The 115,343-nt window shown below is 59.0% G+C and carries 102 protein-coding genes, 1 pseudogene and 1 riboswitch (1 of these 104 running past the window's edge); of the genes and pseudogenes, 47 read left to right on the top strand and 56 right to left on the bottom strand.

Going from position 1 to position 115,343, the window contains the following annotated elements:
- The 3 genes and pseudogenes from MUY35_RS09975 to MUY35_RS09985 all read right to left on the bottom strand — a co-directional run.
- Positions 1 to 559: pseudogene (locus tag MUY35_RS09975) on the bottom strand (signal recognition particle-docking protein FtsY); the annotation flags it as partial.
- 72 nt (positions 560 to 631) lie between these two features.
- Positions 632 to 1,267, bottom strand: a complete 636-nt coding sequence (locus tag MUY35_RS09980) for a lysoplasmalogenase (protein ID WP_248367266.1) — start codon at positions 1,265 to 1,267, stop codon at positions 632 to 634.
- A 125-nt stretch (positions 1,268 to 1,392) separates the two neighbouring features.
- Positions 1,393 to 3,078 (bottom strand): NAD(P)H-dependent oxidoreductase subunit E, encoded by a 1,686-nt coding sequence (locus tag MUY35_RS09985; protein WP_248367269.1) that lies wholly within the window; start codon positions 3,076 to 3,078, stop codon positions 1,393 to 1,395.
- A 147-nt stretch (positions 3,079 to 3,225) separates the two neighbouring features.
- Here MUY35_RS09985 and MUY35_RS09990 point away from each other — a divergent pair, with 147 nt between their 5' ends.
- The 8 genes from MUY35_RS09990 to dtd all read left to right on the top strand — a co-directional run bounded on the left by MUY35_RS09990 (position 3,226) and on the right by dtd (position 11,143).
- Complete coding sequence (locus MUY35_RS09990) at positions 3,226 to 4,287, top strand: alkane 1-monooxygenase (RefSeq protein ID WP_248367272.1); 1,062 nt, start codon at positions 3,226 to 3,228, stop codon at positions 4,285 to 4,287.
- A gap of 337 nt (positions 4,288 to 4,624) precedes the next feature.
- Positions 4,625 to 5,509: a 5-bromo-4-chloroindolyl phosphate hydrolysis family protein gene (locus MUY35_RS09995; RefSeq protein WP_248367274.1), complete on the top strand. Its 885-nt coding sequence runs from the start codon at positions 4,625 to 4,627 to the stop codon at positions 5,507 to 5,509.
- A gap of 17 nt (positions 5,510 to 5,526) precedes the next feature.
- Entirely contained in the window at positions 5,527 to 6,720 is a 1,194-nt protein-coding gene (locus tag MUY35_RS10000) for a toxic anion resistance protein (RefSeq protein WP_248367292.1), read from the top strand.
- A gap of 22 nt (positions 6,721 to 6,742) precedes the next feature.
- Positions 6,743 to 7,696, top strand: a complete 954-nt coding sequence (locus MUY35_RS10005) for a DUF2927 domain-containing protein (RefSeq protein WP_248367307.1) — start codon at positions 6,743 to 6,745, stop codon at positions 7,694 to 7,696.
- A gap of 27 nt (positions 7,697 to 7,723) precedes the next feature.
- Entirely contained in the window at positions 7,724 to 8,836 is a 1,113-nt protein-coding gene (locus tag MUY35_RS10010) for an SPFH domain-containing protein (protein WP_248367310.1), read from the top strand.
- Positions 8,837 to 8,900: 64 nt separating this feature from the next.
- Complete coding sequence (locus MUY35_RS10015; protein ID WP_248367313.1) at positions 8,901 to 10,016, top strand: TFIIB-type zinc finger domain-containing protein; 1,116 nt, start codon at positions 8,901 to 8,903, stop codon at positions 10,014 to 10,016.
- A 9-nt stretch (positions 10,017 to 10,025) separates the two neighbouring features.
- Positions 10,026 to 10,709, top strand: a complete 684-nt coding sequence (locus MUY35_RS10020; protein ID WP_248367316.1) for a nitroreductase — start codon at positions 10,026 to 10,028, stop codon at positions 10,707 to 10,709.
- Positions 10,706 to 11,143 (top strand): D-aminoacyl-tRNA deacylase, encoded by a 438-nt coding sequence (dtd, locus tag MUY35_RS10025; protein ID WP_248367332.1) that lies wholly within the window; start codon positions 10,706 to 10,708, stop codon positions 11,141 to 11,143. The genes MUY35_RS10020 and dtd overlap by 4 nt, the downstream gene beginning before the upstream one ends.
- A 14-nt stretch (positions 11,144 to 11,157) precedes the next feature.
- Here the strand turns inward: dtd and MUY35_RS10030 are convergent, their stop codons facing one another.
- The 9 genes from MUY35_RS10030 to MUY35_RS10070 all read right to left on the bottom strand — a co-directional run bounded on the left by MUY35_RS10030 (position 11,158) and on the right by MUY35_RS10070 (position 22,613).
- Positions 11,158 to 12,090, bottom strand: a complete 933-nt coding sequence (locus MUY35_RS10030; RefSeq protein ID WP_248367336.1) for a glyoxylate/hydroxypyruvate reductase A — start codon at positions 12,088 to 12,090, stop codon at positions 11,158 to 11,160.
- Positions 12,087 to 13,235, bottom strand: coding sequence for a rod shape-determining protein RodA (rodA, locus tag MUY35_RS10035; RefSeq protein ID WP_248367338.1), 1,149 nt, complete (start codon positions 13,233 to 13,235; stop codon positions 12,087 to 12,089). Before rodA ends, MUY35_RS10030 begins: the two co-directional genes overlap by 4 nt.
- Positions 13,232 to 15,187 carry a penicillin-binding protein 2 gene (gene mrdA, locus MUY35_RS10040; protein ID WP_248367341.1) on the bottom strand — a complete coding sequence of 652 codons (1,956 nt, stop codon included), beginning with the start codon at positions 15,185 to 15,187 and terminating at the stop codon, positions 13,232 to 13,234. Before mrdA ends, rodA begins: the two co-directional genes overlap by 4 nt.
- The gene (locus MUY35_RS10045) at positions 15,184 to 15,723 is read right to left on the bottom strand and encodes a rod shape-determining protein MreD (RefSeq protein WP_248367344.1); all 540 of its coding nucleotides are present in this window, start codon (positions 15,721 to 15,723) and stop codon (positions 15,184 to 15,186) included. Before MUY35_RS10045 ends, mrdA begins: the two co-directional genes overlap by 4 nt.
- Positions 15,720 to 16,670, bottom strand: a complete 951-nt coding sequence (gene mreC, locus MUY35_RS10050; protein WP_248367348.1) for a rod shape-determining protein MreC — start codon at positions 16,668 to 16,670, stop codon at positions 15,720 to 15,722. The genes MUY35_RS10045 and mreC overlap by 4 nt, the downstream gene beginning before the upstream one ends.
- A gap of 55 nt (positions 16,671 to 16,725) precedes the next feature.
- Positions 16,726 to 17,763, bottom strand: a complete 1,038-nt coding sequence (locus tag MUY35_RS10055) for a rod shape-determining protein (protein ID WP_248367351.1) — start codon at positions 17,761 to 17,763, stop codon at positions 16,726 to 16,728.
- Positions 17,764 to 17,934: 171 nt separating this feature from the next.
- The gene (locus MUY35_RS10060) at positions 17,935 to 19,272 is read right to left on the bottom strand and encodes an MFS transporter (RefSeq protein WP_248367362.1); all 1,338 of its coding nucleotides are present in this window, start codon (positions 19,270 to 19,272) and stop codon (positions 17,935 to 17,937) included.
- Between the two features lie 39 nt (positions 19,273 to 19,311).
- Complete coding sequence (locus tag MUY35_RS10065) at positions 19,312 to 20,850, bottom strand: 2-isopropylmalate synthase (RefSeq protein ID WP_248367365.1); 1,539 nt, start codon at positions 20,848 to 20,850, stop codon at positions 19,312 to 19,314.
- Positions 20,851 to 21,140: 290 nt separating this feature from the next.
- Complete coding sequence (locus MUY35_RS10070) at positions 21,141 to 22,613, bottom strand: 2-isopropylmalate synthase (protein ID WP_248367369.1); 1,473 nt, start codon at positions 22,611 to 22,613, stop codon at positions 21,141 to 21,143.
- Between the two features lie 186 nt (positions 22,614 to 22,799).
- On the opposite strand from MUY35_RS10070, the gene MUY35_RS10075 reads away from it, so the two are divergent.
- The gene (locus MUY35_RS10075) at positions 22,800 to 24,461 is read left to right on the top strand and encodes an NAD+ synthase (RefSeq protein ID WP_248367372.1); all 1,662 of its coding nucleotides are present in this window, start codon (positions 22,800 to 22,802) and stop codon (positions 24,459 to 24,461) included.
- 19 nt (positions 24,462 to 24,480) lie between these two features.
- Here MUY35_RS10075 and MUY35_RS10080 read toward each other — a convergent pair whose 3' ends face one another.
- The gene (locus tag MUY35_RS10080) at positions 24,481 to 25,416 is read right to left on the bottom strand and encodes an MBL fold metallo-hydrolase (RefSeq protein WP_248367375.1); all 936 of its coding nucleotides are present in this window, start codon (positions 25,414 to 25,416) and stop codon (positions 24,481 to 24,483) included.
- Positions 25,417 to 25,532: 116 nt separating this feature from the next.
- On the opposite strand from MUY35_RS10080, the gene MUY35_RS10085 reads away from it, so the two are divergent.
- Positions 25,533 to 25,973, top strand: coding sequence for a DUF1801 domain-containing protein (locus MUY35_RS10085; RefSeq protein WP_248367378.1), 441 nt, complete (start codon positions 25,533 to 25,535; stop codon positions 25,971 to 25,973).
- On the opposite strand, the gene MUY35_RS10090 is transcribed toward MUY35_RS10085, so the two are convergent.
- Positions 25,974 to 26,372 (bottom strand): metallopeptidase family protein, encoded by a 399-nt coding sequence (locus tag MUY35_RS10090; protein ID WP_248367381.1) that lies wholly within the window; start codon positions 26,370 to 26,372, stop codon positions 25,974 to 25,976.
- 61 nt (positions 26,373 to 26,433) lie between these two features.
- Here MUY35_RS10090 and gltX point away from each other — a divergent pair, with 61 nt between their 5' ends.
- Positions 26,434 to 27,759, top strand: a complete 1,326-nt coding sequence (gltX, locus tag MUY35_RS10095) for a glutamate--tRNA ligase (protein WP_248367386.1) — start codon at positions 26,434 to 26,436, stop codon at positions 27,757 to 27,759.
- 63 nt (positions 27,760 to 27,822) lie between these two features.
- On the opposite strand, the gene MUY35_RS10100 is transcribed toward gltX, so the two are convergent.
- Complete coding sequence (locus tag MUY35_RS10100) at positions 27,823 to 28,335, bottom strand: class I SAM-dependent methyltransferase (RefSeq protein ID WP_248367390.1); 513 nt, start codon at positions 28,333 to 28,335, stop codon at positions 27,823 to 27,825.
- A gap of 147 nt (positions 28,336 to 28,482) precedes the next feature.
- Between MUY35_RS10100 and MUY35_RS10105 the strand changes: the two genes are divergently transcribed.
- Positions 28,483 to 29,901, top strand: a complete 1,419-nt coding sequence (locus MUY35_RS10105; RefSeq protein WP_248367406.1) for an MATE family efflux transporter — start codon at positions 28,483 to 28,485, stop codon at positions 29,899 to 29,901.
- Here MUY35_RS10105 and MUY35_RS10110 read toward each other — a convergent pair.
- Complete coding sequence (locus tag MUY35_RS10110; protein WP_248367408.1) at positions 29,872 to 30,438, bottom strand: gamma-glutamylcyclotransferase family protein; 567 nt, start codon at positions 30,436 to 30,438, stop codon at positions 29,872 to 29,874. The genes MUY35_RS10105 and MUY35_RS10110 overlap by 30 nt on opposite strands.
- Before the next feature lie 72 nt (positions 30,439 to 30,510).
- Positions 30,511 to 30,599: riboswitch (glycine riboswitch) on the top strand.
- 152 nt (positions 30,600 to 30,751) lie between these two features.
- Here MUY35_RS10110 and gcvT point away from each other — a divergent pair.
- The 3 genes from gcvT (at position 30,752) to gcvP (ending at position 35,199) form a co-directional block, all read left to right on the top strand.
- Positions 30,752 to 31,873 carry a glycine cleavage system aminomethyltransferase GcvT gene (gene gcvT / locus MUY35_RS10115; RefSeq protein ID WP_248367411.1) on the top strand — a complete coding sequence of 374 codons (1,122 nt, stop codon included), beginning with the start codon at positions 30,752 to 30,754 and terminating at the stop codon, positions 31,871 to 31,873.
- Positions 31,874 to 31,900: 27 nt separating this feature from the next.
- Positions 31,901 to 32,260 (top strand): glycine cleavage system protein GcvH, encoded by a 360-nt coding sequence (gene gcvH, locus MUY35_RS10120; protein WP_248367413.1) that lies wholly within the window; start codon positions 31,901 to 31,903, stop codon positions 32,258 to 32,260.
- A 92-nt stretch (positions 32,261 to 32,352) separates the two neighbouring features.
- Complete coding sequence (gene gcvP, locus MUY35_RS10125; RefSeq protein WP_248367416.1) at positions 32,353 to 35,199, top strand: aminomethyl-transferring glycine dehydrogenase; 2,847 nt, start codon at positions 32,353 to 32,355, stop codon at positions 35,197 to 35,199.
- 72 nt (positions 35,200 to 35,271) lie between these two features.
- Here the strand turns inward: gcvP and MUY35_RS10130 are convergent, their stop codons facing one another.
- Genes MUY35_RS10130 through MUY35_RS10140 form a run of 3 tightly spaced genes read right to left on the bottom strand, consistent with a single transcriptional unit; the run spans position 35,272 to position 38,228 of the window.
- Positions 35,272 to 36,321 carry an ornithine cyclodeaminase gene (locus MUY35_RS10130; protein WP_248367418.1) on the bottom strand — a complete coding sequence of 350 codons (1,050 nt, stop codon included), beginning with the start codon at positions 36,319 to 36,321 and terminating at the stop codon, positions 35,272 to 35,274.
- A gap of 24 nt (positions 36,322 to 36,345) precedes the next feature.
- Positions 36,346 to 37,275, bottom strand: coding sequence for an arginase (gene rocF / locus MUY35_RS10135; protein ID WP_248367420.1), 930 nt, complete (start codon positions 37,273 to 37,275; stop codon positions 36,346 to 36,348).
- A complete protein-coding gene (locus MUY35_RS10140) occupies positions 37,272 to 38,228 on the bottom strand; it encodes an arginine deiminase-related protein (protein ID WP_248367424.1) in 957 nt (318 codons plus the stop codon). Before MUY35_RS10140 ends, rocF begins: the two co-directional genes overlap by 4 nt.
- Positions 38,229 to 38,352: 124 nt before the next feature.
- On the opposite strand from MUY35_RS10140, the gene MUY35_RS10145 reads away from it, so the two are divergent.
- The 5 genes from MUY35_RS10145 (at position 38,353) to MUY35_RS10165 (ending at position 42,969) form a co-directional block, all read left to right on the top strand.
- Positions 38,353 to 38,778 (top strand): Lrp/AsnC family transcriptional regulator, encoded by a 426-nt coding sequence (locus MUY35_RS10145; protein WP_248367426.1) that lies wholly within the window; start codon positions 38,353 to 38,355, stop codon positions 38,776 to 38,778.
- Between the two features lie 62 nt (positions 38,779 to 38,840).
- Entirely contained in the window at positions 38,841 to 39,281 is a 441-nt protein-coding gene (trxC, locus tag MUY35_RS10150; protein WP_248367434.1) for a thioredoxin TrxC, read from the top strand.
- A 94-nt stretch (positions 39,282 to 39,375) separates the two neighbouring features.
- Positions 39,376 to 40,866: a di-heme oxidoredictase family protein gene (locus MUY35_RS10155; protein ID WP_248367437.1), complete on the top strand. Its 1,491-nt coding sequence runs from the start codon at positions 39,376 to 39,378 to the stop codon at positions 40,864 to 40,866.
- On the top strand, positions 40,863 to 41,891 hold the full coding sequence (locus MUY35_RS10160) for an imelysin family protein (RefSeq protein WP_248367440.1): 1,029 nt from the start codon (positions 40,863 to 40,865) through the stop codon (positions 41,889 to 41,891). The genes MUY35_RS10155 and MUY35_RS10160 overlap by 4 nt, the downstream gene beginning before the upstream one ends.
- A gap of 4 nt (positions 41,892 to 41,895) precedes the next feature.
- On the top strand, positions 41,896 to 42,969 hold the full coding sequence (locus tag MUY35_RS10165; protein ID WP_248367443.1) for a DUF1513 domain-containing protein: 1,074 nt from the start codon (positions 41,896 to 41,898) through the stop codon (positions 42,967 to 42,969).
- 7 nt (positions 42,970 to 42,976) lie between these two features.
- Here the strand turns inward: MUY35_RS10165 and MUY35_RS10170 are convergent, their stop codons facing one another.
- The 5 genes from MUY35_RS10170 to MUY35_RS10190 form a co-directional block, all read right to left on the bottom strand.
- Entirely contained in the window at positions 42,977 to 43,342 is a 366-nt protein-coding gene (locus MUY35_RS10170; RefSeq protein WP_248367445.1) for a GFA family protein, read from the bottom strand.
- A 119-nt stretch (positions 43,343 to 43,461) separates the two neighbouring features.
- The gene (locus MUY35_RS10175; protein WP_248367448.1) at positions 43,462 to 45,966 is read right to left on the bottom strand and encodes an FAD-dependent oxidoreductase; all 2,505 of its coding nucleotides are present in this window, start codon (positions 45,964 to 45,966) and stop codon (positions 43,462 to 43,464) included.
- A gap of 109 nt (positions 45,967 to 46,075) precedes the next feature.
- Positions 46,076 to 46,729, bottom strand: a complete 654-nt coding sequence (locus MUY35_RS10180; protein ID WP_248367451.1) for a hypothetical protein — start codon at positions 46,727 to 46,729, stop codon at positions 46,076 to 46,078.
- Positions 46,730 to 46,736: 7 nt separating this feature from the next.
- Positions 46,737 to 47,243, bottom strand: a complete 507-nt coding sequence (locus MUY35_RS10185; RefSeq protein WP_248367454.1) for a hypothetical protein — start codon at positions 47,241 to 47,243, stop codon at positions 46,737 to 46,739.
- A gap of 12 nt (positions 47,244 to 47,255) precedes the next feature.
- Positions 47,256 to 48,242 (bottom strand): D-glycerate dehydrogenase, encoded by a 987-nt coding sequence (locus MUY35_RS10190; RefSeq protein WP_248367457.1) that lies wholly within the window; start codon positions 48,240 to 48,242, stop codon positions 47,256 to 47,258.
- 187 nt (positions 48,243 to 48,429) lie between these two features.
- Between MUY35_RS10190 and MUY35_RS10195 the strand changes: the two genes are divergently transcribed.
- Both MUY35_RS10195 and MUY35_RS10200 read left to right on the top strand, forming a co-directional pair.
- The gene (locus tag MUY35_RS10195) at positions 48,430 to 48,906 is read left to right on the top strand and encodes an SH3 domain-containing protein (RefSeq protein ID WP_248368201.1); all 477 of its coding nucleotides are present in this window, start codon (positions 48,430 to 48,432) and stop codon (positions 48,904 to 48,906) included.
- 50 nt (positions 48,907 to 48,956) lie between these two features.
- Positions 48,957 to 49,871 (top strand): cation diffusion facilitator family transporter, encoded by a 915-nt coding sequence (locus MUY35_RS10200; RefSeq protein ID WP_248367460.1) that lies wholly within the window; start codon positions 48,957 to 48,959, stop codon positions 49,869 to 49,871.
- Between the two features lie 2 nt (positions 49,872 to 49,873).
- Here the strand turns inward: MUY35_RS10200 and MUY35_RS10205 are convergent, their stop codons facing one another.
- The 6 genes from MUY35_RS10205 to MUY35_RS10230 form a co-directional block, all read right to left on the bottom strand.
- A complete protein-coding gene (locus MUY35_RS10205; protein WP_248367463.1) occupies positions 49,874 to 51,898 on the bottom strand; it encodes a M3 family metallopeptidase in 2,025 nt (674 codons plus the stop codon).
- A 75-nt stretch (positions 51,899 to 51,973) separates the two neighbouring features.
- Positions 51,974 to 52,471 (bottom strand): GNAT family N-acetyltransferase, encoded by a 498-nt coding sequence (locus tag MUY35_RS10210; RefSeq protein WP_248367466.1) that lies wholly within the window; start codon positions 52,469 to 52,471, stop codon positions 51,974 to 51,976.
- Positions 52,449 to 53,480 (bottom strand): molybdopterin-synthase adenylyltransferase MoeB, encoded by a 1,032-nt coding sequence (gene moeB / locus MUY35_RS10215; protein ID WP_248367469.1) that lies wholly within the window; start codon positions 53,478 to 53,480, stop codon positions 52,449 to 52,451. The genes MUY35_RS10210 and moeB overlap by 23 nt, the downstream gene beginning before the upstream one ends.
- 12 nt (positions 53,481 to 53,492) lie before the next feature.
- On the bottom strand, positions 53,493 to 53,960 hold the full coding sequence (gene dut, locus MUY35_RS10220; RefSeq protein WP_248367472.1) for a dUTP diphosphatase: 468 nt from the start codon (positions 53,958 to 53,960) through the stop codon (positions 53,493 to 53,495).
- A complete protein-coding gene (coaBC, locus tag MUY35_RS10225; RefSeq protein ID WP_248367474.1) occupies positions 53,957 to 55,162 on the bottom strand; it encodes a bifunctional phosphopantothenoylcysteine decarboxylase/phosphopantothenate--cysteine ligase CoaBC in 1,206 nt (401 codons plus the stop codon). The genes dut and coaBC overlap by 4 nt, the downstream gene beginning before the upstream one ends.
- A 75-nt stretch (positions 55,163 to 55,237) precedes the next feature.
- The gene (locus tag MUY35_RS10230) at positions 55,238 to 56,026 is read right to left on the bottom strand and encodes a ChaN family lipoprotein (RefSeq protein WP_248367477.1); all 789 of its coding nucleotides are present in this window, start codon (positions 56,024 to 56,026) and stop codon (positions 55,238 to 55,240) included.
- An 82-nt stretch (positions 56,027 to 56,108) separates the two neighbouring features.
- On the opposite strand from MUY35_RS10230, the gene cobU reads away from it, so the two are divergent.
- Genes cobU through MUY35_RS10250 form a run of 4 tightly spaced genes read left to right on the top strand, consistent with a single transcriptional unit; the run spans position 56,109 to position 59,737 of the window.
- Positions 56,109 to 56,651: a bifunctional adenosylcobinamide kinase/adenosylcobinamide-phosphate guanylyltransferase gene (cobU, locus tag MUY35_RS10235; RefSeq protein ID WP_248367479.1), complete on the top strand. Its 543-nt coding sequence runs from the start codon at positions 56,109 to 56,111 to the stop codon at positions 56,649 to 56,651.
- The gene (locus tag MUY35_RS10240; protein ID WP_248367481.1) at positions 56,648 to 57,232 is read left to right on the top strand and encodes a histidine phosphatase family protein; all 585 of its coding nucleotides are present in this window, start codon (positions 56,648 to 56,650) and stop codon (positions 57,230 to 57,232) included. The genes cobU and MUY35_RS10240 overlap by 4 nt, the downstream gene beginning before the upstream one ends.
- A 57-nt stretch (positions 57,233 to 57,289) precedes the next feature.
- Positions 57,290 to 58,162 (top strand): glutathione S-transferase, encoded by an 873-nt coding sequence (locus MUY35_RS10245; RefSeq protein WP_248367483.1) that lies wholly within the window; start codon positions 57,290 to 57,292, stop codon positions 58,160 to 58,162.
- Positions 58,163 to 58,216: 54 nt separating this feature from the next.
- Positions 58,217 to 59,737: a YifB family Mg chelatase-like AAA ATPase gene (locus MUY35_RS10250; RefSeq protein ID WP_248367485.1), complete on the top strand. Its 1,521-nt coding sequence runs from the start codon at positions 58,217 to 58,219 to the stop codon at positions 59,735 to 59,737.
- Here the strand turns inward: MUY35_RS10250 and MUY35_RS10255 are convergent.
- The 4 genes from MUY35_RS10255 to rsmI are packed head-to-tail and all read right to left on the bottom strand — an operon-like array spanning position 59,697 to position 62,835.
- Positions 59,697 to 60,629, bottom strand: a complete 933-nt coding sequence (locus MUY35_RS10255; protein WP_248367488.1) for an alpha/beta hydrolase — start codon at positions 60,627 to 60,629, stop codon at positions 59,697 to 59,699. The two genes, MUY35_RS10250 and MUY35_RS10255, sit on opposite strands and share 41 nt — an antisense overlap.
- Complete coding sequence (gene gshB / locus MUY35_RS10260; protein ID WP_248367491.1) at positions 60,626 to 61,567, bottom strand: glutathione synthase; 942 nt, start codon at positions 61,565 to 61,567, stop codon at positions 60,626 to 60,628. The genes MUY35_RS10255 and gshB overlap by 4 nt, the downstream gene beginning before the upstream one ends.
- Positions 61,568 to 61,627: 60 nt before the next feature.
- Positions 61,628 to 61,981 carry a YraN family protein gene (locus MUY35_RS10265; protein WP_248367494.1) on the bottom strand — a complete coding sequence of 118 codons (354 nt, stop codon included), beginning with the start codon at positions 61,979 to 61,981 and terminating at the stop codon, positions 61,628 to 61,630.
- Positions 61,978 to 62,835 (bottom strand): 16S rRNA (cytidine(1402)-2'-O)-methyltransferase, encoded by an 858-nt coding sequence (gene rsmI / locus MUY35_RS10270; RefSeq protein ID WP_248367514.1) that lies wholly within the window; start codon positions 62,833 to 62,835, stop codon positions 61,978 to 61,980. The genes MUY35_RS10265 and rsmI overlap by 4 nt, the downstream gene beginning before the upstream one ends.
- Before the next feature lie 81 nt (positions 62,836 to 62,916).
- Here rsmI and MUY35_RS10275 point away from each other — a divergent pair, with 81 nt between their 5' ends.
- Genes MUY35_RS10275 through murJ form a run of 3 tightly spaced genes read left to right on the top strand, consistent with a single transcriptional unit; the run spans position 62,917 to position 68,397 of the window.
- Positions 62,917 to 64,089 carry a penicillin-binding protein activator gene (locus tag MUY35_RS10275; RefSeq protein WP_248367516.1) on the top strand — a complete coding sequence of 391 codons (1,173 nt, stop codon included), beginning with the start codon at positions 62,917 to 62,919 and terminating at the stop codon, positions 64,087 to 64,089.
- Positions 64,076 to 66,859 carry a [protein-PII] uridylyltransferase gene (locus MUY35_RS10280; protein WP_248367527.1) on the top strand — a complete coding sequence of 928 codons (2,784 nt, stop codon included), beginning with the start codon at positions 64,076 to 64,078 and terminating at the stop codon, positions 66,857 to 66,859. The genes MUY35_RS10275 and MUY35_RS10280 overlap by 14 nt, the downstream gene beginning before the upstream one ends.
- Positions 66,859 to 68,397: a murein biosynthesis integral membrane protein MurJ gene (murJ, locus tag MUY35_RS10285; RefSeq protein WP_248367531.1), complete on the top strand. Its 1,539-nt coding sequence runs from the start codon at positions 66,859 to 66,861 to the stop codon at positions 68,395 to 68,397. The genes MUY35_RS10280 and murJ overlap by 1 nt, the downstream gene beginning before the upstream one ends.
- 6 nt (positions 68,398 to 68,403) lie before the next feature.
- Here murJ and MUY35_RS10290 read toward each other — a convergent pair whose 3' ends face one another.
- The gene (locus MUY35_RS10290) at positions 68,404 to 69,090 is read right to left on the bottom strand and encodes a rhomboid family intramembrane serine protease (RefSeq protein WP_248367534.1); all 687 of its coding nucleotides are present in this window, start codon (positions 69,088 to 69,090) and stop codon (positions 68,404 to 68,406) included.
- A gap of 99 nt (positions 69,091 to 69,189) precedes the next feature.
- Here MUY35_RS10290 and trpS point away from each other — a divergent pair, with 99 nt between their 5' ends.
- The 4 genes from trpS (at position 69,190) to MUY35_RS10310 (ending at position 72,309) form a co-directional block, all read left to right on the top strand.
- Entirely contained in the window at positions 69,190 to 70,215 is a 1,026-nt protein-coding gene (gene trpS / locus MUY35_RS10295) for a tryptophan--tRNA ligase (protein ID WP_248367537.1), read from the top strand.
- Positions 70,216 to 70,366: 151 nt separating this feature from the next.
- The gene (locus MUY35_RS10300; RefSeq protein ID WP_248367540.1) at positions 70,367 to 71,002 is read left to right on the top strand and encodes a CDGSH iron-sulfur domain-containing protein; all 636 of its coding nucleotides are present in this window, start codon (positions 70,367 to 70,369) and stop codon (positions 71,000 to 71,002) included.
- A 92-nt stretch (positions 71,003 to 71,094) separates the two neighbouring features.
- Complete coding sequence (locus MUY35_RS10305; RefSeq protein ID WP_248367546.1) at positions 71,095 to 71,616, top strand: hemerythrin domain-containing protein; 522 nt, start codon at positions 71,095 to 71,097, stop codon at positions 71,614 to 71,616.
- 51 nt (positions 71,617 to 71,667) lie between these two features.
- Positions 71,668 to 72,309: a TIGR02453 family protein gene (locus MUY35_RS10310; protein WP_248367549.1), complete on the top strand. Its 642-nt coding sequence runs from the start codon at positions 71,668 to 71,670 to the stop codon at positions 72,307 to 72,309.
- Positions 72,310 to 72,322: 13 nt separating this feature from the next.
- Here MUY35_RS10310 and hisG read toward each other — a convergent pair whose 3' ends face one another.
- The 3 genes from hisG to hisS are packed head-to-tail and all read right to left on the bottom strand — an operon-like array spanning position 72,323 to position 75,589.
- The gene (gene hisG, locus MUY35_RS10315) at positions 72,323 to 73,021 is read right to left on the bottom strand and encodes an ATP phosphoribosyltransferase (RefSeq protein ID WP_248367552.1); all 699 of its coding nucleotides are present in this window, start codon (positions 73,019 to 73,021) and stop codon (positions 72,323 to 72,325) included.
- On the bottom strand, positions 73,018 to 74,121 hold the full coding sequence (locus MUY35_RS10320) for an ATP phosphoribosyltransferase regulatory subunit (RefSeq protein ID WP_248367554.1): 1,104 nt from the start codon (positions 74,119 to 74,121) through the stop codon (positions 73,018 to 73,020). Before MUY35_RS10320 ends, hisG begins: the two co-directional genes overlap by 4 nt.
- Entirely contained in the window at positions 74,114 to 75,589 is a 1,476-nt protein-coding gene (gene hisS / locus MUY35_RS10325) for a histidine--tRNA ligase (RefSeq protein ID WP_248367556.1), read from the bottom strand. The genes MUY35_RS10320 and hisS overlap by 8 nt, the downstream gene beginning before the upstream one ends.
- Positions 75,590 to 75,747: 158 nt before the next feature.
- On the opposite strand from hisS, the gene MUY35_RS10330 reads away from it, so the two are divergent.
- Positions 75,748 to 75,942, top strand: a complete 195-nt coding sequence (locus MUY35_RS10330) for a SlyX family protein (RefSeq protein ID WP_248368203.1) — start codon at positions 75,748 to 75,750, stop codon at positions 75,940 to 75,942.
- 68 nt (positions 75,943 to 76,010) lie between these two features.
- On the opposite strand, the gene dnaE is transcribed toward MUY35_RS10330, so the two are convergent.
- Together dnaE and MUY35_RS10340 are read right to left on the bottom strand one after the other, a co-directional pair.
- Positions 76,011 to 79,532, bottom strand: a complete 3,522-nt coding sequence (gene dnaE, locus MUY35_RS10335) for a DNA polymerase III subunit alpha (protein WP_248367558.1) — start codon at positions 79,530 to 79,532, stop codon at positions 76,011 to 76,013.
- A 47-nt stretch (positions 79,533 to 79,579) separates the two neighbouring features.
- Positions 79,580 to 79,942: a VOC family protein gene (locus tag MUY35_RS10340; RefSeq protein WP_248367560.1), complete on the bottom strand. Its 363-nt coding sequence runs from the start codon at positions 79,940 to 79,942 to the stop codon at positions 79,580 to 79,582.
- A gap of 234 nt (positions 79,943 to 80,176) precedes the next feature.
- On the opposite strand from MUY35_RS10340, the gene xdhA reads away from it, so the two are divergent.
- The 10 genes from xdhA (at position 80,177) to MUY35_RS10390 (ending at position 92,042) form a co-directional block, all read left to right on the top strand.
- Positions 80,177 to 81,547: a xanthine dehydrogenase small subunit gene (gene xdhA, locus MUY35_RS10345; protein ID WP_248367562.1), complete on the top strand. Its 1,371-nt coding sequence runs from the start codon at positions 80,177 to 80,179 to the stop codon at positions 81,545 to 81,547.
- Complete coding sequence (gene xdhB / locus MUY35_RS10350) at positions 81,544 to 83,820, top strand: xanthine dehydrogenase molybdopterin binding subunit (RefSeq protein ID WP_248367564.1); 2,277 nt, start codon at positions 81,544 to 81,546, stop codon at positions 83,818 to 83,820. The genes xdhA and xdhB overlap by 4 nt, the downstream gene beginning before the upstream one ends.
- On the top strand, positions 83,817 to 84,809 hold the full coding sequence (gene xdhC, locus MUY35_RS10355) for a xanthine dehydrogenase accessory protein XdhC (protein ID WP_248367574.1): 993 nt from the start codon (positions 83,817 to 83,819) through the stop codon (positions 84,807 to 84,809). The genes xdhB and xdhC overlap by 4 nt, the downstream gene beginning before the upstream one ends.
- 4 nt (positions 84,810 to 84,813) lie before the next feature.
- Complete coding sequence (locus MUY35_RS10360) at positions 84,814 to 86,295, top strand: ABC transporter ATP-binding protein (protein ID WP_248368205.1); 1,482 nt, start codon at positions 84,814 to 84,816, stop codon at positions 86,293 to 86,295.
- Positions 86,292 to 87,377, top strand: coding sequence for an ABC transporter permease (locus tag MUY35_RS10365; RefSeq protein ID WP_248367585.1), 1,086 nt, complete (start codon positions 86,292 to 86,294; stop codon positions 87,375 to 87,377). Before MUY35_RS10360 ends, MUY35_RS10365 begins: the two co-directional genes overlap by 4 nt.
- 11 nt (positions 87,378 to 87,388) lie before the next feature.
- Positions 87,389 to 88,312: an ABC transporter permease gene (locus MUY35_RS10370; RefSeq protein ID WP_248367587.1), complete on the top strand. Its 924-nt coding sequence runs from the start codon at positions 87,389 to 87,391 to the stop codon at positions 88,310 to 88,312.
- 9 nt (positions 88,313 to 88,321) lie between these two features.
- Complete coding sequence (locus tag MUY35_RS10375) at positions 88,322 to 89,116, top strand: ion transporter (RefSeq protein ID WP_248367589.1); 795 nt, start codon at positions 88,322 to 88,324, stop codon at positions 89,114 to 89,116.
- Position 89,117: 1 nt separating this feature from the next.
- The gene (locus MUY35_RS10380) at positions 89,118 to 90,197 is read left to right on the top strand and encodes a BMP family ABC transporter substrate-binding protein (RefSeq protein ID WP_248367592.1); all 1,080 of its coding nucleotides are present in this window, start codon (positions 89,118 to 89,120) and stop codon (positions 90,195 to 90,197) included.
- Positions 90,198 to 90,325: 128 nt separating this feature from the next.
- Positions 90,326 to 90,832 (top strand): EF-hand domain-containing protein, encoded by a 507-nt coding sequence (locus MUY35_RS10385; RefSeq protein WP_248367594.1) that lies wholly within the window; start codon positions 90,326 to 90,328, stop codon positions 90,830 to 90,832.
- Between the two features lie 136 nt (positions 90,833 to 90,968).
- Positions 90,969 to 92,042: an FAD-binding oxidoreductase gene (locus MUY35_RS10390; RefSeq protein WP_248367596.1), complete on the top strand. Its 1,074-nt coding sequence runs from the start codon at positions 90,969 to 90,971 to the stop codon at positions 92,040 to 92,042.
- Here MUY35_RS10390 and MUY35_RS10395 read toward each other — a convergent pair whose 3' ends face one another.
- From MUY35_RS10395 to MUY35_RS10410, 4 genes are all read right to left on the bottom strand, one after another.
- Positions 92,043 to 92,966, bottom strand: coding sequence for a histone deacetylase family protein (locus MUY35_RS10395; protein WP_248367597.1), 924 nt, complete (start codon positions 92,964 to 92,966; stop codon positions 92,043 to 92,045). It abuts the gene before it with no gap.
- Positions 92,967 to 92,991: 25 nt separating this feature from the next.
- Entirely contained in the window at positions 92,992 to 95,673 is a 2,682-nt protein-coding gene (locus MUY35_RS10400; protein WP_248367599.1) for a bifunctional acetate--CoA ligase family protein/GNAT family N-acetyltransferase, read from the bottom strand.
- 99 nt (positions 95,674 to 95,772) lie between these two features.
- Complete coding sequence (gene cueR / locus MUY35_RS10405; protein ID WP_248367611.1) at positions 95,773 to 96,180, bottom strand: Cu(I)-responsive transcriptional regulator; 408 nt, start codon at positions 96,178 to 96,180, stop codon at positions 95,773 to 95,775.
- A complete protein-coding gene (locus MUY35_RS10410; RefSeq protein WP_248367627.1) occupies positions 96,177 to 98,642 on the bottom strand; it encodes a heavy metal translocating P-type ATPase in 2,466 nt (821 codons plus the stop codon). The genes cueR and MUY35_RS10410 overlap by 4 nt, the downstream gene beginning before the upstream one ends.
- Before the next feature lie 150 nt (positions 98,643 to 98,792).
- Between MUY35_RS10410 and MUY35_RS10415 the strand changes: the two genes are divergently transcribed.
- Positions 98,793 to 98,984 carry a heavy-metal-associated domain-containing protein gene (locus tag MUY35_RS10415; RefSeq protein WP_248367630.1) on the top strand — a complete coding sequence of 64 codons (192 nt, stop codon included), beginning with the start codon at positions 98,793 to 98,795 and terminating at the stop codon, positions 98,982 to 98,984.
- 49 nt (positions 98,985 to 99,033) lie between these two features.
- Here the strand turns inward: MUY35_RS10415 and MUY35_RS10420 are convergent, their stop codons facing one another.
- From MUY35_RS10420 to MUY35_RS10440, 5 genes are all read right to left on the bottom strand, one after another.
- Positions 99,034 to 100,020, bottom strand: a complete 987-nt coding sequence (locus tag MUY35_RS10420) for an oligopeptide/dipeptide ABC transporter ATP-binding protein (RefSeq protein WP_248367634.1) — start codon at positions 100,018 to 100,020, stop codon at positions 99,034 to 99,036.
- Positions 100,017 to 100,991, bottom strand: a complete 975-nt coding sequence (locus MUY35_RS10425; RefSeq protein WP_248367637.1) for an oligopeptide/dipeptide ABC transporter ATP-binding protein — start codon at positions 100,989 to 100,991, stop codon at positions 100,017 to 100,019. Before MUY35_RS10425 ends, MUY35_RS10420 begins: the two co-directional genes overlap by 4 nt.
- Before the next feature lie 12 nt (positions 100,992 to 101,003).
- Complete coding sequence (locus tag MUY35_RS10430) at positions 101,004 to 101,912, bottom strand: ABC transporter permease subunit (RefSeq protein WP_248367641.1); 909 nt, start codon at positions 101,910 to 101,912, stop codon at positions 101,004 to 101,006.
- A gap of 10 nt (positions 101,913 to 101,922) precedes the next feature.
- On the bottom strand, positions 101,923 to 102,864 hold the full coding sequence (oppB, locus tag MUY35_RS10435) for an oligopeptide ABC transporter permease OppB (RefSeq protein ID WP_248367643.1): 942 nt from the start codon (positions 102,862 to 102,864) through the stop codon (positions 101,923 to 101,925).
- Between the two features lie 71 nt (positions 102,865 to 102,935).
- Positions 102,936 to 104,558 (bottom strand): peptide ABC transporter substrate-binding protein, encoded by a 1,623-nt coding sequence (locus MUY35_RS10440; protein WP_248367645.1) that lies wholly within the window; start codon positions 104,556 to 104,558, stop codon positions 102,936 to 102,938.
- Positions 104,559 to 104,893: 335 nt separating this feature from the next.
- Here MUY35_RS10440 and deoC point away from each other — a divergent pair, with 335 nt between their 5' ends.
- Both deoC and MUY35_RS10450 read left to right on the top strand, forming a co-directional pair.
- The gene (gene deoC / locus MUY35_RS10445) at positions 104,894 to 105,913 is read left to right on the top strand and encodes a deoxyribose-phosphate aldolase (protein WP_248367647.1); all 1,020 of its coding nucleotides are present in this window, start codon (positions 104,894 to 104,896) and stop codon (positions 105,911 to 105,913) included.
- Positions 105,914 to 105,923: 10 nt separating this feature from the next.
- On the top strand, positions 105,924 to 108,275 hold the full coding sequence (locus tag MUY35_RS10450; protein WP_248367649.1) for an aldehyde dehydrogenase family protein: 2,352 nt from the start codon (positions 105,924 to 105,926) through the stop codon (positions 108,273 to 108,275).
- A 65-nt stretch (positions 108,276 to 108,340) separates the two neighbouring features.
- Here the strand turns inward: MUY35_RS10450 and MUY35_RS10455 are convergent, their stop codons facing one another.
- The 7 genes from MUY35_RS10455 to MUY35_RS10485 all read right to left on the bottom strand — a co-directional run.
- Positions 108,341 to 109,018 carry a DUF1523 family protein gene (locus MUY35_RS10455; RefSeq protein WP_248367651.1) on the bottom strand — a complete coding sequence of 226 codons (678 nt, stop codon included), beginning with the start codon at positions 109,016 to 109,018 and terminating at the stop codon, positions 108,341 to 108,343.
- An 8-nt stretch (positions 109,019 to 109,026) separates the two neighbouring features.
- Positions 109,027 to 109,293, bottom strand: a complete 267-nt coding sequence (locus tag MUY35_RS10460; protein WP_248367655.1) for a hypothetical protein — start codon at positions 109,291 to 109,293, stop codon at positions 109,027 to 109,029.
- Positions 109,294 to 109,295: 2 nt separating this feature from the next.
- Complete coding sequence (locus MUY35_RS10465; protein WP_248367657.1) at positions 109,296 to 110,657, bottom strand: DUF6638 family protein; 1,362 nt, start codon at positions 110,655 to 110,657, stop codon at positions 109,296 to 109,298.
- Positions 110,641 to 111,486: a hypothetical protein gene (locus tag MUY35_RS10470; RefSeq protein WP_248367660.1), complete on the bottom strand. Its 846-nt coding sequence runs from the start codon at positions 111,484 to 111,486 to the stop codon at positions 110,641 to 110,643. Before MUY35_RS10470 ends, MUY35_RS10465 begins: the two co-directional genes overlap by 17 nt.
- Positions 111,487 to 111,621: 135 nt before the next feature.
- Positions 111,622 to 113,553 (bottom strand): ATP-binding protein, encoded by a 1,932-nt coding sequence (locus tag MUY35_RS10475; RefSeq protein WP_248367663.1) that lies wholly within the window; start codon positions 113,551 to 113,553, stop codon positions 111,622 to 111,624.
- Between the two features lie 18 nt (positions 113,554 to 113,571).
- Positions 113,572 to 114,741: a hypothetical protein gene (locus MUY35_RS10480; protein ID WP_248367665.1), complete on the bottom strand. Its 1,170-nt coding sequence runs from the start codon at positions 114,739 to 114,741 to the stop codon at positions 113,572 to 113,574.
- A gap of 243 nt (positions 114,742 to 114,984) precedes the next feature.
- Positions 114,985 to 115,343, bottom strand: the final stretch of a protein-coding gene (locus MUY35_RS10485) for a hypothetical protein (protein WP_248367668.1). Its footprint extends 718 nt past the window's final position; 359 of the gene's 1,077 nt are visible here — the last part of the coding sequence; its start codon lies off the right edge, out of view — the gene reads right to left on this strand; it ends in the stop codon at positions 114,985 to 114,987.

Genomic DNA, 115,343 nt, shown 5'->3' on the forward strand with positions numbered 1-115,343 from the left:
CGGGTTCGGGTTCGGGTTCGGGTTCGGGTTCGGGTTCGGGTTCGGGTTCGGGTTCGGGTTCGGGTTCGGGTTCGGGTTCGGGTTCGGGTTCGGGTGAAACCTCCACGACCTCTTCCGGCGCCTCAAGGGCCTTTTCGGACGTCGCATCATTGGCAGGTTCTACCAAGTTTTCAATTGCGCCCTCGATCTCATCAAGCTGCTCTTCCAACGAGGCGTCAATGCCGTCCTCCGGCTCGACCCAAGGCTCCAAAGCCTCCGCAGCAGCAGCCTGTTCGGGCGTTACTTCTGCCATGTCGGCCATGAGGGCTTCATATTCCGCATCGGCGGTCGCCTGATCAAATTCAGGCTCAGGCTCAGGCTCAGGCTCAGGCTCAGGAATTACGTCATCTGGGGCTGTCTCAATATCAACGACGTCCGGCGCGGCGGTTTCCACGACCTCGTCTTGCGTCGCCACAACCAGTTCTTCCTCACCGCCATCCTCGACGATGGCCTCAAGCCCCTCTTCAAGCTTGGATGAGGATTTGAACAGACGTTCTTTGAGTTTCGAGAAAAAAGCCATGTGCGCCCTCTTGATCGCTTTCTATCCAACTATGACACATAAGTGTCGGATGGAAGGGGGCAGCGTAGGCGTTCATCCCAGCATGCCACCCCACAGGATCAAAACCTGCCCAGCAACATAGAGCGTCCAGACCGCGTACCCGGCCTTCATGCGGTGGTGATGGGTATCTGACATTCGAAACAGATTGATCGCCAAGATTACGTCAGACACGATGAACAACGCCGCGCCGATCACCATCCATCCGAAGGGAAGCGTCAGGGCCGCCAAGCCCATCGCGCCGATGATCACCACATAGATACGCACTGGCCATTGCAGATGCCCGGTATGTGTGGCCAGCCACAGTTCGGTCGAGACCATCAGAGCCACCAGAATGATCGCGGCCACAGGGGCAGACGAAAACGCGTCCCACAGGGGGGCATTTGACACGCTCATGAAATGAAGAATGTAAACCAAGTGCGCCAATGCGAAGGCCGCTAATCCGTAGAGAAACGGCGCATCGCCATCGCGCGACAGGCCGAAATCACCCAAAGCGGACAGGAACAGGCCCGCCACCAGAAATGCGCCGACGCCCTCCAGATAGGCAGACAATGAGAACAGCAATAGCGGGATTGTCTTGATGATCGAACGCGGCCAGCTTGGTGCCGCTTCAGTGCGTGGAAAATACGCAAGCGCCACGAGAACGCCAAGGATCATCGCCAGTTGAGTCATGGGTTCCTCATTACCGCAGCGTAGGTTAACCAAGGGTTTGCATGCGAAAACCCCTTTGTCACAGCGATGTGTGACAAAGGGTGTCGGTCAAGGTTGACGTTGGCAGAGCGCCGGTTGTGGCGCGCCTACACCTCGTCCGGAAAATGTTTCATGGTCAACAAGATCGGGTTCGGGGCCGCCTGCCCCAGCCCGCAGATTGAGGCATCCAGCATGACCGTGCACAGCTCTGTCAACAGGCCCTGATCCCAGCGATCCGCCTGCATCAGCTTCACGGCCTTCTCGCAGCCAGATCGACACGGGGTGCATTGACCGCAGCTTTCATCTTCAAAAAACCGCAGCATGTTCAGGGCCGCATCGCGGGCGCTGTCTTGATCAGACAGGACAACGACCGCCGCCGAGCCAATAAACGTGCCATGCGGCTGCAACGTGTCGAAATCCAGCGGGATGTCATCCATTGACGCGGGCAGCAGCCCCGAAGACGGGCCGCCGGGCTGATAGGCCTTGAAGCTGTGCCCGTCGGCCATGCCTCCACACGCTCCAATGATGTCGATGATCGTCGAGCCAGCGGGCAGAAGGTGCACGCCCGGATTGGCCACGCGACCGGACACGGAATAGCTGCGCAGCCCCGTGCGGCCGTTCTTTTCGACCGAGGTCAGGATTTCTGGGCCTTCGCGCAGGATGCGGGTGACCCAGTGCAGCGTTTCGACGTTATGCACCAGTGTTGGGCGGTCGAAGATGCCCACTTGCGCCACGAAGGGCGGACGGTGGCGCGGCATACCGCGCTTGCCTTCGATGGATTCGATCATCGCGCTTTCTTCGCCGCAGATATAGGCACCTGCCCCGCGCCGCAGGTCGACATAGCCGGGCGTGACAATGCCAGCGACCTCAAGTGCTGCAATTTCGCGGCGCAGGATCTCCAACACAGCGGGGTATTCGTCGCGCATGTAGATAAAACAGGTCTCGGCCTCGACCGCCCAGGCGGCGATCAACATGCCTTCCAGCATAAGGTGCGGCGTGCGCTCCAGATAGTAACGGTCTTTGAATGTGCCCGGCTCGCCCTCGTCGCCATTCACCGCCAGATAACGGGGGCCGTCATTGGCGCGCACAAAGCCCCATTTCTTCCCCGACGGGAACCCAGCCCCACCAAGCCCACGCAGACCGGCGGCCAGCACGTCGTCCTGCACGGCCTCCCAATCGCCACCCGCGCGCAGATCTTCCAGCTTGGCATAGCCTCCAGCGGCGCGATAAGCTGCAAGGTCTTCATAGGCGGGCAGTTTGGCGTGTGTTTCCCCGGCGGCAATCGCTGCCTGCACCTTTTCCGGTGTCGCGTGGTCGATGTGATTGTGACCCAGTTCCAGCACCGGGGCTGTATCGCAGCGGCCCATGCACGGTGCGCGCACCACGCGCACTTCGGCGGCATCGAGCCCATCCTCAAGGGCTTTTTGCAACGTCTCCGCCCCGGCCAACTCGCATGACAGGCTGTCACAGACACGAATGGTCAACGCGGGTGGAGGTGTCTCATCTTCGCGCACCACGTCGAAATGGGCATAGAAGCTGGCAACCTCATAGGCTTCGGCCTGACCGATCTTCAACTCATACGCCAAGGCCCGCAGATATGGGGCGGACAGGTGGCCGTGGGCGTCCTGGATCAGGTGCAGAAATTCGATCAACAGATCGCGCCGGCGCGGACGATCACCCAGCATGGCTTGGACGGCTTCCAGCGCGGCGGGATCGACCTGACGGCCCTTCGGCTTGCGCCGACCCTTGCCCTTGCCCGATTTCCAGATACCTTTTTTGTCGTCCAACGCCATATCCAACCCCAATGTGATGTCAAACCCACAATAGACAACGGGCCCCTGCCGACGCTATCCAAAAGCGACATACGCGCGGTGGATTGCGTATCTTCGCTATTTCCACGATATTTGCCGCAAACCCCGCTGCCAATCTAAAGAAGCCCCATGACCGCAATCTTCTCCCATCCTCTGAAGGTATTCGCCATCGCGACCCTGACTCCGGTCGTGTTGATCAGCTTGGGGGCGGTGTTTGGCGGATGGTTTGCGGGTGCAGCCCTTGTTTACATGACCCTTCTGACCCACGGGCTGGATCGCATCATCGCCCGCACCGCCCCACCGTTGGACGAAGACGAAACCGGCGATGACGCCGATAGATTATCTGCGCTGCTTGCGATCTGCCATTTCGCGTTGCTGGGGCTGGTGGTGTTCGCCCTTGGCGGCGGCATTCAGTTAAGCGTCGGTGCCTCTGCCATGCTCTTTCTGGCGGCTGGGCTATTCTTCGGGCAGGTGTCTAATTCAAACGCGCACGAACTGATCCATCGCAGCGGCTGGAAGCTGCGCAGTCTTGGCAAATGGGTCTATATCTCGCTTCTATTTGGGCATCATGCATCCGCACATCCGAAAGTGCATCACCGCTGGGTTGCGACGCCGGATGACCCCAACACCGCAGAAGAGGGCGAAAGCTTCTATGACTTCGCCCTGCGCGCTTGGTTTGGGTCTTTCACCGCGGGCTATGAGATGGAGAAGCAGGACATTGCTCGCAGCCAGAAGCGCGCGATAAACCCCTATTTTCTGTATGTCGTTGGCGCGGTTTTCATGATGGCGCTGGCTATCTGGATCGGCGGCATAGGTGGCTTCATCGCCTATCTTCTGCTGTGCCTGCACGCACAGATGCAACTTCTTTTGTCTGACTACGTTCAGCATTACGGTCTGTTGCGCGAAAAGCGTGAGGACGGAGATTACGAGCCGGTCGCCATAGCCCACAGCTGGAACGCGCCGCACTGGTTCTCATCGCATCTTATGCTGAACGCGCCGCGCCATTCCGATCACCACGCGCATCCGATGCGGCCCTATCCATCCCTTAGCCTTCCGGCAGAGGCGACAGCGCCGATGCTGCCTTATTCTCTGCCCGTGATGGCAACAATCGCCCTGATTCCAACCCTGTGGCACCGGGTTATGGGGCGGGCTTTGCGCAATTGGCGCGCGCAGGCTGCGGCACCAACCTGACACGTCACGCGCTATCGGGCCATCGACGGGGAACCATTGGCCGCTTTCCCCGTTGTCATGTTAGCGCGACCAACTATGGTGCATAGTGCTGCGTGTCTGAGCGACGAAGGACTGACCAATTCGCAATCGAACACTGCACTAACCTGTGGATGCAAAGTTACTGCCTAGATAACACACCATTAACAAACCCATAGCGATGCACGGCATGCAGCCCTATATTGGCTATGATACGGTGACCGAGAAAGGGCCCCGGCTTGTCTGAAAACGGACTACAGAAGACCGCATTCTTCGTACTTGTTGCGCTGATCCTCTATGTTTCAATCACAGGGGGCGCGTAATGACACAACGCTACGGCGGAGAGTTCAGCCCAAAAGGGACTGACAAAAATGCCGGGCCTGCTGGCCGGTCGCCTTACCATGGCAAAACACGCTCGCGCGCTGGTGGGCGGGTGAACCTTCTGTTCATCGCGCCATTGCCGCTGGCTTTTCTGGCGTTTTTTCGTGACCCCGGCGACCTTATCCTACGTCTGCTGGCATTCGGCGCATTGATCGCAGCCGCCTGGCTAACGCGCGAAGGCGTATTGGCGCATGAAGAATATGACGCCCGCAAGATCGCGCGCCGCCCCGCCATCCCTCGCAAGCTGTTCGGTGCCGCCCTGACCGGGGTTGGTCTGTTTTTGGCAGGCTCGGTTGATGGCACACCGATTATCGCCGCCGCTCTGGGCCTGCTTGGGTTTGGCCTGCATCTGTTTGCCTTTGGCTTGGACCCCATGCGCCACAAGGGCTTGGACGATATTGACGAATTTCAAACCGATCGTGTGGCCCGTGCGGTCACCGAGGCCGAAAAACACTTGCGCGCCATGAAGGAGGCGATTGAGCGCACCAAAGACCGTCGCCTTGAAGCCCGGTTGGAGCGCTTCATTTCCACCGCCCGCGACATGTTTCGCACAGTCGAAGACGACCCGCGCGACCTGACCGCCGCGCGCAAATACCTGGGCGTCTACCTTTTGGGTGCACGCGATGCGACGACCAAGTTTGTCGACATCTACATGCGTGATCCCGGCGGCGGCGCGCGCGCTGATTATGAAACCCTGCTGGATGATCTAGAGGCGAATTTTACCGCCCGCACCCAGCAATTCCTGAACGACAACCGCACAGGCCTTGATGTCGAAATCGAAGTGCTGCGCGAAAGACTGGCACGCGAAGGCGTGCGCTCAGAGTAACTTGTGAGGATTTTTCTATGACCGAAACGACCCGCCAAAAGGCCGAAGCCGCCCTGAAAGACATTGAAGCTGTGACCGCCGTTGTGCTGCCAGAGCCGACAAATGCGCTGGTGCCCCTGAAAAAAGCCAACAAGAAAGTCAGCGCCGAAATTGAAAAGCGTATGGCCGAGATCGACATGGACAACACCCAGTCGATCATCGAATTCGGTTCGGCTGCACAGGCTGAACTGCAAGTGATCAGCCAGGACATGCTGGCTGGTGTGCGCAACAAGGATGTGGGCCCTGCGGGCGACAGTTTGCGCAACATCGTAACCACGATTCGCGGCTTTTCGATCAGCGAACTGGATATGCGCCGCAAGCGCAGCTGGTGGGAGAAACTGCTGGGTCGCGCTGCCCCTGCCGCCAAGTTTATGGCACGTTATGAAGGTGTTCAGGGGCAGATCGACAAGATCACCGACAACCTTCTGGGCCACGAGCACACGCTGTTGAAAGACATCAAATCGCTCGACAAGCTGTATGAAAAGACGCTGGAATTCTATGACGAGCTGGCGCTGTATATCTCAGCAGGCGAAGCCAAGCTGAGCGAGCTCGATGACACGATCATCCCGGCCAAGGAAGCCGATGTGGCGGATGCGCCCGAAGAACAAGGTGTGATCAAAGCGCAAGAGCTTCGCGACCTGCGCGCCGCGCGCGACGATCTGGAACGCCGGGTGCATGACCTGAAACTGACGCGTCAGGTAACGATGCAATCGCTGCCCTCGATCCGTCTGGTGCAGGAAAACGACAAGTCGCTGGTGACGAAAATCAACTCAACGCTGGTCAACACTGTGCCGCTTTGGGAAACCCAACTGGCGCAATCAGTCACCATCCAACGGTCGGTCGAAGCGGCAGCGGCAGTGAAAGACGCGACCGACCTGACCAACGAGCTTCTGACCTCAAACGCAGAAAACCTGCAAGAGGCCAACCGCATGGTGCGCACGGAAATGGAACGCGGTGTCTTTGATATTGAAGCTGTGAAATCCGCCAATGCGACGCTGATCGCCACGATCGAAGAAAGCCTTGCCATTGCCGACGAGGGCAAAGCAAAACGCGCGGCTGCCGAAGACGAGCTGATCAAGATGGAGGCCGAGTTGAAACAAACACTGGCCGCAGCAACAGCACGCGGCACAGCATCGGCGCACAATATGGCCAGTGCGGTTCCAAGCACGTAAGCCGAAGCGCGAAAGGGACAGAATGCGGCGCAACGCCTTGAAATTGGCAATCAGTGTGCTGGCGGCAACGCTGGCACTGTCGGCCTGCCAAACGGTTGGGCCGGGCGCGACCGGTTTGCCGAAATCGCCGACGCCAAAACCGCGTGCGGCGTCGGTGCCAATCGTCCCCAGCGCCGAAAGCGCGGCGCTGGCGGTTTACTATACCCGCGTTCAACGCAGCCTTCTGACACAGGGGCTTTTGAGAACCGATGGTGGCGGGGCAGACGTGCCGTTCAGCGCCGCAATGCTGGCCCGCAATTTCGAACGTATCGCGCTCTTTCAGGAGTATTCTTCGGCTGGCGGACGTTTGGTCGCGCGTGAAAGTGCCTCGCGCCTGACCCGCTGGGAAAAACCAGTGCGGGTGTCGATCCAGTTCGGTGCGTCTGTTTCGGATGAAATCCGATCGCATGACCGGGCAGTATTGTCCAAGTTTGTCCGCAGACTGGGCCGCGTGACAGGCCACCCGATCAGCATGACCAAGGGGGGTGGAAACTTCCGTGTCTATGTCCTGAACGAAGATGAACGCAAAGCTTTTGGGCCGGAATTGCGACGGGTCGTGCCCGGCATCAGCGCACAAAGCCAACGCGCGGTGATCTATATGCCGCGCGACACATATTGCCTCGTTTTTGGGCGCGATCCGGCCAACAACGGACAGTTTGCACAGGCTGTGGCCGTCATTCGCAGCGAACATCCAGACTTGATGCGTGCATCCTGCATTCATGAAGAGGTTGCACAAGGGCTGGGCCTGTCCAATGACAGCCCGCTGGCACGCCCGTCGATTTTCAATGATGACGAAGAATTTGGCCTTCTCACGACGCATGACGAAAACCTGCTTCGCATGCTATACGATGATCGGCTGCGCCCCAACATGACCGCTGATCAGGCGCGCCCGATCATCAAACAAATTGCCGCCGAACTGACCGGCGGCTCAGTATGACCGGCACCCCAGGGAGGGATCGTAACTATGGGAATTCTTGATTTTCTAACCGGCGAATTCATCGACGTCATTCATTGGGTGGATGACACCCGCGACACCATGGTGTGGCGGTTTGAGCGTGAAGACCACGAGATCAAATATGGCGCAAAGCTGACCGTGCGCGAAGGTCAAGCGGCCGTGTTCATTCACGAAGGTCAGTTGGCCGATGTGTTCACCCCCGGGCTCTATATGTTAGAGACCAACAACATGCCGATCCTGACCACGATCAACCATTGGGATCACGGCTTCAAATCGCCCTTCAAATCCGAGATTTATTTCGTCAACACGACGCGGTTCAATGACCTGAAATGGGGCACGAAGAACCCGATCATGTTGCGCGATCCCGAGTTTGGGCCGACCCGTATCCGCGCCTTTGGCACCTACAGCGTGCGCGTATCAGACCCGGCGAAATTCTTGGTCGAAATCGTCGGCACTGACGGCGAATTCACCATGGACGAGATCAGCTATCAAATCCGCAACATCATCGTACAGGCCTTCAGCCGCGTGATTGCGGGGGCTGGTATCCCGGTTCTGGACATGGCTGCAAACACCGCTGATCTGGGCAAGATCATCGCCGCCGAGATTTCGGGGATCGTGGCCGAATATGGCCTTATCATTCCCGAATTCTATATCGAGAACATTTCACTTCCGACTGCCGTTGAGGCGGCGTTGGACAAGCGCACATCTATGGGCGTGGCGGGCGATCTTGGTGCATTCACGCAGTATTCGGCTGCTGAGGCGATGACCGCAGCGGCGCAGAATCCCTCCGGCGGTGGTGGCATGGGTGCAGGGCTTGGCATGGGAATGGGCATGGCGATGGCAGGCCAGATGGCGCAGGCCGGGCCGTGGGGTGTGGCACATGCTGCGGCCCCGCAGACGCCTCCTCCGCCACCGGTTGAGCATGTCTGGCACGTCGCAGATAATGGCGAAACCAAGGGGCCGTTTTCCAAGGCCGCCATTGGCCGTATGGCCGCGTCCGGCGGGCTGACCCGTGACACTCATGTCTGGACCCCCGGTCAGGATGGCTGGAAACGGGCCGAGGATATCGCGGAACTGGCACAGCTTTTCACTGTTCTGCCGCCACCGCCTCCGGGTGCTTGATTGCCTTGGGCGGCGTTTGCGCCGCCCTTCCCTTCTTACAGCCTGAAAAAAGAGACGCATCCGGATGGCCTTTCCGAGCGAAGACACACAAGCGCCGTTGGAAGAACATCGCTTTCCCTGCGACCAGTGCGGGGCGGATCTGCGATTTGACCCCGAACGCAATCTGCTGACCTGCGATCATTGCGGAAATCAACAGCCCATTGAGGACCAGTCCGCGACATTGCCAGTCATTCGCGAGCTGGACCTCAAACGCGCGCTGGCCCAACAGCTGCCCGATACCGAGATCGAGGTGACGCGCGTTGTCACCTGCCCCAACTGCGCCGCGTTGATCGAATTTGATGGCGACACCCATGCGTCTGAATGCCCGTTCTGCGCAACGCCGGTCGTCACCGACACCGGCGCGCATCGCCGGTTCAAACCCAAAGGCCTTGCCCCGTTCGAGGTCGAGGAACGCGAGGCTCGTAAGGCGATGACCGATTGGCTGGGGCGGCTGTGGTTCGCCCCCAACGGCCTTCGCGACTATGCGCGCAAGGGGCGCAAGATGACCGGCATTTATGTTCCCTACTGGACGTTTGACGCGGACACGCGCACCAGTTATCGCGGCCAGCGCGGCACGGTGCATGAACGGGTGCGCACAGTGACGGTCAACGGAGAACGCCGCCAAAAACGCTCTCAGCACGTCAAATGGCGTTCGGTGTCAGGACGTGTGGCCCGCTTTTTCGACGACGTTCTGGTGCTGGCGTCGCGCGGGTTGCCAAAAAAATACACCGACGCGCTGGAGCCGTGGGATTTGTCCCGGCTGGAACCCTACCGGCCTGAGTATCTGGCCGGATTTCAGGCCGAAGGCTATACGGTTGAGCTGGAGCAAGGCTTTATCGAAGCGCGCGACTATGTGAACCGGATCATCCTGCGCGATGTGAAATTCGACATTGGCGGCGACCGCCAGCGCGTGACCTCAATGGATACCAAATTATCAGACGTCACCTTCAAACACATCCTGCTTCCGGTCTGGCTTGCGGCCTATAAATACCGGGGCAAAACTTATCGGTTTGTGGTAAACGGACAGAACGGGCGGGTGCAGGGCGAACGACCCTATTCGGTTTGGAAGATCACATTTGCGGTCGTTTTGGGGCTAATTGCTGCGGCCATTGTCGGCTATGTGTCAGCGCAGAACCAATAGGACGCAAAGATGCATTTTGAAGACTTCTCCGCGTTGCTGAGCGACCGTTTTTCCTGCCGGGCTTTTAGACCCGATCCAGTGGCCGCCGACGTGATCACGCAGATCCTGACCGCCGCGCAGAAAGTACCAAGCTGGTGCAATGCGCAGCCATGGCAGGTCGATGTGACAACGGGCACTGAAACGGACCGTCTGCGCGCAGCCCTGTATGATCACGCGATGACTGGCGCACAGACCCCAGACGTCCCTTGGCCCAGCGCTTACACGGGCAAGCACCAGGCACGGCGCAAGACCTGTGGCTTGCAGCTATACGAAAGCGTTGGGGTGGCGCGCGGTGATCGCGCGGCCTCGGCCCGGCAGATGATGGAGAATTTCCATTTCTTTGGCGCACCTCACATGGCGCTGGTGACCGCTCCCGCCGAGCTGGGGGCTTACGCCTATCTGGATTGCGGCGGCTTCGTCACCGGCTTCACGCTGGCCGCCACCGCGCTTGGCGTGGCCTCGATCCCGCAAGCCGCCGTTACTGCCTATGCGCCCTTTCTGCGCGACTGGTTTAAACTGCCTGGCGACCGCACCATCCTGTGCGGCATTTCGTTCGGGTATGCCGACGATACCCACCCAGCGAACGGGTTTCGCACCGATCGGGCACCGCTTGATGAATGGGTTCGCCTGCATGGTCCGAAGGATCAGACATGAGAGCGCTGATCCAACGCGTCAGCGAAGCCGCCGTCCACGTCGATGGCGCATTGGTCGGGCAGACCGGCGCGGGTCTTCTGATCCTCGTCTGCGCGATGGAGGGCGACACGGTCGCGAACGCCGACGCGCTGGCCACAAAGATTTCGAAACTACGCATTTTCAAAGATGACGCCGGCAAGATGAATCGCTCGTTAGTCGACACGGGTGGCGGCGCGCTGGTGGTCAGTCAGTTTACGCTCGCTGCGGATACATCCCGCGGTAACCGTCCGGGCTTCTCCACAGCCGCCAACCCGGCCGAGGGCGAGCGGCTTTATGACAACTTCGCCAACACACTGCGCGGGCTGGGGATCGCGACAGAACAAGGGCAGTTCGGCGCGGATATGAAAGTCTCGCTGGTGAATGACGGGCCTGTCACGATCTGGATGGACATGTAGGCACGGTCGAGACCTTAGTAACCGACAGCCCGATCCACCAAATGCAACAGCGGCTCGCCCGCCTCGCCCCGCCGTATGTTTTCCGCAATCACACGCGCCGCTGATGCGGGCCGCGTGTCAGAGGCGATATGGGGCGTCACCGTCACGTTAGGATGCGCCCAATAGGGGTCATCATCCGGCAGCGGTTCAATCCGGAACACATCAAGGGTCGCATGACCAACTTGCTCGCTATCCAGCGCCGCCAGCAATGCCGCATCGTCAATCAATGGCCCGCGCCCCGGATTGATAACCACCGCACCTTTGGGCAACCAAGCAAGGCGTTCGGCATTCAAAAGATTTTCGGTGGCCGGGGTCAGGGGCAACAGCAAGACGAGGATTTCAGCGCGCGACAGGACCGTGTGCAGCCCGTCGTCTGCGCTGTAGCAATCGACGCCTGCAATATCCTTCTGCGTACGGCTCCACCCACAAACGTTGAAATTCAGCGCGCACAACGCCTGCGCGGCAGTGGCCCCCAACGCCCCAAGACCAAGAACCCCGACCGTGCGATCGCGAGCCAAAGGCGGCGCGGCGCGATGCCAGACCGGATCGGTCCGGTGAATATAATCATCCATGCCAAGATGGTGGCGCAGCACATGACCCGTGACCCATTCGGTCATACCTTCCGACAAGCCGTTATCGACCATACGGGTGTAGGGTTGCGTCAATGTCGGGTTGGCGACCACCTTTTCTGCCCCAGCCCACAGGCTCAGCACAGCTTTCGCTCGTGTATAGGGTGTGAAGTCCTGCACCGGTCCGTTCGGGGCATAGACGATGTAATCTACCTCGGCGGGGGCGAGATCATACGACAGGTTGGCCTTGATGCCAAGCTCAGACAGCGCCGCGCCCAACTCGGTTTCATAGATCGGCCAATAATTCAGGTTACCAGCGTAAAGGACGCTCACACTCATCTTTTCTGCCTTGCTCGGTGCACATGCGCGCTTTGCACCAATCCGAACCCGACCAATAGCACCAGCATGGCCGATCCGCCATAACTTACCAGCGGCAACGGAACACCCACAACCGGGGCCAAGCCCATCACCATCGACATGTTGACCGCGAAGAACAAAAAGAACGTCGCCGCAATGCCCAAGATCAGAAGCGAGCTGAACCGGTCCTTATTTTGAAGAGCTGCCGCCACACAGAAAGCGAGGATCAGCACGTAGAGCGCCAAAAGCGACACCCCGCCCAGAAAGCCAAGCTCTTCCGCCAGTGTCGTGAAAATGAAGTCGGTCTGTTTTTCCGGCAGGAAGTTCAGCCGGGATTGCGTGCCTTGCATGAAGCCCCGCCCGGTCCAACCGCCAGACCCCAGCGCGATCTTCGACTGTGTAATGTGATACCCCGCCCCCAATGGGTCGGACGACGGATCAAGAAAGGTATCAATGCGGCGAAATTGATAGTCTTTCAATAGCTGCCAATCGGTGCCGCGCGACATGAAAACAGATGTCACCAATCCGACACCGCCAGCCAGCACTACGCCAAAATACCAAAGGCTGACACCAGCCAGAAACATGATCGCCCCGCCGCCCGCCAACAGCAGGATTGAGGTGCCAAGGTCGGGTTGTTGCAAAACAAGAGCGGTTGGTAGCAAAATCAGGATGATCGGCAGCAAAACCCAAAACGGACGCGAGACCTTCTTGATATCAAGCCAGTCGTAATAGGCAGCAAGGATCATCACCAACGTGATCTTCGACAGCTCGGACGGCTGTAGACGCATGAACCCCAAATCAATCCAGCGCTGCGCCCCCATGCCGGATGTGCCAATGAATTCAACCAGAACCAGCAGGCCCAGCGACAGGATATAACCAAGACCCGCCATGTTGCGCCAAAACCAAATCGGCACCATCGCGATGGTGAACATCAGGGCCATCCCAAGGGCAAACCGCTTCATCTGCGCCGCCGCCCACGGCTCCATACTGCCGCCCGCAACTGAATAGAGCATCAAGAACCCCATACAGGCCACAGCCGTCAGAAGAAGCACCAGAAACCAGTTGATATAGAGCACTTTTCGTAGGCCCGCAGGCACATATTTGACGTTATACTCTAGATAACTCATGCCTGATCTTTCCCTTCCGAAAAGCGTTCGGCAGGTGGGCGGCTAAGCATTTCCTCAATTTCGCGTTGACGCGATCGAATGGTGCCGCGCTGGCTTGAGGGATAGGCTTCAAGCGGCGGCTCACCGCCATAAACGGCTTGAAGCAGAATATCGCGCGCGATTGGGGCCGCGGCTTTGGACCCGCCGCCGCCATGTTCGACCACCACAGATACAGCGTATCTGGGGGACTCTGCCGGCGCGTAACACACGAACAACGCGTGGTCGCGTCGATTCCACGGCAGGTCTTCGTTACGGCTGACGCCGCGCGCGCGTTCGGCTTTGGTGATGTTGCGCACCTGACTGGTGCCGGTCTTGCCCGCCATGCGAAGCCCTTCGGCCACGATCTTGGATCGCCCGCCTGTGCCGCGTTTGGCGTTCACCACCTCGTACATCCCTTGCCGGACAATACGCAGGCTTTCCCCACTGATCGCCATCGGGCCGTCATTGAGAATGGGTTGTTCCACCCCGTTTATCGAACGCACGAGACGCGGTGAAACAGCCAACCCGGTGGAAATCCGCGCGGTCATTACAGCCAGTTGAAGCGGCGAGGCCAGAACAAAGCCTTGTCCGATTCCCGCATTCAGGCTGTCGCCGATCACCCAATCCGCCCCACGCGCTTGTCTTTTCCATGCTTTGTCGGGCACCAGCCCTTCGGCAACGGCGGACAGCGGCAGGTCGTGCCGGTCGCCCAACCCAAGACGACGAGCCATGGCTGCAATCTTTTCGATCCCCACCCGCTGGGCGACATCATAGTAATAAACGTCACAGCTTTCGCGCAGGCTTTTGACCATGTCGACCTTGCCGTGACCGGCGCGTTTCCAACAGTGAAACCGCCGCTTGTGCACCTCAAGGTGGCCGTAGCACTTTACAGTTTCACCAAGGCCGATCACCCCTTCTTCCAGTGCCGCAAGAGCGGTCACCATCTTGAAGGTCGACCCGGGCGGATAGGTGCCCTGCGCCGGTTTCGCCGCAAGAGGCCGGTATGGATCATTCAGAAGCGATCTATAGTCCGATCCCGATATGCCGCGCACAAATTTGTTGGGATCAAAAGACGGTGCAGATCCGATCGCCAGCAAGTCGCCCGTCTGGGTGTCCATGACGACAGCCGCCGCGCTTTCACCCGCCATCCGCGCCTGAACATAGGCTTGCAGGTCGGCATCCACGGTCAATTGGATGTTGTCGCCCGGCTGCCCGTCTTCGCGGCCCAACTCGCGCATTTCGCGCCCGAGCGCGTTGACCTCGACCTCGCGCGTGCCGGAAGAGCCGCGCAAGGTAAGTTCCAACTTCGCCTCGACCCCGCTTTTGCCAATTTGGAAGCGTGGGATTTGCAACAGCGGGTCGGGGTCTTCCAATTTGCTAAGGTCATAGTCTGAGACCGGGCCGACATAACCCACCACATGGGCGAAGTCGGAGGCGCGCGGATATAGGCGCGACAAGCCAACCTCGGGCGTAATGCCCGGCAATACAGGCGCGTTGATTGCCACTTCGGCAATGTCTTCCCACGCCACGCGGTCGGCCACCGTGACCGGCACGAATGAACTGCGACGTTTCATTTCGCTTAGCACGCGTGTGATTTCCTCGTCGTCAATCCAGACGATCTTGCGCAGCCGGTTCAGAACCTTCGCGGGGTCGCCCGCATCCTCACGCACCAGCACGATGCGGTAATTCTGTTCGTTGCCCGCGATCAACTTGCCATTGCGGTCGTGGATCAACCCGCGCGCCGGCGGGATTAGTTGAAACTTAATGCGGTTTTCTTCGGCAAGCGTGCGATATTCCTCGGTCTGGTCGACCTGCATGAACCGCATCCGACCAAGCAAAAGCGCTGCGAACGAGACTTGCAGTCCGCCCAGAAACAGGCCCCTGCGCGTGATACCCCGCGCGCTTTTTTCGGTATCAATTGGGGATCGCTTCATGACGCCTGCCTCGCAATTACGTCATCGCCCGGCTGCAACTTCTCGACCCCCAGAAGGAAAACCGAAATGAAAACGATCATCGGATAAACCGCCGCGGTTGAGATTATCTGCATCAGCGCCAGGCCAAACGGCACCTGATCGACAAAGAACACGGCCAACAAAAGACGTTGTCCAATCAGCATTGCCAACAGGGTCATCGCGACAAGCCCCCATTCGACAAGGAAATGCTGTTCGCGCATGCCGTGTTCGCGACGTCTTAGAAACTCTGATCCTGCAACGATCATCAGGGGCCACACTCCGGGGACGCGCAATAATAGCATATCCATCAGGAAGAACAGAATTGCGACCAGCAAAACCGGCACATAGTCCGGGCGACGCAGCACCCATGCAAAGGTGAAGGCCAGCAGAATATCGGGGCCGGGAATGCGTCCCGGCGTCAGGTCAATCGGCAAAAGGCGCGCGAACAGCACGACCGCCGCAATGGCGACCAGCGCAATCGAAAACAGCCAGCGCATCAGGGTCAAACGGTCAGTCATCCGTCGGCTCCCTCATCCGTTGTCTCGTCTGTCTGCGCTCCCGGGTCAACCTCGTCTGTAGTGGTCTGGGGCGCGGGGGGCAATGCCGGGGTCGACACGATCAAAGCACCGTCATCATCGACCTTTTCGCCGGGGTGGCTGCGTAACACGCGCAGAAACTCCAACCGCTCGTAATCCGCTGAAAGCCGGACGCGCAACCGGCGGTCGGTGCCCATCGCGATGTGACCCACCAACAACCCGGCCGGAAAGACCCCGCCATCGCCCGAAGACACCACGCGATCACCGGGGCGCACCTTCTCGGGTGCCTCAAGAAACTCGACCGGGGGCGCGGCTGTATTGTCACCGACCAGCAGCGCGGTCTGACCCGAGGGATGGACCATGATCGGCACACGGCTGTTGCTGTCGGTCAGCAAGATCACCCGGCTGGTCTTTTGCCCAACGCCCGAGATACGGCCCGCCAGCCCCAACCCGTCGGTTGTGGCCCAGCCATCAATGATCCCGTCCCGCGCACCGATGTTCAATAGCACCGACTGGCGGAACGGCGACCCGCTGTCGGTCAACACAACACCAGTCACATAAGACAGTTGCGCATCCAGACGCACGTTGTTGAGGTTCAATAGCTGCGCGTTTTCTTGTTCAAGCTGCAGCGCCGCCTCCTTCCAGGCTTTCATCTGTTGTAATTCGCGCCGCAATTCTTGGTTCTGCTCATAGATGCGTTGATAGGACTGGAAATCCTCGACCATGCCGACAAGCCGGGTGACAGGCACCAAGGCCCAGTCGAAACTTGGCACAACGCGGTCAATAAGGTTTGCCCGGACCCGCTCAACCCGCGGGCTGTCAATACGCCAGACTAGAAAGATCAGAAGCAGACACACCATCAGAATCCCGACAAGAAGCCTGCGCAACGGGCGGGCGTATATGTCGCTCTGATTGGTCTTCTTTGCCAAAATGGCCTCCGGTCACCCCAGACGAGACCGGCCCCGATTGCGCGGGGCGGGCTTGTCAGCTGTCGTAATCGATGACGTGGCGCAGTTGTTTTTCAAACTCCAGCGCTTTACCGGTGCCCAAAGCCACACAGTTCAGGCTTTCATCTGCGACAGAAATCGACAGGCCAGTTTGTTCGCGCAGAGCAAGGTCCAACTCGCCCAGCAACGCACCGCCGCCGGTCAACATCACTCCACGGTCAACGATATCCGCCGCCAGATCGGGCGGGGTTGCTTCCAGCGCTATCATCACCGCTTCGCAAATCTGCTGGACAGGTTCGGCCAGTGCCTCAGCCACCTGCGCCTGAGATATTTCGGTTTCTTTCGGAACACCGTTCAGAAGGTCGCGCCCGCGAATTTTCAGCGAAGCACCACGCCCGTCATCGGGCATTCGTGCCGTGCCGATCGAGGTCTTGATGCGTTCCGCCGTGGTTTCGCCCACCAGAATATTTTGCTGGCGGCGCAAATAATTGATGATCGCATCATCCATACGGTCGCCACCGACGCGCACCGAACGCGCATAAACGATATCGCCCAGCGACATCACAGCCACCTCGGTCGTGCCGCCACCGATATCAACAACCATGTTACCCGTCGGGTCGGTGATCGGCATACCGGCACCAATCGCGGCTGCAATCGGTTCAGCAACCAACCCGGCCTTACGCGCTCCAGCCGAAATCACCGACTGGCGAATCGCGCGTTTTTCAACAGGCGTCGCGCCGTGGGGCACACAGACAATGATTTTTGGCTTCGAGAAAGTTGTGCGCTTGTGCACTTTGCGGATGAAATGCTTGATCATCTCTTCGGCGCTGTCGAAATCGGCAATGACGCCTTCGCGCATCGGGCGGATCGCTTCGATAGAACCGGGTGTTCGGCCCAGCATCAGCTTTGCATCTTCGCCAACGGCCAGCACTTTCTTGACGCCATCTTTAACGTGGTATGCAACGACGGAAGGTTCGTTAAGGACAATGCCCTTGCCCTTCACGTAAACCAGAGTGTTCGCCGTCCCAAGGTCAATTGCCATGTCCGACGAAAACAGACTCAAAAACCCAACCATCACTGCCTACCCCGTTTGAATACCCTTATCATCCGCGATTCCCCAACGGGAGCAGACCGAGGAATATATAGGGCTCAGCAAGCGCAGGTGAAAGCCCTAATACGCAAATGCAGGCGGCTTATCGCTTAGATAGAAAGGTGAAATCAGCGTGTTTGCGACCAGCCAACCAGCTTAACTGTGGGTTGGCCAAATCCTGTGTTCGTCATCAATGATAAAGGTATGAGCATGTTGCTGCCCTTCGCCGCCATGGGCCTGCATGTGGGGGTGGTCGGGGGGCAGGTTTGGGTGGCTGTGTTCGATTATTCGCTCTTCGTTGGCAGGCCACAGCCAGATCGCGGCCACGACACCCAAGGCACCAAGCCCGCCAAGTACCAGCAAGGCAGTTGACAGGCCCGCGCCCTGCCCCACCCAACCGGCCAGCGGATAGGTCACCAGCCAACAGGCGTGGGATAGTGCGAATTGCGCCGCAAAAATCGCAGGTCGATCCTCTGCATGGGCTGAAATGCGCAATAGCCTGCCTGACGGCGTCAGGATGGCGGAATAAAACGTGCCCATCAGCCCCCAGATCAGCAAAAACAGCCACCAGGGTGGCAGTGCATCACCTGCGCTTAGCGCCGCGAACACCAGTGCCAGGCCGGTTAAGACGACAGCCGATGGCACCATTACGTCACGTTCGCGAATATGCAAAAGCACTCGTGGCAGCGAAATCGCGGCCAGCATGGACCCGCCGCCAAACGCCGCCATAGCGATACCCAACGCGCGTTCGTCAAGCCCGTACTCGGCGCGCACAAGCACGACCGAATTCACCAGAACGAACGCGCCAATCGCGGCGGCCGTCAAATTCAGCGCCAACAACCCACGCAATCGCGGGGTTGCAAGATAGATCCGACTGCCCCGCGTCAGACGCTCACGAAACGGGCGTTTTTCACCCGCGCGGGCGCGTTGCGGCAAAGATGTTCGCGCCACGAGTGCGGCTGAGAACAGAAACCCGATAATCGTCCCAACGAACAGCCCGTGAAACGAGATGACCAGCAGCAACATCGCGGCAAGTGCCGGGCTGAGAAGGTTCTCAAGGTCATAGGCCAAACGGGACAGCGACAGCGCCTGGGTATAGTCTTCTTCGTCGGGCAATACATCTGGGATCGTGGCTTGAAACACTGGCGTGAAACTGGCCGATGCTGTTTGCAGCAGGAAGATCAGCACATAGATCTGCCAAACCTCGGTCACGAATGGCAGTGCCAGCGCGACAGCGGCGCGCACCAGATCGGCGCCGATCAAGACAGCCTTCCGTGGCAGGCGTTCGGCGATGGCCGCCAAAACAGGGGACAAACCGACATAGGCGACCATCTTGATGGTAAACGCTGTGCCCAGAACAGCCCCCGCAGCATCCCCCGCCAGTTCATACGCCAGCAGGCTTAGCGCGATGGTCATTAGACCCGTTCCAAGCAGTGCCACCACCTGAGCAGTGAACAACGTGGCGTATGTGCGATTTGAAAGGGCGCGTATCATGCGGGCGAGTTTAGCCGCGCCCGCATGACGGTCAATGGATCACACTGCCTCGGGTTTGGTTTTTTCGCGCCGAACCAACAGGTTGTTCAGGGCGTTCACGTAAGCCTTGGCAGACGCCACGACCGTATCGGTGTCCGACGATTGGCCGGTGACGATCTTGCCGTTTTCCTCCATCCGCACCGACACTGTGGCTTGCGCGTCGGTGCCTTCTGTAACGGCATGCACCTGATACAGTTGCAGGCGCGCGTCATGCGGGAACAGCATCTGGATCGCGTTGAAGGTCGCGTCGACCGGGCCATCGCCCGTGGCGGTTTTCTGGTGATCGACACCGTCAATCTCCAACGTCAGGTCCGCGGATTGAGGCGCTTCGGTGCCACAAATCACGCGCAGGAATTTCACCTGAATGCGGTCATTGGCGGCGTCCGTTCCGTCGCGCATCAAGGCGATCAGGTCGTCGTCAAAGACCTCTTTCTTGCGGTCGGCCAGTTCCTTGAACCGCACGAACACGTCTTTCAACTGGTTGTCGCCCACATCAAAGCCCAGCTGGTTCAACCGGTCGCGCAACGCCGCCCGGCCCGAGTGCTTGCCCAGCACCAGGCTGGTTTCGGACAGACCCACATCTTCAGGGCGCATAATCTCGAACGTCTCGGCATTTTTCAGCATGCCGTCTTGGTGGATGCCGCTTTCATGGGCGAACGCGTTTTTGCCAACGATGGCCTTGTTATACTGGACCGCGAAGCCCGACACCTGCGCCACGCGGCGCGAGATGTTCATGATCTTTGTCGTGTCCACGCCGGTATCCCACGGCATGATGTCGTGGCGCACTTTCAAGGCCATTACGACCTCTTCCAACGCCGTGTTGCCCGCACGTTCGCCCAGACCGTTGATCGTGCATTCGATTTGGCGCGCACCTGCTTCGACCGCGGCCAGAGAGTTTGCAGTCGCCATGCCCAAATCATTGTGACAATGCGTGGCAAAAGTCACCTCGTCCGCGCCCGGCACCTTGTCGATCAGCATGCGGATCAGATCGGCACTTTCGCGCGGGGCGGTATAGCCGACCGTATCGGGGATGTTGATCGTCGTGGCGCCCGCTTTGATCGCAATTTCGATCACCCGGCACAGATAGTCATGTTCAGTCCGTGTCGCGTCCATCGCCGACCACTGCACATCGTCCGTCAGATTGCGCGCATGGGTGACGGTTTCATGGATCAGATCCGCCATCGCGTCTTTGGTCAGGTTGGGGATTTCGCGGTGCAGGGGTGACGTGCCGATGAAGGTGTGGATACGTGGCTTGGCGGCGTGGCGCACGGCTTCGGCGCAGCGGTCGATATCCTTGAAATTCGCGCGGCTCAGCCCGCAAATCACCGATCGTTTCGACCGTTTCGCAATCTCGCTCACCGCTGCGAAATCGCCCTCGGACGCAATCGGGAAACCAGCTTCGATGATGTCGACGCCCATGTCGTCCAGCATCTCGGCGATTTCCAGCTTTTCGTCATGGGTCATGGTTGCGCCGGGGCTTTGTTCGCCGTCACGCAGGGTCGTGTCGAATATCAACACATTGTCAGAGGTCTTTTTCATTGTTTTATCTTCTCAATATCAGTGCCTTAGCCAGTTGCCCCAAAGGACGGACCCGGTTCGGGTGCAATGTTCCAACTATGAGGCGGAGAATGTGGCGCGGTTTGCATATCCCCTGAGCGGTCGCGCCGAAACGGCACGCTCAGAGGCGGCTAAGAAGAAGCAGAAGGCTCAGGCCCAGCGCGGGGCGAGCGATGATATGTGACTGCGTTTCCATGGGTATGACTATAGGGCGGTTTGGCGCGAGATAAAGCCCCTTTTCGGACCGTTGCCGAGATTTCGCAGCCGCAGCCCTAGTTCGTCGCCGCGGCAGAGCTTGCCTCGGCTGCGGCGGCACCGGCTGCGCTGTCAAGCTCGGGCGCGGGCGATGTGGTTGCCGCGCCGGCGATGACGCCATCCTCCCAATCGCCTTCTTCCTGACTGCCATCAGCGCGGGTCACGACGCCTTTGCCGTGGCGTTTGCCATTCTCGAAACGACCAACATATCGGTCGCCGGTTGCATAGACAGCCGTGCCCTGTCCGTGAAACATGCCCGAGACCCAGTCGCCATCATAAGAAAAGCCGTCGGCGGTGATATATTTGCCTTTGCCTTCGCGCAGTCCCCCAACGAAAGCGCCGTCATAGGTTGCGCCATCAGGGAATTTCGACTTGCCCTGACCATGGGGCTGCCCCGCTTGCCAACCGCCCACATAGGATGTTCCATCCGCTGCCGTCAGACTGCCTTCGCCGCCATACAGCGCGTCTTTGAATGAACCTTCATAGACTGATCCGTTGGCATATTTCGCAACGCCCTTGCCCTCGATCACGCCAGCTTTCCAATCACCTTCGTAGGTATTGCCATCGGGGTAGGTGATTGCGCCTGTGCCGTCCGCCAGCCCATCACGAAACTGCCCTTCATAGATCGAGCCGTCGGGATAGGTCACTTTGCCCTCGCCCTGAATCACACCCGCGACCCAACTGCCTTCGTAACGATAGCCATCCGCGCCTACGAAAAGCCCTTGGCCATGGCGCTTGTCATCCTCGAAACCGCCCTCGTAACGGTCACCATTGGCATATTCGACCACACCATTACCCTTTCGGGTGCCAGCCTCGAAATTGCCGGTGTAGATGTCGCCGTTGGCTTGTTTTAGAACGCCGTCGCCCTGCATCTGACCCTTGGCCCAAGTGCCGTCAAAGATCATCCCATCCGCCTGGGTCAGGACACCTTCGCCATCACGTTCGCCCGCGCGCATTTCGCCGTCATAAACCGAGCCGTCCGCATAGGTCGATGTGCCGCGCCCCTCTTTCACGCCGGCAACCCAGTCGCCTTCGTAGATATAGCCGGTCGGGCTTTGCAACCGCCCCTGACCGTGATGCAAGGCGTTACGAAACCCGCCTTCATACTTGATACCATTGGCATAGATGGCCAGCCCGGACCCGTTGATCTTGCCGTCCACCCAGTCGCCCTCAAAAGTCGAGCCATCGGCGAATGTTATCTTACCGAACCCTTCGGGCTTACCTTTGGCGAAACTGCCTTCGTAGATTGACCCATTGGGGAAGCGCGCCACACCTTGGCCAATGATCTCACCTTCGATGAACTCGCCAGTGTATTCATAGCCGGTTGGCAGTTGCAGTGTGCCCATACCGTGTTGGACACCGCCCTTGAACGTGCCTTCATAAACCGCACCATCTTCGTATTGCTTGGTTTCAACCTGCGCAAAAGCTGGCACGGCAGACACTGCCAGACCGAACGCGACACCACAAAAACCTGTACGAAGGCGACCCATGTCCAACCCCTCTTTATGAGAACCCTTTTCGCGCAAAAATCCACGCGAACCCGGACCAAGCCTATGCGAGCCGCCGCCCTGAAACAACGGTTTTCCCACGCACGGTCTTTATCCCGGACGCAAACCTGCTACATCTGGGCCAAGGATGACCCCGGTGCTGGTGGCCGGGCGCAAAGGATACGCGCGATGAGTAACAATTTCCGCCTGACGCTGGCGCAGCTGAACCCGACCGTGGGCGCGATTTCCGCCAATGCCGACAAGGCGCGGGATGCCTGGGCGCAGGCCAAGGCCGCCGGCAGCGACATGCTGGCCCTGCCCGAGGCGTTTATCACCGGCTATCAGACCCAAGACCTTGTGATGCGCCCGCAATTTTTCCGCGACGCAATGGCGGCGGTGGAACAACTCGCCGCCGACTGCGCCGATGGTCCCGCCATTGGGATCGGCGGGCCGTTTCATGATGGCAAGGATTTGTTCAACGCCTATTTCATCTTGAAAGGCGGCAAGGTCGCGGCGCGTGTTCTGAAGCAACGCCTGCCCAATTTCACCGTCTTTGATGAAGAGCGCCAGTTCACCTCGGCCGACCCGCAAGGCCCGGTTGCGCTGGGCCCGATTCGTATCGGTATCCCGATTTGCGAAGACGCGTGGCATAGCGAGGACGTGTGCGAAACGCTGGCCGAAAGCGGGGCGGAGTTTCTGTTGATCCCCAACGGCTCGCCCTACTACCGGCGCAAGTTCGATGTGCGCGTAAACCACATGGTGGCGCGCGTTGTCGAAACCGGCTTGCCGCTGGTCTATCTGAACATGGTGGGCGGGCAGGATGATCAGGTCTTTGACGGCGGCACCTTTGCCCTGAACCCCGGCGGAGAGCTTGCCTTCCGCATGTCGACCTTCGACGAAGAAATCCGGCACGTCGATCTGAACCGGACAGATGACGGATGGCGCATCGCCCCCGGCCCCATTGCTGTGCATGGGGATGAGTGGGAACAGGACTATCGCGCGATGGTTGAAAGCCTGCGTGATTATATGGGCAAGACCGGGTTCAAACAGGTGCTTCTGGGTCTGTCCGGCGGGATCGACAGCGCGATTGTCGCCACCATCGCGGCAGACGCGCTTGGACCGGAGAATGTGCGCTGCGTGATGTTGCCCTCGGAATACACCTCGCAAAGCTCGTTGGATGACGCCAAGGACATCGCCCAGCGGCTTGGCTGCACCTATGATTTCGTGCCGATCAAGGAAGGGCGCGACGCGATCACCAATACGTTGGCACCGCTGTTTGAAGGCACCAAGCCCGACGTGACCGAGGAAAACATCCAGTCCCGCCTGCGCGGCCTACTGCTGATGGCACTGTCCAACAAGACCGGCGCGATGCTGCTGACCACAGGAAACAAATCCGAGGTCGCGGTGGGCTATGCCACGATCTATGGCGACATGTCCGGCGGCTATAACCCGATCAAGGACCTGTATAAAACGCGGGTGTTTGAGCAATGCCGCTGGCGCAATGCCAATCACCGCGACTGGATGAAAGGCCCCGAAGGCGAGGTCATCCCGGTGTCGATTATCGACAAACCCCCCTCGGCTGAACTGCGCCCCGATCAGAAAGACGAAGACAGCCTGCCACCCTATGAGGTGCTGGATGCGATCCTCGAGGGGTTGATCGACGATGAAAAATCCGTGGCGGAGCTGGTGGCCAAAGGGTTTGACCGCGCGACCGTCAAGAAGGTCGAGCACCTGATCTTCATCTCGGAATACAAACGCTTCCAATCCGCGCCGGGCACCCGCCTGACCATGCGCAGTTTCTGGTTGGACCGCCGCTATCCGATCGTGAATCGCTGGCGGGACGAAAGCTGATCGCCCTGCCGCGAGCGCCTCAGCCCATCAAAAGCTGATAGCTGTGCGGGACATAATGGAACCCGCCGTCACGTTCCTCGACATAGCCCAGCGCAGGGAAAGGCATGTGATAGCCGATGAAGGGCATCTTTTCGGCCGCCAGCATTCCCAACAGCGTCTTGCGGGTCGCAGCCGCCGCTGCCTTGTCACGGTCGAATTTCACCTCCCAATCCGGGTAGGCCAGCGACCAGACATAATGGTTGGCGAAATCAGCGGCGATCAACAGGGATTGCCCGTCGCTGTCTAACCGGAACGCCATGTGGCCGGGCGTGTGGCCGAATGCCTCGACCGCTTCAATGCCAGACACCACGCTGTCACCACCGTTGATCATCGTGGTCTGTTCGGCCAGTGGCGCGACTTTGGCGTCGAACCCGTCATTGCCCGCGGCAGCCCAGTGATCAAATTCGACAGCGCCGGTGACATAGCGTGCGTTGGGAAAGGTGACGCCCGCGTCACCCGCCAAACCTCCGATGTGATCTCCGTGCATGTGGGTCAGCACGGCGATATCCACCTGATCGGGCGCATAACCCGCAGCCGCCATAGCTTCAGTGATACCCGCCGCACTCAGGCCGGTGTCGAACAGCACAAGCTCTGACCCCGTGTTGACCAGCGTCGGTGTGAAAAAGAACTGCGCGGCGGTTGTCGGGATGTTCGCCGCGTCCGACGCAGCCGCAAATTCATCTGCGCCAACATTCATGCCGAAAATGCTCTGCGGTTCCTCGACCGTGCGGTTGCCAGCCAGCAGGGTTGTCACCTCGAACCCGCCCAGCTTGACGGTTTGCGCGGCTGTTTTGGCGAGGCCCATTTGAGGTGCCATGGCATTGGCAGAACCGGCCACCAGTCCGGCGAGGGGTGTCGCGGCACCCGCCACCAACAGGTGACGACGCGACAGAGTAGGCGTGGCAAAACGTTTCATGTGAGACCTCCCAAAGCGATCAGAATTTGTTGAAACAACAGCGTGTAGTATACTCGGATTCTATCATTGAAGGATTCACACAATTGTGACGGGTCCAGCGCAAGAGGGGCACGCCGATGGCGAAGGGCAGCAAGGCAAACAAAACCCAAGCGACAACGCAGGACGTCGCCCGCTTCATCGAAACGGTAGACCCCATGGCAAAGCGCGAAGATGCCCGCGTGCTGGACCAGGTTTTTCGCGACGTGACCGGCTTTCAACCTGCCATGTGGGGGCCAACGATCATCGGATATGGACGCTATCACTACCGCTATGACAGCGGGCGCGAGGGCGACTTTCTGGCCACCGGATTTTCCCCGCGCAAGGCTCGCCATTCAATCTATATCATGCCGGGATATGCGGATTTCGGGGATATTCTGGCCCGGCTTGGCAAGCACAAGATGGGCAAATCCTGCCTGTATGTGAACAAGTTGGCCGATATCGACCTGGGCGTGCTGGCCGAGCTTATCCGCGCGGGACTGCGCGATCTGGACCAGAAATGGCCGGTCGAGGCGACCTGATCATTCCCACCAGCGATCAATCGCAGCGATATCATCATCCGACCACCCGAAATGATGGGCGAATTCGTGCACGATGATATGCGCCACCAATTCAGCCAGCGAAACATCACCCCGCGACGCCCATTCATCGAGGATTGGCCTGCGGAACAGAAAGACCGTATCTGGCGCGGTTGGCTGATCGGTCACCGATTTTTGCGTCAGCGGAATGCCTTCGTAAACCGCGGTCAGCTCGAATGGGTCGACAATCTCCATCTCCGCCAGCAGCCCGGCGCTCGGCATATTCTCGACACGTATCCCGACTTCCAGCGCCTTTTCAACGAACGCAGGCGGCAAGCGCATTCGGGCGTCATAAGCGAGCGCTTCGATATCAGCGATGGAGGGGGCGTATTTACGGGTCATACCGGATTATATGGACAAAAGCGGGCCAGTATGAAAGAGGGACGAGCCAAGGAGACACACCATGACCACCACCCGTTTTGCCCCCTCGCCCACCGGCTACATCCATGTTGGCAACCTGCGCACCGCGCTGTTCAACTATCTGATCGCTGCCAAATCGGGCGGGCAGTTCATCCTGCGCCTTGATGATACCGATCCTGAACGGTCCAAGCAGGAATACGCGGATGCCATCAAGGAAGACCTTGAATGGCTTGGCCTGACATGGGACCGGGTCGAAAAGCAATCCGACCGGCTGGACCGCTATGAGGAAGCCGCCCAGAAACTGCGCGACATGGGCCGGTTTTACGAGTGTTTCGAGACCCCGACCGAGCTGGACCTGAAGCGCAAGAAGCAGCTGAATATGGGCAAGCCGCCGGTCTATGACCGCTCGGCGCTGGCGCTGTCAGACGACGAGAAGTCCAAGCTGCGCGAAGAACGCGGTCAGGGTCACTGGCGGTTCAAGCTGGATCACGAGCGGATCAACTGGACCGATGGCATTCTGGGCGACATCTCGATTGATGCGGCGTCTGTGTCTGACCCGGTGTTGATCCGGGGCGATGGGCAGTTCCTTTATACGCTGGCTTCGGTCTGCGACGACATTGACTTCGGCATCACCGATGTTGTGCGCGGATCGGATCACGTGACCAACACCGCCACGCAAATCCAAATAATCGAGGCCTTGGGCGGCAAGGTTCCAACCTTCGCCCACCACTCGCTTCTGACCGGCCCGCAGGGCGAGGCGCTGTCCAAGCGGCTTGGCACGCTGGCGATCCGCGACTTGCGCGAACGCGGTGTGCAACCGATGGCGCTGCTGAGCCTGCTGGCACGTCTGGGGTCATCGCAACCGGTCGAGCTGCGCAGCTCGCTGGACGAAATTGTCGAGGGGTTCGACCTATCCAGCTTCGGCTCTGCCCCGACCAAATTCGACGTCGAAGACCTGTTCCCGCTGACTGCGCGTTATCTGGGCCACCTGCCGGTGACGGCTGTCGCGGACACGCTGGACGGTCTTGGCGTCCCCGCCGACAAAGCCAACGCCTTCTGGACCGTTGCGCGTGAAAACATCACGACGCTGAGCGATCTGGAGGCCTGGTGGACCCTGTGTCGCGACGGGGCCGACCCGGTGATCGAAGAAGAAGACCGCGAGTTCGTCGCCACCGCGATGGGGCTTCTGCCCGATGGTCCCTACGACGCCGGCAGCTGGTCAAACTGGACCGCCGCCGTAAAAGAAGCCACGGGCCGCAAAGGGCGCGGGCTGTTCATGCCTCTTCGCAAGGCTGTCACAGGCATGAGCCATGGTCCAGATATGTCCGTGCTGTTGCCGCTGTTGCAGGTGATCCGCGCAAAAGTGTAAGCCTTTCGGGTTCATTTTCGAGAAACACTGCAGAAATTTGTTCGATTTGTGCAAATGCATGCCCTATGCGCGGCGAACAAACAGATAGCCGCGCTTGTCCAAATCTGGCTGCCAGTCAGCTTGGTGATCGGACAGGACCCTCTTAAACCCGTCGATGTTGGACGTCTCGTCTGCGATAAGCACCCAGCCCCTTGCGGCAACATGGTCCAGCATACGCTCCAGCACCAAAAGACGCGGCTCCTCGGCCAACATGTGCAATGTTCGGTCTATCAGCACCACATCGAACAGCCCATCCGGCTGATAGGTCCTCAGGTCCGCAACCACACCATCAACCCGCAGCTTTTCCCGGTCCGCGATCTCAGACAGCTCTTTGATGCCATTTGGTGAAAGGTCGACACCTACAACCCGGTGACCCAACCGTGCGATCGGCAAAGCATCCCTGCCCTGCCCGCACCCCAAGTCGAGCACTCGGGCATCCGTACTTTCAAGTTGTTGAAAGAATTTCAGAAAAACTGGCGCTGGCTCGCCCAAGGCCGCCGGCGTTTCTGCGTAGAGTTTGTCGTAATCATATGCCATGGGTTGGGGATATTACCTTTGGCCGTGAAAGGCTAAGTGAAATATTTCGTGATCGCGGCGCTCGTCTGCACCTTCATTGCGCAAGATCGCGTCTGGCGTCAGGCACAAATCTCAGGCACGTTCATATGATCGCGACAGGAGACATGAATGGCCACCAGTGACACGCAAAATGGCCCACGGGCGGCCTTTTTAACGGGCAGCTTGCTCAAGCACATCACGGTTATGTCTCTGACATCCTCGGTCGGGTTGATGGCGATCTTTCTTGTGGACCTTGTCGACATGATCTTCATCTCGATGCTGGGGCATGAGGAACTGGCGGCAGCCGTCGGTTATGCAGGTGCGATCCTGTTTTTCACCACTTCCTTCGGGATCGGTATGTCCATCGCAGCGGGCGCGCTGGTTGCGCGTGCGTTGGGCGAGGGCGACCGGCAAATCGCAAAACGGCGCGCTGCGACCGCGCTTTTGTATGGTGTCGTCATCGGCAGTGCCTTTGCGGCCCTTGTCTGGGCCTTTGTGCCACAACTTACCGCCCTTTTGGGCGCATCCGGCGAGACATTGGCGCTTGCCACCAGCTATCTCAGGATCATCCTGCCAAGCCTGCCCATTTTGATCGTCGGCATGGTCGGAGGCGCGATCTTGCGCGCCCACGGGGATGCGCGCCGCGCGATGATGGCCACGATCTGGGGTGGCGTGATCAACGCGGTGCTTGATCCGATCCTGATCTTTGGGCTGGACCTTGAACTGACTGGAGCGGCTATGGCATCGGTCTGCGCGCGCATGACCATCGCGGCCTTGTCGATATATCCCGTGCTGCGCCATCATGGCGGGCTTGATCGCCCCAACAGTGCCGATTTTCGGGTGGATTTCCCAGCCATTATGACCATCGCCCTGCCCGCCATTCTAACTCAATTCGCGACGCCATTGGGGCAGGCTTATGTCACCCGCGCCATGGCTGAATTTGGCGAAGATGCGGTGGCAGGGATGGCGATTGTCGGGCGATTAATCCCGGTGTCCTTCGCTGTGATCTTCGCCCTTTCAGGCGCAATCGGACCCATCGTCGGCCAGAATTTCGGCGCCGGGAGTCTGGACCGCGTGCGCCGCGCCATACGGGACGGGCTGGTCTTTGTGCTTTGCGTCACGGTGGGTGTTAGTCTGATTTTGTTTCTGGCGCGCGCGCCCATCGCAAATTTGTTCAACGCCGAAGGGCTGAGCCGGGATTTGGTCTATCTGTTCTGTGGGCCCCTTGCCCTCGCATGGTTTTTCAACGGTGTGATTTTTGTAACCAACGCGGGGTTCAATAATCTGGGCCGCCCGTTCTATTCAACCTGGATCAACTGGGGACGCCAAACTTTAGGCACCATACCTTTGGTTATACTGGGTGCATCCCTGTGGGGTGCGCCGGGCGTGCTGATTGGTCAGGCGGCGGGCGGGCTGATCTTCGCGGTCATCGCTTTGGCCCTGTCGGCGCGGGTCTTGCGGATGGCGGAATGTGGCGAATGCGATGCGGATGCACATCCCTATCAGCGTCAGACCCGCCTAATCTCGTTGTTTGGCAACCGTCGATAGGCGCGACAGACCTTCGTCGACAAGGGCGCGCTCTTCATCGCTAAGGATTTGCGCGCGGGGATAGATCGGCGCGGCGCGATCGTCCAGTATCGGGGCATGCCAACCCTCGGTCGTTTCGAAGAAATGGGTGACGCCATCTATGCCGAACTCGGCCAGATACCCCTGCACCACGACGTCGATATAGCTCAGTAATACGGGGTTGTCGTCGGTTGGCGGATGGTGCGCGCCCGCTTCAATCGCATAAAGCGCGACATCCAGATCACCTGCTCCGTGTTGCAATTCCGGCCCCAGAGGAACTCGTCCATAGGCGCGTTCACGTTCATCCAACGCCGCCCAATCCGCGCCCGGCACCGCTGCGATCAGCCCTTCGATGTAGTCGTCGCGATCCGGCACCGCTGTCAGGTAGCACACATCGCGCAGCGGCGAACGTCGCCACGCCCGCCTCCAGCCCACCACGCGGGCTGGCTGTGCGTTTGCAAACACATGGGTCCGTCGGTTCACAAGCGAACCATAACCGAAAAAATACGGATCTTGCATGGGGGTTAGAGTGCCTTCGCATACGCGAGTATTCAAGCTCTTGCCCAAACCGGTGCAGGCGGCTAACTTGACGTCATCGCATCGGGAGAATCTGGTGAAAGCCAGTGCCGAAGGAGCAACCGCCCCGGTAAACTCTCAGGCTCACGGACCGATGCGGCGCACACGACTCTGGAGAGAGGCACATAGATGCCCGCCGAAGGGATAATGATCTCAGGCGACACGGACAGAGGGGGCATCGATGGGCGCGTAAGCGTCCGAACGATGCCGGGCACATGGTTTCCATGACTTTCCGGCGACTAACGGAGGAACGGCCATGAGTGCCCAAGACGACCTGAAACGGACCGGTCTGTATGACCTTCATGTGGAGCTTGGTGCAAAGATGGTGCCGTTTGCGGGCTATGAAATGCCCGTGCAATACCCGCTTGGCGTCATGAAAGAACACCTGCACACCCGTAACGCGGCTGGGTTGTTTGATGTCAGCCATATGGGCCAAGTGATCCTGCGTGGCGAAAATCCCGCCCTGTCGCTAGAACGTATCGTGCCGCAGTCAGTTTTGGCGCTTGCAGAAGGTCGCCAGCGCTATGGCCTTTTCACCAATGACGACGGGGGTATCCTTGACGATCTGATGATCGCCAATCGCGGCGACCATTTGTTTCTTGTTGTGAATGCTGGCTGTAAAGACGCAGATATCGCCCACATGCGTGCGCAATTGACCCATTGCGAGGTCGAAGTCATTGACGACCGCGCGCTTTTGGCCCTGCAAGGCCCTGCCGCCGAAACCGCTCTGGCGCGCTTGGTGCCGATGGCCGCTAATATGAAGTTCATGGATGTGGCAATCACCGATAGCGACTTTGGCGAATTGTGGCTTTCGCGCTCGGGTTATACTGGCGAAGATGGCTATGAAATCTCGGTGCCGGATGCCCACGCCGAAGCTTTCACCCGCGCGCTGCTGGCGATGGAGGAGGTTGAACCTATTGGCCTTGGTGCGCGCGATAGCTTGCGCCTTGAAGCTGGGCTTTGCCTTTACGGCAATGATATCGGCCCGACGACAACCCCAGTCGAAGCGGCTCTTGAATGGGCTGTGCAAAAAATTCGCAAAACCGGCGGTGAACGCGCGAGCGGCTTTCCGGGCGCGGATCGCATTCTGTCGGAATTTGAAAACGGAGCCAGCCGCCGCCGCGTGGGCCTTCTTCCTGAAGGTCGTGCGCCGATGCGCGCAGGCACTGATCTTTATGCTTCTCAAGAAGCTGAGACCCCCATCGGTCAGGTGACATCGGGCGCTTTTGGCCCGTCGATCGAACGGCCTATGTCGATGGGATACGTCACCATTGATCACGCCGAAATCGGCACCAATCTTTTCGGCGATGTGCGCGGCAAGCGCCAGCCGGTTACGGTCGCGGACATGCCGTTCCACCCCACTGCCTATAAACGTTGACCCCAGACACTCAGCAGGAGACACAGAATGAAGTACACCGAAGAACATGAATGGTTGCGCGAAGAAGACGGCGTGTATGTTGTAGGCATCACGATCCATGCTGCCGAACAGCTTGGCGATGTGGTTTTTGTCGAACTGCCCGACGTGGGCGACACGGTTTCGAAAGATGACGAGATCATCGTGATCGAAAGCGTCAAGGCCGCATCGGACATTCTCAGCCCGCTGGACGGCGAAATCACCGAGGTGAACACGCCCATCGCAGACGAGCCCACAAAGATCAACGAAGACGCCGAAGGCGACGGTTGGTTGTTCAAGATCAAGACAACGGACGCAAGCCCACTGGACGATTTCATGGACGAAGCCGCCTATAAGAAATTCATCGGCTGATCCACGGGCATTTGCCCAATTGCCTATACAGCGCAGGGGCTTGATCGGCCCCTGTCCGACCCTACATGCCTGCCCCCGCACGGAGAAATGCCATGTCGTTCACGCCTACCGGTTACAAACCCTATGATTTCGCCAATCGTCGCCATATCGGCCCGTCGCCCACCGAAATGGCCGACATGTTCAAAACCCTTGGCGTCAAGGATCTTGACGACCTGATCGACCAGACCGTTCCCAAAAGCATCCGCCAAGGCGAAGCGTTGGATTGGGGCCCTGCCCTGTCCGAACGAGAGGCCTTGCACAAGATGCGCTATGTTGCGGCGAAGAACGTGGTCATGCGGTCACTTCTGGGTCAGGGCTATCATGGCACAGTGACGCCCCCCGCGATCCAGCGCAACATTCTGGAAAATCCAGCATGGTACACGGCTTATACGCCTTATCAGCCCGAAATCTCGCAAGGCCGCCTTGAAGCGCTGTTGAATTACCAAACGATGATTTCAGACCTGACAGGGCTTGAGATCGCGAACGCCTCGCTTCTGGACGAAGCAACCGCCTGCGCCGAAGCCATGACCATGGGCCAGCGCATTGCCAAGTCGAAAGCCACAAAATTCTTCGTTGACGAAGGCTGCCACCCGCAAAACATCGCAGTGATGAAAACCCGCGCAGAACCGTTGGACATCGAGATTGTCATCGGCAACCCTGAAAAAGATCTGGTCGCAGACGAGGTCTTCGGCGCGATCTTCCAGTACCCCGGCACCTATGGCCGGGTCAGCGATTTCACCGATCAAATTGCCGCCCTGCACGACGCGAAGGCTGTCGGCATCGTGTCGGCTGACCCACTGGCGTTGACCGTGTTGAAGGAACCCGGCGCGATGGGTGCCGATATCGCCGTTGGCTCGTCGCAACGCTTTGGCGTGCCGATGGGCTTTGGTGGTCCGCACGCGGCCTATATGGCGACGGCTGACAAGCATAAACGCTCGATGCCCGGACGTTTGATCGGTGTCTCGATCGATGCGCGTGGCAATCAGGCCTATCGCCTGTCGCTGCAAACCCGCGAACAGCACATCCGCCGCGAGAAGGCGACGTCGAACGTCTGCACGGCGCAGGCGTTGCTGGCTGTGATGGCTGGATTCTATGCTGTGTTCCACGGTCCCGAGGGCCTAAAAGCGATTGCGCAAGACGTGCATCTGAAAACCGTACGTCTGGCCAAAGGGCTTGAGGATGCGGGCTTCACCATAACGTCCAAGCACTTCTTTGACACGATCACGGTGCATGTCGGTGCGCTTCAAAACACCGTGCTGAAATCGGCGCGCGAGGAAGGCATCAACCTGCGTCCCGTCAGCACTGAATATATTGGCATCACGCTGGACGAGGCCACCCGGCCTGCCGTAATCGAAGGCGTCTGGCGCGCGTTTGGGATCACCCGCAGCTATGATGACAGCGACAACGAATATCGTCTGCCAGATGCCAGCCTGCGGACATCCGAGTATCTGACCCACCCGGTTTTCCACATGAACCGTGCCGAAACCGAGATGATGCGCTACATGCGCCGTCTGGCCGACCGCGACCTGGCGCTTGACCGTGCGATGATCCCGCTAGGGTCCTGCACCATGAAGCTGAATGCGGCGGCCGAGATGATGCCCATCTCGTGGCGAGAGTTCGCGTATATCCACCCGATGGCCCCGGAAAGTCAGATCGGCGGCTACGTTGAAATGATCGAGGATCTCAAGCAGAAGCTGTGCCTGATCACCGGCTATGACGACATGTCGATGCAGCCGAATTCCGGCGCGCAAGGTGAATATGCGGGGCTTCTGACCATTCAGGCCTATCATCGGGCGCAAGGTCAGGGTGAGCGGAAGGTCTGCCTGATCCCGATTTCTGCGCACGGCACCAACCCGGCATCCGCTCATATGGTGGGGCTGGATGTGGTGGTCGTGAAATCAGCGGAGAATGGCGACATTGATCTGGACGATTTCCGCGCCAAGGCCGAAGCCGCGGGCGACAAACTGGCGGCCTGCATGATCACCTATCCGTCGACCCATGGCGTGTTCGAAGAAACTGTGCGCGAAGTTTGCCAGATCACCCATGATCACGGCGGACAGGTTTATATCGACGGCGCGAACCTGAACGCGATGGTCGGTCTGTCCAAATTGGGCGAGATTGGCGGCGACGTCAGCCACCTGAACCTGCACAAAACTTTCGCCATCCCGCATGGCGGCGGCGGCCCCGGCATGGGGCCGATTGGTGTCAAAGCCCACCTTGCCCCGCACCTGCCGGGCAACGGGCTGGTTGGGGAAGAGGGCGCGGTGTCCGCAGCCCCCTTCGGATCGGGTTCGATCCTGCCGATCAGCTGGGCTTACGTGCTGATGATGGGGGGCGACGGGCTGACACAGGCGACCAAGGTCGCGATCCTGAACGGCAACTATATCGCCACCCGCCTGAAAGGTGCGTTCGACGTGCTGTTCACCGGTCACAATGGCCGCGTGGCGCATGAATGTATCATCGACACGCGGCCCTTTGACGAAAGCGCAGGGGTCACCGTGGACGACATCGCCAAACGGCTGATCGATAACGGCTTCCACGCCCCAACGATGAGCTGGCCTGTTTCGGGCACCCTGATGATCGAACCCACCGAGTCCGAAACCAAGGCCGAATTGGACCGTTTCTGCGATGCCATGCTCGCCATTCGCGAAGAAATTCGTGAGATTGAAGACGGCAAGATTGACCCCGAAAACAATCCGCTGAAACACGCGCCACACACCTATGTGGACCTTGTTGGGGAATGGGATCGTCCCTATAGCCGCGAACAGGGGTGTTTCCCGGCGGGCAGCTTCCGCGTCGACAAGTATTGGGCGCCGGTGAACCGGGTCGACAACGTCTATGGCGACCGTCACTTGGTCTGCACATGCCCGCCGCTGACGGATTATCTCGACGAAAACTGAGCATCGCGAAACCTGCGAACAAAAAACGGGCGGTGGAGTGATCCATCGCCCGTAATCTTTTTTCTCAAAGCCTTAGGCTTTCGACCGCTCCAGCATTCCGAATAGATCGCGCGGGTCATCCGGGTCTGCCAGCATATCAAGCTGCGTAAAGAACTCTGTGCCTTCGATCGACTTGAGGATGTAGCGCAAAGCCGAGAAATCCTCAATTGCGAAACCGACGCTATCGAACAGTGTGATTTCTTTGTCGGTGCGACGACCCGCTGCCTGACCAGTGATCACCTGCCACAGCTCGGTAATCTTGTGATCTTTATCCAGTTGCTGAATTTCGCCCTCAATCCATGTCTGTTCGGGATATTCCACGAAGATGTTTGAGCGCAGAAGGATGTCGCGGTGAAGTTCTGTTTTGCCGGGGCAATCGCCGCCGATGGCGTTGATATGCACGCCCTCTCCGATCATGTTGTCGGTCAGGATCGTGGCATATTGCTTGTCGGCGGTGCAGGTGGTGATGATCTGCGCGCCTTCCATGCTTTCCTCACCGGTTTTGCACGGCACAACGGTCAGACCTTGCCCGGCCAGATTGCGGGCGCATTTTTCGGTCGCCGCAGGGTCCACATCGAAAAGACGCACTGTGTCGATGCCACAGATCGCTTTGAAAGCAAGGCACTGGAATTCGGACTGCGCACCATTGCCGATCATCGCCATCGTCGTCGCGCCCTTGGGGGCCAGATGCTTGGCGACCATTGCCGACGTAGCGGCGGTGCGCAATGCGGTCAGCACGGTCATCTCGCTGAGCAGCTTGGGATAGCCCGAGTTCACATCCGCCAAAAGGCCAAACGCGGTAACGGTTTGCAGCCCCTCTTTCGTGTTCTTCGGGTGGCCATTCACATATTTGAAGCCATACATCTCGCCGTCCGAGGTCGGCATAAGCTCGATCACCCCTACGTCCGAATGGCTGGCGACACGCGGGGTTTTGTCAAACAGCTCCCACCGTTTGAAATCGGCTTCGATCTCGTCGGCAAGTTCAATCAGCACCTTTTCAATGCCGATATGGTGGACAAGACCCATCATGTGTTCAACCGACACAAAGGGCACATAAGCAAGTTCAGATGGAAGTGGGGGCATCGGATGTCCTTTCGACATACGGGATCAATAGCTTTGCGTGCGGCGGTCCAGAACGCGGCGGCCAAACAGGCTTGCGGTCAGGTCCACCATCAACCGGGCGGTGCGGCCGCGGTCGTCAAGAAACGGGTTCAGTTCGACCAGATCGAGCGATGAGACGAGGTTGCTATCATGCAGCATCTCCATGATGTGGTGCGCCTCGCGGAAGGTCGCGCCGCCGGGGACAGTGGTGCCGACAGCCGGGGCGATGGCGGGCTCGATGAAATCCACATCAAGGCTGACATGCAGCAGCCCGTTTGCCTGTGCCACCTGATCCAGAAACGGTAAAAGAAGTTTGGCCAGACCGTTTTCGTCAATCGTGCGCATGTCATAGGCGTGTGCGCCCGAGGCCTGCAGCAAGTCCCGTTCCATCCCGTCAACGGACCGCAGCCCGATCATGCAAACATTCAGGGGGTCAAGGCGCGCAGGCAGCGGTTTGCCCAGCATGTCCGGAAACCCATCAAGGCCGCAGGCAAAGGCAACCGGCATCCCGTGGATGTTGCCGCTGGGCGAGGACGCCGGGATGTTAAAGTCAGAATGCGCATCCAGCCACAGCACATATTGCGGACGCCCCATTTCGGCGGCCGCGGCCACATGGCCGGTCACGGTTCCCAGCGACAAGGCATGGTCGCCGCCAAGATAGATTGGCAGCACATCCTGTTTCGCCAGATCATAGGCGTGACGGTGCAAGCTGCGCGCCCAGCCTGCGACCTCGGGCAGGAATTTCAGGTGATCATGCTCGGTCGCAATTTGATCGACCGGATCGCGCTGTGCATCGCCCATATCAACAACTGCGTGACCCAACGACGCCAGCTCTTCCGCCAGTCCGGCTGTACGATAGGCGGCGGGGCCCATGATGCAGCCACGACGGCCAGCGCCTTCTTCGATTGGCGCACCAAGCAGGTGGATATTGGTCATGAGGCGTCTCCTTCAGGAATTGAGTGCGGGCGCGGGCTTAGGTGAATGCCTGCAATGGTACACCGAACCGACCCCCCGGCCATTTCTATTGTTGGAATGTCCAGCGGCAGGATATCTAAATGGGCTTCGATGCGGTTGCGTTGTTCCGGTTGCAGGGCGTTAAGCGCACGCGTTGACATCGCCAGCAGACGACGGTCGCGCCCCTGAAGCTCAATCGCGTTGCCGGCGAAATTCGCGATCTGTTGCTGGCTCAGTTCGATGACATCGCGGTCGCCTTGCGCCAACCTTGCGCGCAGTTCTTCCCGCCGCCCAGCATCTTTGATCGTCTGCAACCCGATCAGGGCCACATCGCTGCCGATGCACATCAACACATTGGTATGATAGATCGGCAGGCCGCCCGCATCAAAGGCATCAAACACCATAGGCTCATAGTTGAAATGGGTGCAAAATCGCTCCAACAACACTTCGCTGGTGCGTTTGGATCGCGCCGCATAGGCAACCCGTTCCACATGGTCCAAAACCATCGCGCCAGTGCCTTCCAAGAAAAGCGCGTCCTGTTCCAGCCCGGAATAATCAATGATGTCCTGCACGCGATAGCGCTGCTTGAGCATCTCAAGCACATCGGCGCGCCGTTCGATCCTACGGTTGGGGGAATACATCGGGTAAACCGCCACATGCCCGCCGGGATGGGTCGAAAACCAGTTGTTTGGAAACACAGCGTCGGGGCGGTCATCGCGCGGGTCATCGAACAGGTGCACCTTTACGCCGGCGTCGCGCAAAGTCTGGACGGCGGTTGACACCTCAGCCTGCGCACGTGACGCCAGATCACCCACTGCCCCGGCGGGTGCGTCCGTCTGAAATCCATTGTCCCGCGCCGTTTCGCCATTTGGGCGAAAATGATGCGGACGGATCATGATGACAGCGCTTGGCGCCTGAAGCGAGCTTTGCGGCATTTGAGTCTCTTGTCAGAATGAATACCCCAACCTAACACCTTCATGTTTTCGAGAATAATATGCAAAGTTAGTATTTGTGTTTGAAATACTTGCCATTTCGCCAATATTTGCATAACAATCTGCTATGCATATCTTCGACGACCTTGATCGCAATCTGATCGCCATTCTACGCGAGGATGGGCGCGCACCGATATCCAAACTGGCCGAAATCCTCGGCGTCTCGCGCGCAACCGTGCAGGCACGACTGGATCGTCTGTTGGACAGTGGCGCAGTGCTGGGCTTTACAATTCGCGCGCGCCAAGATCATGGGCCGGACGGTGTGCACGCGATCATGATGATCGAAGTGTCGGGCAAATCCACCACCGCAGTGATCAAGCGTCTGCGTGGGCTGCCCGAGCTGCGCAGCCTGCATTCAACCAATGGCAAATGGGATCTGGTCGCTCAGCTGACCGCCGAAAGCCTGACGGATTTCGACCGCGTGTTGCGCGACGTGCGCGTGGTTGAAGGCATCACCAACAGCGAAACAAGTATTCTGCTAAGCACGGTGTGATCCCTTGACGAAGAGCCACAGCACAATCATATGCGGATAACAGAATACAAAGGAGCCCTCCCATGGCCACTTCCGCAAAGATGACATGCCTTGACTGCGGCACCGTGAACCGTGTGCCAGCTGACAAGCTAAGCGCTGGCCCGAAATGCGGCACCTGCGGCGCGAAATTAGTGGACGGTAAGGTGCGAGAGCTAGACCCGGCCACGCTGACCAAGGCCGCCAAGAATGACAACACGCCGCTACTGGTCGACTTCTGGGCCCCGTGGTGTGGCCCGTGCCGAACCATGGCCCCTGCGTTCGCGCGAGCGGCGCGATCCATGGCCCCACAGGTTCGGTTTGCCAAGATCAACACCGAAGACCACCCGAAAGTGTCGATGAAGAACAACATCCGGGGCATTCCGGCGCTTATCCTCTACCAAAACGGCAAAGAGGTCGCGCGCCATGCCGGTGCCATCCCTGCCAACGCGATCGAGGCGTTCGTGCGCAAAAACGCCAAAATTTAGGGTTGGCGAGGTATCCTGACTATTTCTGTCAGAACTACTTTACCTTGCTGCAATCCACCCCTAAAACTAGGCGCGTTCTGCAGGAGCTCGTCCGATGCGCTATCCCCTTTCGCTGGTGCTTTTTCTGGTCGCCAGCCATATGGCCACCGCACAAGACATCGCCCCTTGGGGCGAGCCGCATCTGTCGCCCACCCCCCGCACGGACGCCGAAGTCGCCCGTATTAACGCCGCAACCCAAACCGACCCCACACAACTTTCCCCGTATGAGGGCCGCCCGGCGGGCGCGGCCATTTTGATGACGCCCCTTGACCACACCCAGTTTTCGCACCCTGTATCGGACCTGACACCTGATCAGGCCCTTGATTTTGCACTTGGCGAGGCGTTGTTTGAGAAGCTTTGGGTGCAAGCCCCCGCCTCAACAATCTCATCCGACGGGCTTGGCCCGCTTTACAATGCGCGCGCCTGTTCGGCCTGTCACATCAATGGCGGGCGTGGGCATCCGCCAGAAGATCACACGGACGGCACACCCGGTCTTGTCCTGCGCTTGTCGCAAACCGGAGCGGACAGCGCGGCGCAACCGGACCCAAATTACGGCTATCAGGTGCAAGATCGCGCGATCACTGGGCATTTGGCTGAAGCTTCGGTGAATGTGACCTATTCAACGCGACAAGTAACGATGGCGGACGGGGTCACCATCGACCTTCGCGTTCCGCAATACGCGCTTGAAAACCCAGCATATGGGGCTTTGGCGGAAGGCACGATGACCTCGCCGCGGGTCGCGCCGCAGATGATCGGACTTGGCCTGCTGGAAGCGGTGCGAGAAGCTGATATCCTTGCCAATGCAGACCCGGACGACGCCGACGGAGATGGCATCTCGGGCCGTCCAAACCGGGTTTGGTCACGCGAATTCGGCCAATGGATGTTGGGGCGGTTCGGCCATAAGGCTGGCAACCCCACACTGCGCCAACAGACGGCAGACGCCGCGAACGGTGACATCGGCCTATCCAGCACGCTGTTCCCCACGGCCTATGGCGACTGCACCGATCTGCAGCACACATGCCGCACCGCACCGCACGGCAATACGCCCGCGCAGAATGATCGAGAGCTTGGCGACACAGTGCTGGACCTTATGACGTTTTACGCAGCCAACCTGGCAGTACCAGCGCGCCAGAATGCCGACAACGCGCGGGTGTTAGACGGCAAGGCGCTTTTTCACTCCGCTGGCTGTGCCGCCTGCCACCAACCCAACTTCGTTACCCACCGTCTGCCTGACCAATCTGCGCGATCCTTTCAACTGATCTGGCCCTACACCGACCTGTTGCTGCACGACATGGGTGAAGGGCTGGCGGATCATCGCCCGGAATGGCAGGCTACGGGCCAGGAATGGCGCACGCCACCCTTGTGGGGCATCGGTCGAACCGGTGAGGTCAGCGGGCAAACGAGTTTTCTTCATGACGGGCGCGCACGCACATTGCTGGAAGCCATCCTCTGGCACGGGGGCGAGGCCAAGGGCGCACGCGAAAACGTGCGTCTTATGGAAGCCCCGGATCGTGCAGCCCTGATCGCATTTTTGGAGTCATTATGAAACGCCTCGCCACCTTCGTTGCCGCCTGCCTGATGCCCATTATGGCACTGGCAGCAGACCCCGCCCCCACAACCGACCACGCGGCAGTCGCCGAGCGCGTCATAGAGGTACTCCAACGCCAATTTGGTGCGTTTCGGAAGGGGGCGGCGACGTTGGCCGACCAATCGCGCGCATTTTGTGATGGCGATGGTTCGCGCAAGCAAGTCGATGACGCGTTCGCGGCAACCTGGCGCGCTTGGGCACCTTTGGATGCCTATCAGTTCGGACCAATTGAAACGCAAGCCGCCGCGTTGACCGTCAACTTTTTTCCTGACAAGAAAAACTTCGTTGGACGCGCCGTGTCTGCGTTGCTGAAACGCCCGGACAGTGAACAGGCCGACCCCACCATCATTGCTGCGTCCAGCGCTGCCGGGCAGGGGTTGCCAGCGCTTGAACGGCTGTTATTTGACGACCAAAAAACCTGTCCGGCGCTTGTCGGTGTGTCCGCCAACCTCGCCCGGATTGCGTCGGATCTTCATGACGGGTGGTTCGCGCCCGATGGTTGGGCTGCCCTTGTCATGGACGCCGGATCAGAGAACCCCGTTTACCTGTCGCACCGCGAATTCACCCGCCAGATGTACACTGCAATTGGGTTTTCAATCATGCGCCTGCGTGATCACCGGATCGGACGCCCCCTTGGAACCTATGCGCGCAGCTTCCCCAAACGGTCCGAGGCGTGGCGGTCCGGCCTGACCAACGACCTCATGATCGCGCAGCTTGGCGGTATCACCAAAATTGTCGAGCAGGGGTTCGCAGGAGCCATACCCGACCTGTCGCGCGCTTCCATTGCGAAAATGATCGACGACACTCAGACACGCGTGCGCGATATCGGTGCGCCATTACCGCAGGCACTGAACAACCCGCAGACGCGGTTCCGTGTTGAAGCGCTACAAAACCAACTGGATCACCTGCAATCGCAATTGGATCAGCACGTCGGGGCGCATCTGGACGTTGAGGCTGGGTTTAGCGCAGGCGATGGGGACTAAGCTCATGAAACGACGCAGCTTTCTTGCAGGGGCCTCCGCCAACCTTGGGTTGGTCAGCGTGACACCGTCGGCTTGGGCAGCGGTCGGGGCGCCTGACTTTGTCACCGCCGCGAACCGGGCCGACAAGACGTCTTGGTTGGTTGGTCTGACGCGCGTTGGCGATGTGGTGTTTGAAATCCCAATTCCAAGCCGGGGTCATGCCGCAGCGGTCCACCCGCAGGCCGCCGAAACCGTCGCCTTCGCGCGCCGTCCCGGCCGCTTTGCGGTGGTGATCGACTGTGAACACGGCCACGAGGTCGCGCGGCTGCAAAGCCCGAAAGGACGACATTTCTATGGCCACGGCGCGTATGCGGCGGATGGAAAGACGCTATTTACCACGGAAAACGATTACGACACGCCCGCGGGTATTCTGGGCATCTGGGACACGGCCGATGGCTATCGGCGGATCGGGGAGGTGCCATCGGGCGGCATCGGCCCCCATGAAATCTTGCGCTTGCCAGATGGCAATTTCGTGGTCGCCAATGGCGGCATTCAAACGCACCCTGACATGGACCGGGCGAAACTTAACCTGCCGGATATGCGCACCAACCTGACCTATGTGTCACCGCAGGCGACCATGCTCGATCAGATCGAGTTGACGGGAGAGATGCACCAAAACTCGATCCGCCATATCGCGATTGATGGTCAGGGGGCGGTCGTCACGGCATTGCAATGGCAGGGTGTGCCGACCAAACAAGTGCCACTTGTGTTGCACCATACACGCGACGAAAGCCCGGAGTTTTTGGTCCATCCGGACGACGAGCGGTTGAAGAATTATGCCGGGTCCATCGCCGTTTGCCCACAGACCGGAGACATCGCCGTTACGGGGCCGAAAGGCAGCCATGTGATCTATTTTGATGGCGCGGGCACCCCGGCAGGCAGCGTGACACGTGGCACTGCGTCAGGCGTTGCGCCCGCGCCAGATGGCGGCCTGGCGATCACCTGTGAAGGCGGTTTCGTTCATCGGGTGAACGGGCGTGAAACATTCATACCTGTTGGCCAAGACTGGTCATGGGACAATCACCTGATCGCGCTTTAACACCGGGTCAGTCCAAAAAATCCCAGGTGTTCGCGCCATCAAACCGGCGTATTTTCAGGTCGTCGGTCACCTCCGGCGGGGCCATGCGCAGGTTGACCGCGAACCGATCCGTTTCCGCGCTTTCGCCGGGACCCCAATGGGTCATGCAACCGCACGCCTTGCAGAAATGGAAGCTGATCAAACGGTCACCCCATGAATAGGTCGTCAGATTGTCCTGCCCAGACAGGATCGCGCCCTCATTCGGCGGGCAATGCGCCCAAAGCGCACCATAGCGGCGGCAGATTGAACAATTGCAGGAAACGACAAATTCTGGCGGGCTGACCTCGAAAGTGACGGCTCCGCAATGGCACGCGCCTTTGATTTTTTTGGGCATTTTGACCTCCAGAAATTGATCTGGGAAGGCTCGCAGACCGAAGAATAAAATGCAACTTTGACCCTCCAAGAAAGAAACGGCCCCGCTTGGGGGCCGCTCTTTAGACGTGTCGTTAGACCTTATCCATCCACGCGGATCGTCTCGTTCTTGGGGTCATAGGGGCTGTCGACGGTGATTTCGGCATCCCAGAGCTTGTTCTGCATCTTGACCTTCAGCTTGGTGCCGGGCTTGGCCAGTTCTGGCGTCACATAGCCCATACCAATCGACTTCCCGAACGCCACCGAATATCCGCCCGAAGTCAGGCGACCCACCTTGGTGTCGCCATCATACAGCGCCTCGCGGCCCCACGGATCGGCATCATCCGGCCCGTCGATCAGCAGCGTGACGCATTTTGAGCGTATGCCCTTGGTGACCATCTCGTCCTTACCGTGAAAGTCTTTTTCCAAGTCGATAAACCGCGGCAAATCGGCCTCGGCCGGCGTGGCGTCACGGCCAAGTTCGGTGCCAAACGCGCGATAGGATTTTTCCTGCCGCAGCCAGTTTTGCGCCCGCGCGCCGACCAGTTTCATGCCGTGCTTCTCGCCCGCCGTCACCAGCAGATCCCAGAGATAGTTCTGCATCTCAATCGGGTGGTGCAACTCCCAACCCAACTCGCCAGTATAGGCCACACGGATCGCGTTGACCGGACACATGCCCAGTTCGATCTTGCGGGTGGTCAGCCATGGGAAGCGTTTGTTGGACAGGGCAGTTTCGGGGTCTGCGTCCTTGATCACCTCGTTCAACACGTCGCGCGATTTCGGCCCGGCGATGGCGAAGACACCCCACTGAGTGGTGACGTCGTGGATCTCGATATAGCCGAACTCTTCCACCTTATCTTCGGCGGCTTTGCGCATGAAGTCGGCGTCATATTCCGTCCACGCACCGGCTGAGACGAGGTAATAGCTATCCTCGCCATTGCGCACGATGGTGTATTCGGTGCGCGTGGTGCCAGCGGCGGTCAGCGCATAGGTCAGGTTGATCCGGCCAACCGTGGGCAGCTTGTTGCAGGTGAACCAGTCAAGGAATTGCGTCGCGCCGGGGCCTTTGACCACATGCTTGGTGAAGGCCGTGGCGTCGATCAGGCCGACACCTTCGCGGATCGCCTTGGCTTCTTCGACCGCATATTGCCACCAGCCGCCACGGCGGAAGCTGCGCGCGTCATGGTCGAAGTTTTCGGGCGCATCAAGCGGGCCGTAGTAGTTCGGGCGCTCCCATCCGTTCACCCAACCAAATTGTGCGCCCTTTTCCTTTTGCCGGTCATAGGCGGGCGAGGTGCGCAGAGGCCGACAGGCCGGGCGCTCTTCATCCGGGTGGTGCAGGATATAGACGTGATCGTAGCATTCTTCGTTCTTGCGCGCCGCAAATTCGGTCGTCATCCAGTGCGACGAATAGCGTTTGGGGTCCAGCGCGGCCATGTCGATCTCGGCCTCGCCATCAACCATCATCTGAGCGAGGTAATAGCCTGTGCCGCCTGCCGCGGTAATGCCAAAGCTGAACCCTTCCGCCAGCCACATATTGCGCAATCCGGGGGCGGGGCCAACCAGCGGGTTGCCGTCGGGCGTGTAACAAATCGGACCGTTGAAATCGTCCTTCAACCCGCTTTCCTCGCAGGACGGAATGCGGTGGATCATCGCCATGTATTGATCCTCGATCCGTTCCAGATCGAGCGGGAACAGGTCGGCGCGGAAGCTGTCCGGCACGCCAAATTCAAAGCACGCCGGCGCGTTCTTCTCATAGACACCCAGAATCCAGCCGCCACGCTCTTCGCGGACGTAGGATTGCGCGTCGGCGTCGCGAATAACCGGGTGCTCTGCCCCGCCTTCAGCGCGGTATTTCACCAGCGCGGGGTCTTGGTCCATCACGATGAACTGGTGTTCAACCGGGATCGCCGGGATCTTGATGCCCAGTTTCTTGGCGGTCGTCTGGGCGTGATTGCCCGAGGCCGTCACGACATGTTCGGCGGTGATGACGATTTGCTCGTCCGAGGCCACGAGGTTGCCGCCCTTTTCAACCATCTTGGTGCAGGTGACTTCCCACGCTTCACCGTTCCAATGGTAGGCATCGGCCTGCCACTTTCGCACAATCTCAACGCCGCGCTGGCGGGCACCCTTGGCCATCGCCTGCGTCACGTCGGCGGGGTTAATATAACCGTCGGTGTTGTGATAGAGCGCGCCTTTCAGGTCATCCGTGCGGATCAGCGGCCAACGGGCCTTGATCTCGTCCGGGGTCAGCCATTCGAAAGGCACGTCCACCGTCTCGGCGGTTGTGGCGTAGAGCATATATTCATCCATACGCTCATCCGTCTGCGCCATGCGCAGGTTGCCGACCACGGCGAACCCGGCATTCAAGCCAGTTTCTTCCTCAAGTGTCTTGTAGAACTTGACTGAATAGTCGTGGATATGGGTCGTCGCGAACGACATGTTGAACAGAGGCAGCAGACCAGCCGCATGCCAAGTGGACCCTGAGGTCAGCTCGTCGCGTTCCAGCAACGTCACATCCTCCCAACCCGCTTTCGCAAGATGATAGGCAATCGAGGTGCCAACGGCACCACCGCCGACGACAAGCGCTTTAACTTGGGTTTTCATGGGGCGACTCCCTTGGGGCGTATGCGTTGCATCATACATGCCGAATGGTCAGAAAACGTGCCAAGCCAGCCCGACCTTTGCCTGCGGAAAAACGACATTGCAGCCGGTTTCAACGCTGCAGCGCAGCCCCAAGCCGGTTGACGGGAAGAACCGGGCTGATCAGCGTCGCAAGGTCGGCGCGGCGTGGGTTTGTCGGATCAAACAATGTCATGCACATATAATCCTCGACCATCGCCGCCTGCGCCTCAAACCCGTAGGACAGATAGGCCCCGGCCTCGCGCCCCGGCCAATAATAAGGATCACCCTTGCGCAGGCTTTCTGCCCCTGACTGCCCCGGCGTGTATCCGGTGCGGTCGCGGTTCTGCCACTGCCAAACATGCACAAGCTCGTGCATCATCAAAAGGGCGTGGGGGATCGGCAGGCTTTCGGGCCAGCCTTCGAACATGTCGTCCCGATACAGATTGCGCTTCAGAAACACTTGGTTCCACAGAACGAAGCCCGCCGGAAACTCGATTTTGCGGTCGAGTTGAGGCACCCGGTCACACACGCCCTTGGGCAGTTTGCGCGCATCGCGCTTCGGCGCATCCGCAGGGATCGGGTCAGCTTTCGGCAGCGGCAGCACACCAATCCCGGCGCGAACCCGCACCTTGTCGGTGTCAAGGCTTTCGCCAAAGACAATGCGCGACAACTCGACCTCGGTGGTCGACAGTTTGCGCGCACAGCCCGACATCGTCGCAACGGCTGCGGCAAGAATGATTACCAAGGAAGCTTTATGTCGTGCGACGCGCATGTCGCACCTTGTATCCCATGTAGATTACGCCGACCACCAGCCCGATCAGGCCTCCCAGATATGACGTGTCGTGCATCATTGCCGCTTGGCCAAACGCTTCTGGATCAGACACGTTAAGCGGGATCGGAAGGAACGCCATTGGCGGCGGGATCAGCAGACTTGCCAGCCCCAAACCCAGCGTAAGCACCACCACAATAATTGCAGAGGTGACGAACGCCCTTGTTGCTAGCGACAGGTTGGGAATGCCAAATGACATGGCCGCAATCGGGACGCCAACAACCAGACCCATCCACCAACTTGCCGCCCAACCAACCATCGCCGCACCTATGGGGCCATGTTGGGCCGCCGGAATGCGAAACTGTTGGAACTTGTAGGCATAAAAATAGTCGGGCCCAACGGCATAGCTGATCTGATTATGAAACATGCCATAGCTCCCAGCCAAGACGCAGGCAAAGGCGATCATACCCAGAAACAGAAGAAGGCGCATAGGGCCGCGCCTTTACAGCATCCCCGGCACGACCTGATCTGGCGGACGGTGACCATCGGCAAAGGTTTTGATGTTGATCAGCACCTTCTCGCCCATTTCAATCCGCCCTTCGACGGTCGCCGACCCCATATGAGGCAGCGCCACCACATTTGGCAGGTCACGCAGGCGGGGGTTGATTTCGTTCCCGTGCTCGTAAACATCCAGCCCGGCACCAGCGATTTCGCCCGCGCGCAGCATTCGCGTCATCGCGTTTTCGTCAATGACTTCCCCGCGCGAAGTGTTCACGATGACCGCTTCGGGCTTCATCAACTTCAGGCGTCGCGCGTTCATCAAGTGGAAGGTCGAGGGCGTATGCGGGCAGTTTATCGATAGCACGTCCATGCGGGCGACCATTTGGTCAAGGCTTTCCCAATAGGTTGCCTCTAACTGTTCTTCGATCGTCGCATGCAGGCGTTTGCGGTTGTGGTAATGCACTTGCATCCCGAATGCCCGCGCCCGCGTGGCGACCGCCTGCCCAATCCGACCCATGCCCAGAATACCAACACGCCGCCCCTGAATTCGGTGGCCAAGCATCGCAGTTGGCGACCAGCCCTGCCATTCGCCGCTGGCCATCAATCGGACACCTTCCGGAAAGCGGCGGGTTACGGTCAGAATCAGCGCGATCGCCATATCGGCGGTGTCATCCGCCGACACGCCCGGCGTGTTCGACACAAGAATGCCCCGTTGGCGCGCGGACCCCACGTCAATATGGTCAACCCCGGCACCATAATTGGCAATCAGGCGCAGCCGGTCACCAGCGCGCGCCAGCATATTGGCGTCAATCTGGTCATTGATCGTGGGGACCAGCACATCACAGCGCGTCATCGCATCGGCCAGCGCGTCCCGCGTCATCGGGGTGTCATCATCCCGAAGCTCGACATCGAAAAGTTCTTTCATCCGGGTCTCGACGACCTCGGGCAACCGTCGCGTGACAACAACACTCAGACGTTCAGCGGCCATGCCCGCCCTCCCTTTAGCTTTTCTTTTGCGCATCTCCCTGCCAAAGTGACAAGGAAAGAGGCAAGGCACAAGCGCCGCCGGGACGCAAACGAAAGAAAATTGCGCACGGGATCGGTTGCGGCAGGCGATGAGGACAAAAATGCGGTTATCCAGAACGCTGGCAGCGGTGGCAGTTGCCATTGTTACAATGCTTTGGCACGGGCCGGTCATGGCGACCGACGACAAAACCGCTGTCACGCGCGGGTCTGTGACCAATCTGCCGATTCCACGATTTGTTTCGCTGAAAACCTCCGAAGGCAACGTGCGGCGGGGGCCGTCGCTGCGCCACCGTATCGATTGGGTCTTCAAGCACCCCGGTATGCCGCTTGAGATCACAGGGGAGTTCGGCCATTGGCGTCAGGTTCGCGACCGTGATGGCGTGGGCGGCTGGGTGCATTATTCGTTGCTGTCCGGCGCGCGCACAGCGATCATCGACGCCGACCTCAGCGCACTTTACAGCCGCGCAGACCCCGAAAGCCAGATCAACGCCTATCTTGAGGTGGGCGTCATCGCACGGGTCGAAACCTGCGGACTGGATTGGTGCAGGGTCAAAGCCGACGGGATCCGTGGTTGGACCCTCAAAGGCAATCTGTGGGGTGTTCGCCCCGATGAATTGGTCGAATAGTTGGCGACACCGCACTTGCGCCTGCCCCGCTCGATAAGTTAGCCGAAAGCATGACAGACGCGCGTATCAGACTAAATCTCTCCGCAGGCTTCGCGTCCGCGCTGGTGGCTGTAACGTTGGTGGCGCTGAAGCTTTGGGCCTTGGGCGAAACCCAATCGCTGTCTGTGGCCGCATCGCTTGCCGACAGCGCGATGGATTTGATGGTGTCATTGGGCGCGTTGGCCGCAATATGGTATGCGTCACGCCCGGCCGATGACGACCATGCGTTTGGGCATTCCGCCGCTGAAGACTTGGCCGCCCTCGGGCAAAGCCTGTTCATCATGGCATCCGCTGGCATCATCACTTGGGCCGCGGTTGCCCGGCTTTTGTCGGGCGAGCCCGCGCCAATCATGGCCCATCACCGCGGCATCGCGGTCATGGTCATTTCAATCGGGCTGACCCTTGCGCTGGTCCTGTGGCAACGCCGCGTTGCCTCCCAAACCGGGTCCGCTGTCGTGAAAGCGGACAGCCTGCATTACCTTGGCGATCTGATCCCCAATATCGGCGCAATCCTATCGCTTTGGGCGGCTGGTCTGTTCGCGATGGAGGCGATCGACAGCGTGGTTGCCATCGGCGCGGCGATCATGCTGGTCGTTGGGGCTGTGCGCATTTTCAAAACCGCATGGGATGGCCTGATGGACCACGCCGCCGATCCCGATCTGGTGGCCGGGGTTGAAAAGATCGCCAGCACTCATCCGGGCGTTCAGGGCTATCACGATCTGAAAACCCGTCGGTCAGGCTCGATTACCTTTGTGAACATGCATATCGAACTGGATGGCAAGCAAAGCCTGGACGACGCCCATGCCATTGGGGCAAGCCTGCGGCGCGCGATCCTGCATGCCTATCCTGATACGGATGTGATGATCCACAAAGATCCGGTCGGGGTGACACCGCACCCCGACGATCCCTCGCGCCGAAACGCTTAATCCTAAGCGTCCGCCAGCCCGCGCCCTTTCAGCAAAGCCTCGACCCCCGGAAGCCGCCCGCGAAACGCGGTGTAAAGGTCTTTGGCCTCGACCGAGCCGCCTTTTGACAGGATATGATCTTCGAGCTTTTTAGCCATCACGGGGTCGAACGCATCGCCGGTTTCCTTGAAGGCGTCGAACGCGTCGGCGTCCATCACCTCGGACCACATATAGCTGTAGTAACCTGACGAATATCCGTCGCCTGCAAAGACGTGGGCAAAGTGTGGCGTCGCATGGCGCATCCTGATCGCGGCGGGCATACCGATCCGGTCAAGCGTCGCTTCTTGCGCGGCCATTGCATCCTTGGGTGCAGGGCCATCGTGGAAATCAAGGTCCACCAACGCCGAGGACAAAAACTCGACCGTCTGAAACCCGGTGTCATGGGTCGACGCCGCCAACAGCCGTTGCAACAGCTCTGTCGGCATCGGCTGGCCAGTTTCGGCATGGGTTGCGAATTTCCCCAGCACCTCCGGCACTTCAAGCCAGTGTTCGTAAAGCTGGCTGGGCAGTTCCACAAAATCGCGCGCCACGGAGGTGCCCGAAATCGACGGATAGGTCACATCCGACAACATCTGATGCAGGGCGTGGCCAAATTCATGGAACAAAGTGCGCGCATCATCCCATGACAAAAGAGCCGCCTGCCCATGATCCGGTTTGGCAAAATTGCAGACATTCACCACAATGGGGCGAACATCACCGGCCAGTTTTTGTTGGTCGCGCATCGTTGAACACCACGCGCCGGATCGTTTCGAGCCACGCGCGAAATAGTCGCCGATGAACACAGCCAAATGCGCGCCGTTTCGCGTCACTTCCCACGCGCGGACGTCGGGGTGGTAAAGCGACACATCAAGCGGTGCGAACTCAATCCCAAACAGGCGATGGGCCGTGTCAAAGGCGGCTTCGATCATGCGGTCCAATTGTAGGTAAGGCTTGATCTCGGCCTCGTCCAAATCATGTTCGGCCTCGCGGCGGCGTTCCGCGTAATAGTGCCAGTCCCAAGGCTCCAAATCGCCGTTATGGCCATCTGAATGTAGCATTTGTGTCATTGTTGCTGAATCTACCAAGGCGGCTTTGCGGGCGGGTTCCCAAACCTGCATCAACAATTCGCGCACCCGGTCGGGGTGGCCCGCCATTTCGGTTTCCAGCTTGAACTCGGCGAAATTTTCATAGCCTAGTAAGCGGGCGCGTTCCTCACGCAAGGCAAGGGTTTCGGCCGCAATGTTACGGTTGTCGGTGTCCCCGCCATTTGCCCCGCGTGCCGTATAGGCATAATAGGCCATTTTACGCAAATCACGCCGGGGCGAGTGCTGCAAGAACGGAGTAATCACAGACCGCGCCAGCGTAATGGCCGGACCGTCACAGCCCTTTTCAGCCCCTGCAGCACGGGCCGCGTTGGTGACAAAATCCGGCAACCCCTCAAGGTCCACATCGGTCAGCGGCATGAACCATGCGCGTTCATCCGACAGAAGGTTTTGTGTAAACTCGGTGCCCAGCGTAGCGAGCTTTTCCTGCACCGCTTTCAGCCGTTCCCGATCCGCCCCTTCAAGCAGAGCGCCCGAGCGCACAAACCGGCGGCGCGTCAGCATCAGAACGCGGGCTTGTTCGGGGGTCAGATCAAGCGTGTCGCGGGCCTGCCAAAGCCCTTCAATGCGTGCGAATAGCGCTTCGTTCATCGTCACTTCCGAAGAAAACGCGGCCAAACGAGGTGAAAACTTACGCTGCAATTCGTCGCGAGCAGGCGTGCTATCAGCCCCGGCGACGTTGTAGAACACGCCTAACACCTGATCGAGCGATGCGTCCGACAGCTCCAACGCCTCAATCGTGTTGGCAAAACTTGGCGCGTCTTCGGTTTCGGTGATCTTGCGAATGGCCGCGCGCGTGTCTTCCAAGGCGGCCTCAAAAGCAGGTTCGAAATCACTGTCCTTGATCCTATCGAAAGGCGGCAGTTTGAACTTTGTGTCCCATTGGGCCAGAAGCGGATTGGTCATCGTCAGATCTCCTTTAGCCCGAAGCTATGTGGCGGGCGGCGCGATTACCAGAGACGCCGCAGAAGTTGGGCGCATTCAGTCCTGATCAAGATCGCTGCGATAGGTTTCGCATTCCAGATCGCCGATAATATCCTGCCCGGTACGAATAAACCCCGCCTTTTCCAGCACGCGTATTGAGGCTGGGTTGTTCAAAAGAACACGTGCCTCTAGCGCCCACAAACCCCGGTCTTGCGCCGCCTGTAGTGCCAATGCGACCGCGCGGGTCGCAATACCTTGCCCGGTATGGTGCTGACCGATGCGATAACCCAATTGCGCCACGCCATTATCTACCGCCGTTAAGTTCAGTCGCCCAAGGATTTTGCCACCACTTTTTAAAAGGAACATCATTTCACCGGCCTCGACCTGATCGCGCACGATCTCGGTCAGTGATGCAAGGTCCCAGTAGGCGTCTGGGCGGGGGCCGACATGGCTTTCGAACCACTTGCGGTTCTTGACCTCAAACGCGAACAAGCCGGGGGCGTCTGCAACGCTAAGTGGCGCAAGCTCCAGATCAACCACAGCAGGGGCAGCCATCGCGTTTTTTGGTGCGAATGACACGCGTTTCTGCGTACAGCGCGTCATAGATCAGCATGCGTCCGCGCAATCCTTCGCCTGCGCCGGTGATCTCTTTTATCGCCTCGGTTGCCATCAGTGATCCAATGATGCCCGGCAAGGGGCCGACCACGCCAGCTTCTGAACAACTGGGTGCCAGACCCGGTGCGGGCGCTTCGGGAAAGATGCACTGATAACAAGGTGCGCCATTGGTGGGGTCGAAGGTGGCCACTTGCCCCTCCCACTGGCTCAACGCGCCACCGATCATCGGTTTGCCCAGCTTCGCAGCGACCCGGTTGACCAGATAGCGTGTTTCGAAATTGTCAGTGCCTTCCAGCACCAGATCATAGTCGGCGAACAATTCCTCGGCGATGTCATCACTCAGGCGGCGATTGTAGGGGCGCACGGTGATCGCTGGATTTTGCGCGCGCATCGCAGCTTCTGCCGCAAACACCTTCGGCGTGCCGATATCAGCATCCCGGTGAATGACCTGCCGTTGCAGGTTCGAGTTATCAACAACATCGTCGTCGATCACGCCAATCGTGCCGACACCCGCCGCCGCCAGATACAACAACACAGGTGAGCCCAAGCCACCCGCGCCCACCACCAGAACGCGCGCGTTTTTCAGCGCCACCTGCCCCGGCCCGCCGATTTCGCGCAGCACGATATGGCGCGCATAGCGGTTCAGTTCAGTGTCGGTGAAGGGGCCATCATTTGCGTCGGGAGAGGCCGGCTTGGGTGCACGGGCTTTCAGCCACGCCACGCCACGTCCGTACAGGGCCGCCAGGGCGATGGCGGCGAATGCCACGGCCCAAGATGTGAAGTTGCCGCCCAGCGTATTTCGAATACCAGACCCGTCTGGCAGCACCAGATGGCTGAGCAGAACCACCGCGCCCAGTAACGCCGTCAACTGCCAGCGCCGTGCCGCGCTAAGGCCCGCGAACCCGCCGCCGACCCATATAACAGCCGCCCAGATTAGAACCCAGATCATCGCCGCCTCCGATCAGCCACGTCCGGTCGACCCGAACCCGCCCGCGCCGCGCGCCGTGTCGGACAGAACGTCGACCAACTGGAACTCCGCTTGCAAAACGGGCGCAATCACAGCTTGGGCGATGCGGTCCCCGTGACTGACGACGAAAGGCTCGGCGCCCAGATTGATCATAATCACGCCAAGCGGGCCGCGATAGTCGCTGTCGATGGTGCCGGGGGTATTTGCCAGCGTCACACCATGTTTTGCGGCAAGGCCCGAGCGAGGACGTATCTGCATTTCAAACCCCTCGGGGATTTCGACGCGCAGCCCGGTCGGAACGATGCATCGTTCCATTGGCGCAAGCGTCCAGCCTGCATCCCGGTCCGCTTCTGGCAAATTGGCACGCAGGTCTGCCCCTGCTGAACCGGGCGTTTCATAGCTGGGAAGCGGAAGCGCCAGATCTGCGCCATCGTCGTGCATGACGTTGATGGTTGGCATCACGCATCCCCCGCAATCGCGGTTGCAATCCGGGCGGCCAATTGGCGGGCCACGTCGTCTTTGCCCATGCGCGGCCAGTCCTCGGCCCCTTGATCCGTGATCAGCGTCACCGCGTTTTCCGACCCGCCCATGATCCCCGTTTCCGGGCTGACATCGTTGGCAACTATCCAGTCGCAGCCTTTGCGCGTGCGCTTGGCCGTTGCATGAGCGGTCACATCATCGGTTTCTGCCGCGAATCCGACGACAAGGCCGGGGCGTCCTGTCGTCATCTGGCTGACTGTCGCCAGAATGTCGGGATTTTCGGCAAACTCCAAAACCGGCAGGCCGCCCTTCTGGTCCTTCTTGATCTTGCTGTTTGACGCCGACACCACGCGCCAATCGGCGACCGCTGCCGCGAACACGGCAGCATCTGCGGGCAATGCGGATTGCACGGCTTCCAGCATCTGCTGCGCAGTCTGTACCTTCACAACATTGACGCCGTCGGGCGGCGGCACATCTGCGGGGCCAGTGACGAAAGTAACCTCAGCGCCCAGCGCCGAAAATGCGCGCGCCAAAGCGGTGCCTTGCGCGCCTGACGACCGATTGGCGATATAGCGCACCGGATCGATGGGTTCATGTGTTGGACCGGAAGTGACCAGCACATGCTTGCCTTTCAGTGGGCCATCCATCAGGGCAGCTTCGACGGCTGCGACGATCTCAAGCGGTTCAGACATGCGGCCCGGGCCAAACTCGCCGCAAGCCATTGCACCATCAGTTGGACCGACGAACAACACGCCGTCGCCCTTCAAAGTGGCGACATTGCGTTGGTTTGCCGGGTGATCCCACATCCGCACATTCATCGCGGGCGCGACCAGCACACGTTTGTCCGTTGCCATTAGAAGGGTCGAGGCAAGATCGTTTGCCAACCCACCCGCCATCTTGCCCAGCAGATCGGCGGTGGCGGGAGCCACGACAACCAGATCAGCGGCGCGGCTGAGTTCGATATGGCCCATTTCGGCCTCGTCCGTCAGGTCAAACAGCTCGGTATAGACTTTCTGCGCTGACAGGCCGGACGCAGACAGGGGTGTCACGAATTCTTGCCCGGCTTTCGTAATGACCGGCGTCACCTCGGCCCCGCGTTCGCGCAGCCGTCGGATCAGATCGAGCGACTTGAACGCGGCGATACCGCCACCAATAATCAATAGAATGTGTTTTCCAGCCAGCATGAGCGCCCCCAGTAAAGGTTCTTCAAACAGTTACGGGACAGGCGCGGATGGTTCAATGGGCAGATGTGGGGTGTGTCATTTGAAAGCATCGCATGGATCAGGCCGGTCAACGCCGGGCGCATCATAGATCACATCAAACCCACCGGCAGGGGGATGCCCGTCTTCGGCCTGTCCAATCGTGATCACGCTCAGGTCCGGCCGCAGTTGTTGCAGAAACGACGGCACACCCCAATCCGACCGCGCATGACCATTTCCGGTGATGATCACAACCGGGCCTCCGGTCTCGTCAATTGCATCGAGCGTGGCCTTGGCGATCGTCGCATCACGCAGTCGCTGCACCTCGATCATGCCGCCTAGCGACTCGCGCGGTAACGCCTCGCAATGGGCGGCGAACTGAAGCTCTATCCGCTGGTCGTGCTGATCCTTGGGCAAGGGTTGGTCCAACCCAAACAGCACGACATCCCCGTCGAAATGGGCGGCTACACCATCCGTATAGCTGTCGCGCACAACATCTCGCGGCACTGCTGCACCATAGATAGCGGCGTTTGAAGCTGTGAAAACCGGCAGATACATATCAAAGTCGGGCCACCCCGACTTTTCCCATTTTGCGCTGTATCCGGGCTTGTCCTTTTCAAGTTCAACCACCTGGGCGGGCGTCAGCATCTCCACCACCATAGCGGCGGGGTTCAGGGCTGTGACAATCTGGGCCTGCACCGCGTGATGGGCAGGATTGTCGTGGGTTTCACCGATGACCACCACATCGGCACCAGACATAAGCGTCAGATCATCAACACTTGGCGCGGTTTCGAACGACAGCGCGGCGGTTGGCACTAGGATCGCGGCGATCAGTGAAATCCATTTCATATTTCAAAGCTATGTCTAGCCGGGGGGCACCTCAAGCGCTTTCGTCTTGGCGGACCACGTGTCGCAGTGCTAGGCAATCGCCATGACGATCACGCTTCCCCCTCTGACGCTCATTCTGGGCGGTGCGGCTTCGGGCAAATCCGATTACGGTGAACGACTGGTCGCTGCGACCGGGCGCAGCTTGGTCTATGTCGCGACCGCGCAGGCGCACGACACCGAGATGTCGGCGAAAATAGCCCGCCACAAATCGCGGCGCGGTGCCAACTGGCGTACGATTGAGGCTCTTGACGATGTCGCCCCCGCCCTTGGCGATGCAGACCCGACCGAGGTTGTCTTGTTCGACTGCGCCACGATGTGGCTGTCCAACCAGATGTTTGCCGAGGCTGACCTGCCCGACGCCGAAGCCCAGTTGCTTGCAGCCCTAACGGCCCGCAATGCGCCGGTTGTCATTGTGTCAAACGAGGTCGGCGCGGGCATTGTGCCTGAAAACGCGCTGGCGCGACGGTTTCGCCAAGCACAGGGCGAGCTTAACCAACGCCTTGCAAAGCGTTCCGATCTGGTGATCACTGTCATGGCTGGCCTTCCGCTTGTTTTGAAAGGCGCGCGTCCCAAAGGTTTGCCATGAGCAGGCCGGTTAGTTGGTGGTGGGTGCGCCATGGCCCAACCCACGCCGAGAACATGGTGGGCTGGCGCGATCTGCCTGCTGATCTGTCCGATCACGCTGCTCTGTCTCGCCTGTCAGACCACTTGCCGGATGAAGCAGCACTGGTATCATCCGACCTTTCGCGGGCCGTAGAAACTGCGGACGCTATCGCCGCTATGCGCACAAGGCTCGCCCATCAAAAGACCCTGCGTGAATTTGATTTCGGCGATTGGGACGGGCTGCATTGGGACGAGGTCGCGACCCGCGATCCCGACCTTTCCCGCGCCTTTTGGGAAGACCCAGGCGATCATCTTGCGCCCAACGGTGAAAGCTGGAACCAACTGTCCGCACGGGTGTCGGACACGGTCGATGTAATCAACAGTTCAGACCACCGTCATGTCATCGCTGTTGCCCATTTCGGCGTCATCCTGACGCAAATCGCACGGGCCGGAAACATGACGGCTTATGCGGCCTTGGGACATAAGATCGATAATCTGTCAGTCACACGGCTGGATTGGGACGGTGATCGCTGGTCAATTCACTCTATCAATCACCAGCCCTGATTGACTTCGTCACAATTCTGAATTTGTTTGACGGGCGATCCACGCTACGCTTTCCAGATGACCTATGATCTTTACATCGGCGACCGCACGTTTTCCAGCTGGTCCCTGCGCGGTTGGCTTATGTTTGAAAAGTTCGCCATCCCGCACCGCACACATCTTGTCGGGCTATACTCTGGCACCATGAAACAGGATCTGGCCCCGTTGGCGCCTGCCCGTCTGGTACCAGTGATGCGCATCCCAGACGACACTGTGGTGGGCGACACCCTAGCCATGGCCGAGACCCTAGCCGAACGCCATCCTGATGCTGTCATGTGGCCCGCCAACGCAGACGCGCGCGCCACGGCACGATGGCTCGCGGCCGAAATGCATTCGGGCTTTGGCAGCCTGCGGACCGAATGCCCGATGCAACTTTTGGGTCAAGTCGTCGGCTTTGCGCCTTCGGACAGCGTCTTGGAGGATCTTGCGCGGATTGAAGAGCTGTGGACACTGGCGATCAATGCCTCTGGCGGGCCATGGCTTTTCGGTGACTACTCGCTGGCTGACGTGTTTTTTGCCCCGGTCGCGGCACGTATTGCCGGGTTCGGTCTGCCGGTGTCACCCACCGCGCAGGGATATGTCGACGCGCATCTGTCGGATCCGGCCTTCCGTCGATGGCGTGCATTGGGGCTGACGAATAGTTACGACCCGGTGCCCTATGTCGAAGGCCTGACGCTGGCTGATTGGCCCGGACCACCTCCCCGCTCCGCCAAACACGCCAACGGCCCGTCCGTGAACACAGCTTGCCCTTATTCCGGTGATCCTGTGACCGATTTTCTGGAAATGGATGGCAAAGTCTGGGGCTTTTGCAACCCCACCTGTCGCGACAAAACGATCAATGATCCCGAGGCTTGGCCTGCTTTCATGGCGATGGTCGCCGCACAGACCGGTTAACCATTCAGTAACCACGACGTCCTAGGCTGTGCACAACAGAAAATGGGGTCGGTTATGGTCGCTCGGATAAACACGGTCGCATTTGAGGGCATCCGCGCGCGGCTGGTCGAAGTGCAATGCGCCTTGTCACCGGGCTTGCCCAGCTTCGCCATCGTCGGCTTGCCTGACAAAGCAGTGTCCGAAGCCCGGGAACGTGTGCGCGCCGCGTTGTCTGCGATGTCCATCGCCCTACCCCCGCGCAAAATCGTCATCAATCTGTCGCCTGCCGATATCCCGAAGGAAGGGTCGCATTTCGATCTTCCGATCGCCATGGCGCTGTTGGCAGAGGCAGGTATCTTGGCAAAAGAAGATATCGCTGACGTGGTCGCCTTGGGTGAGCTGGCACTGGACGGAACCCTGCTGCCGGTTGTTGGGGCGCTGCCCGCCGCCTTGGCCGCCGCCGAAGAAGACATGTCGATGTTCTGCCCAAAAGATTGCGGGTCAGAGGCGGCATGGATCGGGGCCACGAAGGTGCACGCCGCACCGTCGCTTGCTGCTGTATTGCAACATTTTTCCGGCCAAGCGCTGTTGCCCGTGGCCGAACCCGGTTGCATCACTGCCGACCCCACCGCGAAAGATCTGTTCGACGTGAAAGGCCAAGAACGTGCCAAACGCGCGTTAGAGATCGCCGCCGCCGGACGCCATCACCTTCTGCTGGTCGGCCCGCCCGGATCGGGCAAGTCGATGCTGGCCGCGCGCCTGCCCGGCATCCTTCCCCCCATGTCGCCATCAGAGGCGCTTGAGACCTCAATGATCCAATCGGTTTCCGGCCTTCTGGAAGGCGGGGGTATATCGCAAACGCGCGCCTATCGTGCCCCGCATCACACAGCGTCCATGGCCGCCATCGTGGGCGGCGGGCGCGGTGCAAAACCAGGCGAGATCAGCCTTGCCCATAACGGCGTGCTGTTCATGGATGAATTTCCCGAGTTCAGCCGCCAGGTTCTGGAAACCCTGCGCCAACCGCTGGAAACAGGCGATGTCACGGTCGCGCGTGCCAATGCGCATGTGCGTTATCCCAGTCGTTTCCTGCTGATCGCAGCGGCCAATCCCTGCAAATGCGGGCATCTGACCGATCCCAACCGGGCCTGCAGTCGCGCGCCAATATGTGGCGAGGATTACATGCAGCGCATTTCGGGACCGCTGCTTGATCGGTTCGACATGCGGGTCGAAGTGCCGCCCGTCACCTTTCAGGACCTTGATCTGCCAGCAAACGGAGAACCCTCGCAAATCGTCGCCCAGCGCGTCACCAATGCCCGCGCCATTCAGGCAGAACGCTATGCGGGGTTAGAGGACGTTGCCACCAACGCTGACATTGAAGGAAGAACGCTGACCGAATTTGCCAGCCCCGATCAGGACGGGCGCGAAGTTTTGATCAAGGCGTCGGAACGGTTTGGCCTGTCCGCGCGCGGCTATCACAGGGTCTTGCGGGTTGCGCGCACCATCGCCGATCTGGCCGAAGCGCCGGATGTGACGCGCAAACACGTGGCCGAAGCCCTTAGCTTTCGGATAGTGTCCCATCGCGAAACTGTCGGGTGATGAAGTCCGCCACCCGCTGCAGCGCCTCGCGCGCTTCGGGTATCCAGCCGTCCAGAATGACCCAGACATGCGGGGCATCAGGCCATTCGTCCAGCTCGACCTGCCCACCGGCGGCACGCAGAACCTCGGCCATGCGAAGGCTTTCATCGCGCAGAATTTCGGTCGACGAGAACTGAAAAAAGGCGGGTGGCGGTGACTTGAAATTGTGCAAGATCGGCGAAGCGGCGACATCATCAGCGGGGTGCGCGCCCAGATAACTGTCGACAACCAGATTGCGCTTCTCGGTCGGCAGCAGCGGGTCTTTCGTCTTATTTTTCTCAAACGAAGGCGAGGTAAACCGCAAATCCACGATCGGAGAGAACACAAAGACGGCGCGCGGCGCAGGTAGTCTGCCGTCAATACCGGCGAGCAGTGAAAAAGTCAGCCCGCCGCCTGCACTGTCGCCCCCGACGATGATGTTGTCTGGCGGGTAGCCTTGCGCCATCAACGCCTTGTAAGCCGTCACGCAATCATCGACCGCCGCGGGAAACGGATGTTCAGGTGCTTTGCGGTAATCTGGCGCACATATCCGAATGCCGGTCAGCCAGGACAGCCTTGCCAACATCTTGCGATGGGTCTGCGGTGACCCCGCAATAAAGCCGCCACCGTGAAGATACAAAATGACCTTGTCGCTTGGCGTTGGTCGCGAGGCTGGCCGCGCTTCAATCCACAATGCAGTGAGATGGTCGCCCAACGCCACCTTGCGATACCAAGCAAATGGCGGCGCGCGAAATATCCGGTCGGCGGCGCGCTCCAACTCACGGCGCGCGGGGACAGGATCGTCAAGATGACGCAGGCGCGTTTTGACAAACAACCGCGAGAAAAGCTTGGCCGCTGTCAGTTGCAGGCTCACACCCGGCGCGCCTCGATCGCTTGCCAGATTTTTTCGGCGATGTTTACGCCGTCAAAGCGTTCGAGTTCCTGAATGCCGGTTGGCGAGGTCACGTTGATCTCGGTCAGGTAGTCGCCAATCACGTCGATCCCGACAAATACTTGCCCCTTTTCACGCAAAAGCGGGCCGATGGCGGCGCAAATCTCCAAATCTCGTTCTGTCATGCCAACTTTTTCAGGTCGCCCGCCGACATGCATGTTGGATCGAGTTTCCCCTGCCGCAGGCACACGGTTGATCGCGCCGACAGGTTCGCCGTCAACCAATATGATCCGCTTATCGCCGTTCGCGACATCAGACAGGAATTTCTGCGCAATCAAAGGTTCGCGATTGATGCCCGCGAAAAGCTCGTGCAGCGATGCGAGGTTGCGATCATTGTCATCCAGACGGAACACACCCGCGCCACCATTGCCGTAAAGCGGCTTCAGGATGATATCACCGTGCTTGGCCTTGAAGGATTGAAGAGTATCAAAGTCGCGCGCGATCATTGTCGGGGGCGTGAGGTCAGGAAACTCTAACACCAGCAGCTTTTCGGGATAGTTCCGCACCCAGAATGGGTCGTTCACAACAAGCGTGCTCGGATGAACCATTTCCAAAATATGGGTTGTGGTGATGTAGCCCATGTCAAATGGCGGATCCTGACGCAGCCAGACAACGTCAAAGGTGCTTAGCTCAACATCAACTTGATCGCCCAACGAGAAGTGATTGCCCTTTTCACGGCGAACGGTCAGCGGCCAGCCACGCGCAAATACCCGCCCTTCGCGATAGCTGAGATGGTCTGGGGTGTAGTAAAACAGCGAATGCCCACGCGCCTGAGCCTCTTCCGCGATCCGAAAGGAACTGTCCCCATCGATATCAATATGATCGATCGGATCCATCTGAATGGCGACTTTCAACGGCATGGCACGCTCCTTTTTTGATATCCCTTACATGGGACAGGGCGCGCAAATGCGCAATGGGGTTCAATATGCCAATGCGTTCTCAATGATTTCGGTCGCGCCTTGAGCGTTGACCAATGCAACGTCAAACCGGCTGGGAGTCAGCTGGCCTTTGGGTTCGTTTTCCAGAAATTCACAGGCCGTCGCATGAATGCGCTGTAGCTGAGCCGGTGTGATCCGTTCAGCAGCGCGCAGAAAGTCACGGGATTTCTTCACCTCGATAAACACAACCGTGTCACCGTCGCGCGCGACCAAATCGACCTCGCCAAACGTGCCGCGCCATCTTTGCGCCACGACCTTTTGACCTCGGCGTTCATAGTCTGCGGCCACTGTGTTTTCGGCAGCTTGGCCCGACAGATAAGATGTAAGTCCGCTCATCCCTGCCGCCCAAGTTCAAGCGCAGCCTGATAGACCTTGCGGCGTGGAAGGCCCAGCGCTTGTGACACAGCGTTAACCGCATCCTTCATCGACATATCTGCCATGGCCTGCACCAACATACCTTCCATTGCGCCTTCGTCCTGCACCTCGCCCGGACGATCCAACACAAAGACAACTTCGCCTTTGATTGGCTTTTCGGCCAGTTGTTCCGCCAGTTCGGCAACCGTGCCGCGCTTCACCTCTTCAAATTTCTTCGTCAGCTCACGGCACACAGCCGCCTGACGCTCGCCTGCCCCAGAGGAACACAATTCAGCTAACAATTTCTGAATGCGCTTGGCGCTTTCAAAGAAAACGAGCGTTGCGGGCAATGGCAGAAGTTCTGCAAGCCATGTCGCGCGCGCGCCCTTGGCCGCTGGTGGAAAGCCCGCGAACAGGAATCGGTCGGTCGGCAGGCCGGACAGGCTAAGTGCTGCAAGCGTCGCAGACGCGCCCGGAAGGGCGGTCACATATTGTCCGCTTTCCGTCAAATCGCGCGCCAATGCGAAGCCCGGATCGGCAATCAGTGGGCTGCCGGCGTCGCTGGCATAGGCGACCGACTTTCCCTCGGCGATCAGCTTCCCGATACCGGCGCGCGCTGCCCCGCCTGAATGGTCATGGTAGGGAATCAGCCGCCGCCCATTCAGCGCGATACCGTGAATATCCATGAGTTTTCGCGTCGTACGCGTATCTTCCGCCGCGATCACATCCGCCGACGCCAACACATCCAGCGCGCGAAGTGTGATGTCACGGGCATTGCCGATGGGCGTCGCCACAAGATAAAGGCCCGGGTCAAGCTGGGTGTTCTGGGGTTTCACACTGGACCTGTCGTTTGTTGAGTCTATTATACGTCCGTCTACGACGGCAGTTTGATGCCGCGCCTGAAAAAGGATTTTTGTATGTTCTCTGTTTTCGCTCGTACCCGCAAGGCGCTGGGCAATCTTGCTGCCGCATTAGGTCTGACCGTGCTTGCTGCCTGTGGCGTTCAAGGCCCTCAGGGCGGCCAAAGCATCAACCCCGGCAAGCCTGTCCCTGTGGCCCTTTTGGTGCCCGGCGGGTCTGGGTCGGCCAATGACGCAAACCTTGCATCATCCTTGGAAAATGCAGCGCGCATGGCGATGGCAGAGCTGTCGGGGGTTGAGATCGATTTGCGCGTCTACAACACCGGCGGCAGTCCGAATCAAGCAGCCGCCATGGCGACCAAAGCGGTGAACGATGGTGCGAAAGTCATCCTTGGGCCGGTTTTCGCGCAAAGCGCCAACGCGGCCGGTGTCGCGGTCGCAAGACGGAACGTCAATGTTCTGAGCTTCTCGAACAACACCGGTATCGCGGGCGGCAACGTCTTCGTTCTAGGCAACACGTTTGAAAACACAGCCAACCGCCTAGTGCGCTATGCAGCGCGCAGCGGCAAAGGCCGCATCATGGTCCTGCACGGAAACGATCAGGCCGAGGTTCAGGGCAGCAACGCCATTCGCGCCGCAATCGCGAACTCTGGCGCGACGCTTGCTGGCACCGCATCATTCGAGCTGTCTCAGAACGGGATCGTCAACGCGATGCCTGCGATCAGCTCGAAGGTTAAAAGCTCAGGTGCGCAATCGGTGTTCTTCACGTCGGGAACGTCGGGCGCATTGCCCTTCCTTGCCGGATTGCTGCCTGAAAATGGCGTAAATCCTGCCTCGACCCAGTTTATCGGGCTGCAGCGCTGGGATATTCCGTCGAATGCGCTGGCGCTGCCCGGCATTCAAGGCGGGTGGTTTGCGCTGCCCGATCCGGGCCTGTCCAGCCGGTTTGCCAGCCGCTATCAGGCGCGCTATGGCGCCTCACCGCACCCGATTGCCGGCCTAGCCTATGACGGCATTGCCGCCATCGGTGCGCTGGCGAAATCGGGCCGTTCGAATGCCTTGACCACGACCGCCTTGACCCAGTCGCAAGGGTTCGTGGGCGTCAACGGCATCTTCCGCCTGCGCCCCAATGGCACCAACGAACGCGGCTTGGCAATTGCACAGGTTCGGAACAATCAGGTCGTTGTGATCGACCCTGCACCCAGAAGCTTCGGCGGTGCCGGGTTCTGAACCCAACCGGGCGGCATTCGACCCGGAACCTGACCTGATCTGCCCAGCGCGCGACATCTTTGACGGTGACGCGCTCTGGGATCAGCTTGCGCCCCTTTTTGACGACGCGAAAGATGCCGCAGCCATACGCAGCGCGACAGTTTCTGCATTGCGGGATGCAATGAAAGCCGGGCGCGACGCCATCGCGTCGGCATTGGCTGAACGACCGCTTGTCGCCTATCCGGCCATTGCAGCCTATGCTTACCTGACCGACGGGATCGTCACGTTCGTTCATCGTGTCGCTGTCGAACGGTTGCACAAACTGCCAAACCCCACTGCGTCCGAGCGCATCGCTCTGCTGGCCGTCGGTGGTTACGGTCGGGGCGAGATGGCGCCCCAATCCGATGTCGATCTGCTGTTTCTGACGCCCTACAAAATTACTCCCTGGGCCGAAAGCGTGATTGAAAGCATGCTGTATATGCTTTGGGACTTGCGGCTGAAAGTTGGTCATGCCTCGCGCACGATCGAAGATTGCCTGCGCCTTGGCCGCGAAGATTTCACCATCCGCACCGCATTGCTGGAACAGCGGCCCGTTTGCGGTGACGAAGAACTGGCGCAAGAGCTGGACGATCAACTGTGGTCTCAACTATTTGAATCCACCCTTGCCGAATTCATCGAAGCCAAGCTAGCCGAACGTGATGCCCGCCACGAAAAACAGGGTGATCAACGCTATATGGTCGAACCCAACGTGAAAGAAGGTAAAGGCGGGTTAAGGGATTTGCAGACCCTGTTCTGGGTCGCCAAATACCAACACCGGGTAAGTCGACACGAAGACCTCGTGTCCAAGGGCGTGTTCACGGAAGAGGAATACACGACGTTCCGCGAAGCCGAAGAATTCCTTTGGGCGGTGCGTTGTCAATTGCATCTTGCGACGAACCGGCCAACAGACCAGTTGACCTTCGATCTTCAGGTCGAAGTGGCCGACCGCCTTGGGTTCAAGGACACTGAAGGGCGGCGCGGGGTTGAGCATTTCATGCAGGCGTACTTCTTGCACGCCACGCAGGTCGGCGATCTGACACGTATCGTGCTCAGCGCGCTGGAGGCTGCGCAACTGAAGGAAGCCCCTGCCCTGATGCGCCTGTTCAAGCGGCGAAAACGGGTTAAGTCGGGTTATAAGGTCAAACACGGACGGCTTAGCGTGGCCAACGATGACGCCTTCCTGTCTGACAAGCTAAACCTGCTTCGGTTGTTCGAAGAAGGGCTGCGCACCGGTATGCTGATTCACCCGGACGCAATGCGTCTGGTGTCGGCCAATCTTGATCTGATCGACGACGAGATGCGCAACGATAAAGTGGCCAATCGCATCTTCCTTGGTCTGTTGCTGAAACACGGCAACCCAGAACGCGCATTGCGCCGGATGAACGAGTTGGGCGTGCTGGCCGCCTTCATCCCCGAATTCGAGCCCATCGTGGCGATGATGCAGTTCAACATGTATCATTCCTATACGGTTGACGAACACACGATACAGGTGATTTCAAACTTCGCGCAGATTGAACGTCACGAGTTGGGGGACGAACTGCCGATCTCGACCGAGATTATTAATCGTGGCGTAAATCGTAAGGTCTTGATGGTGGCAATGTTGCTGCATGATATCGGCAAGGGACGTCCGCAGGATCATTCGATCCTTGGGGCGCAGATCGCGCGCAAAGTGGCCCCCCGACTGGGTTTGAACGCGGAAGACTGCGCGACGGTCGAGTGGCTTGTGCGCTATCACCTTCTGATGTCGGACATGGCGCAGAAACGCGATATCGCCGATCCGCGCACCGTGCGCGATTTTGCCAAGGCCGTGAAAACCATGCGGCGGCTGGAACTTCTAACCGTGCTGACCGTCTGCGACATTCGCGGGGTTGGGCCCAACACGTGGAACAACTGGAAGGCCACGCTGATCCGCACGCTTTATAACCAGACGCGGCGCGCGATGGAAGACGGGATGGAGGATCTGAACCGCGCCGCCCGTGGCACCGAGGCCAAACGCGCCTTGCGTCAGGAATTGTCTGACTGGTCCGCAAAAGACCTGCGCGCCGAAACCTCACGCCACTATGACAGCTACTGGCAGGGCTTACATGTGACCGCCCACAAAGTCTTTGCCAATCTGCTGCGCGGCATCAAGGACGACGAAGTCCGCATCGACATTTACGCCGACGAAGAACGCGACGTGACGCGGGTGTATTTCGCGCTGGCCGATCATCCGGGTATCTTCTCGCGCATTGCGGGGTCGTTGACGGCAGTGCGCGCCAATATCGTGGATGCGCGGACCTATACCTCGAAGGACGGGTATGCGACCGCGTGTTTCTGGGTTCAGGACGCCGAAGGCCATCCGTTCGACGTGGACCGCAAGGAACGCATCGAAAAGATGCTTCATCGTTTGCTGAAAGGCGAGGTGGTTGCAACCGAAGCCAACGCCAACAGCGACAAGCTGAAAAAACGCGAACGGGTCTTCAAGGTGCCCACCCATATCACCTTCGACAATGATGGGTCCGAGATTTATACGATTATCGAGGTCGACACACGCGACCGCCCCGGATTGCTTCATGACCTGACACGAACCTTGGCGAATGCAAATATCTATATTGCCTCGGCGGTGATCGCCACATATGGCGAACAGGTGGTCGATTCATTTTATGTGAAAGACATGTTTGGTCTGAAAATTCAGGCCGAACACAAGAAAAGCCAACTCGAAAGCAAGCTGCGGCAAGCCATCGAACAAAGTGCCGAAAGGGCGAACGCATAATGGCCTCCAGACTGGCGCGTGGCTTCATGACCGTGGGCGGATGGACGATGGCCAGCCGTATCCTTGGCTTTGTGCGCGACATTATGATCGGCGCGTTTCTGGGGTCATCGGCTGTCGCCGAGGCGTTCTTGATCGCCTTTTCCCTGCCCAACATGTTCCGCCGCTTCTTTGCCGAGGGCACGTTGAACGTGGCCTTCGTGCCGATGTTTTCCAAGAAGCATGAGGGCGGCGAGGGGGCACTTGAGTTCGCACGTGACGCGTTTTCCGGGCTGGCGTTTATTCTTGTCATCTTTTCGATTGTTGCACAGATTTTCATGCCCGCACTGGTCTACGCGATGGCATCTGGCTTTGCGGATGACAGCCGGTTCGATCTGGCCGTCACCTATGGGCGCATCGCGTTTCCCTATATCCTATTCATCTCGCTGGCGGCCCTTCTGTCGGGGGTGCTGAACGCAACAGGCCGGTTTATGGCTGCCGCCGCTGCACCAGTGCTTTTGAACGTGATATTCATCTCGACGATGTTTATCGCCGATTTCTTCGGCTATAGCATCGGCGACGCGCTGGCCTGGACCGTGCCCGTGGCGGGGATTACGCAGGTTGCGCTGGTCTGGGTGGCAGCCAGCCGCGCGGGCTATCGCCTTATGCCGCGGATGCCGCATATGACGCCTGAGCTGAAGCGCCTTTTCATTATTGCAGCCCCGGCGGCCCTTGCCGGTGGGGTCACGCAAATCAACCTGCTCGTGGGTCGGCAAGTCGCCAGTTTCTTCGACGGAGCGGTGGCATGGCTGTATTATGCTGACCGTTTGTATCAACTGCCCTTGGGTGTCGTCGGCATTGCCATCGGCATCGTGCTGCTGCCTGAACTGTCGCGCAATCTACGATCCGGTGACAATCTGGCCGGGCGAAATGCCCTCAGCCGTGCGGGCGAACTGTCGCTGGCGCTGACCTTCCCGGCTGCAGTTGCCTTGATGGTGGTGTCGACTCAACTGATCGAGGTGCTGTTTCAGCGCGGTGCTTTCACCGCAGACGACACGGCTTACACAGCGCTGGCCACCGCGATCTACGGGGCTGGATTGCCTGCTTTTGTGCTGCAAAAAGTGCTCGCGTCGGTCTATTTTGCCCGTGAAAACACCCGCGCACCGTTTCGTTTCGCCATTGTCGGAATGATTGTAAACCTCGTGATTGCCGTCGGGCTAAGCTATTGGCTGGGCTTCATCGCCGCCGCGATCGGCACCACCGTCGCAGGCTGGACGATCACCGGACTGACATGGATCGGGGCAGCACGGATGGGCGACGACACACGGTTCGACGCCCGGTTCTGGAGGCGCTTCTGGCGGATGGCAGCCGCAAGTTGGGCGATGGGCGCGGTCCTGTGGATCATGGTGATCATACTGGGACCGATGTTCGGCATTGCAGGCTTGAAGATCATTGCCTTGGCCGTGCTGGTGGTTGGTGGAATCGTCGCCTATGGCCTGCTGGGCCAACTGTTCGGAGCGTTCCACCTATCGGAAATCAAAAGCACCTTTCGCCGGGGGTAAGCGCAGCTATCGCTTGCGGAGCCGCACCAGCACTTTCGACCAGCCGCCCGGACTGACCAGAAAGGACAGCCCGAAGCCTGCGGCAAAGCCTGCAATCTCGGACACCCATGTCAGCCCGGCGCCAAACAACAGGCCAAAGATCAACTGAAGCGCCATCAGGAATGCTATGATGCGAAAGGCGGACAGCTGGTTGCCCCCTGTCGCGGCAAGATTGGTCCACAACAGAAACGTGTAGGCACCGATTAGGCCGTAAACGGCGGGATAGCCGCCAAATAGCACCACAGGCGTGTCCCAAACCGCCCAATAGGCCAGCGCCCCGGCTATCGACGCCCCGAAAAACACCACCAGAAACGCGAAGGGCGCGAACACTTCACCCACCATCTTGCCAAGCGCCAACAAGAAAACGAGCACGAACAGAAGATGCGTGAAACTTAGATGCAGAAACGGATAGGTCACGAAGCGCGCCATATCCGGAAGGGGAAACCGCCCATTTTCGATCATCCATGCGAAAAGGGGTTCGCGAAAGCCCCACTCTTCGATCATCGAGATGCGCCAGCCAGCCGCTTTCGGCCCGCCGACCAACCCGGTGCTGCCGGCATAGAAGACAATCTCGATCCCCACTAAAAAGACCGCCAGCGCGATCACCACAGGTGGCAGGGGGTTCACAGGGTTTTCTTCGCGATAACTGCTCATATCGGGCTCTCCTTGGCCTCTTCTGTGCGGGCCTTTCTTGACGGCCCTTGTTCACATGGGTAAGCGACGAAGGATAAGAAATCCAGACGGAGTGAAAACATGACCAATCACACGCCGCGCGTCTTTTCGGGCGTCAAGCCTTCGGGTGGGCTGCAATTGGGCAACTACCTTGGTGCCATCAAGCGATTTGTGGACATGCAAGGGCAGGGTTTCGAGGCAATCTATTGCGTCGTCGATCTGCACGCCATCACCGTCTGGCAAGACCCGAAAGAGCTGAAAGATGCAACGCGCGAAGTAACAGCTGGCTATTTGGCGGCAGGTATCGACCCGACGAAATCGGTTTTGTTCAACCAAAGCCAGGTGCCAGCCCATACCGAGCTGGCATGGCTGTTCAACTGTGTCGCGCGCGTGGGCTGGATGAACCGCATGACGCAGTTCAAAGACAAGGCTGGCAAAAACGCGGAAAAGGTATCGCTTGGGCTTTATGCCTATCCGGCGCTAATGGCGGCAGATATTTTGCTGTATCACGCAACCCACGTTCCGGTGGGCGAGGATCAGAAACAGCACGTCGAGCTGACGCGCGATATCGCGGCCAAGTTCAACCACGACTACGGAGCGGAAGGTTTCTTCCCACTGCCCGAACCGATCATCGAAGGCCCAGCGACCCGCGTGATGAACCTGCGTGATGGGTCGAAGAAGATGTCGAAGTCGGGGGAAAGCGACATGGAGCGGGTCAACATGACCGATGACGCCGACACAATCGCCAAGAAGTTCAAGAAGGCGCGCACCGATCCAGACGCGCTGCCCGAGACGCTTGATGGGCTGAAAGGTCGACCCGAGGCCCGCAACCTCGTGGATATTTATGCAGGCCTGTCGGAAACCTCGCCCGAGGCGGTGATCGCGGAATATGCAGGCGCGGGTTGGGGCAAGTTTAAGCCGGCCTTGGCTGATCTCGCGGTCGAAAAGCTTGGCCCCATCTCGACCGAAATGGCGCGCTTGATGAATGACCGAGCGGAAATTGACCGCGTTCTGGCGCAGGGTGCCGAAAAGGCCGAGGCAATCGCACAGCCGATCCTTGATCAGACCTATGAAATCATGGGCTTTTTGCGCTCGCGCAGGGGGTAAAGGCACGCCGGGGCTATGCGCCGGACCTAAGTTGTTTTTGGTGAGAAAAAATAGGGCGCAGGGGAACTTGCGCCCCTTTTGTTTTGTCGGATTTGGCGATCAAGGCGTCGTCAGTTAGGCTTCCAGCCAAACAACTGGAGGAGCGCGCGCTATGAAACGGAAAGAATACACAGGTCAGGACATCACGGTGGGTTTCGACCTTGGCCGATGCATCCATTCGAGAAACTGTTTTTTGCAGCTTCCCGAAGTGTTTGATCCGTCAAACCGCCCTTGGGTGCAGCCCGACGCCGCCCCGGCCGAGGAGGTGGCCGCGATGATCCGCACCTGCCCGTCTGGCGCGCTAACCTTCCAGCGCACTGATGGAGGCAATGAGAAACCGCCAAAAATAAACCGGTTGGCTGTTTGGGAAAACGGGCCTCTGATTTTAGCGGGCGAGGTCTCTGTTGAAGGTGGTGATCCGCAAACGCGCGTCGCTCTGTGCCGCTGTGGACAGTCGAAGAACAAGCCCTATTGCGATTACAGCCATGTCGAGGCTGGGTTTGTTACGACAGGAGAGCCCTCCCCGAAAGCGCCAACTGAAGCCGATGAGCAAGGCGGCACTACGCAGGTTGATCGCGTACCGGATGGCCCATTGAAGATAGATGGAAACGTCGAGATCTGCACCGGCACCGGCAAGCGGATCACGAAGGTCGCAAAGGCGTTCATGTGCCGCTGTGGTGCATCCAAGAACAAACCCTTCTGTGACGGCAGCCACAAAGGTATTGGATTCAAGGATGCGCCGTCCTGATCTTGGCAGGCCTTGAATTGTAATAACATAACATTATCTGTGTCTCTATGACACACATGCCAACCATAAGACAGGAGGCTTTGCCTGAGGACATGCGCCTCCTGCTTCGGGACTATCCACGCGACGCGTGGCCGGATCACCCGAATTTCGCCGCGTCCATTCAGAACTGGATGGGGGCTCATATCATGTTCGGTCAACTGGCAGAATTGGTACGCGCAAACGCCGAAGGGTATCTGGACAAGCAGATCGCGCCCGAAGACCATGCAAGGCGCCTGTCGCAGTATGGCAACTTGTTGGTGCGAAACCTGCATGGGCACCACAATTGGGAAGACCGCAGCTTCTTTCCGGAATTGTCGTCTGCCGATGCGCGGTTCGACAGCGGGTTGGACACGCTGGAAACCGATCATGTGGTTCTGGACGACTTGCTGGATCAGTTCACCCGGAAAGCCAACCGGGTGGTGACGCTGACCCAACTCGACGAGGCGCAAGCCCGCGAAGAAGCCCACGCGGTGCGGGATATGACAGCGGTGCTTCAGGGATTTCTGTTGCGCCACCTCAGCGACGAAGAAGATTTGGTCGTGCCAATCTTGTTGCATCACAAAATGCGGGGCTAAAAATAGATGCCAGTGCTAAAAGGCTCTGGCATCACAGAAAGGAGGCTCGCGATGTTCACGAGAGAAACTGTGTCATTCCTGAAGGACTTGCAGGCCAGCAATTCGAAAGACTGGTTTGCGGCCAACAAAGCGCGCTATGTCACGCATGTGAAAGACGCAGCCACGCAATTCTGCGATGACCTCGCCCCGCGACTTGCGGCGCGGTATGACACCAAAGCCACCAGCAAAGTGTTTCGCATCCACCGGGACCTGCGATTTTCCAGGGACAAAACCCCCTATAACGCGCATGTTCACATCAGTTTCACTGATACGGCGACGGGGGCCGCGTGGATGTTTGGCCTGCAACCTGACACGCTAACCATTGGCTACGGGGTGTTTGCCTTTGATAAATCCAAATTGACGCAGTGGCGCGACCGCGTCGCTGGGCCAGATGGCGACAAGTTATCAATATTGTTGAACCCGGCAAACAATGGCGGGTTGCGGCTGTCAGAGCCCGAGTTGAAACGGGTGCCATCGCCCCACCCCACCGACCACGCCAATGCAGACTTGTTGCGCCGCAAAGGGCTTGCCCTTTGGCACGATGGGCTGCCATTGGACCGGGCTTTCGGCGTGGACGCGCCGGCAGCTATCGGTGATGCAATGCAGGTTTTCGATCCGGTGCGAAACTGGATGGTCCGCGTCTTACCAACCTAATACAAGGCGACCCCTAGTCGTGGATCGCCAGCTTGCGGCAAAGCAAGTTCAGGGTGGCTCGATCTGCGTCAGACCAATCCGCCTTTCGCGATTTAAACAATGTCGCCTGACTTTTGTGCACCGGGCCGCCTGACAGGATTTTCAAGTGGTTGGCGCGCAACGTCTCACCGGTCGAGGTGATGTCCGCCACCGCCTCGGCTGTTTCGTTTTTAACAGTGCCCTCGGTCGCGCCCTGACTGTCGACCAATTGATAATCTGCCACACCGTGATCGCGCAGGTGATCACGGATCAAGCGGTGATATTTGGTCGCGATGCGAAGGCGGAAACCGTGACGCGCCCGGAAGGCGGCGGCAACAGCGTCCAGATCATCCAGCGTGGTCACATCGACCCAACATTTTGGCACCGCGATGATCAGATCGGCATGGCCGAACCCCATCGGCGCGAGTTCCACAACTTTTTCTTGCCATGCGCCCAATTTCTCGCGCACAAGATCTGATCCGGTAACGCCCAGATGAATGCGCCCAGCGGCCAGTTCGCGCGGGATTTCGCCAGCGGATAAAAGCACCAACTCTATGCCGTCGATGCCGTCGACCGCGGCGGCATATTCCCGATCGGACCCGGTCCGCGCCAATTCAATGCCCGAGGCACCAAACCAGTCAAACGTCTTTTCCATCAACCGACCCTTCGAGGGCACACCCAGTTTCAAGGTCATTGCGCCGCCTCACCCGTCAGTTCTAGTGTCAGTTCGGGGCGGATAACGCCGCCAACAGCCGGAATGTCACGTCTTTCACCGTTCTGATTGCCCAGCACACGCGTCAGCGCGTCATAGCGCCCGCCAGTCGCAACAGGCGGTAGGTCGGGTCGGTTCTCGGCGTAGAAGCCAAAAACGAAGCCGTCGTAATACTCCATCGACGTGCGGCCATAGCTGCCTTCGAAATCCAGCGTACCCACATCGACCCCGTGTTTGGTCAAGGCCTCGGCGCGCATCTCTAAGCGATCGACGGCATCGGCGATGGCGGGCATGTCGACGGCAATGTCGCGCAGATGCTCCAACACATTCTCGGTGGTTTCGCGCAAGCCAAGCAGGTCATCAAGCAACTCGACCTCCTGCTGGGAAATCGGCGGCGCAGCGGCGTCTTCGTGCAGGGCATTGATCCGCTCAGCGATCTCGGCTGGTGATCTTAGACCGATATGAGTGATGCCCGCCGCCAATGGGGTCTTCATAGCCAACATCGCCTCGCGCCCTTCAGGCAAAGGCGCGCGCCCTGCGAACCGGTCAAGCAGCGCCCGGAACCGACGCGGGCGCCAAACGTGGCGCAGCAGGGCAGCCTTGCGCCGATCCGTCGTCGCCAGGCCGCGAACAGCCGCCAACAGCAAGCCCATATCGCCAGTGGCTGCGCGCAGGTTCAACGGTTCCAGAACCTCTTTTAGCAGCGCGAAAACTTCGGCGTCGGCCTCAATCGGTGCCGCGCGGTCAAAAACTTCATAGCCGACCTGAAAATATTCGGACGCCCTGTGCGTGGCTTCTTCCTGTGCGCGAAACACCTCGCCCATATAGGCATAGCGCGCGGGTTCGGCCCCGACTGCCATGTGCATCTGCACGACGGGAACCGTGAAGTCCGGGCGCATCATTGCTTCGCCGAAATCCGGGTCGTGGGTGACAAAGGCGCGTGCGCGGATGTCTTCGCCGTAAAGGTCCAGAAGGGTTTCAGCGGGCTGCAAAATATCGGCCTCGACAACGCACGCGCCGCGATCTTGGAAGAACTGCAAAAACCGCGCCGCTTCGGTGCGTATGCGCGCCTTGTCAGTCATCGGACGCATCGATGATTTCGCGCACTTTGGCGACCAAATCGGCGCGATCGCATTCAAACTGGCTGGGGCGTTCTTTCCATTCCTCTAGCGTCGCGCTTTCGGCAATTTTTGCACCAAGCACAAGATCTTTGATTTGCACTTTTCCTGCATCGAACTCTTCAGAACCGGCGATAATCGCCACAGGAGAGTCGCGCTTATCAGCATATTTCAACTGATTGCCGAAATTCTTCGGATTGCCCAAATAGATCTCGGCACGAATGCCAGCTTGGCGCAATTCGCCCACCATTGCCTGATAATCGGCAAGGCGCGATTTATCCATGACGGTCACGACGACGGGGCCAACAGCCTTGCCGCCCAAGCGACCCTTCGCATGTAGTGCCGCCAGCAATCGGTCGACTCCAATCGAGACGCCAGTGGCCGGAACAGCCTGCCCGGTGAAGCGCTTGACCAAGTCGTCATAGCGACCACCGCCTGCAACCGACCCGAACTGCCGCGGGCGTCCCTTTTCGTCGAGGATTTCGAAAGTTAGCTCAACCTCAAAGACCGGACCCGTGTAATAGCCAAGACCGCGCACGACCGAGGGGTCAATGACGATGCGGTCGGGGCCATAGCCCTGCGCGTGCAACAGGGTCGCGATCTCGTCCAGCTCGGCCACGCCCTGCGCGCCAATGGCACTGTCGCCCACGGAAGCGCGCAAGTTCTCAAGTGTCTGATCGGCGGTTTCCCCTTTCGACGTCAGGAACGCCAATACCGGTTCGACCTTTTCATCCGACAGCCCAACCCCATCAATATACGCGCCCGAAGCATCCAGACGGCCCTTGCCCAGAAGCTCGCGCACGCCGGCCTCGCCCACCTTGTCGAACTTGTCGATGGTGCGCAGAACTGCATCGCGGGTAGGGCCTTCGTCTACGCCCATCACCTCCAACACACCGTTTAAAACCTTCCGGTTATTCACCCGCACCACATAATCGCCGCGCGGAATGCCGACAGTTTCCAACGTATCTGCTAGCAACGCACAAATCTCGGCATCCGCTGCCATACTCGCGCTACCGACGGTATCCGCATCACATTGATAAAACTGCCGAAACCGCCCCAGTCCCGGCTTTTCATCGCGCCAAACCGGCCCCATCGCATAGCGACGATAGGGTGTCGGCAGATCGTTGCGATGCTGCGCATAAACACGCGCCAGGGGCGCGGTCAGATCATAGCGCAGCGCCAGCCAGCTTTCGTCTTCGTCCTGCCACGCAAAGACACCTTCATTTGGACGATCCACGTCGGGCAGGAATTTCCCCAGCGCCTCGACCGTTTCCACGGCAGAGCTTTCCAGCGCGTCAAAGCCATAGCGATGATACACCGTCGCAATCTGGTCGAGCATCCGTTTCCGCTCGTCCACCTCTGCGCCGAAATAATCGCGAAACCCCTTGGGCGTGATCGCTTGGGGGCGGGGCTGTTTTTTCTGCTTGGCCATGGCTGGTCCCGGTTCGTGTAAGTGTCGCGGGCGGTCTAGCGGATGGGCGCGTCAGGGGCAAGGAAAGCCTGCCGGACTTCACGATTTGCCCCAGCCGATAAAAACTGCTGGGTCTTGCCGACAAGCCACGCTATCACGCGGCCATGACACAAGAACGCCTGACCCAACTTGAAGAAACCATCGCCCACCTGACCCGTCAGGTTGAGGAGCTGAACGAGGTTGTCACCCGCCAAGATACCGAACTGTCAAAAATGACGCATCGCGTGCGGATGCTGATGGAGCGGGAAGCAGAGCGTGAGGCTGGCAACTCCGGTGGCGTTGTCTTGGGCGACGAACGTCCGCCGCATTACTGACCCCCGCTAGCTTCTTCTGGCCGTAAATATCCTGGGGTGAGCCGCAACGCCGCGAGGGGCAAAGCCCCTTAAACCTCCTCCACATCAATCACGCCATTCAACGACTTCAACGCGCCTTTGATCTGGGGGTTCAGCGGGAAGGGTTGGCCCAATGTCATCTCGACTTCCCCCGGCAGGGACGGGTCCATCAGACAGATAGACACTTCCCCGGGGCGAATATTTCGCGCTTTTTCAGCCGCATCTTTCAAAAGATTAGCAACCTGTGTCAGCGCGTCGGCTTGGTCCAGATACAGTTTCAGCGCCATACCCCCCGCATCGGCAATCACCGCATCCAAGGGGGCGACGGAACGGCCGCGCGGGTCGAATTGGCCTTCCTCGAACCGGCCTTCAAGCTGCATGACGACCTGCATGGTTTCGTCAAACACCTTGCGGCAGGCTTCGAAGTCGTCCGCAAACAGCAAAATCCCCGACACTTGTTCGGTCGGGTCGTCAATGTTCAGGCGAAAGAACTGGTTACCACGTGCTGACTTGCGCGCCTGCAATCCGCTGACGTTCACCGCCACTTTGCCCACAGCCGCACCGGTCCGTTCGGCTTTGTCACGCAGTTCTTTCAGCGTCATCACGCCCTTGCGTTTCAAGGCTGGCAAATAGTCATCAAGCGGATGGCCCGACAGATAGAAGCCAATGGCCTTATGCTCCTCTGCCAGCCGCTCGTTCGGCAACCAATCCCCAACCGGTGATAAGCGGGGCTCGGGCAGATCGTCGCCCGCCTCCCCGAACAAAGACACCTGATTGGACGCGCGTTGCTCATGGATCGCGGCCGAATAGCTGACCAATGCGTCCAGACTGTCAAAAACGCTGCGTCGGTTTGGGTCAAGCTGGTCGAACGCTCCGGCGCGGGCCAACATCTCCATCGGCCGTTTGCCGACGCGTTTCAGGTCGACGCGACGTGCGAAGTCGTAAAGTGTAGCGAAAGGCTTATCGACCCCGTCCACGCGACGCCCCTCGACGACAAGCTTCATCGCCTCGATGCCGACGTTCTTCAGTGCACCCAGCCCAAAGACAACACGGCCCTGATCCACGCTGAACATCTCAAGCGAACGGTTGACGCAGGGTGGCACGATCTCGATGTCCATGCCCCGGCGCACCTCGTGGGCATAGACGGACAACTTGTCGGTCAGGTGAATGTCGCAATTCATCACGCCGGCCATGAATTCAACAGGGTGGTTCGCTTTCAACCATGCGGTCTGATAGCTGACCACGGCATAGGCGGCCGCGTGGGATTTGTTGAAACCGTAATTGGCGAATTTTTCCAGCAGGTCAAAAACCTCGGACGCCTTTTTGGCGGGCACCCCGTTTTCCATGGCGCCCTTTTCAAACTTCGGGCGCTCCTTGGCCATTTCTTCGGCGATCTTCTTACCCATCGCGCGGCGCAAAAGGTCCGCGCCGCCAAGGGAATACCCCGCCATAACCTGCGCGATCTGCATCACCTGTTCCTGATAGACGATGATCCCCTGCGTTTCTTCAAGGATATGGTCGATCAGGGGGTGGACGCTTTCGATCTCGCGCAGTCCGTTCTTGACCTCGCAATAGGTCGGGATGTTTTCCATGGGGCCGGGGCGATACAGCGCCACCAGCGCCACAATATCCTCGATACAGGTGGGTTTCATGCGCCGAAGCGCGTCCATCATGCCGCTGGATTCCACCTGAAACACGGCGACTGTTTTTGCTGCCGCATAAAGCTTGTAGGTCGCTTCATCGTCCAGCGGGATTGTGTTGATCTCGTTCTCGGTGCCTTCGGGTGGGTCATACAGCGCCTCACCATTCGGACCCGTATGGATATCACGCCCCTGCCCCCGGATCAGGTCCACCGCGTTTTGAATGACCGTCAGCGTTTTCAAGCCAAGAAAGTCGAACTTAACCAACCCGGCTTGTTCAACCCATTTCATATTGAACTGGGTCGCGGGCATGTCGGATTTCGGATCTTGATACAGCGGCACCAGCGCATCCAATGGCCGGTCACCAATCACCACCCCCGCCGCGTGGGTCGAGGCGTTGCGAAGCAGCCCCTCAACCTGTTGCCCATAGGTCAGCAATCGCTCGACGACCTCTTCGGCGCGCGCTTCTTCGCGCAGGCGCGGTTCATCCGCCAGCGCCTTTTCGATCGACACAGGCTTCACGCCTTCGACCGGGATCAGCTTGGACAGGCGATCCACCTGCCCATATGGCATTTGCAGCACGCGACCCACATCGCGCACAGCGGCTTTGGACAAAAGCGCGCCGAAGGTGATGATCTGACCGACCTTGTCGCGGCCGTATTTCTCTTGCACATAGCGGATCACCTCTTCCCGGCGGTCCATGCAGAAGTCGATATCAAAGTCGGGCATCGAGACTCGTTCAGGGTTCAAAAACCGTTCGAACAGAAGCGAATAGCGTAGCGGGTCAAGGTCGGTGATCGTCAGCGCATAGGCCACAAGTGACCCGGCCCCAGAACCACGGCCCGGCCCCACAGGGATCTCGTGATCCTTCGCCCATTTGATAAAATCGGCAACGATCAGGAAGTAACCGGGGAACCCCATGCCTTCGATGATATCCAGTTCGAAATCGAGCCGCTTCTGATAGTCCTCGACCGACACGGCATGCGGGATCAGCGAAAGGCGTTCTTGCAGCCCGGCATTTGCCTGACGGCGCAGCTCGTTCACCTCATCATCCGCGAATTTCGGCAAGATGGGGTCGCGCCGATAGGCCATAAAGGCGCAGCGCCGCGCGATTTCGACGGTATTTTCTATCGCCTCGGGCAGATCGGCGAACAGCGTGATCATTTCCTCGGGGCTTTTGAAATAGTGTTGCGGGGTCAGGCGGCGGCGGCCTTCCTGCTGGTCGACATAGGCGCCTTCCTTGATGCAAATTAGCGCGTCATGGGCTTCATACAGTTTCTGTTTTGGGAAATAGGCATCATTAGTCGCAACCAAGGGAATGCCCATCCCATAGGCCATTTCAACAAAGCCCTGTTCAGTTGCACGCTCGGCTTCGGTCGGCTGCCCGCCTTCGCCCGGATGGCGTTGCAATTCGACATAGAGCCGGTCGCCGTAGCAGGTGTGCAATCGCTGCATCAGAGCCTCTGCCTTATGCCGCTGGCCTGCCTGCAGAAGCTGGCCAACCGGGCCTAGGGCACCACCTGTCAGGCAAATCAGCCCGTCGGAAAAGGTCTCAAGCTCGTGCAACTGGACTTGCGGAAGCTCACCACCTTTGTCGATATAAAGACAAGAATTGAGCTTCATCAGGTTTTCATACCCGTGCTCATTCTGCGCCAGCAGAACTAAAGGCGCGGGCGCGCGCGCCTTCTCGCCAGGGGCGGGGCTGTCAAACACCACGTCGACCTGACAGCCAATGATCGGTTGCACCCCTTCGCCCGCTGCCGTGACCGAAAACTCAAGCGCTGCGAACATGTTGTTCGTATCGGTCACCGCGACAGCAGGCATACCCGCAGCGGCACAAAGCCGCGGCAATTTCTTAACCGGAATTGCGCCTTCCAGCAGTGAATATTCTGTGTGAACGCGCAGGTGAATGAATCGCGGGTGTTTCTTCATAGGCTTAACCTAGACGAGCCCCCAGCGCGGGGGAAGCGCAGAAACGGTTAAGGGACGGGTTGAAGAAATTCGATACGGTTTCCAAACGGGTCGACCGAATAGAAACGGCGAAAACCGTTTAGATCTGCGTCCCATTTTACGGGGTAAGCTGCCTTCTCCAACCTCTGCGCAAGCCCGTCCAGGTCGTCGCATTGGAAAGCCGGGTGGGCTTTCTTTGCAGGGATGAACGGCGTCTCAACCCCCAAATGAACGCGCACATTGCCACCACGAAACCAAACCCCACCGCGCTTTGCTAATACGTCTGGCTTGGGGTCGGGGCTTAAGCCCAACAGGTCGACATAAAACGCACCCGCCCGGCCCTCTTGGCCTTCAGGCATGGCGAGTTGGATGTGGTGAAGGCTGGTAAGCATCGTGCACCTGCAATATAATGTATGCTATTGCATACTATATCTCATGGATCGCAGCAACCTCCAAAGCCCTCCCGCAAAAGGAGAATTGCCGCAGGTGCGAAGAAGGATTTTCTTGCCACAACGATGATTCTCGGCTTTGTTAATCCAAACGATAACAACCCCGCCTGTTTTCTACGCCGCATCGAAGACACGCAAAATGGGGCCATGACAGGGTAACGCGGCGGGACGATTCTCATGGATATCGCCTTTCTTCTGAACGGAGAGAGTGTGACCTTACGTGACGTGGACCCCACGCGGTCGACGCTGGATTGGCTGCGCGACACTCAAGGGCTTACTGGTACCAAAGAAGGCTGCAACGAAGGGGATTGCGGTGCCTGCACGATCATGGTCACCGACGAACATGGCGCGAAAGCGGTTAATGCCTGCATTCTGTTTCTGGGGCAGTTGAACGGCAAGTCGCTGACCACGGTCGAAGGTTTGGCGAACGGCAATGAATTGCATCCCGCGCAACAATCCATGATCGATATGCACGGCTCGCAATGTGGGTTCTGCACCCCCGGAATCACGATGTCATTGGCGACAGCCCATCTGAACGGCGACGCCAGTCACGACGATGTTCTGGCGGGAAACCTGTGTCGCTGCACGGGCTATGCGCCGATCATCCGCGCCGCTTGTGACGTGGCCGAACATGGCGTGACCGAGGACTTTGACCCACGCGCTGGCACCATGCCTGACGAAGCCGACGACAAGGATATTACCCGACCAGAAACAACGGACGAACTTGCGCACGCCCTTATGACCATGCCTCATGCGACCCTTGTCGCGGGCGCGACGGATGTTGGTTTGTGGGCAACCAAAGCGTTGCGCGATCTGACGCCGGTTGTTTTTATGAACGGCGTCAAAGACCTGCGCGATATTCGTATCACCGATGACGAAATCCGGATCGGCGCGGGCGTCACGTTGGAGGATTTGCGCGGCGCAATCGCCCCTCATCACCCCCATTTTGCCGAAATGTTGCGCCGCTTTGCCTCGTTGCAAGTGCGCAATGTCGCGACAATTGGCGGCAATATCGCCAACGGGTCACCCATCGGCGACGCACCCCCCGCGCTGATCGCATTGGACGCGATATTGCATCTGCGCCGTGGAAGCGAAACACGTGCGATCCCACTGGAAAGCTTCTTTATCGACTACGGGAAGCAAGACCGCAGACTTGGTGAATTTGTCGAGGCCGTATCGTTCAAACGCCAGCCAGATCGCCTGCGGGCCTATAAGCTGTCAAAACGGTTCGATCAGGATATTTCAGCCGTTTTGGGGGCGTTCAACATCTCGGTCGAAGATGGAATTATAACCGATGCACGGATCGCCTTTGGCGGCATGGCGGGCACCCCAAAGCGGGCGACCCATGTCGAAACCGCATTGGTTGGCCAGCCGTGGACAGAAGATAACGTGCAAGCCGCCCTGTCTGCTTTCGCCAAAGACTTCACGCCCATGTCGGATATGCGCGCCTCGGCTGAATATCGTTCGAAAACCGCCCAGAATCTGTTGTTACGCTATTGGCATGAAGATCAAGGTCTGACGACTTCGGTTCTAGAGGTGCAGCCATGAGTGTTGGCAAGCTCCTGCCCCATGACTCCGCCCGCCTTCATGTGACCGGCGAGGCACGGTATGTCGACGACATCCCTAGACCCGCAAACTGCCTGCATCTGGCTTTCGGTCTGAGCGATACGGCGCGCGGCGTGATCACCCGTGCGGATTTGTCAAAAGTGCGCCAGTCACCGGGCGTCGTCGATGTGCTGACGGCGATTGACCTGCCCCACACCAACGACGTTTCTCCGTCGGTGCATGACGAACCGCTGCTGGCAACGGGCGAGGTTTTCTATCACGGTCAGCCGATTTTTTTGGTTGTCGCCACCTCGCACCTCGCCGCCCGCAAAGCCGCGCGACAAGCCGAAATCACCATCGACCCACGCCCCGCCATCCTGACCATCGACGATGCGATGGCCGCCGACAGCCGGTTTGAAGGCGGTCCGGTCATCTGGTCACGCGGCGCGGCCAGCGATGCCATCCATACGGCACCGCACGTTCTGGACGGGTCGTTTGAATTGGGCGGGCAAGAACACTTCTATCTTGAGGGTCAAGCCGCCTTGGCCATCCCACAGGAAGCGGGCGACATGCTGGTCCACAGCTCGACCCAGCATCCGACCGAAATCCAACATAAGGTCGCCGAGGCGTTGGGCGTTCCGATGCACGGCATCCGGGTTGAAACCCGTCGGATGGGCGGCGGCTTTGGTGGTAAGGAAAGTCAGGGCAACGCGTTGGCCGTAGCCTGCGCCGTTGTTGCACAGAAAACCGGTCGCCCCTGCAAAATGCGCTATGACCGTGACGACGATATGGTGGTCACTGGCAAGCGTCACGATTTTCGGATCACCTATCGGGTTGGCGTGGATGATCAGGGCCGCATATTGGGGTTGGAGGTCACGCAGCTCGCCCGTTGTGGCTGGGCACAAGACCTGTCGCTGCCGGTTGCAGACCGGGCTATGCTGCATGCGGACAATGCGTATTTTCTGCCAGCCGTGCGGATCGAAAGCCACCGTTTGAAAACCAACACGGCATCCGCCACCGCATTCCGAGGCTTCGGCGGGCCGCAGGGTGTTTTCGGCATCGAGCGTATTCTGGACCACATCGCAGCCGCGCAAGGCCTTGAACCGATCGCCGTGCGTCGGGCGAATTTCTATGAAAACGGGCAGACCACACATTACGGCCAGACAGTCGATGGTTTTCACATCCCAGCGATGACCGACGCACTGCTAGAACGGTCAGATTACGCCGTGCGGCGCGCTGACATCAACGCGTTCAATTCTGAAAACCCAATCCTTAAGAAAGGGTTGGCTTATGTGCCGGTTAAGTTCGGGATTAGCTTTACCCTAACCCACCTGAATCAAGCAGGCGCGCTGGTCCACGTCTATGCTGACGGGTCGATCCGCATGAACCACGGTGGTACTGAAATGGGCCAAGGCCTGTTTCAGAAGGTGGCGCAGGTCGCAACACGTTGTTTCGGGGTGCCGATGGAAGCGGTTAAAATCACCGCGACCGACACGGCGAAAGTGCCCAACACCTCGGCCACCGCCGCATCGTCCGGGTCTGACCTGAACGGCATGGCGGTGCAGGCGGCGTGCTTTGCCATACGTCATCGTATGTCTGAACATTTCGCCGATCTTTGGGGCATTTCCTCCGACGATATCATTTTTGCCGATGGATCGCTGAGCGCACCCGGCGGGCACTCCGTCACCTTTGCCAAGGCGGCTAAGTCGGCCTATGAGGCGCGTGTCAGCCTGTCTGCGACGGGGTTCTACAAGACGCCCGACATCACGTGGGATCGGATCAAAGGGCAAGGCCGCCCCTTCCTTTATTTCGCCCTCGGCGTCGCGCTGACCGAGGCCGTGATCGACACACTGACGGGCGAAAACCGCATCCTGCGCACCGATATTGTGCATGATGCTGGCAGCAGCCTGAACCCTGCTTTGGATATCGGGCAGATCGAAGGCGGCTATGTTCAAGGTGCCGGTTGGCTGACCACCGAAGAATTGGTGTGGGACGACAAGGGGAGACTGCGAACACACGCCCCGTCGACCTACAAGATACCGGCGTGTTCAGACCGGCCCCGTGTCTTCAATGTTGACCTTTGGGACCAGCCCAACCACGAGGACACGATTTTCAGGTCGAAAGCTGTGGGCGAACCCCCGTTTATGCTGGGCATTTCCGCATGGCTTGCCCTTGCCGATGCGGTGTCTGCCTGTGGTAACGGGTTCCACGACATGGATGCGCCTGCCACACCAGAAGAAATCTTGAAGGCCGTCAGCCGGGTGCGCGCGCGATGAGCTTTGATCTGACGCAGCTTGCCGAGGTGATAACCCAGCACGGACCCGTTGCCCGCGTTGTCGTGGCAGACACCGCCGGTTCAACCCCGCGCGAGGTCGGGGCATCCATGTTGGTTTGGCCCGGCGGTCAAAGCGGAACCATCGGCGGCGGCGAGCTGGAATACCGCGCGGTGGACGCTGCGCGCTCCCTGCTGGCGGGCGATAGGAAGTCGACATTAAATCGCATGCCTTTGGGTCCTGCCTTGGGCCAATGCTGCGGCGGGGCAGTGACGCTGCTGACCGAATGCTACAGCGCTAGGGACACTGCACGTTTGGCGCAAGACGGCATCGTCGCAAGACCCGTTACACCAACCGACATTGCACCCTTGGCTGTGAAACGCGTGCTTGATCGGGTAAGGGCGCAGGGTGTGCGTCCGGCCCCTCAGTTGATGCAAGATTGGATGATCGAGCCACTTGCGCAGCCGACCACGCCGGTCTGGATTTTTGGCGCAGGCCATGTGGGGCGTGCGATCATCGATGTGTTGGCCCCACTGCCTGATCTGGCAATCACATGGGTCGACACGACCGCAGACCGATTTCCCACAGTGGTCCCGGCGGGCGTTACGGCCCTGCCAGCCGCAAACCCAGCAGCGGCGGCGGCGCTAGCGCCATCAAACGCGCACCATCTTGTGCTGACCTACAGTCACAACCTGGATCTAGAGCTTTGCCATGCGATCTTGTCGGGCTCGTTCGCCAGTGCCGGACTGATCGGCTCGGCCACCAAATGGGCGCGGTTTCAAAAACGGTTGGCCGCGCTTGGCCACAGCGCCGCACAGATCAACAGAATTCAATGCCCGATCGGTGATCCGGGCCTTGGGAAGGCCCCTCAGGCCATTGCAGTAGGGGTTGCCTCCGCACTACTTAAGAGCGCGGCAAACAACGAAAAAACCAACAGGGGAACGCCAGGTGACAGGAGATTCGCGCCAAGCCGACGCGCTATTGACACTTGAAGGGATGACGAAAGCCTACCCGGGTGTTGTGGCCAATGACCAAGTGTCGTTTTCGATCCTGCCGGGCGAGGTTCACGCCCTGCTTGGGGAAAACGGGGCTGGCAAATCGACGCTCGTGAAAATGATCTATGGCCTCGTCAAACCCGACGCGGGCCAGATGACGCTGCGGGGCGAAAGTTTTACGCCAGTCAACCCGGCAGCCGCGCGCGGCTCTGGCGTGACGATGGTTTTTCAGCATTTCAGCTTGTTTGATGCGCTGTCGGTGGCCGAAAACATTTCGCTTGGAATGGACAATCCACCGGATCGGCGCGCGCTTTCGACGCGTATCCGTGACGTGAGCCAGGCCTATGGCCTACCGCTTGATCCGGACCGCATCGTGGGCGAACTGTCTGCCGGGGAAAGCCAGCGGGTCGAAATCATTCGCTGCCTATTGCAAGACCCAAAACTGTTGATCATGGACGAACCGACCTCGGTTCTGACCCCGCAAGAGGTTGATATCCTTTTTGAAACCCTGCGCAAATTAACGGCTGAAGGCACCGCCATCCTGTATATCTCGCACAAGCTTGAAGAAATCCGTTCCTTGTGTGAACACGCTACGGTTTTGCGGTTGGGCAAGGTGGTTGATACCTGTGATCCACGCGAAAAATCCGCGCGTGAGCTGGCGGAAATGATGGTGGGCGACACCCTCCACGTCCCCTTCCGCGAGGCTGCGACCCCCGGCCCAGTCGCCTTGTCGATGTCTGGCGTGTCAATGAAATCCCCAAACGAGTTTGGCACCAATCTTAGAAACGTCACGCTAGAGGTGCGCAAAGGCGAGATTCTGGGCGTTGGCGGTGTTGCAGGCAACGGTCAGGATGAACTGCTGGCGGTTCTGTCCGGTGAAAGCCGTGCCCAAAGCGGGACCATCGCATTGGCGGGCGAAGATATCGGGTCGCTGCACCCGAATGCACGGCGCGCGCGCGGCCTGTTGACCGCCCCCGAAGAGCGACTTGGCCATTCTGCCGCGCCTGAAATGAGCTTGACGGAAAACGCTCTTCTGACAGGCGCTGTTCGCGAAAACCTTGTCGAACGTGGGTTTCTTCGCTGGCGCAGGACCGAACGGTTTGCCCGCAAGGTCATCGAAGAATTTGATGTGCGGACGCCCGGTCCCGACAATACCGCTGGGTCGCTGTCTGGTGGCAATTTGCAAAAATTCGTCATTGGCCGCGAAGTGCTGCAGCGGCCCGAGGTTTTGGTGGTGAACCAACCGACATGGGGCGTCGACGCCTCGGCCGCCGCAGACATTCGCCAATCGCTTCTGGACCTTGCCCATCACGGGGCAGCGGTCGTCGTGATCAGTCAGGATCTGGACGAATTGATGGAGATCGCCGATCGCTTCACCGCATTGAACGAAGGTCGTTTGGCCGAGCCTGTGCCGACCCAAGGCCTGGATGTTGAGACAATCGGCCTGATGATGGGCGGCGTCGAGAAGGAGACGGCGGCATGATACATCTGGAAAAACGTCCCCAGCCATCCCGGTTCTGGGCGGGCTTTACACCGATTCTTGCCGTCATCGCCACGATGATCGCCGGTGGCATCATGTTCTGGATGCTGGGCAAAGACCCCCTTGAGGCGATCCGCACCATCTTCTGGGACCCGCTATTTCACGAAACCTTCGGCCCCTATTCCCGCCCACAGCTTCTGGTGAAAGCCGCGCCGCTGATCTTGATCGCGATTGGCCTGAGCCTCGGATTTCGCGCTGGCATCTGGAACATTGGTGCAGAAGGTCAGTACATCATGGGCGCGATATGCGGGGCCGGTGTTGGTCTGGCGTTCTATCCATCTGACAGCATCCTGATCTTCCCGGCCATGGTGTTGGCGGGCGCGATCGGCGGCTGGGCTTGGGCGATGATTCCCGGCCTTTTGAAAGTGAAATTCGGCACCAATGAAATTCTGGTCAGCCTGATGCTGGTTTATGTGGCCGAGAACCTGTTGGCCTCGGTCAGCCAAGGATTGCTGCAAAACCCCGAAGGCATGGGCTTCCCCGGCTCGCGCAATTTCCGCGACTTCCCCGCCGCTTATAACACCGAGATCATCGGCGGGACTGGCATGCATTGGGGCGTGGCGGCGGCCTTCATTGCAGTGATATTTGCCTATGTGCTGCTGACCCGGCATATGCTGGGCTTTCAGGTGCGCCTGACGGGCCAAGCCCCGCGCGCGGCTCGGTTTGCAGGCGTCAATCCGACCCGGCTGATCCTGTTCTGTCTGGGCACATCGGGGGCATTGGCAGGGCTTGCGGGCCTGTTTGAAGTGTCCGGTCCAGCCGGTCAGGTCACCATCGACTTCAATTCCGGCTACGGGTTCACCGCGATCATCGTGGCCTTTCTTGGTCGCTTGCATCCCATCGGCATCCTGCTGGCCGGGCTTCTGATGGCGTTGACCTATATCGGAGGCGAGTTGGCACAACTTATGCTGGGCCTGCCCGGCGCGGCCATACAGATGTTCCAAGGCATGCTGATGTTCTTCCTTCTGGCGATGGACGTGCTGTCGCATTACCGCATCCGCTTCAACAAAAACGCGACGGCGTAAGGAGAACGACGATGGATCTAAGTCAAATCAACCCGCTTCTTCTTCTGGCGTCTTTGATGGTTGCAGCTACGCCAATCCTGCTGGCCGCCATTGGCGAAGCGGTGGTCGAAAAGGCAGGCGTCCTGAACCTTGGGGTCGAAGGCATGATGATCACCGGGGCTGTGGTGGGCTTTGCCATCGGCGTGAATACCGGCAGCCCCGCCATGGGTTTTGTCGCTGCCGCCGTTGCCGGGGCCGCACTGTCGATGCTGTTTGGCGTTCTGGTGCTGTATCTTATGTCCAATCAGGTCGCCACGGGGCTGGGTCTGACACTCTTCGGACTGGGCTTGTCATCGCTGATCGGCAAACCCTATGAGGGGATGAAAGCGCCCAGCATGGCCAAATGGGACATCCCGCTGCTGAGCGACATCCCGGTGCTTGGGCCCATCCTATTTCGTCATGATCCCATGGTCTATGTCAGCCTGATCATCGTGACGGCCACGTGGTATGTGCTGACGCGCACCCGCGCGGGTCTGATCCTGCGGGGGGTTGGCGAAAACCACGATGCAGCCCACGCGCTGGGTTACAAAGTGGTGCGTGTGCGTCTGATGGCCATTGCCTTTGGCGGCGCGTGTGCAGGGTTGGGCGGGGCGTATGTCAGCCTTGTCCGGGTGCCACAATGGGTCGAAGGTATGACCGCCGGGGCCGGCTGGATCGCCCTTGCCATCGTCGTGTTCGCCAGTTGGCGGCCGTGGCGTGTTCTGCTGGGGGCCTATCTGTTTGGCGGGATCACCGTGCTTCAACTGAACCTGCAGGCCGCAGGCGCCGCCATCCCCGTCGAGATATTGGCGATGAGCCCCTATGTCGTGACAATTCTTGTGCTTGTGGTTATCTCTTTGCGTGGCCAACACGGCGCGCCCGGATCACTTGGGCGCATCTTCCACGCGACGCACTAGGTTTCCCTTATGATCAAACCCGACATTCACGAGATCCTTGACGGACACAAGCCCTTGGGCCGCGTGAATGTTGGCCGCATCATGGACGGGTTGATCGTTTTATCTGCCGTCGCGATCGCGCTTGAAACCATGCCGGAATTGCCAGCCAACTTGCGCCGGTTGCTGTTCACGTTCGAGATCGGCTTGTTGGCCGTCTTTTCAGTCGAATACATTGTGCGTCTTGTGTCTGCCCCGCGCCCGTTGCGCTATGCATTCAGCTTCTGGGGCATCATAGATCTGCTGAGCATCGCACCGGCCATCGCGTTTCTGACCCCGCAGTGGCAGGTCGTTCGGACCTTCCGGCTTTTGCGTCTTGTGCGCTTGCTGAAGCTCTTTCGCGGTTCTCACGCGATGGAGCGCCTCGTGGTCGCTTTTGGGCAAGTCCGAGGAGAGCTGGCGGTGTTCGGCGTGATTGCTGGCCTGATGCTCTATGTATCCGCCGTGGGCATCTATGTGTTCGAGCATGACGCCCAACCCGAGGTATTCTCGTCGATCCCAAACAGCCTGTGGTGGGCCGTCGCAAGCTTCACGACTGTGGGCTATGGCGACATGTTCCCGATCACACCCGGCGGCCGGATTTTCACCACCTTCGTGCTGTTCATCGGGCTTGGCGTGATCGCCGTGCCGTCGGCCATCGTGACCGCCGCGCTGCTTGAAAGCGAAACAAATATTCAACGTCGTATCCGTGAGAACGCCGAAAACGGAGACGAGGACGAACCCGAAACTGAAAACCCCAAATCTGCTCAATCCATCAAGGGAGAATGATATGCGTGCAGTAAAAACACTATTGGCCGGTGTGGCCTTGGCTGCTGGCCTTGCCGGCGCGGCCCAGGCCCAAGACAAGACAAAGGTCGGCTTTATCTTCGTCGGCCCCGTCGGCGACGGTGGTTGGACCTACGAACACAACCAAGGCCGTCTGGCCGTAGAAGAAGAGTTCGGCGATAGCGTCGAAACGATCTATCAAGAAAGCGTGCCGGAAGGTGCAGACGCCGAACGTGCGATCACGCAAATGGCTTTGGCGGGCGCAGACCTGATCTTCACCACGTCGTTTGGTTATATGGACGCGACCGTGGCCGTGGCCGAGAAGTTCCCGGACATCAAGTTTGAACACGCCACCGGCTATAAGACAGCGCCGAACGTGTCGGTCTATTCCGCACGTTTCTATGAAGGTCGCGCCGTTCAGGGCCATATCGCTGGCAAGATGACCAAGTCGAACATCATCGGCTACATCGCGTCATTCCCGATCCCGGAAGTTATCCGTGGCATCAACTCGGCCTATATCCACGCCAAGAAGGTGAACCCGGACGTTCAGTTCAAGATCATCTGGGCCTACACTTGGTTTGATCCGGCCAAAGAAGCAGACGCCGCCAAAGCACTGATCGAACAGGGAGCCGACGTGATCCTGCAACACACGGATTCGACCGCGCCGCAAGCCGCCGCGCAAGAAGCCGGAAACATCATCACCTTCGGGCAGGCATCCGACATGTCAGATTATGCGCCAATGCCGCGTGTGTCGTCGATCATCGACAACTGGGCACCCTATTACATCGCACGCACCAAGGCCGTTATGGACGGCACATGGGAAAGCGTATCGACATGGGACGGTATCGGTTCTGGCATGGTTGGCATCGGCGAGATCACGGACGCCGTGCCTGCCGACGTGAAGGCCGAAGCCGAAGCGCTGCGTGACAGCCTTGCCTCGGGCGAATACCACGCCTTCACCGGTCCGCTGAACAAGCAAGACGGATCAGCCTGGCTTGCCGAAGGTGAGACCGCAGATGACGGAACGCTGGCTGGCATGAACTTCTATGTCGAAGGCATCGAAGGCGAAATCCCCTCGAACTGATCACCAGATCGTAAGATCTGACTGGACCTCGCCTTCGGGCGGGGTCTTTTTTTGTGAAAGTGGAACTTTTAGCGACGGAACTTCGAAGGCATTCCGTTTAACGCATATACACATGAACGGAGCATATCATGCGCAAAACTTCCCTTCTCGTCGCCAGTATCGCCATTGCTTTGGCCTTACCAGCCATCGCCCAGAACCAACCCGGCGCCCACTTCCTTGAAAACTGGGATCTGGATGAAAACGGGTCCGTGTCGATCGAAGAGGTGCGCGAACGGCGCGGCGACATCTTCACCACGTTTGACACCAGCGAAGACGACATCCTGACCGCCGATGAATACGTCCAGTTTGATGAGGCCCGCGAGGCGGACATGCAGGAACACGGCATCGCGCAAGGCAAGGGTATGGGGCAAGGTGGCGGCAAAGGCATGGGCCAAGGCAAAGGCCAAGGTAAAGGCGGTGGCCAAGGTATGGGCCAGCAAAACGCCGCGATGTCCATGGCCCTTGAAAACGCTGACCTGAACGGCGACGGAGAGGTCACGCGCGCCGAGTTTCTTGAAGGCGTCGATCTGTGGTTCCCACAACAGGACCGAAACGGCGATGGCGTTCTGACGGCAGAAGACTTTGGTCGGATGTAGCGTGACCCGGCATTAGGTGCACAAAGTAAGGAAGGCTCTGATCGGATCGGGGCCTTTTCCTTTTTTAAGCCGCATGTCAGGGTCTGCGCACGGGGTATTCCCCCGATCTGATTACTTAGATCGACGAGGCACTGGCATGGACGATTTTATCATTATTGGCGGCGGCATCGCGGGGGTGTCTGCTGGCGCCCGCCTGTCGCAACTTGGCACTGTCACGCTTCTGGAGGCGGAAGACGCGCTGGCCTATCATGCCTCTGGCCGGTCCGCGGCGGTCTTTGAACAAAGCTATGGCGCGCCCAGCGTGGTTGAGCTCAACCGGGCGTCACGCCAGTTTCACGAAACCGCTAATGGCGGGGTGCTCAGCCCGCGTGGACTGTTGATCGTCGCAGGTAAGGGGCAGGAAGACACGCTGGCGCAGGACCTTGTCGACATGCGGCTGGATCGGGTCGCAGCGGACGAAGCCTTGGCCTTGGTGCCGATCCTGAATTTGGAAAACTTTTCTGGTGCGGGCTATCACGCGGATGCTTGGGATATCGACACAGACCTGTTGATCCAGAACTTCGCACGGGATATCCGCGCCAACGGCAAGGTGGTCAGCGGCGCGAAAGTCACCAAGATCAAGCGGCTTCCAGACCGGTGGGAGGTCACGACCCCCAAAGGCGTTTTCGCGGCAAAGTCGCTGGTCAATGCAGCCGGCGCTTGGGCGGACCAGATCGCCGCATTGGCGGGTATACCACCGATCGGCATTCAGCCCTATCGCCGCTCAATGGCACGTATTCCAGCACCGGGTGGACGAGACGTCACAACATGGCCTCTGTTCATGGGGGCTGGCGAAAGCTGGTATGCAAAGCCCGATGCGGGCGCGTTGATCGTGTCGCCCGCCGAAGCTGACCCGATGGACCCCCACGACGCCTGGGCAGATGACATGGTGCTGGCGGAAGGCCTTGCGCGATACGAAGAGATGGTGACTGAGCCGGTTAATCGGATGATCGCCAACTGGGCTGGGCTTCGCAGTTTTGCGCCCGACCGCAATCTTGTGATTGGACCGGCGCCAGAGGACGCAGGTTTTCTTTGGTGCGCGGGCCAAGGCGGGTATGGCTTTCAAACCAGCCCCGCCGCGTCACAGCTGCTGGCCGATCTGGTCGCAGGCACGACACCCGTTCTGGGTCAAACAATCGTGGCAACGCTTAGCCCCACACGGTTCGCCTGATCAGCCCAGCAGCACATTCAAGTGTTTGACGACCGAGCGCGCCAGAACGTCCGGTTCATACCCGCCTTCCAGCATCGAAACGATCCGCCCATCCGCGAATTCATCCGCGATGGCCCTCAGCTCGCGCGTGACCCACTCATAGTCTGCATCGGTCAACTGAACACTGGACATATCATCCGCGACATGGGCGTCGAACCCGGCCGAGATGAAGATGAACTCCGGCTTGAACGCCTTCAGATGCGGCAACCAGTGGGCGCTGACCGCCTCGCGAAACTCGGCGCTGCCAGCACCTGCTGACAAGGGGATATCGACAAGGTTGTCGTTTTCCTTCTCATGCCCGGTGAAGGGGTAGAACGGATGTTGGAAGCTGGAACAGAACAGCACGCGATTGTCGGACTTGAAGATCTCTTCCGTGCCATTGCCGTGGTGCACATCAAAATCGATGATCGCCACGCGAGACAATCCGTGACCGTCAAGCGCATGAGCGGCGGCCACGGCAATGTTGTTAAACAGGCAAAACCCCATTGCCTTGTCGCGTTCGGCGTGGTGGCCCGGTGGTCGCACCATGCAGAAAACGGGGTTTGCGTCGTTGGACATAACCAGATCGACGCCCAGAACACCTGCGCCCGCAGCACGTTCTGCCGCGCGCAGGGTTCCGGGGCTCATGACGGTGTCGCCGTCCACTTCGACGCTGTCCATCCCCTGCCCCGGTGCAAGCGCATAAACGCGATCAAGATAGTCGCCATCATGCACCCGTTCCAACTGGGCGCGTTCGACCAGCGGCGCATCGCGGTGGCGCACCACATAATCCATGCCGGACATGATCAATTGGTTGTTGATCGCGTCCAGCCGCGCTTTGCTTTCGGGGTGCAGCGGACCTGCGTCATGCTCTCTGCACTCTGGGTGCGATACGATGGATAGCATCCGGTCTCCTCTCCTTTACCTTAGCTCACAGCTCGCGTTCGACGATCACCACATCATGGTCATCCGGGTCTGGGCGCTGCGTGAAGCCCAGGCTTTTCATCAGGCGCAGCATGGGCGCATTTTTACGCAAAACGGTGCCCTCGATTACGTCAAGTCCATGGTCTTGCGCTGCTTTGAAAAGACCTTTCATTAACGTCGTGCCCAATCCCTGCTTCTGTATCCGGTCCGAGACGACGACGGCGAATTCACAGCTTTTCCAGTCGGGGTTGATCACATAGCGCGCGACCCCAACCTGCACCGACTCGCCGTCGATTTCGGCCATGGCGACCAATGCCATTTCGCGGCGATAGTCGATCTGGGTGAATTGCGCCAAAAGTTCTGGGCTCAGCTCGTTCACTGACCCCATGAAGCGCATCAATTTCGCCTCGTCCGACAAATCGCGCATGAATTGTTTTTCGCTTTCCGCATCTTCGGGGCGAATGGGGCGGATCGTCAGGGGTGTGCCGTCCGACAGCAAAGTTTGACGCGCTAGGTGGCGGGGATAGGGGTGGATGGCCATGTGGTCATATCGCCCGTCAATCGACGGCGGTCGCGCGATGGTGATCCGGGCATCCACGGCCAACACGCCGTCTGGCCCGGCAAACAGCGGGTTTATATCAAGCTCAACGATTTCGGGAAGTTCGCTGACGATGATAGACACGCGCTTCAACACTTCCACGACCTCGGCCTTATCGACAGGATCATAGTCGCGAAAGCTGTCCAGCGCTTTTGAGACACGGGTGCGATTGATCAGCCGCTCGGACAGAACCGAGTTCAACGGCGGCAAGGCCACCGCGCTGTCTTTCACTACCTCGACCATTATGCCACCCGCGCCAAACAGGATCGTCGGGCCAAACACCGGATCACGGCTTGCCCCAATCACAAGCTCGCGGGCTTGGCGCAAGTGGGACATCGCTTCGACCGTGACGCCCGAGATATGAGCGTCGGGCAACGCCTTCTTGACGCTTTGCACGATTTCATGAAACGCACGTGTGACTGTCGCCGCGTGGGCCACGTTGATCTTCACGCCACCAACATCGGTCTTATGCGACACATCCGGCGACGAAATCTTCATCGCAACCGGGAACCCGACCGTCTGGGCTGCGATCAACGCGTCGTTGGCGGCCTTTGCTTCGATCGTCAGGTTTACGGGGATGTTAAAAGCAGCCAGAAGCGCTTTGCTTTCGGTGTCCGACAGCATCGTTCGACCTGCCGATAGCGCATTGGCGATGATCATTCGAGCGCCGTCCAGATCAAGACCCTGTTCGAACGCGCGCGCGCGCGGCACTTCAAGCGACAATTTGCGGTTGCGATGGTGCTGGGCGAGGTAGGAAAACCCCTCGACCGCCCGTTCCGGCGTTTCATAGACCGATATTCCGGCTTCAGATAGCAGGACCCGACCTTCGGCCACGACATCTTCGCCCATCCAACTGGCCAAAACGGGTTTCCTGTTACGCTTTGGCAGTGCGTCCTTCACCGCCTGAGCGGCAGCCGTTGGGTCGGTCATCGCCTGTGGGGTCAGCAAAACCAACACCCCGTCAACGCCCGGATCGGCAATCGTGGCCTTGACAGCAGCGCCATAGGCTTCGGGCGTTGCATCGCCCAGAATATCAACGGGGTTTGTGTGGCTCCAATAAGCTGTCAGCACCTTATCCAGCGCCTTGCGCGTCGGATCAGACAGCGGTGGTAAGGACAGGCCCAGATCGCCCGCACGGTCAGCGGCCAGCACGCCTGCACCCCCACCATTGGTGATAATACACAGCCGGTCGCCCGTGGTTTTTTTGGTATTCGCTAAAAGCTCGGCGGCGGCAAAAAGCTGTCCAAGCGTATTGACCCGAACCGCGCCAACGCGTTCCAGCGCGGCGTCAAAGACCTCGTCCGATCCGATCAACGCGCCTGTGTGAGTATGTGCGGCCTTTGCGCTGCCAACGTGACGACCGGATTTCAACACGATGACCGGCTTCAGGCGCGCCGCCCGGCGCATCGCTGACATGAAGTTCGGCGCGTCTTTGACGCCTTCGATATACAATAGGATCGCATCGGTTTTCGGGTCATTCACCAAGTAATCCAGCGTGTCCCCGATATCGACATCAAGCGAGCTGCCCAGCGACACCATCGCCGAAAACCCCGAATGATGCGGCCCCGCCCAATCGGCAATCGCCGAGATCAATGCTCCCGACTGAGACACCATCGCAAGCCGCCCTTTGGGCGCTTGTGATCGCAGGAAAGTGGCATCCAGCCCAATCCATGGCCGAACAAGCCCGACGCAATTGGGCCCCAGAAAACGGATGCCGCCCTTACGCGCTTCGTTGATGACCTGCGCCTCGTAGTCGCGCCCTTTCGGGTCGTCCTCGCCGAACCCCGCCGACAGAACAATCGCCGCTTTCACCCCCGCCGCCGCGCAATCGCGCATGATGCCGGGCACAGTCCGCGCAGGCGTTGCGATGACGGCCAGATCAATGTCATGCGTTACGGACGAGATGTTTTTGTGACAGGCCACATCACCGATGGTCTTGTGTTTTGGGTTGATCGGAACGACAGAGCCATCAAATTCACCGGCTATCAGATTGGCATAAGCCAACGCGCCTACGGAATTGCCTGACGGGCTGGCCCCGAACACGGCGACCGAGCGGGGATCGAACAGGGGGCTAAGCGGGCTTTTGTCCATGCAATTTGGTCCTTCGCACATAGCTTACCCGACGGGCGAGCCGATAACTCCTCCTGCCCCATCTCTGCGCGTACGAACAGGGCTTGTCTTTGATGTGCCTCAAGCTTTCTGAACAGGTTTGTTGGCGTGTTCGATACCCTTCAGGATAGGACAATCCGGCCTGTCATCGCCAGAACACGCGTGCACAAGGTCCGACAAGGTGTCGCGCATTGCAACCAAGTCGGCGATCTTCACCTCGATCTGTCGCAAGTGTTCGGAGGCGATCTGCTTCACATCGCCACTTGCGCGCGACTGATCCTCGTACAGCGCCAGCAACGCCCGACAATCACCGATCGAAAACCCAAGCGCACGTGATCGCGCCAGAAAAGTGAGCTTGTGCAGGTCCTTGCCCGCAAAAACGCGATACCCGTTGGTATCCCGGTTCGGCGTGACCAGCCCAATGTCTTCGTAATAACGGATCGTCTTTGCAGGCAAGCCAGTGCGTTTCGCAGCATCCGAGATGTTCATGATACCTCCTCCTCCAACAACGGGCGGACGAAGCGCAGGCGCAGCGCGTTTGTCAGCACCAATACCGACGAGGCCGCCATCGCCCCCGCCCCCAGCATCGGGGACAGCAAGATGCCCCAAACCGGGTAAAGCACGCCCGCCGCGACCGGGATCAGAAGAACGTTGTAGCCAAACGCCCAGAACAGGTTCTGGCGGATATTGGTCATGGTGCGCCGGCTGATTTCAAACGCGTCGACCACGCCTGACAGCGAGCCTGAGGACAGGATAACATCCGCCGCCTCAATCGCGACATCGGTGCCGGTGCCAATTGCCAGCCCCACATCGGCGCGGGCCAGTGCCGGGGCGTCATTGATGCCGTCGCCCACAAAAGCAACTTTGCCATAGCGCGCCTGAAGGGCCTCGACCGCATCAACCTTGCCGCCGGGCAACACGCCCGCGTCCACATGGGAAATCCCAAGCTGATCAGCAATAGCCTGTGCGGTGGCGGCATCATCGCCAGTGATCATCGCGATTTCCTTCCCCATGGCCCGAAGGGCGCGCAGTGCGCCTTCTGCTTCAGGTTTCACAGGGTCCGAGACGCCAATCAACGCCGCAAGCTGCCCATCAATCGCGGCAAAGAACACGGTTTCGCCGCGTGCACGCATTGGCTCGGCGCGGTTTTCAAACCCGGTCAGTGGCACCTTTTCACGTGCCATGTATTTCCGTGACCCGATAAGAATGCGCTGTTCACCGATCTGCCCATGCAAACCGAAACCCGTTTCCGTCTGCACATCCTGTACCTTCGCAAGTGTGATACCGCGGTCTTGCGCGCCGCGCAGGATCGCTTGCCCTAATGGGTGTTCACTTTGCGCCTCAACCCCGGCGACGATCGCCAAAACCTCATCGGCATCCCGCCCTTCGGCAACTTCGAACGCCGTGAGTTTGGGTTGACCTTCCGTCAGCGTGCCCGTCTTGTCGAACGCCACAATTTGCGCGGCTTGTAGGGCCTGCAAGGCGTCGCCGCGCCGAAATAACGCTCCCAATTGCGCCGCCCGCCCGGTGCCGACCATGATCGAGGTCGGCGTGGCCAGCCCCATCGCGCAAGGGCAGGCAATGATCAGAACCGAAACCCCGGCGACCAAAGCCAAGCCAAGTGCTGGATCAGGGCCGATCACCAGCCAGACCAAAACAGTCAGGGCGGCAATCGCCATCACCACCGGCACAAAAACCGCCGTGATCTGGTCGACCAGCGCTTGGATTGGCAAGCGTGCGCCCTGCGCGTCTTCGACCATGCGGACAATTTGCGCCAGCAACGTGTCTGGGCCAACAGCCGTGACACGCGCCTTCAGCGCGCCCGTTCCATTGACGGTCCCGCCGGTCACCGTGTCGCCTGCCGCCTTCGCAACGGGAACAGGTTCGCCGGTGATCATGCTTTCGTCCACAAGGCTTTCACCCTCGATCACTTCGCCATCCAGTGGCACCCGTTCACCGGGGCGGATCACCACGATCTCGCCGGTGACTACTTGCGCAAGGGGGCGTGTGACGGTTCGCCCATCCACATCGACCAGCGCGTCGTTCGGGGCAAGCGCGACCAATGCGCGGATCGCCTCGCCCGTGCGGCCTTTGGCGCGGGCTTCCATCCAGCGGCCAATCAGGATCAACACGATGATGACCGCGGCAGCTTCGAAATAAACGTTCGCCGTGCCGGCTGGCAGGATACCCGGCGCCAGCACAGAAACGAGTGAATAAAGATAGGCCGCCGACGTGCCCAGCGCGACCAGTGCGTTCATCTCGGGTGCGCCGCGCAAAAGCGCTGGAAACCCCTTGGTGAAAAATATCCGGCCCGGCCCAGCCATGACCAAAGTTGTCAGGATAAGCTGAATCCAGAGCGAGGTTTCAAGCCCGATGGTGCTTTGCACCCAATGATGAAGGGGGGGGAATACATGCCCGCCCATTTCAAGAATGAACACCGGCGCCGTCAGGGCGGCCGCCAAAAGCGCCTTACGTTTGAGCGTCTGTGCCTCGGCGGCCTTGTCCCGTGGCCCAGTGCTTTCTGTATCTTCGCGGGGTCTTGTGGGAAAGCCCGCTTTGGTGATCTTGGCTGCAAGGGTTTCAGGCGTCGTGGCCCCGGCCAGATAGGTCACGAAGGCGCGTTCCGAGGCGAGGTTCACCCGCGCCTCCAACACGCCGGGCGTCGCCTTGAGCATTCGTTCAACCCGCCCCACACAGGACGCACAGGTCATCGACCCAACCTCGAAAACAACAGTTTCACGGCGCGCGGGATAGCCTGCGCGGTCCAACGCGCCCGCCAGCGCATCTGCTGTCGCGGGTGTGGAAAACTCTACCCGCGCGGTTTCGGTGGCCAAGTTGACGGGCGCGGTCGACACACCTTCGACAGCAGTCAACGCACGTTCGGCACGGCCTACGCAGGACGCGCAGGACAGGTTGTCGAGCTTCAGGGACAATGTGGTTGCAGCAGTCATGTGGGACTCCGGTGTCTTGTTGCCTGGCACATAAGGCTTCCAGTTGCTGGAAGGTCAAGAGCCCGTGGCGAAGTTCCTGCAAGACAGCTTGACGCAGCTGGTGACCAGCCTATTCAAAGAGGAGTGATAGTTATGCGAAAGGGTTACCCAATGACGACGTTCCACGTGCCCGATATGAGCTGCGGACACTGCAAAGCTTCGATCACCGAAGTGTTGACCGAACTGGGCGGCGAACAGCTGACTTTTGATATGGAGGCGCGCACAGTGGACGTATCTAACCTGTCGCCCGAAGCCGTCGTCACGGCGCTGGACGGTATCGGCTTTCCGGCCAGCCCCAAATAAGAAAACCCCGACGCGTGCCGGGGTTTTCATCGAAGCATTTCCAAATCTGTCAGATCACGTGGCAGGCCACTTGCTGACCGTTTCCGCGATCCGTCAACGGCGGCTTGGTTTCTGAGCAGACGGCAATCGCATGTGGGCAGCGCGTTCGGAACACGCATCCAGATGGAGGATCCAGTGGCGACGGCAAATCCGCATCCAAAATCATAATTTCGCGTGCAGCATTCGCTTTTGGGTCCGGAATTGGAACGGCCGAAATAAGCGCCTGTGTATAGGGGTGACCCGGCGCGCGATAAAGCTGCTCGGCCTCACTGATTTCCACCACGTTGCCAAGGTAAAGCACCATGACGCGGGTCGAGATGTGCTTCACCACGGAAAGGTCATGCGCGATGAAAATCAGGCTCAGGCCCATATCTTCCTGAATCTCCATTAGCAGGTTGATCACCTGCGCCTGAATGGACACATCCAGCGCCGACACCGGTTCATCACAGATGATCAGCTGCGGTTTCACAATCAGCGCACGCGCGATCCCGATCCGCTGACATTGGCCGCCAGAAAATTCGTGCGGATATCGGTTGATCATGTTGGGCAGAATGCCGACTCGGTCCAGCACTTCGCGCACGCGGTCCTTCACCTCGGTCTTCGACAGATTCGGGTGATGGGTCTTAAGCGGCTCTGCAACGATCTGACCGATTGTCATACGCGGGTTCAGGGATGCCAAAGGATCCTGAAAGATCATCTGCATTTCTTTTCGGTGCCCGCGCATTTCATGCTTGCTAAGCGTAAGAAGGTCATCGCCAAGCCACAGGACCGTGCCTGCTTCGGACGGAACCATGCGCATGATGGCGCGCGCGAGCGTGGATTTGCCACAGCCACTTTCGCCCACAATGCCAAGGGTTTCGCCGGGCATCAGGTCGAAATCGACACCATCAACAGCTTTCAACTTGTCTGGTGCGGTCCACGGCATCGCGCCTTTGGGTTTGATGTCAAACCAGACTTTCAGGTCACGGACGGATAGCAGAGGGGACTGGGCGTTCATACAAGCTCCTCCAAGGGTCTAAGGCAGGCACGTCGGCGCACTTTGCGGCCTGCAACGCCGTCCAGGGTCGGGCGGGTCGTGGCGCAGTCTTTTATCGCAAATTCACAGCGAGGCGAAAATGGACAGCCGACCGGCATGTTCATCATGTTAGGCGGGCTGCCCGGAATGGTCGCCAGACGTTCGCTTTCGACATCCAGACGCGGAACGGCCTTCAAAAGACCCATCGTATAAGGATGGGTCGGCATTTCGAACAGACCGACGGTGGTGCCATATTCCATCTGCTGCCCGCCATACATGACCAGCGTTTCCCTACACGCCCCCGCGACCACACCCAGATCATGGGTGATCAGGATGATGGACATGCCGAATTCCTTTTGCAGGTCCTCAAGCAGTTTCATGATCTGCGCCTGAACAGTCACGTCCAACGCCGTCGTCGGCTCGTCCGCGATCAGAATGTCGGGCTTGCACAGAAGCGACATTGCGATCATGACCCGTTGACGCATACCGCCGGAAAACTCGTGCGGATACATGGAAATGCGTTTTTTCGCCTCAGGAATCCTTACCGCGTCGAGCATATCGACCGATTGCCGCACCGCGTCAGATTTCGAAATCCCCTTGTGATGCGTCAACACCTCGGCCATCTGGTCGGAAACAGACATGAACGGGTTCAGGCAGGTCATCGGATCCTGAAAGATCATTGCGATCTTTTCGGCCCTGATCTTGTTCAGTTTGTTGGTCGAGATGTTCAGGATTTCTTCGCCCGCCAGCTTGACCGATCCAGTGGCTTGGCCATTTCGGGCCAGCAACCCCATGATGGCAAACACCGTCTGGCTTTTGCCCGACCCGCTTTCGCCCACCACGCCAAGCGTCTCTCCCGCGATCAAGTCAAAACTGATCCCGTCCACTGCGGTGACGGTTCCGTCCGGGGTGTCGAAATGAACGCTTAGGTTGCGTACTTCAAGAAGTGCCATATCGCTAAACCCCTACCGGTCTTTCGGGTCAAGCGCATCGCGCAGACCGTCACCAAAGAAAAAGAACGCAAACAACGAGATCAGGAAGAAGAAGAGGGGGAACCCCAGCATCCACAACGTGCCATAGCGCATCTGCCCGGCCCCTTCGTTGATCAACGCGCCCCAACTGGTCAATGGCTCTTGAACCCCCAAACCGAGGAACGAGATAAAGCTTTCAAACATGATCATCGAGGGCACCAGAAGCGTCGCGTAAACGATCACAACGCCAAGCAGGTTTGGAACGATATGGCGGATGATGATCTTCGGCGTCGAAACACCCGTCGCAATCGCAGCTTCCACGAACTCCTTGTTCTTGATCGACAGAGTCTGGCCGCGCGCGATCCGCGCCATGTCCAGCCACGAAATCAAGCCGATGCCGACAAACAGCATGAAAATCGAGCGCCCGAACACCACCAGCAACAGGATCAGGACGAACATGTACGGGATCGCCATCAGGATATCGACGATCCGCATCATAATGTTGTCCAGCCGCCCACCGATAAAACCAGCGGTCGCGCCATAAAGCGTGCCCACAATGACCGAGATCAACGCTCCGACGATACCAATCATCAGCGAAATCTGCGTGCCCTGCACGACACGGGCGAACAGGTCACGCCCGAGCGGATCAAGTCCGAAATAATGGCCGGTTTCAATCGAAGGTCCACCAAGGGTGCGGACGTCGCCCATTAGGTTCCAGTCAATCTCCTCATTCGACCAGGGCGTTAGAAACCCGCCGAACAGCGCGAAAAGCGAGACGAGGATCAATATAAAAAGCGCCGCAACAGCCGCCTTGTTTCGGAAAAAGCGCGCCCGCGCGTCCTGCCACAGCGAGCGGCCTTTGATCACTTCGGTCGTGTCTACTATGTCTGTAACATGTGCCATGCGCGCGCCCTCAGTACCGAATACGTGGGTCGATCCATGCGTACAGCACGTCCACCAACAGGTTGAAAAGGATCGTCAGCATACCAACAAGGATCGTAATCCCCATGATCACCGAATAGTCCCGGTTCAGTGCAGCTTGCACAAAATCTTTGCCGATGCCGCCGGTTGACAGAAACATATCAACAACAACCGAACCAGTGATCATGCCAACAAACGCCGGTCCCAGATAAGAGATCACCGGGATCAACGCCGGCTTCAGCGTATGGCGAAGAACGATCGTTCGGTCGGGAAGCCCCTTGGCGCGCGCGGTGCGGACGAAGTTCGAGTTCAGCACCTCAAGCATCGAAGATCGCGTCAGCCGCGCGATTGACGCCAGATACGAGGTCGCAAGCGCGATGACAGGCATGACCAGATAGGAAGAATAGGAGTTCGGGTCACCCGGCCCACCCCACCAGCCGCCACCCGGCAGCCAGCTCAGCCACAGTGTGAACACCAGCACAAGGATCGGGGCCATGATGAAGTTGGGCAACGCCTGCGCACCGATGGAAAATCCGACAGCCAGATAGTCGATCCAGGTATTTTGCTTCAGGGCGGCGGCAATGCCTAGCGCACCGCCGATCAGCACCGCAAAAAAGAAGGCCCAGAACCCATAGGTCAGTGTAACCGGGAAGCCATCCGCGACGATCTGGTTCACCGTTCTGTCCTGATAAACAAAACTCGGGCCGAAATCGAAGTGGAAGATGATGTTTTTCAGATAGGTGCCGATCTGAACGAGGAAGGGATCATCAAGCCCGTATTTGGCATTGATATTCTCTAACACCTTCGGCGGCAGCGCGCGTTCTTTTGTGAACGGACCACCGGGCGCGGCGCGCATCAGAACGAACGAGAATACGATCAAAATCAGGATAACAGGCACAGCCATCGCAATGCGACGAAGAACAAATCCCAGCATATGGAGACCCCGTTTTATGACGGGCGGGCCCGGTTTCCCGGACCAGCCCAAAGTGATTAGAACAGCGTGGCTTATTCAGCCGTGCGATACATCGTGCGGGAATAAACGTTGTTCATAAGGTCTTCAAACGGGTATCCCTTCAGGTCCGGCTTAACCATGATCACCTGAGTATACTGGTACACCGGAACGATCGGCATGTCGTCCGCCAGCAATTGCTCCATCTGCTTGTATTCTTCCGCAGGGTTCGCAGAAGTCTTCGCAGCCTTCGCCAACTCGTCATATTTCGGGTTGGTATACTTACCGTTGTTGTGGCCCGATGTCGTGGTGAACAGGTCGGTGTAGGTGGACGGCTCGTTATAGTCGCCACACCATGCATATCGGGCCATGCCAAAGTCGCCGTTGCGCAGCTTGTCCAGATGCACTTTCCATTCGAAGTTGGCCAGCGTGATATTGGCACCCAAAGCTTGCTTCCACATTTGCGACGCAGCGATTGCAATCTTCTTGTGCGCTTCGGACGTGTTGTAGTTCAGCGTTAGCTCAAGCGGCTTGCCGCCGGGGCCGTAACCCGCTTCTTCAAGAAGCTCTTTGGCTTTTGCCATACGCTCGTCCTGCGACCACGTCGCATAGTCGATTTCTGGCATTTCAAAACCAGCCGTCTTCTGGTGCGTCCAGTTATATGACGGGTATTGGCCGCCTTTCAGGATGCTGTCGACGATGACGTCGCGGTTCAGCGCATAGGACAACGCCTTGCGAACACGGACGTCCTTCAGAGCCTCAGGGCCATCTTCGCGCAGGTTGAACATATAGATATAGGAACACGACCGCGGTGTCGAATAGGTCTCGTCCGGCAGTTTTTCCTTCAGGGCCGGGTATTGGCCTGCGGGCACGTCGGTTTTATCAACTTCGCCTGCATCATAGCGAGTCAGAGCGATGTTTTCATCGTTGATCACCAAGGCGACGACCTGTTCAAGAACGGTCTTGTCGTTGTTCCAATACATCTCGTTGCGTTCGCGCGTGACTTTCACGCCCGGTACATAGTCGGTCAGGACAAAGGCGCCGTTGCCAACCAGATTGCCGGGTTTGGTCCAGTTATCGCCGTGTTCTTCAAGCACCTTTTGGTTGACCGGGAAGGTGGACGCATGTGTCAGCATACCGGGGAAATAGGGGCGCGGCGCGTCGATCTTGACCTCAAGCGTCTTATCATCAACGGCTGTCGCACCCAGCATGTCAGCGGCCATTTCGCCGGCGACGATTTTCGTGGCGTTCTCGACACCCATCAGCTCCATGTACCAAGCGTATTCCGACGCGGTTGCGGGGTCAGCCAGACGCTGCCACGCATAGACGAAATCGCCTGCGGTCACCGGATCACCGTTCGACCATTTTGCGTCGCGCAGCTTGAACGTATAGGTCAGGCCGTCTTCCGACACTTCCCAACTTTCCGCCGCACCGGGAACCGAATTGCCTTGCGGGTCCGAGTTCACCAGCCCCTCAAACAGGTCACGCAAAATGTGCGACCCTTCGACATCGGTGTTGATCTGAGGGTCAAACGATTTGACGTCGTCCAACATGCGATAAGTATAAATCTGGCTATCCGCGAGCGCCTCGCCGGTGTCCGGGTGGGTGCCGGCTGCCAAGGCGGGGCTGGCAAGCGCAAGTGCCGAGCCTAGCAGGGCAGCTTTGATTGTAATGTTCATGAAGGTTCTCCCTAGTCAGTTTTTTGCGGGATGATGCCGTAAACAGAACTCAATCGTTCCGCGAGAGACTCAGCCCTCCGGCAATCACCGATGAAGCATCCTATGCGCATCTTGTCGCGAGAAACAACAGCTTGCAGCACTGTCGTTTTTTCAACAAGTCGAGAGGTCGTATCGCCGTACTCAGATGGCGAACTTCGTGAATATGGCGATTATTTCGTGAAAATGACGGCAATTCTGGCATCCAATGCCAACTGCACCTGCATTATTGCCAATCCAGAATGCTCGTGCGAACCTTAGACCAACATAAACCCACTGGACCAATCCGAGGGAAATCCGTGCAAAGCGAACAGACATCAGCCCGCGCCTCTGGGGTGGACCGGGACATTGCGCAGTTGCCGCAAGTGGCCCATTCACGCAATCCGGGCATGGACCTGGACATGAACTGGGTGCGCGCCGTTCAGGCCAACACATCCGCAATTGAACGCCGTTGCGCTTCCCTGCCCGGTCGGCGTAGCGTCAAAAAAGATCATCAGGCTGCATGGCTTTTGAAGGCCATCACCATGATCGACCTGACCACACTGGCGGGTGATGACACACCGGGGCGGGTGCGCCGACTATGTGCCAAAGCGGCCCATCCCGTGCGGCCCGAGATCATGACAGCCTTGGGCGTCGATGAGATTACTACGGGTGCCGTCTGCGTCTATCACGACATGATCGCGACCGCCGTGGATACGCTGGACCATTTGGGGGTTAACCTACCGGTTGCCGCCGTATCGACCGGCTTTCCCGCGGGCCTCAGTCCCTATCACTTGCGGGTCGAAGAAATCCGCGAAAGTGCGCGCGCCGGGGCCTCGGAAATCGACATCGTGATTTCGCGCCGCCATGTGCTGACCGGCAACTGGCAGGCGCTTTACGACGAGATGCGTGACTTCCGAGAGGCCTGCGGCGACGCGCATGTGAAAGCCATTCTTGCCACAGGTGAACTGGGCAGCTTGCGCAATGTCGCGCGCGCCTCGCTTGTCTGCATGATGGCCGGGGCCGACTTCATCAAGACCTCGACCGGCAAGGAAAGCGTGAACGCAACCCTTCCCGTCAGTTTGGTCATGATCCGGGCAATTCGTGATTATTACGAAGCGACAGGCTATCGCGTCGGCTACAAGCCTGCGGGCGGCATTTCGAAAGCCAAGGACGCGATCACCTATCTGGCCCTGATCAAGGAAGAACTGGGCGACGACTGGCTGACGCCCGACCTGTTCCGCTTTGGCGCCAGCTCGCTTCTGGGCGATATCGAACGCCAGTTGGAACACCACGTGACCGGCCATTATTCGGCCACCTACCGCCACCCGATGGGCTGAGGGCATTGTTATGACCGTGAAAGAAATCTTTGACACGATGGATTATGGCCTCGCCCCGGAAAGCGCGAAGGAAGCGTTGGGCTGGATTGCCGAACGCAACGGCCAGTTTGGTCTGTATATCGGCGGGCGTATGAGTGCCGTCGGTGACACATTTGACACCAAGAACCCCGCCAATGGCGAAGTGCTGGCGCAGGTCACGCAGGCCACACCCGACGACGTCGACGCCGCCGTCACCGCCGCCCGCAAGGCGCAGCGCAAATGGGCGGCACTTTCGGGCCACGAACGGGCGAAATACCTTTATGCTCTGGCGCGTTTGGTCCAAAAGCATTCGCGGCTGTTCGCGGTGCTGGAAACGCTGGATAATGGTAAACCCATCCGCGAAAGCCGCGACATCGACATTCCGCTGGTCGCGCGCCATTTCTATTACCACGCGGGCATGGCGCAGTTGCAAGACGCCGAGCTTCCCGACCGTGAGGCGCTGGGCGTTTGCGGCCAGATCATCCCGTGGAATTTCCCGCTGCTCATGCTGTCATGGAAAATCGCGCCTGCGATTGCGATGGGCAACACCGTGGTTCTGAAGCCCGCCGAATACACGTCGCTGACCGCCCTTCTGTTTGCGCAAATCTGCGACGAGGCCGGACTGCCCAAGGGCGTGGTCAACATCGTTACCGGCGACGGGCGCGTGGGTGAAGCCATCGTGACGCATGAGGATATCGACAAGATCGCCTTCACCGGCTCAACCGAAGTTGGCCGGGTGATCCGCCGCGAAACGGCAGGGTCGGGCAAGTCCCTGACATTGGAACTGGGGGGCAAGTCGCCCTACATCGTGTTTGACGACGCCGATCTGGATTCAGCGGTCGAAGGTCTGGTCGACGCAATATGGTTCAATCAGGGTCAGGTCTGCTGTGCAGGCTCGCGCCTGATCGTGCAGGAAGGCATCGCCGACCGTTTCTATACCAAGCTGAAAGCCCGGATGGACAAGCTGCGCATGGGCGATCCGCTGGACAAATCCATTGATGTGGGCGCCGTGGTGGACCCTGTGCAGCACGCGCAAATCACGAAGTTGGTCGAGGCGGGCGCAGGCGACGGCGAGCTTTACCAAGCCCCCTGCCCGATCCCGGACACAGGCTGTTTTTACCCGCCCACCCTGATCACCGGCCTGTCGTCGGCGTCCATGCTGATGCAGGAAGAAATCTTCGGCCCGGTTCTGGTCGCCACCACCTTCCGCACCCCATCCGAGGCCGTCGAGATTGCCAACAACACCCGTTACGGGCTGGCCGCCACGGTGTGGAGCGAGAATGTGAACCTGACCCTTGATATCGCGCCAAAGCTGGCGGCTGGCGTGGTCTGGGTGAACGGCACCAACATGTTTGACGCCGCTGCCGGGTTTGGTGGCGTGCGCGAAAGCGGGTTTGGCCGCGAAGGGGGCTGGGAAGGCTTGCAAGCCTACACCAAGCCGCGCGCCAAGGCGCAGTCGTTGAAACCCATCGCCGCCTTTGCTGCCCCGAAAGAGGCGACGGTCGACGCGCTGGATCGCACCGCCAAGTTCTATGTCGGTGGCAAGCAAGCGCGGCCCGATGGTGGCTATTCGCAAGCTGTTTGGTCCAAACAAGGTGCGCTTTTGGGTCACGTCGGCGTGGCCAACCGCAAAGACATCCGCAACGCGGTCGAGGCTGCACATACCGCCAATGGCTGGTCCAAGACGACGGGCCACTTGCGCGCACAGATCCTGTATTATATCGGCGAGAACCTCTCGGCCCGCGCGGATGAGTTCGCTGCCCGGATCGACGCCATGATGGGTGGTCGCAATGGCGCAAAGGAGGTGAACGCTGCGGTCAGCCGCCTGTTCACCTATGCCGCTTGGTCCGACAAATATGACGGCGCTGCGAAGCCGGTTCCGATGCGCGGGGTCGCGCTGGCGATGAACGAGCCGGTCGGCGTTATCGGCGGCTTCTGCCCGGACGACGCCCCCCTTCTGGGACTGGTGTCCCTGATGGCCCCGGCGATCGCGATGGGCAACCGCGTGGTGCTGGCCGCAAGCGAGCCGTTCCCGCTGGCCGCGACCGATTTCTATCAGGTGCTCGACACGTCGGACTTGCCGGCGGGCGTCGTGAACATCGTCACCGGCAGCCACGCAGAGCTTGCGTCGCCCTTGGCAGGTCACCTTGGCGTAGATGCGGTTTGGACGCTGTCTGGGGCGGACATTTCAGCCATCGTGGAAACAGAAAGTGCAGGGAACCTGAAACGCAGTTGGGTCAACAACGCGACAGCGCGGGACTGGTTCGGGGCAGCAGGCGAAGGCCGCGAATTCTTGGTCCACGCCACCGAGGTCAAAACGATCTGGGTGCCCTACGGCGAATAAGCCCACACCATTGAACGGCAAAACGCCGCGCGGGATATCCTGCGCGGCGCTTTTTTATGTCGATCTTACTTCTTGCGCCAAGACCCCAACCAGCGCGAGAACCGGCCCCGCGCTTTGTCTGCACGGGCATCAACCGCATCCCACGCCTCGCCCGCATCTTCAAGCGCCGGATCTATCGAGCGTTCGCGGAACTGTCGCCACAACGCGCGCACGAAGCCGATGATGACAGCCAACACAAGGAAGAACATGATGTTGAACCATGGAATAATGGTCGCGTCAGGTCCGGTGACAGGACGTATCGCAACCGCGTTCGGAAACGCCGAAATCAGCTCGTTGCGCCAGCCGTAATGGGTTAGCACTGCCCATTTGGGGTTTTCCGGCGTAGATCGCAGATCGTCCACTTCGGTCTGAAGGCTGGCGGTGTCAAACTTGAAATAGAATGGCCAACCCCAGCCGGTATCCTCGTTGCGATAAACCATGACCTCTTCCGCATCGCGGCGCACGAAACCCAGAAGATACGTTTTCTTTTTCACCGTCTGGATGAACTGCACATCTCGGTTGATCAGGTTGGCGGATTGATCATCCGGCTTCGACCAGAAAATCCGGGTCCAATCCCCCAAATCCTGCCGTTCCTGATAGGTGTTCACGACGCGCACAATGTCATGTTGCGGCAACACATAATGCAGCACACCAAATAGGAGCACGAAGATCAGACTGCGGATGATGATACGAAAACGGCGCATGGGGAACCTCAGTTGATTAGGATGAGTGACATCAGAACGAATAGCGCGGGGATCACATACACCAGCAGGATCAGCTTGGGCCGGAAGCTTTTCTTATAGTCCTCCATCCCTTCGCGTAGCCACGCGTCACGATCGGTCACATCGCCATCGGGGTGTTCCTCGGCCCATTGATTTTCCAGTTTTTCCAACCGGATCGAGCGGGAATACATGCTGACCAACACGTAAACGATGCTAAGCCCTATGAACCCGAAAATGACAAGTCGCACCAATCCCATCGTTACCTCCTGTTCACTGCGCCCCACGGGCCGACAATCTCGATCATGTCCTCACGCGCCCGCTTGCGCGCCGTCCGGGGCACTTTCATCGGGTCTTTGCGCCCGCCGAACAACGCTTCGCGCGCACCGGCCTTGTTCGCCATATAGTCACGATGCAGGAATTCTGCCACAAATTCACGCTTTTCGTCGGGCCATGTGGCATATGCGGCATAGAAAAGCTCCTTGTGGCAGATGAACAGCTGGCGGAAGTCCATCGGCGCAAGCTCGGACAACAAGCGGTTGATCAGGTCGCGATCGGGATGGTCTGGCCGCGCGCGCAGGGTATAGAAATAGGCCGGATGACGGCTGTCGATCCGGGGCCACTGCCCGCCAGCTTCCGCCCAGCGCACCATCGCCGCCAACCCGTGGAAGGCTGCGGGCAGATGTGACCCTAACCGCTGCGCCACGTGGCGCAGGGTGCGCGATGACATGTCACCCAAATCCAGCCCGGCCGACGTTGCGGCGTCGACCAGAATGAACTCCATCTTCTGGCGCAGGATCGTGGCCCCCGCATCACCGCGTTCACGAACGACCGGTTCGACCAGATCGTTCTTGCTCAGGAAACTGGCCAGCCTGTTTGCCTCGGACGTGTCCAAAACCTTGCCCGGAGGCGGCGTGGGCAGCCGATCTTTATCACCCGACACAATCACCGCCGGGCTTTCCACATCACGGAAGACATACAGCCCGCCAAAATGCGCGGTCCAGAAATTGCCCTGCTCGTATTCCTGCACGCCAAGGTCCACCGGCACGCGGGTGACGTCGCCCGTTTCGCGCGCCAGTTCGATCATCTCGCCAATCAGATCGTCGTCATACCAAGCGTTTGGCGCGGTCTGAAAATGGTCGATCTTCTCGGCCAGCAGGCGGGCGTTCTTGACGTGACTTTGGGTCGTGTCCGCCTCGATGGTGAACTTGCGAATATCAAACAGCCGCGCGGGGTCGGACATGTCATAGACCGAATCCATCAACTCACCCGCCACCGCATCATGGGCGGTCAGCGCGAACAGCTTCGCCTCGTTATCCGCGATGAACTGCCGCAAAATCGCGCGCGAGGTCGAGAACATGGCATTCAGCAGCGGCGCGGTCTTCTGGTCCACCGTCAGAATGATAAACTGCCGGTTGCAGCCATTGGGGTTGAGGTAGAGCGGATCGTCCAGCTCCTCGCCAATCTCGGGCGAGAACCCGGAGACGTCGATATGAAATTCTTTCAGCTTCGTCTGCTTGCCCGCCAGCCCCTTGAGCGCACGGTTATAGCGTTCGATCAGCGCGGGGCTGTCGACCCGGATCAGGTTGCCAAACATGAGACCGCGTTTAATTAGGCGCTTCAAAGCATGGCTCCTCATAGTTGGATTTGCGCGGAGTTTTCCAGATGTCCAGATCAGTCAGCCTCAAGATATTCTCCCGCAACGCAGGTAGTCGCATCGTTTTAGTGCGCTGTCTTTGGTCTTCCGAGAGCCTGTCATACAATTGGCCAACTACATCCACGTGTTTGACCACTGCCTCCCAATCATCAACTCCCTTTATCTTCTCTATCTCCACTCCCGGGTTGAGAATGTTGCTCTTGACCTTCCAAAAAAAACTATTCGTTTCGAACGACATTTTCCGTAGATAGGCATCGACCCCAAGTTCCTCTCGGGCGCAAGATCCAAACACAGTGACCTGAGATCCCCCAAGAGAATTTCTTGCAACCGAGTACAGGCTCAAGCTAAGAGACTCGAGCGTCAGTGCAATCTCAAAAAGGATGCTTTCAAAGTGTTCCTTGGCTCTTAGCTCATTACGTTGCCGTTGTTCATCTTCAAAGATCTTGCCCTGGTGGATTAGTAGCTCGACCTGCTTTGACTGTGCGTCAGCCATTTTTTCAAATTCTTGCCTTTGCTCGCGTAGCTCTTGCCCCTGCAGAACAACGGTCGCGATCAGCCAAACAAACGCCAAAGCACCAGCAAACCCAGCGAGAGTGTCACCAACCTCATTGGGGGACGCGTTAAGAAATGCATGCCATTTAGTTCCGCTACAGGACTGTGTTCCCCAAAAATCAACAGCGCATACTTCTTGGTTTGCCGCCCACAATCCGAACCCAAACACAGCCAATGTTGCCACAACTGCCCAAAACATCGGGCTTTGCACAATAAGCTTCTTTTCAGTTCCTCGTTCATTCACACCAGCACCCTCCCGGCGCTTGTCGCCGGGTCACGCCCGACCCGCCCCGTCGTGCGAGTAGCACGCCTCTGGCGTGACGGCGGGCGCGAACGCCCACCCTCGGGTCGGAGGCGCCCCTTATGTCTCGGCGGATACTCACTTGCCCTCCAAATACCGCTTCTTCGCCTCTTCCTGCCGCCCGAAATCCCGCACCATCGCCTCGATGGCGGCCTCGTCCGACTTGTCGGCATAGCGGAACTCTGAATCGGCGTAGCGGTTGATTTCCTGGATCACCATGTCGGTGGTGATGGGGACGCGCAGGTCTGCGATCATCGCTTTCTTGGTGTCGTAGTCTTTCACCAAGAACAGCTCGGGGTTCTCCATCCATTCGTCGGGCAGCTCAAAGTCCATCGCGCGGACTTTCACCGCATCAGTGATGTTCTTGATCGACCGGCCAGTGAAGCGCTCGTCGGCTTCCTGAATGGCTTTCAGATAGGTGCCCATTTTGGCGATGTTATCCAGCGCGCCGATCTTGTCGTGCACCTTGTCAAAGACCGCCAGCAGCCCGTCTTCCTGTGGGCGGGCATGCGCCGCAAAACTGCGCGCCACGGCAGACTTGATCTCCTGCGCGGCGTAAAGGTCGTGGTCGCCCAGCGGGATGTCGTGGTTCTTACCCATCAGCAGATGCAGGATATCGATATAGTCCTCGCGCGTCCGTGGTCCATCGACCAAGAAGCGCGCACCGGCGCGTTGGCGCAAGGCGTCGTCCACATTCTCGGGATAGTTCGAGAACATGCCAAAGGTGCAATTCCCGCGCACCACCGTATTGGCACCCGAGAAGCTCTCCATCAGGACCGCCGTGACCTCTTGCTGGCCCGCGCTGGACTGACGATCCCCCCGCTTGCCCGCGATCTGGTCGATGTCATCCACCGTGCCAAAGCCGATCACATTCGGGTCGAGCACGTTGTTGATGAACGCCTTCGCGTTCTGGCCCGACTTGCCCTGATAGCTGTCGATATTGTCGATGCCGAAATTCTGATATCGGAACGGATAGCCCGCCACCGTGCAATAATCATTGACCAGCCCGGCCATCATCTGGATCAGCGTTGTCTTCCCAGTTCCCGGCTTTCCGTCGCCCATGAAGGTGAAGATGAAGCCACCCAGTTCCGCAAACGGGTTCAGTTTCCGCTCGAAATCATAAGCCATCAGCATCTTGGCCAGCTTCATCGCCTGATATTTCGCGATGTGGTTGCCGACGACCTCGTTCGGCTTCTTGAACGTCATCGTGATCTTGGACCCGCGATGGGCGCGGGCGGGGGTGAAGCCGGAAATCGTCAGGTTATCCGCCTCGACCCGGTAATTGGCGGACGTGAAGGGGCCAAGATGCGACGCGGTCTGGGCGCGCAGGGCGACCTTCTCCATCAGTTGTTCGACAAAGGCCAAGACGGTCGCGACCAGCTTATCCTCGGACGTGACGAAGGTGGCGATTTCCTGATCCAACTCCCACAAAGCGCCTTTCAGCGCGAGTGGCGCATTGTCGGTCAGGATTTCTTCGACCGCGCCGACCTCGATCGACGCCTCGCTGGCGTGATCGGCCAGCAGGAACGAGGTCGCGTTGGCGAACACATGCAAGACAATCAGCGCCTCGGCGGTTAGAAGTTCCGAGAAGGCTGTTTTCTTGTCCGCCCCCAGACGCCCTTCCAGATTGGCGCGACGCAGGGCGGCCAGTTCGGTTTGCTCGGCGAACCCCTCGCCCACCGCCAATGCGACGGCAATCGCGCGGCGCAGCCCATGCAGAACGGTTGCCTGAAGCGGAGAGATCAGCGGGTCATCTCCGTCCGACCCTTCGATCCGTTCAGCCAAATGCACCCCTTCAGGGCGCGCAGTTGATCGCGTCACCAGACCCGGCGTGGTGGACCGAAACCGACGTGCGCGTCCGATGCCAGGGCTGCGTTCAGCCTTTGGGGCTTCCTTCGGCTTGGCAATTCGTGGCGTATGGTCGAACCCATCCAGATGCCCGGCAGCCGCCGCGTAATGCGCACGAATTTCTTCCTCTCGAAGCTCCATCAGGTCGGCAGGCAGGCTCATGTGGGTATCACTCCTAATTCAACGGTAACTCAGCACCCGGCCACCGGGGCTGACAACAAATTTGCGCACGTCGTTGAACCCGGTGGGGTTCTTTTCAGCAAGCACCTGAAACGGACGTTGGGGCATGATGATTGCGCGTTCCATGCTGGTCGCGCCGATGTTCGAGCCGGAACCTGCAAACGGGTCCAGCGCGAAAATCTCGCGCTCGACCTTTCCGAACCAGCCGGATTTCTCTTCCTTGACGCTTTGGCTTTTCAGTTCTTCAACTGTCCAGGCCAACGCCCAATCTTCACCGGGCGGGCTTTTCGCCTCGGCCAGCACCTCGCGCAGCGGGCCGGTCTGTTGGGTGAACGTATGGCTATACATCGGCCCCACATGGAACCGGCGCAGGCGCTTGGGGTGCAGGTCGTCGAAATCCTTGTCGAACCCGGTGGCAATGGTCACCAGTTTCAGCCCCGCCATGCTCTGCGCCATCAGATGCGACTGCACTTGCGGCCAGCGGCGTTCGTCCTTGGGCAGCGCGGTGCGGCCTGTATCTTCAAGCTCCATCAGATAGACAGTGGGCAGGTTGACCTCGCTGTCATAGACCGCCCAGTGGGCCAGATAGACGCGACGCGCATCACGCCCTTCGCCTTTGTTCATCTGCCAGATCACGTCCGGGTGCATCTGCGGCCAGAACAAATCGCCCTTCGCAAGCTCTTCATAGTAAAGCCGCTGGGACAGTGAATATTGCAAGTCCTTCGGCACTGTCAGGTCCCCGACAATCTGGCTAACCATCTGGCTTTTCAGTTCCTCGACCGATGCCATGCCTTTCAGATGCGTCCCCGCCTGCGCGGCGTCCGAGGCCATCTGCAAAAGCTCCGCATGGACCGGAAACCCGCTGTCGCGCCGATCAAAAGTCAGCGTCGCAGCGCCAAGCCCATAGGCCTTGTCGGACATATGATACTTGTTGGCCAGCGCCTTGAAGCTAAGGCCTAGTTTGATGAGGTAGCGCGCCAGCACGTCAACCTCATCACGGGTGAGCTTGCCTTCAACCTCCATCTGCCCGGCGACACGGGCCAGATGCGCCGTGATCTTCTCGAACTTCGAGAAATACCGCCGCGTGATTTGCGTGTCCGTCAGCTCGGCATGGTCGCGGGGGGCGAAGCCAGCCGAGGTGCGTTCTGAGGTTTTGATGTCGTTAGTCATTGGCCACTGTCTTCGTCGCTTTTTCCTTTACCTGCCGAGAAGCCAAAAACTGTAACGGTCAATGACACCAAGAATAGGATTGCAGTGATCGATCCTGCTCGCCTTTCTGCAGGTAGCAGACTCAAGAGGACTATCAGCAATAGCGCCATTGAGGCGAAGAATACGACATTCTTCTTCATATCCACCGACCTTCAGTTGCAGAAAATAAAACAGTGAAAATTGGCGGGCAAAGGCAACTTATACTCACTGCCCATACAAATTCTTGTCGTGCTTCTCGACGATCTCGGCAAAACGGCGGGCGAAGCGTTCGTCGGCTTTGGCCTTCTGCTCCAGCACGTCGCGGGCAAAGACCATCTGGTCTTCGTGGGCTTCCATCATGTCAGCCATCCGCTGGTTCGTCGCGGTGCCAATCGCGGCCATCGCAGCCTGCGCTTCTTTGTCTGTCTCGACGCCGATTTCATTGATCCGGTGCGCCACGTCCTGCTGCTGCGCGGTCTTCAGCGACTTGGTCAGCGCGTCATACAGCACCACGCGCTGCTTGGTGTCTGTCTGCAACTTGTTGATCAGCACCATCTGCGTTGCCGCTTGGTTTTGCAGTGAAT

Origin of the sequence: Aliiroseovarius sp. S1339, from assembly GCF_023195695.1 — a bacterium.
GTDB lineage: Bacteria > Pseudomonadota > Alphaproteobacteria > Rhodobacterales > Rhodobacteraceae > Aliiroseovarius.

Bases quoted from the DNA above. Each gene is read 5' to 3' on its own strand.
- MUY35_RS09980 (WP_248367266.1), bottom strand. From the start codon at position 1,267: ATGACTCAACTGGCGATGATCCTTGGCGTTCTCGTGGCGCTTGCGTAT.
- MUY35_RS09985 (WP_248367269.1), bottom strand. From the start codon at position 3,078: ATGGCGTTGGACGACAAAAAAGGTATCTGGAAATCGGGCAAGGGCAAG.
- MUY35_RS09990 (WP_248367272.1), top strand. From the start codon at position 3,226: ATGACCGCAATCTTCTCCCATCCTCTGAAGGTATTCGCCATCGCGACC.
- MUY35_RS09995 (WP_248367274.1), top strand. From the start codon at position 4,625: ATGACACAACGCTACGGCGGAGAGTTCAGCCCAAAAGGGACTGACAAA.
- MUY35_RS10000 (WP_248367292.1), top strand. From the start codon at position 5,527: ATGACCGAAACGACCCGCCAAAAGGCCGAAGCCGCCCTGAAAGACATT.
- MUY35_RS10005 (WP_248367307.1), top strand. From the start codon at position 6,743: ATGCGGCGCAACGCCTTGAAATTGGCAATCAGTGTGCTGGCGGCAACG.
- MUY35_RS10010 (WP_248367310.1), top strand. From the start codon at position 7,724: ATGGGAATTCTTGATTTTCTAACCGGCGAATTCATCGACGTCATTCAT.
- MUY35_RS10015 (WP_248367313.1), top strand. From the start codon at position 8,901: ATGGCCTTTCCGAGCGAAGACACACAAGCGCCGTTGGAAGAACATCGC.
- MUY35_RS10020 (WP_248367316.1), top strand. From the start codon at position 10,026: ATGCATTTTGAAGACTTCTCCGCGTTGCTGAGCGACCGTTTTTCCTGC.
- dtd (WP_248367332.1), top strand. From the start codon at position 10,706: ATGAGAGCGCTGATCCAACGCGTCAGCGAAGCCGCCGTCCACGTCGAT.
- MUY35_RS10030 (WP_248367336.1), bottom strand. From the start codon at position 12,090: ATGAGTGTGAGCGTCCTTTACGCTGGTAACCTGAATTATTGGCCGATC.
- rodA (WP_248367338.1), bottom strand. From the start codon at position 13,235: ATGAGTTATCTAGAGTATAACGTCAAATATGTGCCTGCGGGCCTACGA.
- mrdA (WP_248367341.1), bottom strand. From the start codon at position 15,187: ATGAAGCGATCCCCAATTGATACCGAAAAAAGCGCGCGGGGTATCACG.
- MUY35_RS10045 (WP_248367344.1), bottom strand. From the start codon at position 15,723: ATGACTGACCGTTTGACCCTGATGCGCTGGCTGTTTTCGATTGCGCTG.
- MUY35_RS10055 (WP_248367351.1), bottom strand. From the start codon at position 17,763: ATGGTTGGGTTTTTGAGTCTGTTTTCGTCGGACATGGCAATTGACCTT.
- MUY35_RS10060 (WP_248367362.1), bottom strand. From the start codon at position 19,272: ATGATACGCGCCCTTTCAAATCGCACATACGCCACGTTGTTCACTGCT.
- MUY35_RS10065 (WP_248367365.1), bottom strand. From the start codon at position 20,850: ATGAAAAAGACCTCTGACAATGTGTTGATATTCGACACGACCCTGCGT.
- MUY35_RS10070 (WP_248367369.1), bottom strand. From the start codon at position 22,613: ATGGGTCGCCTTCGTACAGGTTTTTGTGGTGTCGCGTTCGGTCTGGCA.
- MUY35_RS10075 (WP_248367372.1), top strand. From the start codon at position 22,800: ATGAGTAACAATTTCCGCCTGACGCTGGCGCAGCTGAACCCGACCGTG.
- MUY35_RS10080 (WP_248367375.1), bottom strand. From the start codon at position 25,416: ATGAAACGTTTTGCCACGCCTACTCTGTCGCGTCGTCACCTGTTGGTG.
- MUY35_RS10085 (WP_248367378.1), top strand. From the start codon at position 25,533: ATGGCGAAGGGCAGCAAGGCAAACAAAACCCAAGCGACAACGCAGGAC.
- MUY35_RS10090 (WP_248367381.1), bottom strand. From the start codon at position 26,372: ATGACCCGTAAATACGCCCCCTCCATCGCTGATATCGAAGCGCTCGCT.
- gltX (WP_248367386.1), top strand. From the start codon at position 26,434: ATGACCACCACCCGTTTTGCCCCCTCGCCCACCGGCTACATCCATGTT.
- MUY35_RS10100 (WP_248367390.1), bottom strand. From the start codon at position 28,335: ATGGCATATGATTACGACAAACTCTACGCAGAAACGCCGGCGGCCTTG.
- MUY35_RS10105 (WP_248367406.1), top strand. From the start codon at position 28,483: ATGGCCACCAGTGACACGCAAAATGGCCCACGGGCGGCCTTTTTAACG.
- MUY35_RS10110 (WP_248367408.1), bottom strand. From the start codon at position 30,438: ATGCAAGATCCGTATTTTTTCGGTTATGGTTCGCTTGTGAACCGACGG.
- gcvT (WP_248367411.1), top strand. From the start codon at position 30,752: ATGAGTGCCCAAGACGACCTGAAACGGACCGGTCTGTATGACCTTCAT.
- gcvH (WP_248367413.1), top strand. From the start codon at position 31,901: ATGAAGTACACCGAAGAACATGAATGGTTGCGCGAAGAAGACGGCGTG.
- gcvP (WP_248367416.1), top strand. From the start codon at position 32,353: ATGTCGTTCACGCCTACCGGTTACAAACCCTATGATTTCGCCAATCGT.
- MUY35_RS10130 (WP_248367418.1), bottom strand. From the start codon at position 36,321: ATGCCCCCACTTCCATCTGAACTTGCTTATGTGCCCTTTGTGTCGGTT.
- rocF (WP_248367420.1), bottom strand. From the start codon at position 37,275: ATGACCAATATCCACCTGCTTGGTGCGCCAATCGAAGAAGGCGCTGGC.
- MUY35_RS10140 (WP_248367424.1), bottom strand. From the start codon at position 38,228: ATGCCGCAAAGCTCGCTTCAGGCGCCAAGCGCTGTCATCATGATCCGT.
- MUY35_RS10145 (WP_248367426.1), top strand. From the start codon at position 38,353: ATGCATATCTTCGACGACCTTGATCGCAATCTGATCGCCATTCTACGC.
- trxC (WP_248367434.1), top strand. From the start codon at position 38,841: ATGGCCACTTCCGCAAAGATGACATGCCTTGACTGCGGCACCGTGAAC.
- MUY35_RS10155 (WP_248367437.1), top strand. From the start codon at position 39,376: ATGCGCTATCCCCTTTCGCTGGTGCTTTTTCTGGTCGCCAGCCATATG.
- MUY35_RS10160 (WP_248367440.1), top strand. From the start codon at position 40,863: ATGAAACGCCTCGCCACCTTCGTTGCCGCCTGCCTGATGCCCATTATG.
- MUY35_RS10165 (WP_248367443.1), top strand. From the start codon at position 41,896: ATGAAACGACGCAGCTTTCTTGCAGGGGCCTCCGCCAACCTTGGGTTG.
- MUY35_RS10170 (WP_248367445.1), bottom strand. From the start codon at position 43,342: ATGCCCAAAAAAATCAAAGGCGCGTGCCATTGCGGAGCCGTCACTTTC.
- MUY35_RS10175 (WP_248367448.1), bottom strand. From the start codon at position 45,966: ATGAAAACCCAAGTTAAAGCGCTTGTCGTCGGCGGTGGTGCCGTTGGC.
- MUY35_RS10185 (WP_248367454.1), bottom strand. From the start codon at position 47,243: ATGCGCCTTCTTCTGTTTCTGGGTATGATCGCCTTTGCCTGCGTCTTG.
- MUY35_RS10190 (WP_248367457.1), bottom strand. From the start codon at position 48,242: ATGGCCGCTGAACGTCTGAGTGTTGTTGTCACGCGACGGTTGCCCGAG.
- MUY35_RS10195 (WP_248368201.1), top strand. From the start codon at position 48,430: ATGCTTTGGCACGGGCCGGTCATGGCGACCGACGACAAAACCGCTGTC.
- MUY35_RS10200 (WP_248367460.1), top strand. From the start codon at position 48,957: ATGACAGACGCGCGTATCAGACTAAATCTCTCCGCAGGCTTCGCGTCC.
- MUY35_RS10205 (WP_248367463.1), bottom strand. From the start codon at position 51,898: ATGACCAATCCGCTTCTGGCCCAATGGGACACAAAGTTCAAACTGCCG.
- MUY35_RS10210 (WP_248367466.1), bottom strand. From the start codon at position 52,471: ATGGCTGCCCCTGCTGTGGTTGATCTGGAGCTTGCGCCACTTAGCGTT.
- moeB (WP_248367469.1), bottom strand. From the start codon at position 53,480: ATGATCTGGGTTCTAATCTGGGCGGCTGTTATATGGGTCGGCGGCGGG.
- coaBC (WP_248367474.1), bottom strand. From the start codon at position 55,162: ATGCTGGCTGGAAAACACATTCTATTGATTATTGGTGGCGGTATCGCC.
- MUY35_RS10230 (WP_248367477.1), bottom strand. From the start codon at position 56,026: ATGAAATGGATTTCACTGATCGCCGCGATCCTAGTGCCAACCGCCGCG.
- cobU (WP_248367479.1), top strand. From the start codon at position 56,109: ATGACGATCACGCTTCCCCCTCTGACGCTCATTCTGGGCGGTGCGGCT.
- MUY35_RS10240 (WP_248367481.1), top strand. From the start codon at position 56,648: ATGAGCAGGCCGGTTAGTTGGTGGTGGGTGCGCCATGGCCCAACCCAC.
- MUY35_RS10245 (WP_248367483.1), top strand. From the start codon at position 57,290: ATGACCTATGATCTTTACATCGGCGACCGCACGTTTTCCAGCTGGTCC.
- MUY35_RS10250 (WP_248367485.1), top strand. From the start codon at position 58,217: ATGGTCGCTCGGATAAACACGGTCGCATTTGAGGGCATCCGCGCGCGG.
- gshB (WP_248367491.1), bottom strand. From the start codon at position 61,567: ATGCCGTTGAAAGTCGCCATTCAGATGGATCCGATCGATCATATTGAT.
- MUY35_RS10265 (WP_248367494.1), bottom strand. From the start codon at position 61,981: ATGAGCGGACTTACATCTTATCTGTCGGGCCAAGCTGCCGAAAACACA.
- MUY35_RS10275 (WP_248367516.1), top strand. From the start codon at position 62,917: ATGTTCTCTGTTTTCGCTCGTACCCGCAAGGCGCTGGGCAATCTTGCT.
- murJ (WP_248367531.1), top strand. From the start codon at position 66,859: ATGGCCTCCAGACTGGCGCGTGGCTTCATGACCGTGGGCGGATGGACG.
- MUY35_RS10290 (WP_248367534.1), bottom strand. From the start codon at position 69,090: ATGAGCAGTTATCGCGAAGAAAACCCTGTGAACCCCCTGCCACCTGTG.
- trpS (WP_248367537.1), top strand. From the start codon at position 69,190: ATGACCAATCACACGCCGCGCGTCTTTTCGGGCGTCAAGCCTTCGGGT.
- MUY35_RS10300 (WP_248367540.1), top strand. From the start codon at position 70,367: ATGAAACGGAAAGAATACACAGGTCAGGACATCACGGTGGGTTTCGAC.
- MUY35_RS10305 (WP_248367546.1), top strand. From the start codon at position 71,095: ATGCGCCTCCTGCTTCGGGACTATCCACGCGACGCGTGGCCGGATCAC.
- MUY35_RS10310 (WP_248367549.1), top strand. From the start codon at position 71,668: ATGTTCACGAGAGAAACTGTGTCATTCCTGAAGGACTTGCAGGCCAGC.
- hisG (WP_248367552.1), bottom strand. From the start codon at position 73,021: ATGACCTTGAAACTGGGTGTGCCCTCGAAGGGTCGGTTGATGGAAAAG.
- MUY35_RS10320 (WP_248367554.1), bottom strand. From the start codon at position 74,121: ATGACTGACAAGGCGCGCATACGCACCGAAGCGGCGCGGTTTTTGCAG.
- hisS (WP_248367556.1), bottom strand. From the start codon at position 75,589: ATGGCCAAGCAGAAAAAACAGCCCCGCCCCCAAGCGATCACGCCCAAG.
- dnaE (WP_248367558.1), bottom strand. From the start codon at position 79,532: ATGAAGAAACACCCGCGATTCATTCACCTGCGCGTTCACACAGAATAT.
- MUY35_RS10340 (WP_248367560.1), bottom strand. From the start codon at position 79,942: ATGCTTACCAGCCTTCACCACATCCAACTCGCCATGCCTGAAGGCCAA.
- xdhA (WP_248367562.1), top strand. From the start codon at position 80,177: ATGGATATCGCCTTTCTTCTGAACGGAGAGAGTGTGACCTTACGTGAC.
- xdhB (WP_248367564.1), top strand. From the start codon at position 81,544: ATGAGTGTTGGCAAGCTCCTGCCCCATGACTCCGCCCGCCTTCATGTG.
- xdhC (WP_248367574.1), top strand. From the start codon at position 83,817: ATGAGCTTTGATCTGACGCAGCTTGCCGAGGTGATAACCCAGCACGGA.
- MUY35_RS10360 (WP_248368205.1), top strand. From the start codon at position 84,814: ATGACGAAAGCCTACCCGGGTGTTGTGGCCAATGACCAAGTGTCGTTT.
- MUY35_RS10365 (WP_248367585.1), top strand. From the start codon at position 86,292: ATGATACATCTGGAAAAACGTCCCCAGCCATCCCGGTTCTGGGCGGGC.
- MUY35_RS10370 (WP_248367587.1), top strand. From the start codon at position 87,389: ATGGATCTAAGTCAAATCAACCCGCTTCTTCTTCTGGCGTCTTTGATG.
- MUY35_RS10375 (WP_248367589.1), top strand. From the start codon at position 88,322: ATGATCAAACCCGACATTCACGAGATCCTTGACGGACACAAGCCCTTG.
- MUY35_RS10380 (WP_248367592.1), top strand. From the start codon at position 89,118: ATGCGTGCAGTAAAAACACTATTGGCCGGTGTGGCCTTGGCTGCTGGC.
- MUY35_RS10385 (WP_248367594.1), top strand. From the start codon at position 90,326: ATGCGCAAAACTTCCCTTCTCGTCGCCAGTATCGCCATTGCTTTGGCC.
- MUY35_RS10390 (WP_248367596.1), top strand. From the start codon at position 90,969: ATGGACGATTTTATCATTATTGGCGGCGGCATCGCGGGGGTGTCTGCT.
- MUY35_RS10395 (WP_248367597.1), bottom strand. From the start codon at position 92,966: ATGCTATCCATCGTATCGCACCCAGAGTGCAGAGAGCATGACGCAGGT.
- MUY35_RS10400 (WP_248367599.1), bottom strand. From the start codon at position 95,673: ATGGACAAAAGCCCGCTTAGCCCCCTGTTCGATCCCCGCTCGGTCGCC.
- cueR (WP_248367611.1), bottom strand. From the start codon at position 96,180: ATGAACATCTCGGATGCTGCGAAACGCACTGGCTTGCCTGCAAAGACG.
- MUY35_RS10410 (WP_248367627.1), bottom strand. From the start codon at position 98,642: ATGACTGCTGCAACCACATTGTCCCTGAAGCTCGACAACCTGTCCTGC.
- MUY35_RS10415 (WP_248367630.1), top strand. From the start codon at position 98,793: ATGACGACGTTCCACGTGCCCGATATGAGCTGCGGACACTGCAAAGCT.
- MUY35_RS10420 (WP_248367634.1), bottom strand. From the start codon at position 100,020: ATGAACGCCCAGTCCCCTCTGCTATCCGTCCGTGACCTGAAAGTCTGG.
- MUY35_RS10425 (WP_248367637.1), bottom strand. From the start codon at position 100,991: ATGGCACTTCTTGAAGTACGCAACCTAAGCGTTCATTTCGACACCCCG.
- MUY35_RS10430 (WP_248367641.1), bottom strand. From the start codon at position 101,912: ATGGCACATGTTACAGACATAGTAGACACGACCGAAGTGATCAAAGGC.
- oppB (WP_248367643.1), bottom strand. From the start codon at position 102,864: ATGCTGGGATTTGTTCTTCGTCGCATTGCGATGGCTGTGCCTGTTATC.
- MUY35_RS10440 (WP_248367645.1), bottom strand. From the start codon at position 104,558: ATGAACATTACAATCAAAGCTGCCCTGCTAGGCTCGGCACTTGCGCTT.
- MUY35_RS10450 (WP_248367649.1), top strand. From the start codon at position 105,924: ATGACCGTGAAAGAAATCTTTGACACGATGGATTATGGCCTCGCCCCG.
- MUY35_RS10455 (WP_248367651.1), bottom strand. From the start codon at position 109,018: ATGCGCCGTTTTCGTATCATCATCCGCAGTCTGATCTTCGTGCTCCTA.
- MUY35_RS10460 (WP_248367655.1), bottom strand. From the start codon at position 109,293: ATGGGATTGGTGCGACTTGTCATTTTCGGGTTCATAGGGCTTAGCATC.
- MUY35_RS10475 (WP_248367663.1), bottom strand. From the start codon at position 113,553: ATGAGCCTGCCTGCCGACCTGATGGAGCTTCGAGAGGAAGAAATTCGT.
- MUY35_RS10480 (WP_248367665.1), bottom strand. From the start codon at position 114,741: ATGACTAACGACATCAAAACCTCAGAACGCACCTCGGCTGGCTTCGCC.